Consider the following 101,821-nt stretch of genomic DNA (forward strand, 5'->3'; position numbering starts at 1 on the left):
AGGGAAGGTTAGCCGAAAACTCCAGTTTCAAACGGTCCAGTTTTCAGGGGGCAGAGCAAGTCCATTGGTGATACGCGCGCTGGATGAGCCCGTTGAGGATCGCAGGGTGGGCGATTGACCCTCCTTCCGAGGGGGGCCATAGTCGCAGAAGGCGAAAAGCCGGGGTTTCGGGAGATGATCGAAGAGCTGCCGAGTATCGTCATATTGGCCAAATGTCGGCGGGACGCAATCGGTAGCCACTCCTTCTCCAACGGAATCTGCTGCGCGGAAACGAATAGAACTTGATGCTAAAAGTTGTCGAACAGGATGGCACAAGCCATGGCCAGGACGGATCAGTCCGCCATGGACAAGAAGGCAAGCAATGCCGCTATCCAAGCAATCAAAATGGAAGGCGCTATTGCCTTCATGCGCGACGGTGATGTCATCCGGTGCCCCGAACGCTGAGCCCGTCTTACAAGGAAAGGCTCCGGTAAGGCCCGATCGTCTCTCGACGATCAACAATGCCCTGTCGGTCGGCAGTAAGCTGTCATTTACTGGCGGCTTCCTCGTCCTCGTCTGGTATTGCATATCCGAGGGCATCAGCTTCCCTGTTAAGAGCGTATCTCAGGCAGTAAGCACCTTTGCCGTCTCTTTTGTTCTGGTCATGCTAATCGGTGTGCTGACAGTTTACAGCTATATCGTTATTCAGCCTGTACTGTTCATTCGAGATGGCGTTCAGAGACGGAAAAATGGCGGGCGTTTTTGGGTCGCAGGTTTCGACGCTTAGTTTAAGTTTGCAATCGGATTATTATTTGGATCACTTCTGATAGCGGGAGTGGCAATGACTTGGCAGTCAGTTGACGGTCCAGATTTGCTTTTGGGTGCGGTTGCGATCTGTGGAACTGGAGTGATGCTACATCTCCTTGTTGAATCGCCGAACGGATCTCGCCCAATCGAATTTATGATGATGGCACCCGTGATCATCTTGCTTCTGCTAATGATGGCGTTTGGGGGATCGCTTATTACGAGCTCGATGATAGCTTTGGGCATCCGCTCAAAGCCGGGCCAACTGGTCACCATCACCTCAAGTTCTCATGAGCAAATTCAGGCGCTGGCTACTGCAGAGGCTCTTACGGTAAAGGCCGAGCAGATCGACGAAGACCAATGGCTTTATCCGACAGCAACCGTGCTTTGGAGCGGGCTGGGCGGGCCAGCCACAGTCAAGTTCGAAGGCGAACGCCATGATTTGCGCATGACCCTGCCCGAGGCCGACATACGAATTTCATCAATTGAATTACGTAGAGAAATGCCAATCATGGCGCCATTCGCGAGAACTGTTGATACCAACCCTGCCAGCCAATGATTGCGCTGCCTTGGGCCTGATGAGTTTGTCGTTGCCGGTACCACGGCCGGTAAGAGAGGTCATGGCGCAATAGGCCCAATTCGCGCGCAGAAACCGGCTGTTTCCGTATGGGGCGCGGTATCTGACTGATGCGCGGGCGGAGGCATGATATTGACAGGTTTGCCATCCGACCATGGCCGGATGGCAGAGTATGCCGCCAGTAAGCATGCACACGCGGTCCATTCGATTTTCATCAAGGCAATGAGGCAGCATTCTTCCGGTGCTGCTTCAGCTCATGCAATCTCAGGCAGATGCTGCGTTTTCTGTGTACCAGCCGATGGCAGTTCGCGCATAGCATAACAAAGCCCTTCAACGGGACAGTCTGAATTCCTCCGGTTTTGAGAATAGGGACGACGTGGTGGGCCCGGTCAGGTTCCTGGCGCTGCGTAAGCAGCCGCACCAGGGTCACGGTGCTTCCTTTTCAGCAAAGCGGCTTTTCCTCGGCACGTCCGCTCCTACCAGGTAAGCAAGATCTCCACTGAACCAAGGGGCGTTCCCGGAGGGCAGGTCGGGGACTCGACAAATGTCGGGTCCTGCGAATAACAAGAACAAATAGTGAACAGGTGGGGCGATGAGACAAGGAGTGCCAAGGCAGATCATCAGCATGTGGTTTCCCCGGCTGTCATCGGACCGGGCGCTGCGGGGGTGTCGGACGGATGGACCCTTCGCGGTGACGTCGAAGCGGAACAATGCGGAACGCATCCATTGCCTGAACCAAGCGGCCGAGGTGGTGGGGCTGCATCGTGGGATGAGCTTTGCCGATGCGCGCGCCTTCTGCCCCGAACTGGTGAGCAGGCCCGGATGTCCCGACGCGGATGCGCGTTTTTTGGAGGCGCTGCGACGTCATGCGACGCGCTATTGCCCCTGGGTGGGGCTGGATGGATCGGACGGCCTGGTTCTGGACATCACGGGCTCGGTCCATCTGTGGGGTGGACCGGAGGGGCTGCTGGCAGAAATGCGCGACTGGGCCGGGCGTGCAGGGATCGAGCTGGCGACAGGTCTGGCGCATTCGCGCGGGGCGGCCTGGGGGCTTGCGCGCTTCGGGCGTCCGGGCTGCGGGATCGCGGATCTGCCGGTCGAGGCGCTGCGGTTGGATCAGGGCGATATCGTGGCCCTGCAGCGGCTGGGCATCCGGGACGTTGCGGGGCTGCAGGCGGTTCGGCGCGGGCCCGTGGCGCGGCGGTTGGGGCGGCAAGTGCTGATGCGGCTGGACCAGCTGACAGGCGATCTGCCCGAACCCGTCACCCCGAAGGCCGAGGCCCCTCATTTCGGCATCCGTCTGACCCTGCCCGAACCGATCGGGCTGGTGGACGATCTGCGGATGGCGATCGAAAGGCTGCTGGACGGGCTCTGTGACAAGTTGAAGGCGCATGAGGCCGGGGCCCGACAGGTGACCGCGATCCTGCGGCGGGTGGATCACGGCAGCCAGGAGATCGCGCTGCGACTGGCCACGCCCATGCGCGATGCGCAGGCCATCCTGCCCTTGTTCGATCTGCGCCTGGGCGAGGTCGATGCAGGCTTCGGGATCGACCGGGTCAGGCTGGTGGCCGATCAGGTCGAGCATCTGCCGCTGCGCCAGATCGGCGGGCTGGCCGAAGGTGCGGACAATCTGGGGGTGCTGATCAGCAGGCTGGGCACGCGGCTGAGCCTGGAGGCCGTGCAGCATTTCGCGCCGGGTGACAGCCACACGCCCGAACGGGGCTTTGCCGTCCTGCCGGCGGGGGGGCACCCGGTCCTGCCGCAGATCGGTCCCCCGCGCCCGGCCCGGCGCCCGCGTCCCATCCGGCTGTTCGCACCCGAGCCGCTGGAGGGAAGCGGCAATGCCCCGCCCGCCCGGTTCCGCTGGCGCGGCGTTCCCGTGACGGCCGAACGCGCCGAGGGCCCCGAGCGGCTGACCCCCGAATGGTGGCGCGAAGACGTGGCCGTCCAGCCCGGTCTGCGCGATTACTGGCAGGTGGAAACGGACGAAGGACGGCGCCTGTGGCTGTTCCATGCCCCGCGCGAGATGGCGTGGTTCGTGCAGGGCGAATTCGGATGACGGAACTGGATGCCAAGGGAACGGGTGTGTCCGCCGAGGGTAAGGCCGATCCGACGAAAGGTCCGGCGTCCGGCAAGGGGCCGCGCCCGGCGGGGCATCGAGCCCCGCCGGGCGCGCTCGGGGGCGATGCCCCCTCGGGGGGCTATGCCGAACTGTGTGTCACGACGAATTTCACGTTCCTGCGGGGCGCATCGCATCCCGAGGAGCTGATCCTGCGCGCGGTCGAGCTGGGGCTGGCAGGCATCGCCATCACCGACCGCAATTCGCTGGCGGGCGTCGTGCGGGCCCATTCGGCGCTGAAGGCGCTGGAGAAGGAGGTCGTCGAAGGGTTGCGCGTGCGTTCGACCATCCGCATCGACACCTCGTCCCGGCAGGAGGTGGGCAGGGCGGTGGACCTGCCACGGCCCGTGGCCGAAAGCCTGCCACGGCTGATCGTGGGATGCAGGCTGGTGCTGCGCGACTGCCCGGTCGAATGGGTCGCGCTGCCCACGGACATCGCCGCCTATCGCCGCCTGTCGCGACTGCTGAGCATCGGCAAGCAGCGCGCGCCCAAGGGGGAATGCCACCTGGACCTTGCCGATCTGCAGGAATGGTGCCGGGGCATCATCCTGATCGCCCTGCCGCCAGATGATCTTGCGACTGCCGAAGGCCCTGTCCTGCGGATGCAGCGACGGTTTCCGGGCAATGTCTTCCTGGGGGCGGTTCCGCGCTATGACGGGTCGGACAGGGCATGGATGGCCGCCTGCGCCCGCATGGCCTTCGCCACATCGGCCCCGATGGTCGCGGTGGGCGACGTGCTGATGCACCGGGCCAATCGCAGGCAGCTGGCCGATGTGCTGACCTGCCTGCGCCATGGCATCACCATCGACGAGATCGGCACCCGTGCGCTGCCCAATGCCGAACACCGCCTGAAGGGCGCGCGCGACATGGGGCGGCTGTTCGTGGATTATCCCGCCGCGATGACCCAGACGCTGCGCATCATGGCGCGTTGCCATTTCGACCTGTCCCAGCTTGCCTACAACTATCCCGACGAGATCGCGAAAGACGAGACCCCGCAGGCCCGCCTGGAGCGGCTGGTCCACGAGGGGATCGCCAACCGTTACCCGCAGGGGCCCGGCCCGCGGGTCCGGGCGCTGGTCGCGCGCGAGCTGGATCTGGTCGCGGACCTGAACTATGCCGCCTATTTCCTGACGGTCCACGACATCGTGGCCGAGGCCCGCCGTCGGGGCATCCTCTGCCAGGGGCGCGGATCTGCCGCCAATTCGATCATCTGCTATCTTCTGGGGATCACCGACGTGTCGCCCGACATGATCGGCATGGTGTTCGAACGCTTCATTTCCAGGCACCGCGGAGAGCCGCCCGATATCGACGTCGATTTCGAACACGAGCGCCGCGAGGAGATCATCCAGTGGATCTATGACCGCTATGGCCGCCACCGGGCGGGGCTGTGCGCGACGGTGATCCATTTCCGCAGCCGCGCCGCCATCCGCGAGGTGGGCAAGGTGATGGGCCTGTCCCAGGACGTGACCGCGCGGCTGTCGGGCGACATCTGGGGGCTGTCCAATGGCGGGGCCGACCCGGACCGCGTGCGCGCGCTGGGGCTGAACCCCGACGATCACCGCCTGTCGCTGACGCTGGGCCTGATCCGCCAGATCGTCGGTTTCCCGCGCCACCTGTCCCAGCATGTCGGCGGCTTCGTCATCACGCAGGACCGCCTGGACGAGATGTGCCCGATCGAGAATGCCGCGATGGAGGGGCGCACGGTCATCGAATGGGACAAAGACGATATCGACGCGCTGCATATCCTCAAGGTGGACGTGCTGTCGCTGGGGATGCTGACCTGCATCCGCAAGGGGTTCGACCTGCTGCGCCGTCACGGTGGCCCGGACCTGACCCTGCATTCCGTCCCGCAAGAGGACGCCCCCACCTATGGGATGCTGCAGCGCGCCGATGCGGTGGGCGTCTTCCAGGTCGAGAGCCGTGCGCAGATGAACTTCCTGCCGCGGATGAAGCCCGCGACCTTCTACGACCTGGTGATCGAGGTGGCCATCGTGCGCCCCGGCCCGATCCAGGGGGGGATGGTCAAGCCCTATATCCGCCGCAGGCAGGGGCTGGAGGCCCCCGAACCCTTCGGCCCCGAACTGGAAAAGGTGACGGCCAAGACGCTGGGCGTGCCGCTGTTTCAGGAACAGGCCATGCAGATCGCCATCGTGGGGGCCGGATATACCGCCGAAGAGGCCGACCGCCTGCGCCGTTCGCTGGCATCCTTCCGGCGCATGGGGACCATCGGCGAACATCGCGACCGCTTCGTGCAGGGGATGATCGGCAACGGTTACCCCCGCGAGGTGGCCGAACAGTGCTTCACCCAGATCGAGGGCTTTGCCGATTACGGCTTTCCCGAAAGCCATGCGGCGGCCTTCGCGATGCTGACCTATGTCTCGGCCTGGTTCAAATGCCACCATCCGGCGGTCTTCGCCTGCGCGCTGCTGAATTCGCAGCCGATGGGCTTCTATGCGCCGGCCCAGATCGTGCGGGACCTTCGCGATCACGGCATCGAGGTGCGGCCGATCTGCGTGAACCATTCCGAATGGGACTGCACGCTGGAACCCCGGCATGACGGGTCGCTGGCGCTGCGGCTGGGCTTTCGCCAGATCAAGGGTTTCCGACAGGAGGATGCCGACTGGATCGCGGGCGCGCGCGGCAACGGCTATCCCGACCCCGAGAGCATCTGGCTGCGGGCGGCCATCGCGCCCAGGGTCCTGGAGCGGCTGGCCGAGGCCGATGCCTTCGCGGGCATGGGGCTGGGGCGTCGCGACGCGCTGTGGCATGCCCGCGCGATCAGATCGCCCAAGCCCCTGCCGCTGTTTTCGGACCCGATGGACGGAGAGGGCATCCGAGAACCCGAGACGATCCTGCCCCATATGCATCTGGGCGAGGAGGTGGTCGAGGATTACGTCTCGACCCGGCTGACCCTGCGCGCGCACCCGATGGAGCTGCTGCGCCCGCGCCTGACGGGGCTGACGCGCAACGACCTGCTGGGGCAGGGGCCGCTGCGCACCGTCTCGGTCTGCGGGCTGGTCATCACCCGGCAGCGGCCCGGCACGGCATCCGGGGTGATCTTCCTGACGCTCGAGGACGAGACGGGCGTGTCGAACGTGGTGGTCTGGCCCAAGGTCTATGAACGCTTCCGCCAAGAGGTGATGGGCGGCCGCCTGCTGCGCGTCACGGGCCGCATCCAGCGCGAGGGGATCGTCGTCCACCTGATCGCGGACCGGATCGAGGACATGTCGGACCGGCTGGTCGAACTGGGTCACCCGCTGGAGGCGCAGGTGGGGCAGACGCTGTCGCAATCGGACGATGCGCCCCGCAAGGGCCAGCATTCAGGCCGGGGAAAGGGTGCCCCGGCCATGCATCCCAGGGACCAGGCGCGACGCCTGTTCCCCAGTCGCGATTTTCACTGAAGGCGGCGCAGCGTGTGCATGATGCCGCGGATCTCGGCCAGGCCGCGCAGGCGCCCGATGGCCGGGTATCCGGGCGCACCGCCCTGCCGGGTCAGGTCGTCCAGGATCTGGTGGCCGTGATCGGGGCGGAAGGGCAGCTCGACTCCGCGCGCCTTCTGGATGCGCAGTGCCTCGGCCACGATGGCGACCATGTCCACGTCGCCCTCCAGATGCGCGGCCTCGTGGAAGGACAGGCCGTCGTCTTCGCGCAGCGTCGCGCGCAGATGCAGGAAATGGACCCGGTTCCCGTGACGCGCCAGCATGGCGGGCAGGTCGTTGTCGGCCCGCACGCCATAGGATCCGGTGCAGAAGGTGAAGCCGTTGGCAGGGCTGTCGTCGATGCCCGCGATGAAATCCATGTCGTCCGCCGAGGACACGATGCGGGGCAGACCGAACAACGGGCGGGGCGGATCGTCGGGATGGATCGCCAGGACGACCCCCGCTTCGGTCGCGGCGGGCAGGACATGGCGCAGGAAGGCCGCAAGGTTTTCGCGCAGCGCGTCGCGGTCGATCCCGTCATAGGTCGCAAGCCGCGCGCGGAACTGATCCAGCGTATAGCTTTCCTCGGACCCCGGAAGCCCTGCAAGGATGGTGCCGGTCAGTGCCTCGCGGTTGATGCCGGGGGCCCGGCGGGCGGCCTCGGCCACGATCTCGGCCGGGTGGTCGGCATCCGCGCCGGGGCGTTCCAGCACATGGATGTCGAAGGCCGCGAAATCGGCCGCGTCGAAGCGCAGGCAGCGCGCCCCGTCGGGCAGCTCATGCGCCAGCGAGGTCCGGGTCCAGTCCAGCACCGGCATGAAGTTGTAGCAGACCGTGCGGATGCCGCATTCGCCCAGGTTGCGGACCGATTGCGCCCAGGCATCGGCATGGGACTGCCAACCGGGGGCCGCGGTCTTGATGTCCTCGTGGACGGGAATGCTCTCGACGACGTCCCAGGTCAGACCGGCTTCCTCGATCATGCGCTTGCGGGCCATGATCTCGTCCACGGGCCAGACGGCGCCGTTGGGCAGATGGTGCAATGCGGTCACGATGCCCGTCGCCCCTGCCTGCCGGATATCGGCCAGCGTCACCGCATCGTTCGGCCCGAACCAACGCCAAGTCTGCTTCACTTCAATATCTCCGTCAAATCAAAGCGCCTGCCGGGCGCGTGCGGTCGAGAAAAGATAGCCGTCGAAGGACGGATCGTCGGGGTCGGACAATTGCATCAGCGTCGCGCTGACATTGCCGATATGGTCGCTCATGGCCTTGCGGGCGCGCATGCTGTCGCGGGCGCGCAGGGCGTCCAGGATTTCCTGGTGATCGTCCAGCCAGCGATTGCGATAGGCGTGATCGAAGATGCGGCTGTGCAACTGCGCCCACATGCGGCTGCCGCGACGGCGGTCCCACAGGTCGGTCACGGTGCCGACCAGCACGCCGTTCTGCGTCGCCTCGGCGATCAGCAGGTGAAAGCGTCGGTCGCCCGAGTAATCGTCGCTGCCGCCCTCGATGTTGCGGCGTTCCTGGTCCAGCGCATCGCGCATGGCGGTGATGTCGGCCTTGGTCACGGTGGCCGCGGCCAGACCGGCGACCGCGCTTTCGATCACCATGCGCGCCTCCAGCAGCTCGAACGGGCCGATATCGTCGACCGACACGGTCGCGGGGGCCGCAGGCTCCATCAGGTAGATCCCCGAGCCCTGGCGCACCTGCACCAACCCCTCGACTTCGAGCATGATGATCGCGTCGCGCACCAGGCTGCGGCCCACGTCCAGGCGCAGCGCGATCTGGCGTTCGGTCAGCAGGCGGTCGCCGGGGCGGAACCCTTCGGCCCGGATCAGGTCGCGCAATTCGGCGGCGACATCCTGGTATCGGCGCTGGGGGGTGACGCTCATGCCTTGCCCGCCGCCCGCTGGGCATAGAAATCGGCCAGGATGGCGAAGGCCTGCTTGCGGGTGGTCTTGTCGGCGGCGATCAGCCCCTTGCGGTTCCAGCCACGCTGGAAGATGCCCTGACGCCGTTCGGTCCGGAAATCATAGAGGATCCAGGGCGACATGCCCTTGACGTAATCCAGCTTCGACAGCGTCGCGATCTGCTTGCGATAGATCTCGGCCTGGTAGGCTTCCGAGAACAGGCCGGTCTTGGGGCCCTGCGGCGTGATGTCGGCATCCGCGCCGGTTTCGGAAATCACCACGGGGCGGTCGGGGTCGGAATTGCGGCCGATCTTTTCAAGATCGTCGAAATCCTCGTCGTACCAGCCGTAATATTCGTTGATCCCGATGATATCGAGATGTTCGGCCAGCCTGTCCTCGATCTTCAGCGTGTTGTGGTTGATCAGGCAGGCTGCCGCGATCAGGCGGGTCGGGTCCATCCTGCGGGCCAGCGCCGCCAGGTCGGACATGAAGTCCAGCCGTGCGTCCGTATCGGGGTTCTCGTTGCCGACCGACCAGATCACGACGGATGCGCGGTTGCGGTCGCGGCGGACCAGCTCGGCCAGCTGGTTGCGGGCATCGGCCTGCGTGGCGGGATTGGCGAAGTCGATCGCCCAATAGACCGGGATCTCGGCCCAGATCAGGATGCCACGCTCATCCGCCATGCGCGAGGCGTCCTCGTGATGGGGATAATGCGCCAGCCGCATGAAGTTGCAGTTCAGCGCCTTGGCGTGGTCGAAGCGGCGGGTCAGGTCGTCGTGGTTCGTGACCTTGCCCAGCTTCTCGTCGTCTTCGTGGACCGCGATGCCGCGCAGCCAGATCGGGCTGCCGTTCAGCAGGATCTCGGTCCCGCGGCGTTCGATCTGGCGGAAACCCACGCGGTCCGTCACGCGGTCGGGGCCCGCGGTCAGTTCGACGTCATACAGATGCGGGTCGTCGGTGGACCACAGACGCGGTTCGGCCGGGATCTCGACCACGGCGCGGCCATCGGTCAGGGGGATCGTGCGGTCGATCAGGCCCTCGATGCGCAGATGCGCCTCGGTCGCGCCCTCGACCTCGATCTCGGCGCGGATCAGGTCGTAACGGCCCGGCGCCAGCGTCACGAACAGGTCGCGGATGACGGTGCGCGGGGTGCGATACAGCGATACCTCGCGGTAGATGCCGCCATAGTTGAACCAGTCGGTGTTCTGCATCGGCAGGCGGTCGGGGCGGCGGCGGTTGTCCACGAACAGCATCAGCCAGTTGCGGCCTTCGCGGACGTGATCCGTCAGTTCGACGAAGAATGGCGTCGAGGCCCCCAGGTGGTTGCCCAGATATTCGCCGTTCAGGAACACCTTGCAGTCATAGCTGGCAGCCCCGATGCGCAGGAACAGCCGGCCGTCCGGGTCGGGTTCGATATCCAGCGGGCGCGTGTACCAGGACCCGCCTTCGAAGAAATACCAGCGGTCCTGCAGCATCTGCCAGTTGGACGGCACCGGCACGGTCTCGCCCATATGGGGATCGTAGTCCCAGGGCTCGATCCGGTCGGCGGGATCGCCGGGCTGCATGGCGAACCATTTCTGGCGCAGCCCGGTATCCAGCAGATCGACGCAGAAGTTCCAGTCCCCGTCCAGCGATCGCGCATCGCGCCCGCCGGTGAAGATCATCCCCTGCGCCGTCAGATCGCGCCTGTCATAGGCGCGATCATAGGCTTCGTCATGCAGGGCCGCCAAGGCATTCTCGGCCAGATCCGAACGTTCGAGCATGGCGTCCCCCCCTTCCTTATTCCGCCGAGGCGCGGATCTGTTCGATCAGCTCGCCCAGTTCGGGATTGGCTTCCTTCGCCTCGTCGTACATGGGCTGCACGGCCTCGATGAAGGGGGCCTTGTCCACCTCGTGGATCTCGACACCCATCTCGGACTGCGCCTCCTCGATGGCGGCGTCCGAGGCCTCCTTCCAGGCGGCGGTATGGGACACCATCGAATTGTAGGCGGCCGTGGACAGGGCTTCCTGTTCTTCGGCGCTCAGCCCGTCCCATGCGCAGTTCGAGATGAACACGACCGAGGGGATCAGCGTGTGCTCGTCCAACGAGAAGTGCTTGGCGACCTCGCCATGGCGGGCGGTGGTCAGCGCGGTGGGGTTGTTCTCGGCCCCGTCCACGACGCCCTGCTGAAGCGCGGAATACAGCTCTCCCCAGCCGATGGGCGTGGGGTTGCCGCCCAGCAGTTCGACCATGCGCACCGCCGAGGGGCTGGGCTGGACGCGGATCTTCATGCCTTCCAGATCGGCGGGCGAGTTGATCGCCTTGTTCGTATAGAAGGACCGCGCACCCTCGGTATAGTAGGCCAGCCCGTGGATGCCGTTCTCGATGCCGGATTCCAGGATCCGCTTGCCGATGTCGCCGGTGATCACCTTGTCGAAATGTTCCTCGCTGGCGAACATGTAGGGCAGGTTGAACACGGCATAGGACGGCACGAAGGCTTCCAGCTCCGCTGCGTTCGAACGCGCCATGTCCAACGAGCAGTTCTGCACCTGTTCGGTGGATTCGCGCTGCGTGCCCAGCTGGCCGTTGGCATAGATGCGGATCTTCAGATCGCCGCCCGTGGCCTCCTCGACCTCGTCGGCCATCTTCTGCATCGAGATGTGGACGGGGTGGTCCTCGGGGTTGTTGTGGTTCAGGCGCAGGGTCTTGGCCTGTGCGGCGGCGGTCATAGTCAGCAGTGCAAGCGCGGTGCCTGCGGCCAGCTTGGTGGCGATCTTCATCCCTATCCCTCCCGATAAGATGCGCGGCACCGTCGGGTGCCCGTGAATGTCGTGGCGTGATTTGATCCGCCAATCCGGGTTCTTGTCAACCAGTTTGATAAATTGGTTGACCACTTTGATCATGAGGTTCATCTTCCCGCCATCCAGAGGAACCCTGCGGGAGGAGCGCGCAGCATGACCGACAGAACCCTTCGCCACCCGAGGCCGGCATGAGACGGGTCGCGGATCTCGTGCTGCGCAGCGGCATCATCCTGGCCTTCGCCGTGCTTCTGGCCTGTGTCAGCTGGCAGGTGATCAGCCGTTACGTGCTGGGCACGCCTTCGACCGTCACCGACGAACTGGCGCGCTTCATCTTCATGTGGCTGGCGCTGGTCGGCGGGGCCTTCACCTACGGGCAGGGGCGTCACCTCGCGATCGATTTCCTGCCCATGTCGGTCAAGGGCCGCAAGCGGCAGGCGACCGAGGCCGCCATCACCCTGCTGATCGCCGCATTCGCGCTGATCGTCATGGTCTGGGGCGGGTCGCAGCTGGTCCTGAAGACGCTGGCATCGGGGCAGATCTCGCCGTCGCTGCGCGTGCCGATGGGCTGGGTCTATGGCGCGGTGCCGGTCGCGGGGGCGATCATCACGGCCTATGCGGGGGGCAACCTGCTGCGCATCGCGCAGGGCGAGGAGATCCTGAAGCCCGCCGACGAACTCTCGGTCGAGATGGCCGACACCGAGGAGAGCAAGCGATGAATTCCGCCGCAATCGTCCTGTTCGGCAGCTTTGCCGCGATGATGGTGCTGGGCGTGCCCATCGCCTTTTCCATCGGTATCTCTGCGGCGCTGACCTTCCTGCTGTTCATGTCGTTGGACCAGACGATCTTCATCGTCGCCCAGCAGATGGTGTCGGGTCTGGACAGCTTCACCCTGCTGGCAATCCCCTTCTTCATCCTGGCGGGCAACATCATGAACCGGGGCGGCATCGCCTTGCGCCTGATCGAGTTCGCCAAGGTCCTGGGCGGTCGCCTGCCCGGCGCGCTGGCGCATTGCAACGTCATCGCGAACATGATGTTCGGCGCGATATCGGGGTCGGCCGTCGCATCGGCTGCCGCCGTGGGGGGCGTCATGGCGCCGCTGCAGCGCAAGGAGGGATACGATCCGGCATATTCGGCCGCGGTCAACATCGCCTCCAGCCCGACGGGCCTGCTGATCCCGCCCTCGACCACGCTGATCGTCTTCTCGCTGATCACCGGGGGCACGTCGATTTCAGCCCTGTTCGTCGCGGGTTACCTGCCGGGCATCCTGCTGGGCCTGTCGCTGATGGTCGTCGCGGGCATCATTGCCAAGAAGCGCGGATACCCGCTGGCCCTGCGCCCCAGCATGGCCGAGGTCCGTCACCGCACGCTGGACGCGATCCTGCCGCTGGGCCTGATCATCGTCATCATGGGCGGGATCATCGCGGGCATCTTCACCGCGACCGAGGCCTCGGCCGTCGCCGTCATCTATTCGCTGTTCCTGGCACTGGTCTGGTACCGGGAACTGAAGCTGTCGGACATGCCGCGCATCTTCCTCGAAAGCGCGATCACCACGACCATCGTGCTGCTGATGATCGGCACGTCCATCGCGATGTCGCGGGCCATGGCTTACGGCGACATTCCCTTCGCGCTGTCGGACTGGCTGCTGTCGCTGTCGGACAACCCGATCGTGATCCTGCTGATCATCAATGCCGCGCTGCTGGTCGTCGGCACCTTCATGGACATGACGCCCGCGCTGCTGATCTTCACGCCGATCTTCTATCCGGTGGTGCAGGATCTGGGCATGGACCCGGTCCATTTCGGCATCATGATGACGCTGAACCTGTCCATCGGCATCTGCACGCCGCCCGTGGGATCGGCGCTGTTCGTCGGCTGTTCGGTCGCGGGCGTTCCGATCCAGCGGGTGATCCGCCCGATGCTGCCGCTCTATGCCGCGATGATCGTGCTGCTGCTGGCCGTGACCTTCATCCCCGAAATAAGCCTGGCGCTGCCGCGCTGGCTGGTAAACTACGGTTGAGATCATGAAGACCCTCAAGGACTGGACCCTGCAGGGGCGGGACGGCGCCGCCGTCACCCTGCTGACCGATGGCGGACGCCGGATGCGCATCGCCGTGCTGGAACGCGACCTGATCCGCGTGTCGCTGACCGGGCGGGACGGCTGGCGGCTGGGGCGCAGCTGGTCGGTGGCCCCGAACGGCGACGTGCCGTTCGAAGGACGCTCGCGCGACGATCTGACGGGCTTCTCCTGCCCCGATTACGACCTGTCGGACACGGATGAGGGGCTGGTGATCGACACCGGCACGCTGCGGCTGCAGGTGCTGCGGCCGCTGCAACTGGTCTGGCAGGCCAAGGTCGGGGACGAATGGCGCGTCTTCGCCAGTGATCGCCCGACAGGCGCCTACATGGCGGGCATCCGCGATCATGCGCATGGTCATTTCCTGCGCCGCCATCCGTCCGAACAGGTCTTCGGGCTGGGCGAGAAATCGGGCGACCTGGAACGCTCGGGCCGCCGGTTCGAGATGCGCAACCTGGATGCGATGGGCTATGACGCGGAACGCACCGATCCGCTGTACAAGCACATCCCCGTCACGCTGACCCGCACGCCGGATGCGGGGTCCTTCTCGGTCTTCTACGACAACCTTGCCTGCTGCTGGTTCGATCTGGGGAACGAGCTGGACAACTACCACGCCCCCTATCGCGCCTACCGGGCCGAGGACGGGGACCTGGACTACTACATGGCCTGGTCGCCGGATCTGGCGGGGCTGACGCGCAGGCAGGCATGGCTGACGGGCGGCACCGCCTTCATGCCGCGCTGGGCGCTGGGGTATTCCGGTTCCACCATGAGCTATACCGACGCGCCGGACGCGCAGGCGCAGGTGCAGGGGTTCCTCGACCGGATCACCGAACACGCGCTGCCCTGCGACAGCTTCCAGATGTCGTCGGGCTATACCTCGATCGGGCCGAAGCGGTATGTCTTCAACTGGAACACCGACAAGTTCCCCGACATCGACGCCATGACCGCGCGTTTCGCGGATGCCGACCTGCACCTGATCGCCAACATCAAGCCCTGCATGCTGCACGATCACCCGCGTTACGCCGAGGCCGCATCGGCGGGCCTGTTCATCCGCGACAGCGAGGCCGACCGGCCCGAGATCTCGGTCTTCTGGGACGACGAGGGGTCGCATCTGGACTTCACCAACCCCGCGACCATCGACTGGTGGAAGTCCAACGTGACCGCCCAGCTGCTGGAACACGGCATCGGGTCGACCTGGAACGACAACAACGAATACGAGATCTGGGACCGCGCCGCGCGATGCCACGGCTTCGGCGACCCGATCGACGTGGCGCTGATCCGTCCGCTGCAGCCGGTGCTGATGACGCGGGCCTCGCGCGATGCGCAGGCAGAACATGCGCCGCATCTGCGCCCCTACCTGATCAGCCGTTCGGGCGCGCCGGGGATCCAGCGCTATGCCCAGACCTGGACGGGCGACAACCGCACCGACTGGAAGACGCTGCGCTACAACAACCGCATGGGGCTGGGCCTGTCCATGTCGGGGATCTTCAATATCGGCCATGACGTGGGCGGCTTCTCGGGGCCGCGTCCGGGGCCGGAACTGTTCCTGCGCTGGGTCCAGAACGGCATCTTCCACCCGCGTTTCACGATCCACAGCTGGAACGACGACGCGACCGTCAACGAACCCTGGATGTATCCCCGGATCCTGCCCCATATCCGCGCGGCGCTGGCATTGCGGGGGCAGCTGATCCCCTATCTGTACACGCTGAGCTGGCAGGCCACGCAGGACCATCAGCCGATCCTGCGCCCGACGCTGGTGGAATACGAGGGCGACCCGGCCTGTCACGCGGAATGCGACGAGTTCATGCTGGGGCCGGACCTGCTGGTCGCCACCGTGATCGAGGAGGGCGCGACCACGCGCCGCCTGCATCTGCCCGACAATGGCAGCGGCTGGTGGGATTTCCACACCGGCGCATTCCATCGGGGCGGCCAGACGATCGAACTGCCGGTCGATCTGGGCAGCATGCCGCTGTTCGTGCGCGCCGGTGCCGCGCTGCCCCTGTCAGGGGGCTGCGCCCGCGCCAAGCCGGAAACCGACACGACCCGCCGCATCGCGCTGTTCCCCGCGCCGGGCGATTACCGCGACCGGGCGATGCTCTATGAAGATGACGGGGTGTCGGTCGATGCGCTGGCCGGCAACAACTGCCGCCTGCTGATCGAGACCCGTGCGGATGCGGAGGTGATCGACGTCACGATCACCGCCCATGGCCCGTTCCGCCCGTTCTGGCCCGCGCTGGACCTGTCGCTGCCCGATGCCGAAACCCGCCCCCTGCGCGTGAACGGCCAGCCCGTCACCCGCATCGCGTTCGAGGATATTCCCCATGCAGATTGAGACCCTCGCCCCCGCGCATGACCGCAAGGGCCTGCGCCCGCGCATCCTGCATATCGGCTTTGGCGCCTTCGCGCGGGCCCATCAGCTGGTCTACCTCGATCAGGTGCTGGCGGATGGCGGCGATTGGGGCGTCATCGCCTGCCGCCTGAATTCGGGCGTCGAGGATCTGGACGCGCTGGACGCGGCGAACGGCGTCTATCACGTGCTGGAGGCCGACGATCGGGGCATCGTCGCGCGGCCCGTCGGCGCGGTGGTGGGTTCGGTCCATCCCGTGCGCGACGGGATCGCGGCGGTGACGGGGCGGATCGCGGACCCGGCGCTGGCGATCGTTTCGCTGACCATCACCGAAAAGGGCTATGCGCTGAAGGGCGACCGCCTTGACGCCGATCACGCGGGCATCAAGGCCGATCTGGCGAACCCCGATGCGCCCCGCACCGCCATCGGCGTCATCGTCGCGGGTCTGCGCGCACGCCGCGATGCGGGGCAGGGCGGGCTGACCGTGATGTCCTGCGACAACCTTCCCCATAACGGGCGGCTGGCCCGCGCCGCCGTCCTGGACTATGCGCGGCTGCTGGATGCCGATCTTGCCGACTGGATCGAGGCCAATGTCCGCTTTCCGGCCACGATGGTCGACCGCATCGTGCCCGCGCTGAACGACAAGGCGCTGGCGCTGATCGAGGATGCCACGGGCCGCCCCGATCCGAACAGCATCCTGACCGAACCCTTCCGCCAATGGGTGATCGAGGACGACTTTGCCGCAGGCCGTCCCGCATTCGAGGATGCCGGCGCACAGATGGTCCGCGACGTCGCCCCGTTCGAGGAGATGAAGCTACGGATGCTGAACGGCAGCCATACGTTCCTGGCCTGTCTTGGCCAGCTTGCGGGATGCGAGACGGTGTCGGATTGCATGGACGACAGGGTGCTGCGCGATGCCGCCCGCCGCCTGATGCTGACCGAACAGGCGCCGACGCTGCGCCCGCTGCCAGGCGTGGATATCGCGGACTATGCCGACCAGCTGATCGCGCGCTTCGGCAACAGCACGTTGCAGCACCGGACGGCCCAGATCGCCACCGATACCAGCGCCAAGCTGCCGCAGCGCCTTGTCGCGCCCGCCGCGGCGCATCTGGCAGCCGACCGCGACTGGCCGCTGACCGCGCTGGCCATCGCGGGCTGGATGCGGCTGGTCCGACAGACCGTGGATGGCGGCGGCAGGCCCGCCGATCCGATGGCGGACAGGCTGGCGCAGGTGGTGGCCGATACGCAGGACGGCGGCGATTACGTCACCGCGATGCTGGCCCTGACCCAGGTCTTCCCGGTGGAACTGGCCGCCGATCCGCGTTTCTCGGCGCCCATCGCCAGCGCCTATCTGAACATCGCGCGGACCGGTGCCCGGACCGCCATCGCCAATGCCATGGGGGCAGCATGACCGAGTTTCTGGGACCAGACTTCCTTCTGGACACGCCCGCCGCGCAGCGCCTCTATCACGAGGTGGCGGCCGATCTGCCCATCGTCGATTACCACAACCACCTGCCCCCGTCCGAGATCGCGCAGGACCACCATTGGGACAATCTGGGGCAGCTGTGGCTGGCGCATGACCACTACAAGTGGCGCGTCATGCGGTGGGCCGGCATCCCCGAGGATCTGTGCACCGGCCCCGCCACCGACCGCCAGAAATTCGACGCCTTCGCCCGGGCCATGCCCGCGCTGGTGATGAACCCCGTCCACCACTGGTCGCATCTGGAGCTGTGGCGCTTCTTCGGGCTGGACGGGACGGTCCTGTCGGCCCAGACCGCGGACCGTGTCTGGGATGTCGCGAATGCGGCGCTGCCGGGGCCGGATTTCGGCGCACGCGGCCTGCTGCGCCGGATGAAGGTGCGCTTCGTGGGCACGACCGACGATCCGCTGGACGATCTGGCCCATCACCGTGCGATGCAGGGCGATCCCGAGCTGGTCGTGGCCCCCAGCTTCCGCCCCGATGCGGCCTTCAAGGTCGAGGATGAGGGCTTTGCCCCCTGGATCGCGCGGCTGGCCGAACTGACGGGGATCCGGATCGACGGCTTCGCACCCCTGATGCAGGCGTTGATCCGGCGGCTGGACGTCTTCGTCGATCATGGTTGCCGCGCCGCCGATCATGGCATCGAACGGCTGGAGGCCGGCCCCGAATGGTCCGAGGATCAGCTGACCGCCGCCCTGACGCGCCGCCTTGCGGGCGAGGCGCCGACCACCGAGGAAGCCGCCGCGATCCGCTCGGCGCTGTTCGTCGGGCTGGGGCGCGCCTATGCCGAACGCGATATCGTCATGCAGCTGCATATCGCGCCTTTGCGGAACAACCGCCAGCGCCTGCTGGACCGGGTGGGCCGCGATGCCGGGGCCGACAGCATGAACGATTTCGGCATCGCGCAGCCGCTGAATGCGCTGCTGGACCGGCTGGACCGGACCGATCAGCTGCCGGAGATGGTGCTCTATTCCGTGAACCCCGCGCATAACGCGGTGCTGGCGACGACGGCGGGCAACTTCCAGGACGGATCGCGTCCCGGCAAGGTGCAGGTCGGCACCGCATGGTGGTTCAACGACCAGCTGGACGGGATGGAACGTCAGATGACGGACCTGGCGCAGATGGGCCTGATCTCGACCTTCCTTGGGATGCTGACCGACAGCCGATCCTTCCTGTCCTTCACGCGGCACGAATATTTCCGCCGCCTGCTGTGCCGCATGCTGGGGCGCCAGTTGCGCGACGGCCTGCTGCCCAACGACGATGCCGCGATGGACAGGCTGGTCCATGACATCTGCTGGGGAAATGCCGCGCGCAGGTTCCTTCCCGCCGATCGGCAGGGCTGAGAGGAACCCGTCGCATCGGGCCGTGTTGAGGGCAAGACAGTCCGAGGAGACGCCCGATGCGACACAAAGACAGCCTCATTCCCTTCCTGATCGGGGCGACCAGCGCGTTGCTGATCCGCCAGATCTGGGTGGCAAGCCTTCGCACCGGTCCGCGCCGCGACCTGATCGTGCGCGATGCCGGACCCGACCAGATGCGCGATGCCCCGCAGGACTGGGATATCGTCGACGAGGAGATGGACGAGAGCTTTCCGGCCAGCGATCCGCCCGCGAATTACTGAACGGACAGGCCGGGGAACCGCACCGGGGCTGCTTGTATTGCCGCCGCGGGTGGGTCCGTCTGCGTGAATGCGGTCAGGTGCCTTCCCGCTTGTCGCCGTGTCGTGGTAGCATCCCGGGTGCGGGGGCGTCGGTATCGCCACCATGACCGGGATCGTCGATGGTCAGCGGCAGGCGGCACCGTATCGCAATGCGGCCTCGGTTGCCTCTCGGATGGCACGCAGCGGGTGGCGCACCTGCGGGGGCAGGGGCATGACCGCGCCGCGCGCGCCATATCCCCATTCGGCCATCGCCGCTGCCTGCGCGGGCGTCATCTGGCCATAGGCGTAATCGCCGTTCCCGTCGCGGACATCCTCGGCGGTGTCGCCTGTCGGCAGATCCACGAAGGCCGCCAATGCGCGGCGATGCGCATCGGGCCTTGCGACCAGATCCTCGTATCGCAGGACCATCGCGGAATGCAGGTGTTCCAGATCCTGCGCGACCTGCCGATGCGCCGCGATCCAGTGATCGATCATCGCCGCCTCGGGCATGTCCACCCATTTCGATACCGCCGCCGCCACCGCCTGGGGATGGCGGATCACCACCACGAATTGCGACAGCGGGAACAACTGCTGCAGCAGCCGCATGCGGGTCAGGTTCACGGGCGATTTCTCGACCCGCCAGTGGCCCTGATCGAACCAGGGGGCCCAATCGGTCTCGATCCGCTGGCGGGTCTCAAGGCGGTCCAGCGCGCAACCCTCGATCAGGTGCTGGGCCGGGTCGGTCGCGAAATGCATCGGACGTCCGTGCTGCGCGGTATGCGCGATGCCCCCCTGCAGGTAGACGCCCTCGTTTTCCGGCACGGGCGCGTCGCGTATCGCGGCCATTCCGGGCAGGGCCGCGATCAGCCGCGCCGTCAGCGATGTCCCCGACCGATGCAGGCCGCCCACGAAGACGTAGCGATGGGGAAATGCGTTGGCATTCATCAGGATGCTCCGGACTGATGTAAATTATATCCCCCGGGGGGGAACCGCATGCGGTGCCGGTTTCGTTATCTGCGCAGTGGGGAAACCTCCCGAAACCTACAGACCAAGGCGGAAAAGTCCATGCGAATCATGCATGTCGCACTTGGCGGCTGCCTTAAGGCGCCGCCGGTCAGCTATGGCGTGACCGAAGATACCGGCGGACATATCGCCTATGTTCTGGGGGCGGCCCGGGCGCAGGCGGGGCGTGGGGACGTGACCTCGGTCAGCATCGTGACGCGGGCCTTTTCCGATCCTCGGCTGGATCCGGTCCATGCACAAGAGGTCGAGGAGATGGGGCCGCGCTGCCGCATCCTTCGACTGCGCACAGACGACATGCGCTATCTTGCCAAGGAGGCGTTCGAGGCCGAGCTTCCGGCCCTGACGCAGGCGTTCCTGAACCTGTTGCGCGATGGCGACCTTCCCGACGTGATCCACGCGCATTTCGCCGATGCTGCCGTCCTTGCCCGCGCGGCATCGAAGGAATTCGGCATCCCGTGGGTCTATTCCAGCCATTCGCTGGCCCTGGACAAATGCCGCGCCCAGGGCGGCAATCCCGATCCCGCCATGTCGCGCCGGATCGACCGCGAGGCCGCCGCGATCCGCGAGGCCGGCGCCATCATCGCATCTTCGCGGGACGAGGCCGAATGCCAGATCCCGGCCTATGACGCGGCATCCGAAGGGCGCGTGCATCGCATCGGTCCGGGCATCACCGCGCCGCATCTTCGCGATACCGGGCCCGCACAGCGCCTGATCGCGCCCTTTCTGCGCGATCCTTCCAAGCCCATCCTGCTGGCGGTGGCACGACCCATCCGCAAGAAGAACCTTGCCGCCTTGCTGCGCGCCTATGCGGGCGATCCGGGACTGCAGGACCGCGCGAACCTGGTGGTCGTCGCGGGCCTGCGCGAAGGACTGCAGGGCGGTTGCCCCGACCAGGACGGCATCGTGACCGAGCTGTTCGACCTGGTCGATCGCCATGATCTGTGGGGCAAGGTGGCACTGCCGCGCCGGCACGACCATGACGAGGTCGCCTCGCTCTATGCCTTGGCGGCGCAGGGGGGCGTCTTCGTGAACCCGGCGCTGCACGAACCCTTCGGCCTGACCCTGATCGAGGCCGCACAATCTGACGCGCCCGTCGTCGCCACCTGCCGAGGCGGGGCCGCCGATATCGTTGCAAGCCTGAACTGCGGCGAACTGGTCGAGCCGACCGATCCCCGCGCCATCGCGGCAGCGGTCACCCGGCTGCTGGACGACCCCGAAACCCCCCGCAAGGCGCAAGAGGCCGGGCGCATCGCGCGGCGCATCTACAGCTGGGACCGGTGGGCCGATGCCGCGCAGCGCGTCTATGCCGGGTTGCGCGTCGCGGCACCTGCGATCCATCGCCCGCATGCGATGCTGGCAAGTGATATCGACGGCACACTGACCGGTTGCCGCGACGGGGCTGCTGAATTCACGGAATGGGCGCGGACGCGCGATCCGGGCATGGTTCTTGCGGTCGCCACCGGCAGATCCGTGGTCGAGGCCCGCCGCGTCCTGCGCGAATGGCACCTGCCGATGCCCGACCTGTTCATCACCTCGGTCGGGTCCGAGATCTGGCGATGGGGCCGCGACGGTGCCTTGCGCCCCTGTGGCGATTACGCGGCCATGATCGGCGGCGACTGGGATCGCGACGGGGTGCGGGCCGCGCTTGCGCCCCTTGGGCTGACGGCGCAGCCGGGGCACGACCAGCGGGCGTTCAAGCTGAGCTTCTTCGGGAATGTGCATGATCGCGACCGGATCGGCACGGCATTGAAGCGTGCCGGGCTGCGGGCGCGGGTGATCCTGTCGCATGACCGCCTGATCGACGTGCTGCCGCGAAATGCGGGCAAGGCCGCCGCCATCCGGTTCGAGGCTGCGCGGATGGGCATTCCCGCGGATAGCTGCATCGTGGCGGGCGACAGCGGCAATGACCTGGACATGCTGCAGGGCTTCGCCTCGGCCATCATCCCGGCCAATGCATCGCCCGAGGTCGCATCGGTCCGCGGCGCGTGGCGCAGCGAGCACCCCCATGCGGCCGGCGTGCTGGACGGGCTGGACCGCTTCGGCCACGGCCCCGGCATCCTGATGGCGGCGGAGTAGGGCGATGACACGTCCCATCGGATATTTCGTGCATCACCAGGGGCGCGGCCATGCTGAACGCTGCGCGGCCATCGTCAACGCGCTGCCGGAAACGCGCCCCGTCACGATCTTCTGCGCCCGCGACGACATCTTCCCGCCCCTGCGCAAGGGGGTGGAAATCCGCACCATTCCCAGCCTGTTCGAGGCCCCGGAGGCGTTTCCCGCCACCGACTGGATCGCCACGCCCGATACGCTGCATTGCGCGCCCGTCGGCTGGTCCACGATCCGACAGGCGATGGCGATCATCACCGGCTGGTTCCACGAGGCGGACCCGGCCCTGATGATCTCGGATGTCAGTGCCGAGGTGGCGCAGCTGGCCCGCATCTGTTCGGTCCCGCATGCGAAGGTGCTGCAGCACGGCGATCGCAGCGATCCGGGGCATATGGCGGCCTATCGCGGGGCGGCGGGGCTGCTGGCACCCTTCCACGCGGATCTTGCACAGGACGATTGGCCGGGCTGGATGCGCGATCTGATATTCCATGCGCCGGGTCTGGGCGTCAGGCAGGCCATCCCGGATGCCGCGCAGGCGCGCAAACGGTTGGGCGTGCCGCCGGGCAGGCAGCTTGCCGTCGTGATCTCGGGCGGGGGTGGTAATGGCTGGGCCGATGCGCCCTTCGGCGTGGCCGCGCGCACATTTCCCGAAATGGACTGGATCGTCATCGGCAAGATCCAGCGCGACTGGCATGCGACCCTGCCCGCGAACCTGCAATTCGCGGATTGGGTGGACAATCCGCTGGATTACATCGCCGCCTCGGATGTCATCGTGTCCTCGACCGGGAACACGACCTGCCAGCAGGTGCTGGCCTCGGGGCGCCCTTGGATCGCGGTGCCGGAATGGCGCTATTTCGATGAACAGGTGAAGAAGGCCGAGACGCTGGCCCGCGCGGGCGCGGCGCTGCATCTGCCATATCTGCCCGCCTCGGCGCATCGCTGGCAGGACGCGATGCGCAGCGCCATCGCGACCCACGATCCCGACACGCAGCGCCGCCTTGCGGGGCAGGGCGCGCCCGGGGCCACCGCGCGGTGGCTCGAATCCCTGATCGACCGCATCTGGCACCCCGAAGGCCAGCCGGTCCCCAACCCAGAACCCAAAGAAGGAGAGCCTGATGGCCACCGTCTCAGCCCTGACCATCGCAGCGGGTCGTTCCGAGCATCTGGCGAACGTCGTCCGGGGCTTTGACGCCCAGACCACCCCGCCGGCCGAGCTGGTGATCGCGGTCATGCAGCCTGAACCCTATGCCGACCTGCCCGAGGTGTCCTTTCCGGTTCGTCAGATCATGATCCCGGTCGCGGACGGGAACCTGCCCCTTGCGGCCGCGCGGAACACCGCCGCCCGCCAGGCGGTGGGCGACGTGCTGGTCTTCGTGGACGTGGACTGCATCCCGGCACCCGGGCTGATCGCGGAATACGCGGCGGCGGCCGAACCGGGGCAGGGGCTTTTGATGGGCGAGGTGATGTATCTGCCCGATCAGGCGGAACGGGACGGCATCGACTATGCCCTGTTCGACCGGCTGGGCGTGCGCCACTCGGACCGTCAGGCCCCCCCGCCCGAGGGCAAGCGGGAATGCAACGACTATCGCTGCTTCTGGTCGCTGAACTTCGCGATCCACCGGCAGGACTGGGACGAGGCGGGCGGCTTCGACGAAGGCTATGTCGGCTATGGCGGCGAGGATACGGATTTCGGTCGCATCCTGCACGAAAAGGGCATCGCGATCTGGTGGCTGAAGGGTGCGCGGGTCTATCACCAGTATCACCCCCATTGCATGCCGCCGATCCACCAGGTGCCCTCGGTCGTGCGGAACGCGGAATATTTCGCGTCGAAATGGGGCCACCGCACGATGGAGCATTGGCTGCATGCCTTCCGCCTGCTGGGCCTGATCGAGAACACGCCGGAAGGGCTGCGCGTGCTGCGCGAACCGAACGAACGCGACTTCGCGCTGTGCCGACAGGAACCGCACATGCCCTATGCCAATACGCGCCGGGTCCTGGACCGCATCCAGGGGATCACCGGCAAGGATCGCAACGACCCGGCCCGCGTGGCCCAGGTCGAGACCGCGCAGGCGGATCTGCTGACGGCGCGGGCGGTCTGATCATGTCGCTGCGGATCGCCGTCATCGCCCATCTTCGCCATCCCATCGCCGCCCCCTTCATGGGCGGGATGGAGGCCCATGCCTGGCATCTGGCCCGCGGTCTGCAGGACCGGGGGCACCAGGTCACGCTCTATGCGGCGGGGGACAGCGATCCGCAATTCGACCTTCGCCCGATCATCGGGCGGCATTACGACCAGGATTATCCCTGGCACGATTTCCACGGCACCGATGTGCTGAACGGTGTGCTGGACGATGCCTTTGCGCGCTGCGTGACGGCGCTGGACGATGGCGGGCACGATGTCGTCCACAACAACAGCCTGCACCGGTTTCCGCCGCGCCATGCCTTTGCCAACCGCATGCCCATGGTCACCTCGCTGCACGTCCCCCCGTTCGAGGGCCTGCGCCGCGCGGCACAGGACAGCGCTGCACCCTGGTCGCGATTTACCGTCTGTTCGCGGCAGCAGGCGGGTTTGTGGTGGCCCGCAGGCACGCCCGACGGCGCCGATATCGTGGGCAACGGCATCGATCTGCGGTTGTGGCCCTTTCGTCCCCAAGGCGATGGCAGCGCGGTCTGGGCGGGGCGGATCACGCCGACCAAGGGCACGCATCTGGCGGCGCAGGCCGCGCGCATGGCGGGTGTTCCGCTGACGATCTTCGGCGTGATCGAGCATCGCGACTATTACAACGACATGGTGCGTCCGCTTCTGGGCGGCGACATCCGGTATGGCGGGCATCTGCAGGGCGGCGATCTGGCGACCGAGATGGGCCGCGCCTCGGCCATGCTGTTCACCCCCCAATGGGAGGAACCCTTCGGCCTGGTGGCCATCGAGGGCATGGCCTGCGGATTGCCCGTGGCCAGCACCCGCATCGGGGCCACCGACGAGGTGATCGGCGATTGCGGGGCCTTCGCCGCGCCCGACGATGCCGAAGGTCTGGCCCATGCGCTGGAACAGGCGCTGCAGATCCCCCGCGAACGTCCCCGCGCACGGGTCGAGCGGCTGTTCAGCCTGGAACGCATGCTTGATCGATACGAGGAGAACTACCGCGCCGCGATGGATGCGGCGCGGTCGGGGATCAGTGCGCGGGCGTCATGAAGGGCGCGATCCGGGCCTCGATCGCGTCGATCACCGCGCGCGATCGGGCGGCATTCGCGGCCTCGGGATGGGGATTGGCGAACCGCCGCGCGTCATTGTCGTAATAGCGCCCCGAGGCCTCCGCGAATTCCTCCGACAGCGCGGCACGGACAAGGATGTCCACGCCGATATTGATGTCGTTCCCTGAAGTGCCGAACCCCTCGCGCACCATCGTCGTCGCCAGAAGCGAGCCCGGATTGACGGCGATGGACAGCGGGCCGTCGAGATGGGCCGCCGCGAAGCAGCTGCTCCAGATCGTCAGGGCCAGCTTGCTCTGGGCATAGGCCTCCATCGGCTGCAGCGGATGCCTTCCGTTCATCGCATCGATATCGACCGGGGCCTGTGCTGCCGATGACAGGTGGATCACGCGACCACCGCCGGGCATCCGGGGGGCCAGAAGCCGTGTCAGCAGGGCAGGGGCGAAGCTATTGACGACAAAGCGACGATCCAGCCCGTCCGGGGTGATCGGGTCGGGAATGCGGAACACGCCCGCATTGTTGATCAGCACATCCACGGGGTCGATCCCGCGGGCCATGGCGGCGACCTGGCCCAGATCCGACATGTCGGCCAGCGCCGTCTGGACCGAGACGCCGGTGCGACGCAGCTCCTCGGCGGTGCGGACCAGCTTGTCCCCGGACCGGCCATGGACGACAAGGTCGTGGCCGGCCTCGGCCAGGGCTTGGGCGGTCGCGCGGCCCAGCCCGTCGGTGGCTCCGGTGATCATGATGGTCATGGCATCGCTCCTTCGTGGAAATGCGGCAGCACCTCATGGGCCAGCCGGTCGAGTGTCCCGTTCGTGTCCGCGCGGTTGAAACGCAGGTTCAGCGCGACATGGTTCACGCCAGCGGCCCGAAGATCCTGCAGGTAACGCAGCAGGAACCTGTGCCCGCTGCGAAAGCCCAGATGAATGGGGCTGGGTCCTTCGTCTGGATCGGCGGCCAGATCCACATAGAGGGGTTGCAGCACCGGCTTGGCGGGCTGACCCGCCGCCTGCAGGCTGTCGCGCCAACCGGCCAGCACCTGCGCCTGCGATTGCCCCGGCCGGGGATAGGTCATCCAGCCATCGGCATTGCGCGCGATCCAGTCGGGGGACTGGCGACTGGACCCCGTGACCATCAGCGGCAGGCGTGGCCCCGTGGGTTTCGGCAGCATCTCGATCCGGCCGTCGCTGCGCCCGAAGCCGTTGTCGATGCGGGGGCCGGGCAGGCCCATCGCGCGGATATAGTCGAACGCCTCGCGGAAGGCCCGGTCGCGTGTCTCGAAGGACTTGCCCATGGCGGGAAACTCTTCGGGGCGGTCGCCCGAGGCCACGCCCAGGATCAGCCGCCCGCCCGACAGCGCATCCACGCTGGCGGCGGCCTTGGCGACATGGGCGGGATGGCGCAGGGGCAGCACGATGCTGGCCACCCCAAGCGCGATCCGCGATGTCCGCGCGGCCAGGTAGCCCAGGTAGGTGAAAGGATCGAACAGCTGCCCCGCATCCCCGAAGGACGGCACCGCGAAGGGCACGTCCCGCAGCCAAAGCGCGGCGAAACCTAGGGATTCGGCCAGGATCGCGCGATCCAGATGGCCCGTCATGTCGGGGATCGGGCCGTCGTCATAGCGGGTGATCGGCAAGACCAGCCCGACGGACAGGCGGCCTGCCTGAAAGGTTGCGTCGAAACCGCGATTGATCTGGTCGAAGGGCGTGTGGGAAAGGTCGCGCATGATCTCAGCCTTCGGAAGTGGGGGCACGAAGGAAGACGCCCGCAATCGGTCGGTGATGGCCGACAGTCCGGCGCGCCCATGCGGCCGGCGCCTGACGGACGGCCATGCGCGCCGCGTATCGCCCGCGATGACCCCCAACGCATCGCTGCGCCAGGGGGCCGTGATTCGCGGCCCGGGCATTGTCGGGCGCGGTCACGTTCAGTGCGGAACCTGCGGTCATGGAATATCCCTTCACGGTCGCGTTCAAAGGCCCGGCAGGACCTGCTTGCCGATCACGCGACCCGATTCCTGGCGGCGATGCGCCTCGGTCAGGGTCGCGGGGGTCAGGCTGGCGGCACGCTCGGTCACGGTCGATTGCAGGCGCCCGTCATCCAGCATGGCGGCCACCCGGTTCAGAAGATCCGCCTGCGCGCTCATGTCGGCGGTTTCGAACATCGAGCGGGTGAACATGAATTCCCACGATACCGTCAGCGCCTTGGGCTTGGCCGCGGCCATGTCCAGCGTTTCTGGGTCGTCGATCAGGGCGACATGCCCGCGCGGGGCGATCAGGTCGATGATGGCGGGCCAGTGCTGGTCGGTCGCGGTCAGCGCGGCCACGTAATCGGGCACCAGCCCCAGTTCGCGCAGCTGCGCGCCCAGATCGCCCCGGTGGTCGGTGACGTGATCGGCCCCCATGCGACGCACCCAGTCCTGCGTTTCGGGGCGCGAGGCCGTCGCGATGACGGTCAGCCCCGTCAGTTGCCGGGCCAGCTGGATCAGGACGGAGCCGACGCCGCCCGCACCGCCGATCACCAGCAGCGTGCGCCCTTCGGCCCCGCCCTCGGGGATGCGGAAGCTGTCGAACAGCATTTCCCATGCGGTGATCGAGGTCAGCGGAAGGCCGGCGGCCTCGGGGTGATCCAACGAGGTGGGCTTGCGTCCGACGATGCGTTCATCGACCGCGTGATATTCGGCATTGGTGCCGGGGCGCGTGACATCGCCCGCATAGAAGACCTGATCGCCGATGGCGAAGCCCGTCACCTCGGCGCCGATCTGTTCGACGGTGCCCGATGCGTCGAAGCCCAGAATGGCCGGACCATCCTCGGGGGATCGCGCCGCGCGCAGTTTCACGTCCACCGGGTTGACCGAGATGCCCTGCACCCGAACCAGCAAATCGCGCGGGCCCGGAACGGGGCGCTGGGCCGCGATCTCGCGCAGCGCGCCTTGGCCATCCAGCGGACCTGCCTTGTCATATCCGATCGCCTTCATTCGTGTCGTCCTTCCGTCGCGTTCGGGCAGTCTTGCCCTGTCATGCAGAAGATACTGTGCCGGGAGGGCGAATAAACCGGGCCGCAACTGATTTCAGAATTCGGATTTCCGGGATGGTTCGTGTCGGATATCTCCCCGAATGCGTCTGGAACAGCGCCGGGGGCGGTCCGCCTTCGCCCATGCGGTCGATGACATGACCGAAAGCCCGACGCGGGTGCGGACGGTCATTCGATCCGGTCACGGGCACGGCATCGCTGCAATGCCTCGCATCATGCCCGGGGCTGCGCGGGCAACCCGGGTCGCATCTCGGTCCCCAAGCTTGACCGGCATCAGCGGCGACGCCCCTATCTAACGCACGGAGACGAAGTGCCGAAACTGGCCTGGGGATACTGTCCAGACCCAGCTTCAAGAACCAGAGGCGGTTGGGTCGATCCCACAAGATCGGCGTGCCCCCGGTTCATCAGCCATGGCACAGGTTGGAACCTTCGCGTGAAAAGCGGGCAGCGCGGCGCGAACGAAGCGACGCAGCGTAACATCCGGGCCATAACCGAAGCCGAACGCCAGGCTGCGATACTCTCCATCCCACCGCGGTTACCGGCCTTCGCCTCAGGGGCGATAACTCTGCTGCAGATGCTTCTGATCGCCCCTACCGGCAACTTGTGATTTATTTATGCAATCGCGGCGCTTGGCACCTATTCGATGCTGTTGCGCAAGGTAGGATTGGTCGAATCCCTGATGATCGCGGTTCTGTTGTCCTTCGTCGTCATCCAGGCGGTGATCCGGGTCGATTTCCCACGCGGGATCGAGGCGCTGCTTTGGAACATAGGTGTCCGGGGGCTTTTGTTCTTCACGCTCGGCTTCGCGTTCTCCGAAACGCTCACGCGGCTCGGCAACCGCAGCGCATTGGACTGTGCCTTGGGGCTGCTGATCTGGGCGGCCGCGTATTACACGCTGAAGAACATCGACATCAGCAGGACGACGTCGCAGATGCTGCTGGGTGTGCCCGCCACATTCGGCGCCGTCTATGCGCTGCGGTATTTGATCGCTCGCCTGCCGGCGATGACGGCGCTTCTGGGAAGGCTGGGTCGTCGGTCGCTTGAGCTGTTCCTGACGCATCAGTTCTTCATCGGCGTGGCATACATCGTGCTGAAGCCGGTCCTTCCATATGTCTCGGCCCTTACCATGCTGGCTTTGACCTCGGGCGCCGTCCTGTTGCTGTCGTATCTTGCGGCATCGGTCCTGCGCAGACTGCCCGGAAACATGCTGTTTTCCGTGCCGGCGCTTGGCGGTCGAGGGAGTGAAGGCCCGCCATCCGCGGAGGTTTCATCGACCCGAACCTTCGCAGGGCCGAGGTCGGGCATTCCGAACTGAAGATCGACCTGTTCCCGCGTGGCGGCAACATCAAGCCGGCGCTGGACGTGCTGACTGCTCAGGGAGGTCTGGCCGGACGGCACTGACGATTTGGCATTGGGTAAGGGCGCGAGGCTGATCCATCACCCGGTTGCACGTTTTGGCATCGAAGATGACGGGCCGGAGCTGTCGGGGGCCGATCGACCACTAATGTGCAGCGGCTTTGCGTTTTCAACTCGCGGAAACCATTATCTGCGCATGAGAGTCCGCGGGGCCCGTCCGGTTTCCCGCGCAAGGTCCAGGGATCCCCTGCGTGTGCACCGAAACGACCCGCAAAACAGCGGTGTGGGCAACAGCGACGCGCGCGGCATCGGATTTCTATGGGGGAAGGGAATGCGGCTGATTCATCGAAGATAAATCAATACAACGCATTGCAGAATGATGGTGGCGGAGACGAAGGGATTCGAACCCTCGAGACCCTTTCGGGCCTGCACCCTTAGCAGGGGTGTGCCTTCGACCACTCGGCCACGTCTCCGTCGACCCGTATATGTAAGCTGTTCGGGGGTGACAAGAGGCGAATCAGACTGAATCGGCTGTTCCGTCGCAAAGGCCCGGGCGGGCGGGCGCGGGCCGGGTCCGAACCACCGTGGCGTCAAATCTGGAATACAAGATTTCCGCCACATCTGCTAGGCTGCAGGGATGCCCGGCATCTGGCGCTGCCCGCTTGTGCCAAATATAAGCCCGAGGGCACGAAGGGAAACGAGATCATGACAGGGATTCAGCACAGCGCCGATCGCAAGAGCAGCGTCGAGACGATCGTCGGGCAGCTGCGATCCGAGATCCTCTCGATGCGGCTGCTGCCGGGGGCGCGCATCTCCGAACAGGACGTGGCGGACCGGTTCGGCGTTTCCCGTCAGCCGGTTCGGGACGCGTTCAACCGGTTGGAGAGCATGGAGCTGATCGTGATCCGCCCCAAGCGCGCGACCGAGGTCAAACGCTTCTCGATGGCCTCGATCGAGAAGTCGCGCTTCATCCGCGCCGCGGTCGAGGAGGCCGTTCTGCGCCAGGCTGCACTGGCCTGCACGGTCGCAGACGGTTTTCTCCTGGACGCCAACATGGCGCTGCAACGCAAGGCGCTGGCCGAGAGGAACCACCCCGATTTCGCGCGCCTCGACTACGAGTTCCACCGGCTGATCTGCCAGATCGCAGGCCGCCCCTATGCCTTCGACGTGATCTGCGCCGAGAAGCAGAAGGTGGACCGGCTGTGCCTGCTGAGCCTGTCCAAGGAGGATCGGATGCAGCAGCTGATCGACGATCACCTGGCCATCGCCGACGCGATCAGGGCGCATGACGCCCAGGCCGCGGCGAAGACGGGAATGCTGCACCTGTCGCGGCTGGACGAGACGATCCGCACGATCAAGGCCACCAGCGGCGCCTATTTCGAGCCTGACGAAACCCTCCCTGAGGATGCCGCCGCGGCGATCGAAATTTAACTTGTATTCCAGTTCGGCTGCCAGCATTCTCATCTGACCGATCGCGGAAGGCGCCGGAGGAGAGGGCGTCGTCGCGATCCAAGGGAGGATAACGATGACTGTCAGAACTTTTGCATTGAACACCACGGCCGCGCTTGGCGTCGCCATGCTGGCCACGCCCGCGATGTCGCTGGACCTGCGCGGCTGGAACATCCATGTCGAGGACTATCCCGTCTCGATCGCCATGGAAGCCTTCGTCGAGGAGGTCGAGGAGAAGACCGGCGGCGAGATCACCGGCAAGGTCTTTCACAACGGCGTGCTGGGCGATCAGCCCGACGCGATCGAGCAGGTCCGCCTGGGCGTGATCGATTTCGGCGAATTCAGCCTTGGGCCGATGGGCCAGTCCGTGCCCGAGGCCAATGTCGTCTCGCTTCCGTTCATCTTTTCCAGCGTGCCGAAGATGTACGAGCTGATGGACGGCGAAGTCGGCGCGGCCATCGGCGAGGGGATGAAGGCCAAGGGCATCATGCCCCTGGGCTGGTACACGGCGGGTGCGCGGTCCTTCTATACCGCCTCGCAGCCGATCGCGGCCCCCGAGGACGTCCAGGGCCTGAAGATCCGCGTCATGAGCAACGACCTGTTCGTGGACATGGTCGAATCGATGGGCGGCAACGCCACGCCCATGGCCTTCGGCGAGGTCTATCAGTCGATCAAGACCGGCGTCGTGGACGGGGCCGAGAACAACCCGCCCAGCTATGAATCCACCGCCCATCACGAGGTCGCGAAATACCTGTCGCTGACCGAGCACCTGATCATTCCCGAATGCCTGTGCATGAGCCTGAAGACCTGGGAGAAGCTGACCCCGGAACAGCAGGATGTCGTGATGGAAGCCGGCCGCAACAGCACCGAGATGCAGCGCCAGCTGTGGGAGGAGCGCGTCGCGGCCAGCCTGGACACCGTCCGTTCGGCAGGGGGCGAGATCACCGAGGTTGCCGACAAGGCGCCCTTCCAGGAGGCGATGGCCCCCGTCTACGAGGGCTTCCTGGAGGAGAACCCCGATCTGACCGAACTGGTCGAGATGATCCGCAACGCTGAATGACGGCATCCGGCGCGGGCCTCCACCCGCGCCGGACCTTACCGGACAACCTTCATGAACCATGAAACGACGAATCCCGACGGGATCGAACGCGCCCTGGCGCGGATCCAGCAGCTGTGCATCCTCGTGGCCTCGGTTGCGCTGGTGACGCTGATCCTGACATTCGGCTGGCTGGTCTTCGGCCGCTATGTCCTGAACGCGACCCCCACCTGGGTCGAGCAGTTGGCCCTGCTGCTGATCTGCTATGTCGCCTTTCTGGGCGCGGCGGCGGGCGTGCACGAGGATACGCATATCGGCGTGACCCTGTTCCGCGACACCCTGCCCATGCCCGCGCGCAAGGGGCTGATCATCGCGGTCGATCTGTCGCTGGCGATCTTCGGGGCCGTCATGCTGATCGCGGGCATCACGCTGATGCGTTTCGGCTGGGACACGCGCCTGCCGATGCTGGACGTGCCCGAAAGCTTCCGCACTCTGGCGATCACCTCGCTCGGGGGGCTGATGATGCTGTTCGCGGGCGCCCGCGCCATCCTGCGCATCAAGCGGTTCCGCAGCTGGTCGCCGGACGATTTCATCAAGGAATACTGAACGTGGGTCTTCTCATCCTTCTGGGCGCATTCGCCTTCGGCGTGGTGGCGGGCGTTCCCGTGGCCTTCGCCATGGGCATCGCCGCCGCCTCGGCCTTCTGGTACGAAGGCTTCCCCATGCTGATCACCTTCCAGCGGGCGACGGCGGGCATTTCCGTCTTCTCGCTGCTGGCGATCCCCTTCTTCGTCTTCGCGGGCGAGATCATGCTGCATGGCGGGATCGCCCGGCGGCTGGTCAAGCTGGCATCCGCGCTGGTGGGCCATCTCAAGGGCGGGCTGGCGATGGTCAACATCTTCTCGTCCATGCTGTTCGGGGGCATTTCGGGTTCCGCCGTGGCCGACATCTCGGCGCTCGGATCGTTGCTGGTGCCGGTGATGAAGGAGCGCGGCTATCGCACCGATTTCGCGGTGAACGTCACGGTCACCTCCTCCATCGCGGGGATCGTGATCCCGCCCAGCCACAACATGATCATCTTTGCGGTCGCGGCGGGCGGCGGCATATCCGTATCCAAGCTGTTCCTGGCGGGGGTCATTCCGGGCATCCTGATGTGCCTGTCGCTGGCGGTCGCGGCATGGATCCTGTCGGTGCGCCACAACTACCCGGCCGAACCCTTCCCGGGCTGGCGCGTGGTCGGTCGTGCGGCGCTGGACGCCGTTCCGGGCCTGATGACGGCCGTGATCATCGTGGGGGGCACGCTGTCGGGCGTCTTCACCGTGACGGAATCGGGGGCATTCGGCGCGATCTATGCCGTGCTGCTGACGGCCTTCTACTATCGCAGCCTGAACTGGCAGGGCTTCTGGATCTCGGTCACGGGGGCGGTGCGGACGACGGCGATGGTGATGGTGCTGATCGCCTTCGCCAGCAGCTTCGCCTATCTGCTGGCGCTGTATCAGGTGCCGGGGCTGCTGAGCGATCTGCTGCTGTCCATCTCCGAGAACCCGCTGATCATCCTGCTGATGATCAACGTGATCCTGCTGATGCTGGGCATGATCATGGACATGGCCGCGCTGATCCTGATCTGCACGCCGATCTTCCTGCCCATCGCCAAGGATCTGGGGATGGACCCGGTGCAGTTCGGCATCATGCTGCTGATCAACTTGGGGATCGGGCTGTGCACGCCCCCCGTCGGAACCTGCCTGTTCGTGGGCTGTGCCGTGGGGCGGATCAAGCTGGAACAGGCGATGCGGTCGATCTGGCCGTTCTACCTGGCCATCTTCGTGGCGCTGATCCTCGTGACCTATGTGCCCGCGGTCTCGCTCTGGCTGCCTTCGGTGCTGGGCGACTGAGCCGACCGGGCCATCGGCTTGCCATGGGCAGGCCGATGGCCCAAGCATTCCGCCATGACCTGAGGGGGGATGCATGGATATCGAAAGCTTGCGGCAGCGGATCGTCCCGCTGCTGGACATGCCGGGGCGGCGCTTCGTCGCCATTGCCGGGGCGCCCGGATCGGGCAAGAGCACCTTGACCGAGGCATTGCGCGCAGGGTTCGAACAGACCCATCCCGGCATCGCCTCGATCCTGCCCATGGACGGCTTCCATTACGACGATGCCGTGCTGCGCGACCGGGGCAGGCTGGCACGCAAGGGTGCGCCCGACACCTTCGACGTGGGCGGGCTGGTATCGGTCATCCATCGCCTCAAGGGCCCTGAACCGGAGGTCGCCGTCCCTGTCTTCGACCGCAAGCTCGAGATCTCTCGCGGGTCGGCACGGCTGATCGGGCAGGGCGCGCGGTTGATCCTGGTCGAGGGGAACTATCTGCTGCTGGACATGGCGCCCTGGACCGCGTTGCGGGACATGTTCGATCTGACCGTGATGGTCGATGTCCCCGAGGCCGAGCTGACCCGAAGGCTGCGCCGCCGCTGGAAGCGCCACGACATTCCCGCAGATCGCATCGACGACAAGCTGGACGGCAACGACCTGCCGAACGGGCGGCTGGTGCGGGATCGCAGTCGGAACGCGGATACCGTCATTCGCTGGCAGCGCTAGGCGTCACGCGGGACGGGGCCGCAGGTGCCGCGGATCTCCAGCCGGGCGGGGACTTCGGTCACGGCGGGGGGCATGTCGGGATCGGCGATGCGTTCCAGCAGGACACGGGCCAGCTTGCGCCCCAGCTTGCGCGGGGACACGGTCATCGTCGTCAGGGGCGGCATCGCCAGCGCGGCTTCCTCGATATCGTCGAAGCCGATCACCGACATGTCGCGTCCCGGCAGCAGCCCGTCGCGGTTCAGCGCATGGCACGCCCCAAGCGCGATCATGTCGCCGTTGCAGACCACCGCCGTCACGTCGGGATGGGCCGCGCGCAATCCGCGCATCGCCTCCATCCCCGCGACGCGTCCGTCGGGCGAGGGCCAGATGACGGGCCGGCCGCCGATATCCTCGATCACGCGGCCATAGCCTGCCAATCTCTCTCGGCGGACATGCGACATGCCGGACCCGCCCATATAGGCGATCCGGCGATGGCCCAGATCGACCAGGTGGCGCGTGGCCGTGGTCGTGGCCTCGGCGTTGCGGATGCCCACGTGATCGAAGCGCTCCGAGGCCGGGCGAAGGAAGCTGACCGAGGGGATGCGATGGGCCGCCAGCAGGTCGATCGTGTCCTGCCCGGTTTCCAGCGCGGGCACCCACAGCAGGCCGCCGCGACCGTGACGGATGAACGCCTCGAGGTGGCGCCTCTGGCGTTCGGCATCGTCTTCGGCATCCAGGATGGACACGAGATACCCTTCGGCCTCCAGCACCTCGACCGCCCCGCTGACCACTTCGGCATTGAAAGGGTTGGCCAGCATGTTGATGACGAAGCCGATCTCCTTGTTCTCGCCTGACCGCATCGAGGCCGCGCGCGAATTGGGCACGTAATACAGCTTCTTGGCGGCCTGCAGGACCTTCTTGCGCGTCTGTTCCGAGATGCGTCCGGTGCCGCGCATGACCTGGCTGACGGTCGGGACCGATACGCCTGCCTCCTGTGCGACGGTTTCCAGCGTCGGTTTCTCTGCCATCTGTTCCTGCCGATATTGCTGTGTTCGTTATATCAGGTCGAACCCCGGTATTCCATCGCCTTGCACCTGCCCCTGCAGGGTTTGGGGGAATAATCGGATCAGGAAAGGTTGACAGAAGATATAACGCTATATCACACTGGCGTCAGTTCGTGGCCGAGTCGCATCCTGCGCCGCCGCGAACCACGGCGCGCCCCGAGGGAGAAGGGTCGCCCCGTCGTCACAGGGGAAACGAGGGCCGCAGGCGCGGTTCCGATCAAGGGGAGGGAAGACCGATATGACCATGTCCACCAGGATCGCCGCCGCGGCATCCGCAATCACGATGATCGCCGCCATCCCGGCCAGCGCCGAGGTGCTGTTCTGGTCCACGCAGGCACGCCCCGCCGAAGAGGCACAAGCCATGCGCCAGGAGGTGCTGGGCGGCTTCGAACCCGGCGTCGATTACCAGCCGAACGAGGACGGCCCCTGGCTGACCCGCCTCCAGGCCGAGGACCAGGCCGGTTCCGGTTCGATCGGCGTGCTGGGCGCGCTGCATGGCAACTTCTCGGCCATCGATCCCGACAAGCTGGTCGATCTGGGCGACATGGGCATCACCGCGTCCAGCGAGACGTTCAACAGCCTGGCGAAACTGGGCACCGACACCGCGCAATACGTCCCCTGGATGCAGGCCAGCTATATCATGGCGGCCAGCAGGCAGGCGCTGGACTATCTGCCCGAGGGCGCCGATATCGACGCGCTGACCTATGACCAGCTGATCGAATGGTCCGCCAATGTCCACGAGGCCACGGGCGAACCCAAATTCGGCTTCCCTGCCGGTCCCAAGGGCCTCAAGCACCGCTTCTTCGAAGGGTATCTCTATCCCTCCTATACCGACGGGGTCGTGCGCACCTTCGCATCCCCCGAGGCCGTCACGGCATGGGAGAAGTTCTCGGAGCTGTGGGAGCATACGAACCCCGCCTCGACCAACTTCTCGTTCATGCAGGAACAGCTGCTGTCGGGCGATGCCTGGATCGTCTTCGACCATACCTCGCGCCTGGCGCAGGCCTTCAACGAACGCCCCGACGATTTCGTGGCCTTCCCGGCGCCCGCCGGTCCCGCGGGTCGCGGCTTCATGCCCGTGCTGGCGGGCATGGCCATCCCGGAAACCGCGCCCGACAAGGACGAGGCCCGCGCGCTGGTCGAATACATGATGACCCCCGAGGCGCAGATCGCGACCCTCAGGGCCACCTCGTTCTTCCCGGTCATCGATGTCGAACTGCCCGACGATTTGCCCCCGGCGGTCAAGGCGGCGGGCGATGCGGTCGCCAAGATGTCCGCGGCCGAGGATGCCAATCCCGGCCTGCTGCCGTCGGGTCTGGGCGACCGGGGCGGCGATTTCGACCGGGTGTTCAACGACACGTTCGAACGCATCATCCTGGCGGGTCAGCCCATCGAGGCCGTGCTGCAGGATCAGAAGACCGCGCTTCAGCGCGTGATGGAGGAGACGGGCGCACCCTGCTGGGCCCCCGACGCCCCGTCCGAAGGTGCATGCCCGGTCGAATGACCGCCCGCGCCTGATCCCGAAAGACGATACCGTCCGGGCGCATCCGCCGCCCGGACATCCCCCCGACAATCGCATTCGTATGGCATCTGCGCCGTGAAAGGAGCGGACGATGAACGCTCGGCTGTTACCCTATCTGCTGATCCTGCCGGTCACGCTGTTTCTGTGCGTGTTCTTCCTCTATCCGTTCATCCTGGTCGCACAGCAGGCCTTCTCGAACGGGGGCGAGGCATCGCTGCAGAACTTCCGCGACGTGATCGGCTACTGGAAATTCCCCATCTCGCTGCGGAACACCTTCCTTCTGGCGATCATCGTCGTGCCGATCCAGCTGGCGCTGTCGCTGCTGATGGCCACGATGGTCAGCAAGATGAAGAAGGGCCGCGACCTCGTGCTCTATGTCTGGACGATCCCGCTTGGGATCTCGGACCTGGCGGCGGGGATCATCTGGCTTGCCATCTTCGAGCAGTCGGGCTTTCTCAATTCCATGCTGGCAGGGGTGGGCGCGGTCGATGCGCCGGTGAATTTCCTGTCCTATCAGAACACCTTCATCGTGTTCCTGGCGATCATGCTGGCCGAGATCTGGCGCGCGACCGCGATCATGCTGGTCATCATCGTGGCGGGCATCGGCCTGATCCCCAAGGAATATTACGAGGCCGCCGAGGTCTTCGGCGCATCGCCCTGGAAACGCTTCGTCAAGATCACGCTGCCGCTTCTGCGCCCCTCGCTGCAGACCGCGCTGATCCTGCGCGTGGTCCTGGCATTCGAGGTCTTCGCGGTGGTGGCGGCCCTTGGCGGCACGCTGTTCCCGGTCCTGATGGGCGAGATCTACTCCTATCAGTTCGACCTGCAGAACGGCGGTAACGCGGCGGCGCTGGCGCTGATCGTGCTGGGCATCTCGCTGGCCTTCACCCTCATCATCCTGCGCGCCCTGCGTGTCCCGAAAGGAGCCACGATATGACCGCCGTCACCGATACCCGCAAGGCCGGGCGCTGGCTCTATGTCGCGTCGGTCGGGCTGCTCTGCGCCTGGGTGATCATCCCGCTGTATTTCCTGCTGATCAACACGCTGTCCTCGCCCGAGACGGTGAACAGCTTTCCCAAGCCGTTCATCCCGGAATTCGACCTCGGCTCGTTGCAGTTCTTTGCGGGCTTCCAGGGGATGCTCGTCGCGCTCAAGAACTCGGTCGTGGTGGCGGTCTTGACGATGATCATCTCGATCAGCATCGGGGCACCGGCGGGATACGCGCTGTCGCGCTTCGATTTTCGCGGCAAGGAGGTGTTCCGCCTGCTGATCCTGCTGACGCGCGCCTTCCCACTGCCGCTTCTGGCGCTGCCGCTGGCGGTGCTGTTCATCCGCACGGGGCTGGACGACACCGCCGTCGGGCTGGCGCTGGTCCATACGACGCTGGCCATTCCCTTCGCGGTGCTGATCACCTTCTCGCTGTTCTCGGGCATCCCGATCGAGCTGGAGGAAGCCGCCTGGACGCTTGGCTGCACGCGCTTCACCGCCTTCACCAAGGTCGTGCTGCCGCTGATCCTGCCGGGCATCGCGGCCTCGGCGATCTTCGCCTTCGTGATTTCCTGGAACGAGGTCTTCGCCGCCGCGGTGCTGACCATCGAGAACCGGACGTTGCCCGCCTTCCTGCTGCAGACGCTGGCGGAATCGCCGATGCACCTGAAATTCGCGGGTGGCTTCATCCTTGTCGTGCCGGCGCTGATCTTCATCTTCGCCGTGCGGAAATACCTGTTTGCCATGTGGGGCATCGCGAACCGCTGATCCGCGGTGTCGCCTCAAGGGAGGAAAGACTATGGCAGAGATCCAGATCAAGAACGTCGCCAAGAATTTCGGGGGCTATCAGGCGCTCCATGACATCGACCTGACGATTTCGGATCAGGAATTCATGGTGCTGCTGGGCGCGTCCGGCTGCGGCAAGACCACGCTTCTGCGCATCGTGGCGGGGCTGGAGACGGCCACCACCGGCGAGGTGTGGATCAACGGGCGGCGCGTGGACCACCTGCCGCCCAAGGAACGCGGCATCGCGATGGTGTTCCAGAACTATGCCGTCTTCCCGCATCTGACCGTGTTCGAGAATATCGGCTTCGGCCTGCGGATGCAGAAGATGCCCAATGACGAGGTCAAGCGCCGCGTCGAACGCTGCGCCAGCCTGATGCATATCGAACAGCTGCTCAAACGCTACTCGGGGGAATTGTCGGGCGGTCAGCGGCAACGCGTCGCCGTGGCGCGCGCCCTGGCGATGGAGCCGGACGTGATCCTGATGGACGAGCCGCTGTCGAACCTGGATGCGCTGCTGCGCCTGGAGATGCGCGCCGAGCTCAAGGGCGTCCTGGCCGACAGCAAGACCACCGCGATCTACGTGACCCACGACCAGGTCGAGGCGATGAGCTTGGCCGACCGCATCAGCGTCATGCACCAGGGCCGCATCGTCCAGGCCGCCAGCCCGATCGAGGTCTATCGCAACCCCGCCGCCGAATTCGTCGCGGGCTTCATCGGCAACCCGCCGATGAACTTCCTGCGGGCCGAGGCTGCGGGCGCGGGCAAATGGAGCGTCGCGGGCCAGACCGTCGACGGCCCCGCCGCAAGCGGCCCGCTGCAATACGCCATCCGCCCCGAGGATCTGCGCCTGTCCGACCAGGGCCTGCCCGCACGGGTCAAGCTGGTCGAACCCCTGGGCGCGCATCTGCAGGTCACCTGCGACGTGGACGGCACCGCCATCCGCGCCGTGCTGGACAGCGACCTGACGCTGAAGCCCGGCGATGCGATCCACCTGGCGCCCCAGCCGGACCGCGTCCGCTGGTTCGATCCGAACACCACCAAAGCCGTTCAATGAGGCGCGACATGTCCGACACCCGGATCCAGGATGCCTATGCCATCCTGAAGGAAAACGACCGCGGCACCTATACGGTGCCCACCAAGGGCCTCTATCCGTTCCAGTGGAACTGGGACAGCGCGCTGTCCGCGCTCGGCTTCGGGCATTTCGACGAGGATCGCGCCTGGACCGAGATCGACACCCTGTTCGCCCATCAATGGGATGACGGGATGGTCCCGCACATCATCTTCCATGTCGAGGATGACGGATATTTCCCCGGGCCCTCGGTCTGGCAGACGGGGCGCGATGTTCCGACCTCGGGGATCACGCAGCCGCCGGTGGCGGGCTTCGCGATCCGCAGGCTGTACGAACGGGCAGGGGACAAGGCGCAGGCCGCCGCCCGTGCCCGTCCGCTGCTGGCCAAGGTCGCGGCCTGGCACGACTGGTTCATGCGCTGCCGCGATCCGCAGGGCACGGGACTGGTCGCGATCACGCATCCATGGGAATCGGGCCGGGACAACTCGGTCGACTGGGACCGCGCGCTGGCCCGTGTGCCCACCGAAGGCGTCACCCCCTTCACCCGCCGCGACACGCAGCACGCCAATCCCGACCACCGTCCGACGCAGGCGCAATACGAGGCCTATATCGCGCTGGTCGAAGGGTTCCGCGCGCTGGACTGGGACAATTCCCGGCTGCATGACGCGTCGCCCTTCAAGGTCGTCGATCCGGGCTTCAACGCGATCCTGATCCGGTCGGCATCCGATCTTGCCTGGCTGGCCGAGGAGTTGGGTGAACCCGAGATCGCCGCCCGCCAGCGCCAGATCGCCAGGGCGGGCCTGGATGCCTTCGACAGCCTGTGGTCCGACGCGCATGGCCAGTATCTGTGCTTCGACCGCGTGTCTGGCAGTTCCGTGGACAGCCTGTCGGTCGGCGGTCTTCTGGCGGTCTTCGCACCCGTGCCGGATGCCCGCGCCCGCGCCATCGCGGCCCGCATCGCCGATCTGGGGGAACGCGCCCGCTACATGGTGCCCAGCCATGATCCCGATGCGCCCGAATACGATGGCAAGCGATACTGGCGCGGTCCGCTATGGCTGATCGTGAACTACATGATCGCGGACGGGCTGCGGGTCGCGGGTCAGGACGCGGTCGCCGACCGGATCGAACGCGACAGCCTGTCGCTGATCGACAGCGGCGGTTTCGCGGAATATTACGATCCCATCACCGGCGAGGCCTGCGGCGGTGGCCGCTTCACCTGGACCGCCGCCATGATCATCGAGTTCCTGACGAGGCAGAGCGAGGACGCATGAAGGCCCCACCGCGCGATTTCCTGACCGGGCTGTTCCATCGCGCGGTCGAGGTGGCCGATCCGATGGCCGTGCTGGCCGATCATCTGCCCGAACGGCCTGCGGGACGGCTGGTGGTGATCGGTGCGGGCAAGGCCAGCGCCCGCATGGCCGAGGCGGTCGAGGCCCATTACGGCCCCTGCGAGGGGCTGGTGATCACCCGCTACGGCTATGCCCGCCCCTGCAAGGGGATCGAGATCGTCGAGGCCGCGCATCCCGTGCCGGACGCCGCAGGAGAGGTCGCGACCGCGCGGCTTCTGGAACTGGTCGCGGGGCTTGGTCCCGACGATCAGGTGATCGCGCTGATCTCGGGCGGGGGGTCCGCGCTGCTGGTCGCTCCGACCCAAGGCGTGACCCTGGACGACAAGATGGCTGTCAACCGCGCGCTGCTGGCATCGGGGGCGCCCATCGGGCAGATGAACGTCGTCCGCAAGCATCTGAGCCGCGTGAAGGGCGGTCAGCTGGCCGCGGCCTGCGCACCGGCGCGGCTTCTGAGCCTGCTGATATCGGATGTTCCGGGCGATGATCCGGGCCAGATCGCGTCCGGCCCCACCGTGGGCGACAGCAGCACGGCAGCCGATGCGCGCGCGATCGTGCAACGCCACGGGCTGGACCTGCCGCAATCGGTGCGCGACGCGCTGGACCGCCCGACCGGCGTCGTGGCCCCGGACGATCCGCGCCTTGCCGATGCGCAGACCCGCATCGTCGCCGCGCCCTCGGCCTCGTTGCAGGCGGCGGCAGAAATCGCGCGCGAGGCGGGACTGGATGTGCGCATCCTGGGCGATGCGCTGGAGGGCGAGGCCCGCGACCTTGCGGCGGAACATGTCCGCATGGCGAAGTCGCTGCAGGGGGACGCCCCGATCCTGCTGCTGTCGGGCGGCGAATGCACCGTCACGCGTCGCGGCGACGGGGTGGGCGGTCCGAATGCCGAATACGTCCTTGCCGCGGCGCTGGAACTGGACGGTGCCGAGGGCATCCACGTCCTGGCCTGCGACACCGACGGCGTGGACGGCGCGGCCGAGGTCGCGGGCGCATATGCCGGTCCCGACACGCCGCGCCTTGCGCGGGATGCCGCCCGCGACATGCGTGCCGCACTGGATGCGAACGATGCGCATGGGTTCTTCGGGGCGATCGGCGGGCAGGTCGTCACCGGCCCGACGCTGACCAATGTCAACGATTTCAGGGCGATCCTGATCCTGCCCCGCGCCTAACCGCGCGACGCGCTGAGCCCGCCGCCCTTCAGCCGCCGCAGCGACAGATCCAGCTTGGCCTCGGCCTCGCGGATCTCGCGCAGGGCCTTGCGCAGATATTGCAGATGGTCATGCGCGGCATCGCGTGCCGCATCGGCATCGCCCGCCACGATGGCCGCGGCGATGGCCATGTGCTGATCGCGCAGGATGTCGCGGACCTGCGGTATGGTGAACAACCGCTGGCGGTTCTGCAGCACGTCCGAGCGCAGGCTGCCCGACAGCGCCCGCATGATCTGCAGCAGCACCAGGTTGTGGCTGGCCTCGTAGACGGCGACATGCAGGTCCGCATCCGCCTGCGCCTCGGCATCCGGTTCGTTCCGGGCATGGGCGGCCTCGATGGCCTCGATGCAGTCGCGCAGGCGCTGGCGGTCGATATCGGTGGCCCGGTTCGCGGCCATGGCGGCGGCCTCGCTTTCGACCACCTCGCGGAATTCCAGGTAATCGTCGGCGACCTCGGCGCGTGTCAGCATCTCCATCAGCGGATCGCGCAGTGCCCCGCCCAGCTGCGCGACCTCGACCCCGCGTGCGCGACGGGTCAGCAGCCCCCGATCCGTCAGCATCCGCAGCGCATCGCGCAGGGTGGGGCGCGACACGCCCAGCCGTTCGGCCAGATCGCGTTCGGGCGCAAGCTGTTCGCCCGGCGTCAGCGTCCCTTCCAGGATCAGCTGCTCGATATGCTGCGCGGTCTGCGCTGCCGCCTTCGGGGGGCGGCTGGGCGAGTGGTCGTCCATGGGTCACCGGTCCGTTTCCGCCGGAAGGATAGCTTACCTTGTGTCACGCCCGCAACGTCATCACGGCAAGCTTGACTCGCATGGTAAAGTAATCTTACCAAAGGGAACGTCCGGTCTGGGAGGTCCGGGCGTTCGGCATGCGGGCCGTCCGGGGGGTCGGTCCGCGCCATTCACGAGGGGGAGGGGGAGTTCCCGATGTCCAATGGATTGCTGGCGCTGCTGGCGTTTCTGCCGATCATCACGGCGGGGGTGATGCTGATCGGGTTCCGCGTGCCCGCCAAATACGTGATGCCGCTGACCTATGCGATCGCGGTGATCGTCGCGGTCGCGGCCTGGGGGGTCAGCGCGAACCGCATCGTCGCATCGACCTTGCAGGGCCTGCTGCAAAGCGCGGGCCTGCTGTGGATCATCTTCGGGGCGCTGCTGCTGCTGAACACGCTGAAGCATTCGGGCGGCATCGCGACGATCCGCGCGGGCTTTACCGCGATCAGCCCGGATCGGCGCGTGCAGGTGATCCTGATCGCCTGGCTGTTCGGATCGTTCATCGAAGGGGCGTCGGGCTTCGGCACGCCCGCCGCGGTCGCCGCGCCGCTGATGGTGGCGGTGGGCTTTCCGGCCATGGCGGCGGTGGTCTTCGGGATGATGATCCAGTCGACGCCGGTCTCCTTCGGCGCGGTCGGCACGCCGCTGATCGTAGGCGTTCAGACGGGTTTGGACCAGGCGACCATCACGGGCGATCTGACCGCCGCGGGGTCGGACTGGGCGTCCTTCTTCCACGTCATCACGTCCGAGGTGGCGATCCTGCACGCGATCTGCGGCACGCTGCTGCCGCTGTTCCTGGTCATGGTCATGACCCGCTTCTTCGGCCGCGACCGGTCCTGGTCCGAGGGGCTGTCCATCGCGCCCTTCGCCATCATGGCGGCCTTCGCGATGACCGTGCCATACGTGTTGGCGGCAGTGTTCCTGGGGGCCGAATTCCCGTCCCTGATCGGCGGCCTGGTGGGGCTTGCGATCATGACGACGGCGGCCAGGCGCGGGTTCCTGGTGCCGAACGTGCCCTGGGACTTTCCGCCGGTGTCGGAATGGTCGCGCGAATGGTTCGGCGCGGTCGAGGTCAAGCTCGACAGCCTTGCGCGGCGGCAGATCCCGCTGGCGCTCGCCTGGGCACCCTATGTGATCCTGGCGGTGGTGCTGGTCCTCAGCCGGACGGTTGCGCCCTTCGGCGACCTGCTGAAATCGGCCAACATCGTCTTTCGCGGCATGATGGGCGAGGAAGGCATCAACGGCGATTTCTCGGCGCTCTATTCGCCGGGCGGGATCCTGGTGATGGTCTGCCTGCTGACGGTCGCGATGCACCGCATGTCGTTCCGCGGCTTCCGCGAGGCGGTGGGCGAAAGCACCGGCACGCTTCTGGGCGCGGGCTTCGTGCTGATCTTCACCGTGCCGATGGTGCGGGTGATGATCAATTCGGGCGTGAACGCGAACGACCTGCAAAGCATGCCGGTCGTGGTGGCGGAATGGGTCTCGGCACAGGTGGGGGCGGTCTATCCGTTCTTCGCGCCGGCGGTTGGCGGCCTCGGCGCGTTCCTTGCCGGGTCGAACACGGTCAGCAACCTGATGCTCAGCCAGTTCCAGTTCTCGGTCGCCGAGGGGCTGGGGATCAGCTCGGCGCTGATGGTCGCGGGCCAGTCGGTGGGCGCTGCCGCGGGCAACATGATCGCCATCCACAACGTCGTCGCCGCATCCGCCACCGTGGGCCTTCTGGGCCGCGAGGGCGCGACGCTGCGCATCACCATCCTGCCGACGATCTACTACCTGTCGCTGACGGGGCTGATGCTGTGCATCGGCTTCTACGTGCTGGGTATCGGCGATCCGCTGATGGGCGGCTAGGATAACGGGGCGGGGCGCCGCGGTGCCCCGCCCGCAACCAAGCAAGGGAGAGGTCGGATGTCCTCGATTTCGATGCCCCGGCCGGATGCGGCGATCATCGCGAAGAAGGACCGCATCGTCGCGGACCTGACCCGTGCGCTGCCCGCCGATACCGTCATCTCGGACCCCGAGGAGACGCTGGCCTATGAATGCGACGCGCTGACGGCCTATCGCTGTCCGCCGCTGGCCGTGGTCCTGCCACGCACGACCGAGGAACTGGCCACTGCCATGCGCATCTGCCACGATCACCGCGTGCCGGTCATCCCGCGGGGCGCGGGCACATCGCTGGCAGGTGGCGCGCTGCCCACCGCCGACAGCGTCGTCATCGGTACGATGCGCCTGAACGACGTGCTGGAGATCGACACCGCCAACCGCTTCATCCGCGTGCAGACGGGTGTCACCAACCTGTCCGTCAGCGCCGAGCTGGAGCCTGCGGGCTTCTTCTATGCCCCCGATCCCTCGTCCCAGCTGGCCTGCACCATCGCGGGCAATATCGGGATGAATTCGGGCGGGGCGCATTGCCTGAAATACGGCGTCACCACGAACAACCTGATGGGGGTGCGCATGGTCCTGGCCGATGGCCGCATCGTCGAACTGGGCGGCCCGCAGCCGGGGGGGCCGGGGCTGGACATGCTGGGCCTGATCTGCGGATCGGAAGGCCAGCTGGCCATCGTGACCGAGGCGACCCTGCGCATCCTGCCGCGCCCCCAAGGCGCGCGCCCCATGCTGATCGGCTTTGCCAGCCCGGAAATCGCGGGCGAATGCGTGGCCCGCATCATCCGTTCGGGCGTGCTGCCTGTCGCCATCGAATACATGGACGAGGTCTGCCTGCGCGCGGTCGAGGATTTCGCCAAGGCGGGCTATCCGCAATGCCCCGCCGTGCTGATCGTCGAGGTCGAGGGTTCCGAGGACGAGATCGCCGACCAGATCGCCCGCATCCGCGCCATCGCGGATCAGCTGGACCCGGTCGAGTTCCGCACCAGCCGCAATGCCGACGAATCCGCCGCCATCTGGAAGGGCCGCAAGTCGGCCTTCGGCGCGATGGGGCGGCTGGGCGATTACCTGTGTCTGGACGGAACGGTGCCGGTGTCGCAGTTGCCGCACACACTCAAGCGCATCGGAGAATTGTCGGTCGAACACGGATTGGAGGTTGCGAACGTCTTTCACGCGGGCGACGGGAACATGCACCCGCTGATCCTGTTCGACGCCAACACGCCGGGCGACCTGGAACGGGCCGAGGCCTTCGGCCGCGACATCCTTGCGCTGTGTGTCGAGGTGGGTGGCTGCCTGACCGGCGAACATGGCGTGGGCATCGAGAAGCGGGATCTGATGTCCCGCCAATACGATCCGCAGGACATGGCCATCCAGATGGAGATCAAGGACGCCTTCGACCCCGGCTGGCTGCTGAACCCGGCCAAGGTCTTTCCGCTGGAGGTTAGCCAGCCTCATCGCGACCGCGCGGCGGCCCGCGCATGACGCCCGTGCTGACCCCCGCATCCGAGGCCGAGCTGTCCGAGATCCTGACCGGCCGCACCACCCCCCTGCGCATCAACGGGGGCGGCACCCGCCTGCGCCCCGACGGGCCGGGCGACGCGCTGACCACATCGGCCATCAGCGGCGTCGTGACCTATGAACCGGGCGAGCTGACCCTGATCGCCCGCGCGGGCACCCCGGTCCAGCAGATCGAGACCATGCTGGCCGCCGAAGGACAGGCCCTCTCGTTCGAGCCGATGGACCATCGCCGCCTGACGGGCCTGTCGGGCGATCCCACCATTGGCGGCATCGTCGCGGCCAACGTGTCCGGTCCGCGCCGCATCCTTGCGGGGGCCTGCCGCGATCACCTGCTGGGGGTGCGCTTCGTGGACGGGCAGGGGCGCATCCTCAAGAATGGCGGGCGGGTGATGAAGAACGTCACCGGCATGGATCTGGGCAAGCTGCTGGCCGGGTCGCACGGCACCCTGGGCATCCTGACCGAGGTCGCGCTGAAGGTCCTGCCCATGGCCGAAAGCAGCCGCACGCTGGTCATCGGGGGCATCGACGCCACCCGCGCCGTGCAGGATTTCGCCACCGCGCTGTCCACCCCGTTCGAGGTGTCGGGCGCGGCCTTCCATGACGGCACTGCATGGCTGCGGATCGAGGGGCTGACCGCGCAGGTCGCCTATCGCACCGACCGGCTGACCGCGCTGCTGGGCCGCGACCGCGTCGAGATCATCGAGGATGAGGACAGCCGCAGCCTGTGGCGCGACCTGCGCGACGTGGCACATTTGACGGGCGACGATCCGGTCTGGCGCATCCTGTGCAAACCCTCGGAGGGGCCGGCCATCGCGGACCGGCTGGGCGGGCAGTGCGCGCTCGACTGGGGCGGGGCGGCGGTCTGGTATTCGGGGCCGAAGGATGCCGCGACGGTGCGCGCGGCAGGCGGACATGCCATGCTGGTCCGCGGGCAGGGCGCGGTCTTCCCGCCCGAGGCGCCCGTGGTGGCCGAACTGTCGCAAAGGCTGCGGCGCACCTTCGATCCGGCCAACATCCTCAATCCCGGCCTGATGGGGGACTGACATGCAGACGAATTTCACGCCCGACCAGCTGGCCGATCCCGCCACCGCACGCTCGAACGAGATCCTGCGGTCCTGCGTCCATTGCGGTTTCTGCACGGCGACCTGCCCGACCTACAAGGTGCTGGGCGACGAACTGGACAGCCCGCGCGGCCGGATCTACCTGATCAAGGACATGCTGGAGAACGGGCGCGTCCCGGACGAGAAGACGGTCAAGCACGTGGACCGCTGCCTCAGCTGTCTCAGCTGCATGACGACCTGCCCGTCGGGGGTCCATTACATGCACCTGGTCGATCATGCCCGCGAATATATCGAGGAGAACTATCGCCGCCCCTTCGGCGACCGTGCGCTGCGCTGGCTGCTGGCGGTGATCCTGCCCTATCCGGGACGCTTTCGCCTGGCGCTGATGGGCGCACGGCTGGCGCGGCCCTTCGCGCGCCTGATGCCCGATGCGCGGCTGCGGGCCATGCTGGACATGGCCCCGGCCCGTATTCCCGCGCCCAGCCCGAACGACCGCCCCCAGAGCTTTGCGGCGGCGCCCGCGCGGACACTGCGGGTGGCCCTGCTGACAGGCTGCGCGCAGCGGGTGCTGAGCACCGACATCAACGATGCGACCATCCGTCTGCTGCAGCGCCACGGCTGCGAGGTGGTGATCCCCCGGGGCATCGGCTGCTGTGGTGCGCTGACCCATCACATGGGCAAGACCGACCAGAGCCATGCGATGGCCGCCGCCAATATCCGCGCCATCGCCGCGGAAATGGACGGCGATGGGCTGGACGCCGTCGTCATCAACACCTCGGGTTGCGGGACGACGGTCAAGGATTACGGGCACATGTTCCGCAACGACCCGCTGGCAGGCGATGCGGCCCGCGTCGCCGCCATCGCGCGCGACATATCCGAGGTCATGTCGGATATCGGCCTGCGGGACGCGACACATGCCGATCCCATGCGCGTCGCCTATCACGCGGCCTGTTCGTTGCAGCACGGTCAGCAGGTCAGGTCCGCGCCCAAGGATCTGCTGCGGGCGGCGGGCTTCGATGTGGTCGAGCCGCGCGACGCCCATATCTGCTGCGGATCGGCAGGCACCTACAACCTGATGCAGCCCGCGATTTCGGGTCAACTGAAGACGCGCAAGGTTGCAACGCTGCAGGAAACCGCCCCCGATGTCATCGGCGCGGGGAATATCGGATGCATGATGCAGATCGGCACCGGCACGGGGATCCCCGTGGTCCACACGGTGGAACTGCTGGACTGGGCCACGGGCGGACCCCGCCCCGCCGCACTGAGCGATACGAACACCACAAGGAGAACCGCATGAAGACCGTCACCCGCTTGGACCTGAACGATGCACGCGCGCTGATCGCAGGCGCCGCCGCCCATGCCGAGAAGATCGGCGTGCCCATGTGCATCGCCATCACCGATGACAGCGGTCACCTGATCGCCTTCGAACGGATGGAGGGGGGCAAGATCACCTCGGGCATCATCGCGATCGACAAGTCCTTCACCGCCTCGGCGGGCAAGAAGGCCACGCATGACATCGGCACCGCATGTCAGCCGGGGGCCGCGGCATATGGCATCAACACCTCGATCGGGGGGCGGTTGATGGTGGTGGGCGGCGGCCTGCCGGTGATGCATGACGGGCAGGTCGTGGGCGGGATCGGCGTGTCCTCGGGGACGCCCGCGCAGGACCGCGAGGTCGCGCAGGCCGGGATCGACGCATGGGCCGCATGGGCCTGATCGCAGGGTCCGCGGGCATCCGCATCTGCCCCATCGGGCAATGCGGATGCCCCGGTCCGCGCGTCGCCATGTCCCGGATTTCGACGATCCGCTGACCCAACGGAAACCAAATGCGCGGTTGGGACGGCGTTTCCGGCCCATGCCCTAGGAAGGGGGTGTGCCCGACGAATCGGGCGTGGAAATAAGAAGGACATGAAGATGTCGAAAAAGACCTTTGCCGTATTCGCGATCATGCTGCTGGGCGCCGCAGGTGCCGCCACCGCCGACGAGGCCCGCCGCGGCGATCGCGCCCCCGATCCGGCGCAGGTGATGCAGCATCTGGACACCAATGGCGACAAGCGCATCAGCAAGAAGGAATTCACCGACGGCGCGCCCAAGCAGCGCGAAACGTCGCAGCGTGGCGAGCGTTCTCAGCGTCCGGCGAATGCCGACGATCGCGAGCGCCCCAAGCCGGAAGACATGTTCAAGGCGATGGACCGCAACAATGACGGCTTCCTGAGCCTGCAGGAACTGTCGCAGCGTCCGCCGCGCCCCGCGAACTGAGCCCCGGCGGCCCGTCACGGTCGCCATCAACAAGGAAAGCCCGGCCCGCAGATGCGCGGCCGGGCTTTTCGGTCATCCCCGTGGGGCCGGGATCAGGCCTTCAGCGCAGCCTCGCGGGCGATGCGGTGGAAGTCGGCGCGGCTCAGGTTCAGGTCCAGCAGTTCACGGTCGCAGATGCTGTTCAGCTCGGCCATGGTGGTGCGATAGGACGCGGTCTGGCGGCGCCAGGTCGAAAAACGGTCCCACAGGCGGCGGGGCAGGGTGAAGCTGCTGGCGGGAACGGCGGTCTGGTACATGCTCATCATCATTTCCTCTGTTTCGGCGGGGTGGTCGGTCGCCGATGTCTTGTGACAGGGGATATATGGGCGATGTGCATCCGGACAACGCACATGAACGAATAGCGGCCTTCGCGTCAGTGCATGGGCCCGCGCGCCGGGGCGCGACGTCACCCCATGCCCGCCATGGTGTTCGGGGGGTCGCGGGGTATGCTGCCGGAAATGCCGCAGAAGGGCCGCGCCATGACCGACAGCCAGTTCACCCCCATCCCGCAGATGCAGGCCGAGGTCGCGCGGCTGCGCGCCGCCTTCGACAGCGGCCGGACCCGCCCCCTCGAATGGCGGCGCGCGCAGCTGCAGGCGATCCTGCGCCTGTTGAAGGAACGCGAGGGCGACATCATTGCGGCCATCCATGCCGATCTGCGCAAGGGGCGGCTCGAATCCTGGATGGCCGAGATCGCGCTGATCCGCACCGAGGCGAAGCACGCGCTGCGCCATCTGAAATCCTGGACCGCAAGGCGGCGCGTGCGCACGCCCATCGCGGCCCAGCCGGGGCGGTCCTGGGTTCAGCCCGAACCCCTGGGGGTGGTGCTGTGCATCGCCTCGTGGAATTTCCCGTGGCAGCAGACCCTGCAGCCCATGGTGGGGGCGCTGGCGGCGGGGAACTGCGTGCTGGTCAAGCCGTCCGAGCTGTCCTCGCATTGCGCCGCTGCCATCGCGCGGCTGTTGCCGGAATATCTGGACCCCGAGGCGGTCGCCGTCGTGCAGGGCGGCCCCGAGGAGACGGGCGCACTGCTGGAATGCCGCTTCGATCACATCCTCTATACCGGGGGCGCGTCGGTGGGGCGCATCGTGATGCGGGCGGCGGCGCAGCACCTGACGCCCGTCACCCTTGAGATGGGCGGCAAATGCCCCGTGATCGTGGACCGCACCGCCGATATCGCCCTGGCCGCGCGGCGCATCGTCTGGGCCAAGGGACAGAATGCCGGTCAGATCTGCATCAATGCCGATTACGTCCTGGTCCATCGCGACCGCGCCGCTGCCCTGACCGGGGCGCTGGCGGCCGAGTTCCGGCGCGCCTATGGCGCCGATCCGCAGATGTCGAAGGATTACGGGCGCATCGTGAACGAACGCCATTTCGACCGTCTTCAGGCGCTGCTGTCGCAGGGCCGGATCGTCCAGGGCGGGCGCACGGATCGCGGCGATCTGTATATCGAGCCGACCATCGTCGCGGATGTGCCCGGGGACGCGCCCCTGATGCAGGACGAGATCTTCGGCCCGATCCTGCCCATCGTGGAATGGCAGGACGAGGACGATCTTGCGATGCAGCTCAAGGCGCATGGCAAGCCGCTGGCGCTCTATGTCTTCTCGCGGGATCAGGGGTTCCAGGACCGGGCGCTGGACCGTTTCCCGGCAGGCATGGTGGCGATCAACGACCTGATGATGTTCGCCATCGTGCCCGGACTGCCCTTCGGCGGGGTGGGGGGCAGCGGAATGGGGGCCTATGGCGGGCAGCAGGGGTTCCGCTGCTTCTCGCATATGAAGCCGGTGCTGCGACGCGGATCGCGCATGGACATCGCGGCCCGCTATGCGCCCTATTCGGGCCTGAAGGAACGCATCATGCGGCTTGCACTGCGCTGAGGGCCGCCCCCTCGCGGTCCAGTTCGGCCAGCAGTTCGCGCCCCTCCTCGGTCCATGCCGGGGCGGGCAGATGCTCCAGCCGCTGCAATGTCCGGCGCAGCGAGGCCTGCCCCAGGATCGCGGCCGAACCCGCCAGCTTGTGCGCGGTTTCGCGATCCGCGGTTTCCAGCCCGGGCGCATCCTTCAGCCCCGCGACAAGGCCCGCCAGTTCCCCCTGCAGATCGCGGATATGCCCCGCGAAGGCGTCGCGACCGAAGCGGGCGATGAAATCGGCGGCGGTATCCTCCTCGGCCGGGGCGGGTTCGGCCGGGCTGATTTTTTCGGCAAGGCGGGCAAGGTTGATGGGCTTGGTCAACATGTCGTCGAACACCGCAAGGATCCGGTCGCGATCCTCCTGGCCCGCATGGGCGGTGATTGCGATGGCGCGTGCGCCCGACGCCTGCACGTTCAGCGCACGGATGCCCGCCAGCGTCTCCAGCCCGTCCTTGCCCGGCATGCTGATGTCCAGAAGCAGCAGATCGAACCGGCTGCCCGCCGCAAGGGCGATCCCCGTATCGCCGTTCTCGGCGCTTTCATGGGTGCAGCCCAACTCGTCCAGCATATGTTCCAGGATCATTCGGTTGACGGCGTTGTCCTCGACGATCAGCACATGCAGGCCGCCTTCGATATCGGGCAGGGGCGCGGGCTTGGCGCGCGCGCGGACGGGGGCCACGCGGGGCAGGGGCGCGCGGATGGTGAACATCGTGCCCTCGCCCTCGATGCTGTCCACCGTGATGGTGCCGCCCATGTTCTGGACCAGCTTGCGCGTGATCGCGAGGCCCAAGCCCGTGCCCGGATTCTCGCGCGCGTAATCCGTGTCGATGGTCATGAACTCGTCGAAGATATGGGGCAGCTCCTCCTCGGGGATCCCCAGGCCGGTATCGGCGACGCGGAACTCGACCATGGCGCCGTCGTCCACGCGTTCGACCTCGACCGAGACCGAGCCGCCGCGCGTGAACTTGATCGCGTTGCCCACCAGGTTCACCAGGCATTGCTGGATCGCGCGCTTGTCGCCGCGCACGCTGCCGGTTTCCTGCCCCAGATAGGCCGTGTCCAGATCGTTGCCCCGTTCCAGTGCCGCCGGACGCAGGCTGTCCATCAGCCCCTCGATCAGTTCCTGCAGATCGAACTCCTCCTCTCGGCGTTCGGCCCGGTCGGCATCCAGCCGCGACAGGTCCAGCACCTTGTTCACATGCGACAGCAGCAATTCGCCCGAGGTGCCGATCGCGGCCAGCATGCGCTGCTGGCGCGGGGTCAGTTCCTCGGACCGGATCAGTTCGAGCGACCCCAGGATGCCGTTCAGGGGGGTGCGCATCTCGTGGCTCATGACGGTCAGCAGCTTGGTCTTGGCCTTTTCGCCCGCACGGGCGCGGTCGCGGGCATCGCGCAGGTCCTGTTCGGCGGCCAGTTCGGCGCGGATGTCGCGGGCGAAGGCCACGAAGACCTCCTGCCGGTTCGACAGCGCCGCCGAGACCGAGATCTCGGCCGGGAACACCTCGCCCGACCGGTGCATCAGGCGGATGCGCTGCCGGCCCTTGCCGACCAGCTGGGATTCGCCCGTCTTGCGGTAATGTTCCAGCCTCTCGATATAGTCCTGCCGTTCGTCATGGGGAATGGTCAGGTCCACGATGCGCTTGCCGATCACCTCGCTGCGGGAATAGCCGAAGATCGTCTCGGATGCGCCGTTGAACTCGATGATGCAGCCGCGCGTGTCGATGACGAAGACCGCGTCCAGCGACGAGCTGATGGCCGCCTCGAAGCGGCTGCGCACGGTCTCGTTCTCGAAGGCGATGCGGGTGGCGCGACGATGGACGCGCTGCAGCACCGCAAGAGAGATGATCAGCCCCGCGATCAGCACGAGCGCGGTCGCGGCAAGTTGGCGCAGGGTTCCCATGATCTCGACCCTGCGCTGATCGGCCGATTGCGCGAACAGCGGGATGCCCGCAAGCGCCAGCTGCCGGACCTCGGGGGCCAGGCTCTCGGCCCGGTCGATCAGATCCGGGACGGCCGCGATCAGGTCGGCGTCGTTCCCGTCGATCAGCGGCACCGAGCTGTCGAGGAAGTCCTGCACCGTTTCGAGCGATGCCGCGACCTTCGGTTCTGCCCGAAAGCGCACGAAGCGGCTGCTGGTGGCAAGGGTGTTGACCCGTCCGAAGAAGACGTCGAAGCGGCGGCGCAGGTCGGAGGGATCGTCCAGATCCTCCTCGTCCACGTCATGCATGGCCAGGATCATGCGGAACAGTTCGACCTCGGTCTGGGACAGGGTCCAGCGCACATCGTCGAGCGGCGCGGTGGACAGCCGGTCCAGGCCCTGCAGAACCTCGCGTGACAGAAGGACGGTCTGCGCAAGGCAGGCCACGAGGGCCGCGATCCAGAGGAAACCCGTCCATTGCTGCCGGAGAAGGCCCTGTCGCTTGCTGTCCTGGGTCATGCGTCCTCTGCCGTCGGGTCGGGTTGCAGGGGCATAATGGCGATCCGCCGAACATAGCGCGAGGGGGAAACGGCCATATCCGACGGACAACCCCAGTTTGCGTCGTTGGGGTGACAGTTCAACTGCGCATCGGTATAACCATATCACCGAAGGATCAGGTCCGCGCGCAAAAGGCTGTCTATTGACAGGCGAATGCGATGGGCGGAAGGTTTGCGGCAATCACAGGCGCGGCCTTCGGGGCGGGGCCGCACATGCGAATGGACGGGCGAAAAGTTGCAGAAAATCATCACAGTCATCCGGGCCGCAAGGCATCTTCGCGCAGCATTCCGGGGTCGGAACTGATGCGCGTCCTGCTGGCCGACGATCACGAGATGGTTCGCGACACCATCGCCGCCTATCTGCGCAGCGAAGGGCAGGCGGTCGTCACCTGCGTACCAGATTTCACCGCCGCCGCGCGCGCCATCGGGGCCGATCAGCCCTATGATCTGATCCTGCTGGACTTCACCATGCCGGGAATGAACGGGCTGGACGGGCTGAAGCGCGCGATCGAGCTGTCGGGCGACACGCCCGTCGCGCTGATCAGCGGCACCGCGCCCACCCGCATCGCGATGGAGGCCGTGGAGATGGGCGCCGCGGGCTTCATCCCCAAGACGCTCGGGGCCAAGTCGCTGGTGAATGCCGTGCGCTTCATGATCATGGGCGAGACCTTCGTGCCCGCCTCGGCCCTGGCCGAGGGCGAGGAGGAGAACGAGACCGAGTTCGTCCGCCAGCTGAGCCAGCGCGAACGCGAGGTGCTGTTGGGTCTGTGCCTCGGCAAGGCAAACAAGGAGATCGCGCGCGAGCTGGACCTGCAGGAGGTCACCGTCAAGCTGCATGTCCGCACGCTCTGCCGCAAGATCGGCGCCAAGAACCGCACGCAGGCCGCCGTCATCGCCAAGGAGGCGGGCTTCGCCTGATCGCGGCCCCGGCTGCCGTCACTCCTGTTTGCGCAGCGCCGCCTCCTGGTCGCGCAGCGTCGGGCGGGCCCATGCGCCATCGGCGCCTTCGTGATGGGCGCCGCGTCCGCGCGAACGCAGCTCCTCGGTCTGTTCGTCCATCAACGCCCGCGCGCGATCGCGATAGGGGGCGTTGCGATGGTTCGGCACCTCGGGGTCATAGAGATCGGCCAGTTCGCGCATCGACCTGCGGTTCTGGTTGACGAAGGTCCGCGCCGTGCGTTCCGCCTCGAACGGGTGCATTCCCAGGGCTTCGAGGGTGGATCGGCCCGCACGCACCGCGCTGTCGAACGTGTCGCGGATGATGTCGCGGCAGCCCGCGCCCCATAATTCGTAGACATGGCTGCGGTCCAGCGCACGGGCGACCACATGGATATGGGGATGATGCTTGACGACATGGCGCACCATTTCCGTCGCGCGGTTGCGGTCGTCGATGGCCACGACCAGCAGGCGCGCATTCTCGATCCCCGCCGCGTGGAGCAGGTCGGGCCGGGTCGCATCGCCATAGAAGGCGCGCACCCCGAAGGCCCGCAGCGCCTCGAGCTGGTTCGAGGAATGGTCCAGCACCGTCGTTTCATGCCCCGAGCTGAGCAGCATCCGGTTCACCACGCCGCCGAAGCGCCCATGGCCCGCGATGATGACGTGCCCCGGCTGGTCGATATCGTCCGCCGCGCGGGGTTCGGCCGCGTGATATCGCGGCAGCACGACACGGTCATAGAGGATGAACAGCCCCGGTGTCAGCATCATCGACAGCGTGACGATCAGCGTCAGGCGCGGCGCGATGTCGTCGGGCAGGATCGCCCCGGCGGTCGCGAAGCTGATCAGCACGAAGCCGAACTCGCCCGCCTGCGCCAGCGACATGCCGAACAGCCAGCCCTGTTCGTCGCGCACCCCGAAGACCCATGCCAGGAACAGCAGCACCCCGGCCTTCAGCGCGATCACCCCCAGGGTCAGCGCGGCGATGGTCAGCGGTTGCGCCGCCAGCAGGCCGAAATCGATGCCCGCCCCGACGGTCATGAAGAACAGCCCCAGCAGCAGGCCGCGGAACGGGTCGATATCGCTTTCCAGCTCGTGCCGGTATTCGCTGTTGGCCAGCACCACGCCCGCAAGGAAGGTGCCGAGGGCGGGCGACAGCCCCACCAGCGTCATCAGCAAGGCGATGCCGATGACGAAGGCCAGGGCGGCGGCGATGAACACCTCTCGCAGGTTGGCATGGGCGATGAAGCGGAAGGCCGGGCGCGTCAGGTACATCCCGCCCGCCACGACCATGCCGATGGCCGCCAGTGTCGCAAGCCCGGTCTGCCAACCGTTCAGCCCGTCGACCAGCGACAGCGACGCATGGGCATCGCCGCCCTCATGGGTGACATGCTGCGTGGCCAGCAGCGGCAGCAGCGCCAGCATGGGGATGACCGCGATGTCCTGGAACAGCAGGACCGAGAAGCCTGCCTGCCCGCCATCGCTCTTCATCAACCCCTTCTCGTTCAACGTCTGCAGCACGATCGCGGTGGATGACAGCGCGAAGATCAGCCCGATCGCCAGCGCGACCTGCCAGATCGACCCCAGGGCATAGGCCGCCGCCGCGATCAGCGCCGTGGTCAGCCCGACCTGCAGGCCGCCCAGTCCCAGCAGCCGCATCCGCATCGCCCAGAGCAGCTTCGGCTCCAGCTCCAACCCGACGAGGAACAGCATCATCACCACGCCGAATTCGGCGAAATGCTGCACCTGGATCACGTCCACGCCCAGAAGCGTCAGCACCGGGCTGAGCACGATCCCCGCGATCAGATAGCCCAGCACCGATCCCAGCCCCAGCCGCGACGCGATGGGCACCGAGATGACCCCGGCCAGCAGGAACAGAAAGGCGGGCAGCAGGAATTCGGTCATGCGGTCAACCCTTTCTCAGGGGCAGTGTATCATGGAACAGCGCATCCGCCGCGGTCGCGCGATCCATGTCCAGGTTCTCGTCGCGCAGGCCCGCCAGCAGGGTCGCGAAGCCCCGCGCGTGATCGGCGGGATCGCCATGCAGCGCGTCGTGGCGGACATAGGGGGCGGCAAAGCGCATCCCGGCCAGCCGTGCCGTCTGTTCGAACGGGGTCAGGAAGGTCCGCAGGGGAAAGTTCTGATATCCCTCGGGGCCGAAAGCCTCGGCCGGGGCCGAGGTCGACACGGCCAGCAGCATCGTCCGCCCCGCCAGCCGGTCGCCGCCCACCCCGTAGGCGAAGCCGCGCGACAGGACCAGGTCGATCCATTCCTTCATCAGCGCGGGACAGGAATACCAGAAGATCGGGAACTGCATGACCAGCACGTCATGCGCCTCCAGCCGGTCCTGCTGGGCCTTCACGTCGATCTCGTATCGCGGGTTCTCGGCATAGAGATCGACGCTGGTGACATCGCGCACCCGGCGCGCCGCGCCCCACATGGCCGCGTTGATCCGCGACGATGCCAGCCCGGGATGGGCGAAGATGTGCAGGATGCGGGCCATGGGCGTCCTTTCGGGCAGGGTCCTGCCCTGAATGCGCCAGCGGTCGCATCCTGTCCAGACCGCGAAAGATTTCGGATTGCCCGAACGATATGCCCGGATGCACAGTTCACTTATGTCAAGGGAACCGCCGGCGCAGGTCGCGGTTTCCCTGCAGGCCGCTGCGGCGAGGGGGATTTTCATGCAGGCGTTGCGTTTCGTTTCAACGATTTGCCGGACAGGTGCGGATTGAGCCCGCGTTGGGGGGCGCGTGCCGATGACGGCGCGTGGCGGTTCGGTCTGTGGGCACCCGACGCGGGGCAGGTGGACCTGATGCTGGAAGGTCGGCCCCTGCCCATGCAGGCGGCGGAAGGGGGCTGGTGGCAGCTGCGGACGGATGCGCCCGAGGGGGCGGAATACAGGTTCCGACTGAACGGCACGACCTATCCCGACCCGGCATCGCGGCTGCAGGCGGGGGATGTGCACGGGCCTTCGCGGCTGATGGCGTCGAAGCCCGCACCGCGCGGTCCCGTGCGCGACTGGGCGGCTTCGGTCATCTACGAGATGCATGTCGGCACCTTCACCCCCGAGGGCACGCTTGCGGCCGCGGCCGGACGGATGGCGCATCTGGCCGATCTGGGCTTTACCGCGATCGAGCTGATGCCCCTTGGACAATGGTCGGGGGACAGGGGCTGGGGCTATGACGGGGTGCTGCCCTTCGCGCCGCACCCGGCTTACGGCACGCCCGACGACCTGCGCGATCTGGTGATCGCGGCGCATGATGCGGGCATGACCGTGATCCTCGATCTGGTGATGAACCATTTCGGCCCCGAGGGGGCCTATCTTCACGCGACATCGCCGGCCTTCTTCGATGCCGGGCGGATGACCCCCTGGGGCGCGGCCATCGATTTCGCCCAGCCTGCGGTGCGTGAATTCTGGATCGACTGTGCCTGCCACTGGGTGTCCGAATACGCCATCGACGGGTTGCGACTGGATGCAGTGCACCAGATCGCCGGGCCGGGCGCGCGCGATTTCATGCGCGACCTGTCCGCCGAACTGCACCGGATCGCGCCCGTCCACCTAATCACCGAGGATGAACGCAACGAGCCCGACCTGCGCGAGAATTGCGGCTATGACGCCAGCTGGAACGACGACTTCCATCATGCCGTCCATGTGGCCCTGACGGCCGAGGATCACGCCTATTACACGCCCTTCGCGGTCGATCCGGTGGGCGATCTGGCCCTGGCGCTGAAACGCGGTCATGTCGAGGAAGGCCAGCCGCGCCCCCCGCGCGACGGCCTGCGCGGCGCATCCTGCGGGCATCTGCCGGTGACGGGCTTCGTCAATTCCGTCCAGACGCATGACCAGGTGGGCAACCGCGCCTTCGGCGACAGGCTGCTGGCCATCGCGGACCCGGCGGGCGTGGCCGTGGCCTATGCCCTGCTGCTGACCGCGCCCTACATCCCCATGGTCTTCATGGGCGAGGAACGCGGCGCGACCTCGCCCTTCCTGTTCTTCGCCGATTTCACCGGCGATCTGGCGCAGGCCGTCCGCAAGGGCCGCGCGGCCGAGTTCCCCGAGGTTGCAAGCCATGGCGACACGGTCCCCGATCCGCTGTCGCCCCGGACCTTCGCGCAATCGAAGCTGGACTGGACCGACGGTCCGAAGGCCCGCGAATGGCAGGACCTGACCCGCCGCGCATTGCGGTTCCGCCGCGATCACGTCCTGCCGTTGATCCAGTCGGGTCGCCTGTCCGCCGATGTCGCGCGGACGGGCGATCGCGCCCTGCTGGCCGATTGGCGCTTTGCCGCGGGTCGCCTGCGGATCGCCCTGACGATGGGACAGGCCGGGGGCGATCCGCTGCCCGGCGCGCAATTCGGCCTCGGCCACATCGGCCGGGATGCCTTCGCCATTTCCGCAAAGGTGGACCCAGCATGACGATCCCCAATTCGACCTATCGCCTGCAACTGCGCAACGGGGTGGATTTCGCCACGGCGCAGGGGCTGCTGCCCTATCTGCGGGACATGGCCATATCGCATCTGTACCTGTCGCCGATCTTCGCCGCCCAGCCCGGATCGACGCATGGCTACGACGTGACCGACCCCACCGCGATCGAGGCCGAACTGGGCGGCCGCGACGGGTTCGAGGCGCTGGCCCATGCCGCTCGCGATGCGGGCATCGGCATCATCATCGACATCGTGCCGAACCACACCGCGTTTTCCCCGCATAATCCCTGGCTCCATGACGTGCTGCGCCATGGGCGGAACAGCACCTATGCCTCGGCCTTCGACATCGATTGGGATGCGGGGCCGCTGGTGCTGCCCTTCCTGCCCGATCCGTTCGAGATCGTGATGGAGCGGGGCGATTTCGCGGTCGAGGGCGACGAATGGGTAATGGGCGATCTGCGCCTGCCCCTGGCGCCGGGCCCGCGGGCCTCGAACCTGCGCGACGTCCATGCCACCCAGAACTGGCGGTTGGTGCATTACGAACGCGAACGCGACAGCATCACGCATCGCCGCTTCTTCAACGTGACCGGCCTCATCGGCATGCGGGTCGAGCGTCAGGACGTGTTCGACCTGACCCATTCGCTGATCCTGGATCTGGTGCGGCAGGGGCTGGTGCAGGGCCTGCGTGTCGATCACATCGACGGGCTGGTCGATCCGGCGGGGTATCTGGACCGCCTGCATGCCGCAGCGCCCGATACGCCGATCTGGGTCGAAAAGATCCTTGTCGGCGACGAGGTGCTGCCCCCCGAATGGCCCGTCGCGGGCACGACCGGATACGAGGCCGCGCGCCTTTACGCCCGCGCGCTGACCGACGCGCGGGGGCTGCACGATCTGGACCGGCTGTGGCGCGACGCCAGCGATATCGACGAGGGGTTCCCCGATGCGCTGCGTGCGGCCAAGCACGACATCCTGGACAATGAACTTGCCGCCGAACGTCGCCAGCTGATCGCCCTTGCGCGCGATGCCCTGTCGGCCCGTCCCGAAGGCACTCCCGGCCCCGAATGGCTGCGCGAGGCGGTGACCGCGCTGCTGGTCGCGATGCCACGCTATCGCAGCTATGTCGCGCCGGGCGGGGTGGGGGATGCCGATCGCGATCTGCTGCGGCAGGTTGCGGACCACGCGGCACGGGGTCTGCGTTCGCGCACGGTGATCGACGCGCTGACCGATGCGCTGATGACGCCCTGCGCCTTCACGCAGCGGTTCCAGCAGGTGTCGGGCGCGCTTCTGGCCAAGGCGCAGGAGGATACGGCAGGCTTCCGCTGGACCCGCTATCTTGCCGCCAACGAGGTCGGTGCCGAGCCCGACGAGGCGACGATCACCGACGACCGGGCCACGGCCTTCCTGCGTGCGCGGGCCTCGTCCGAGATGAACCTGACCTCGACCCACGATACCAAGCGGTCCGAGGATTCGCGGATGCGGCTGGTCGCGATCAGCCATCTGCCGCAGGAGTTCATGCAGCTCTATCGTGCGGCGGCGGCGCTGCCGCAGGCGGTGGACGTGCCGGGGCGGCGCATCTGGTACGGCGTGCAATCCGCGCTGGCGATCCACGGTGCGCCCGATGCCGATGCCCGGCTGTGCGCGCATCTGGAAAAGGCCATGCGAGAGGCCAAGCTGCGCAGCTTCTGGACCAATCCCGACGAGCTGGCCGAAGGGCAGGCCAAGGCGCTGACCTCGGCGGTGCTGGACAGCTGGCGCGACGCGCCGCCCGCGCTGGAACAGCTGCTGGCGCGCGCCGATGCGCTGGTTCTGATGCAGCTGCTGATGAAAATGCTGACGCCGGGCTTTCCCGACATCTATCGCGGGACCGAAAGCCAGCTTCTGGCGCTGACCGATCCCGACAACCGCCATCCCGTCGATTGGGACGCCCTGCGCGGGGCCACCGATACCAAGGCCCGCTGGACGCGCGATCTGCTGCATCTGCGCCGCGACCGGGCGGCCTTCCTGAAGGACGCGGATGTGCGGCTGGAACGCGACGAGAACGGCATGCGCATGATCCGCAGCCTGGACGGCCGGACGCTGACCGCCTGCATGGCGCGGGAAATGCCCGCGGGCGATGCGATCCTGTCCTGGCAGGGGCAGAATGGCGATGTGATCGCCCTGATCGAAGGCAGTGCCGCGACCGGCTGATTGATAAACAGCAACACGCGGAACGCAGACGCCTTCCGCGTGTTTTCTGCCTGTCCGGCAATTCCGACCGCCGGACGCTGCTTTTACCTCGATACTCATCCAGACAAGGATCATCGCCGTGTCGATCACGCACCGCATCCCGGCTGCGACCGGATATTCCGTGGCCACCATCCTGCTGGCAGGTGGCAAGGGCACACGCCTTGCCGATCTGACCGCGTCCGAGGCCAAGCCCGCGGTGCATTTCGCCGGGCGCAACCGCATCGTCGATTTCACCATGGCGAACTGCGTCCGCTCGGGGCTGGACCGGATGATCGTGGCCACGCAATTCGCCCCTCGCACGCTGCACGACCACCTGCCCGCGCGTTGGGGTGGCCATTTCCGCGATGGCGGACTGGTGCTGGCCGACGGGCAGGGCGCCTATGAGGGGACCGCGGATGCGGTGCGCAGGAACTGGGACGCGGTCGAGGCTTCGGGCGCAAGCCATGTGCTGGTCCTTGCGGCGGATCATGTCTATCAGATGGATTACCGCCCCATGATCGAGGCGCATGTCCGTTCGGGCGCTGCCGTGACGCTGGCCGCCGATGTGGTCGATCAGGCGCAGGCCTCGGGTTTCGGGGTCATGCATGTGAACCGCGAGGGGCGCATCGTCTCGTTCCTGGAAAAGCCCGCGAACCCGCCCTCGATCCCGGATGAACCCGGGCGTTCGCTGGTGTCCATGGGCATCTACGTCTTCGATACCGCCTGGCTGCGTCAGGCGATGATGGATGGCGACGGGATGGATTTCGGCCATGACGTGGTGCCGCTGGCGGTGCAGGCGGGGGATGCCATGTCCTATCGTCTGCCTGCGGGTGCGGCGGGGCACAGCTACTGGCGCGATGTCGGCACGCTGCAGGCCCTGCGCCATGCGCAGATGGATTTCCTGCGCGATGCGCCTGCGCAGCTGCCCTTCCCCTCGGCCGTGTCGGATTGGTATCTGGGGCATGGCAGCATCGCCATGCCGGGGGCGACCGTATCGCCCCGGGCGCGGTTGGTACGGTGCATCGTGGCGCCGGGCTGCCACATTCCCGCCGATCTGGTCGTGGGCGAGGATCCACCCGAGGATGCCCGCTGGTTCCGGCAGGGCGGCGACACGCTGCTGATCACGCCTGCCATGCTGCGCCGTCGCGACGCGTTGCGCCCGCGCCCCACCCATGTCGCAGCCGGGATCAGGCGGCATGCGTGACATGATCGGCAAACCCGCATTCGACAGGACCGTCCTGCGCCCCGATCTGCTGGGCGCGCAATATCTGGGCGACGGCACGAATTTCGCGCTGTTTTCGGAAAATGCCAGCGCGGTCGAGCTGTGCCTGTTCGACGAGACCGGCACCGAGGAACGCCACCGGCTGATGCTGCCCGAAATGGAGGGCGGCATCTGGCACGGCTTCCTCCCGGGCGTCGGGCCGGGGCAGGTCTATGGATACCGGGTCCACGGCCCCTATGCCCCCGAACAGGGGCACCGCTTCAACCCGAACAAGCTGCTGCTGGACCCCTATGCGCAGGAACTTCGGGGCCAGATCCGGTGGGACGATGCCCTGCACGGGTACCGCATAGGCGAGGACGACCTGACCTTCGACGAACGCGACAGCGCGCCCTTCATGGTCAAGGGTGTGGTCGCGGATACCGATTTCGACTGGGAAAGCGAACGCGCGATCCGCACCCACTGGAAGGACACCGTCATCTACGAGGCCCATGTGAAGGGCCTGACCCAGATGCATCCCGGCGTTCCCGAGAAGCTGCGCGGCACCTTCGCGGGGCTGTCCTCGCACGCGGTGATCGAGCACCTGCACCGCATCGGCGTCACCGCGATCGAGCTGCTGCCGGTCCATGCCTTCGCCAATGAACGCTATCTGACCGAGAAGGGGCTGTCGAACTACTGGGGCTACAGCACGCTGTCCTTCTTCGCGCCGCATTCGCCCTATCTGAAATCGGGACAGATCCGGGAAATGAAGGAGGCGATCCGCCGCTTCCACAAGGCGGGGATCGAGGTGATCCTGGACGTGGTCTACAACCACAGCTGCGAAGGAAACGAGCGCGGTCAGACCCTGTCCTTCCGCGGGATCGACAATGCCAGCTACTATCTTCTGTCGCCCGAGGCACCGCGCCACAGCTTCGACACCACCGGCACGGGAAACACGCTGAATGTCGCGCATCCGATGGTGCTGCGCATGGTCATGGACAGCCTGCGCTACTGGGTCGAAGCGATGCATGTGGACGGCTTCCGCTTCGATCTGGCCTCGACCCTGGGCCGCGAGGCCGAAGGGTTCGAACGCCACGGGTCGTTCTTCAACGCGCTGCGCCAGGATCCGGTGCTGTCCGGCGTCAAGCTGATCGCCGAACCCTGGGACGTGGGCGAGGGGGGCTATCAGGTCGGCGGCTATCCCTGGCCTTTCCGCGAATGGAACGACAAGTTCCGCGACGACACGCGCGCCTTCTGGCGGCGCGATCCGGGGCTGGTGCCCGCCATGGCCGAACGTCTGTCGGGATCGCCCGTCCAGTTCGATCACAGCCATCGTCCGGCCACCAGCAGCGTCAATTTCGTGGCGGCCCATGACGGCTTCACCCTGTGGGACACGGTATCCTACAACGACAAGCATAATGACGCGAATGGCGAGGACGGTCAGGACGGGCATGATCACAACCTGTCCGACAACATGGGGATCGAAGGTCCGACGGACGATCCGCAGGTCGATCAGTCCCGCAGCCGCCGCGCCCGCGCGATCCTTGCCAGCGTGATGCTGTCCCAGGGCGTACCCATGCTGCTGGCCGGGGACGAGATGGGCAATTCGCAGGATGGCAACAACAACGCCTATTGCCAGGACAACCCGATCTCGTGGCTGGACTGGGCGAATGCGCGCGACGATCTGACCGACGCGGTCGCGGCCTTCGCGGCCTTCCGGCGCGAAGCCGACCTGTCGCGGCCGCGCTTCGCAGTGGCGGATGCCGATCTGCAGGATGCCCGCCCGGTGGTCGAATGGCTGCATCCGGCAGGCCGCCCGATGCAGGACGACGACTGGAACGACGAGAACATGAACGTCACGGCCATGCTGCGGCGAAACCCGAATGGCGATCAGGTGTTGATCATACTGAATGCCGGCGACGATGGGGAATTCACCCTTCCCGACGGCAAATGGACCTTGTGCCTGGACAGCGCGGCAACGCCCGTCCGGTGCGACCAGGATGTCAGGGGCAGCGTGGCGCTGCCGTGGCAATCGGTGCTTGCCCTGCGCTGCACAGCAGAGCCGGGCGGCGAAACAGCCATCTGAGGACGGAGGCAGAGATGGAAACGGAACGTGAAGAACTGATCAAGGCGCGCGCACATCGGATCTGGGAAGATGCCGGGCGCCCCGAGGGGCACGAACAGGCGCATTGGCAGCAGGCCGAGGCCGAACTTGCATCCGAAGAAGGCGGTGTGACCCGCCCGGGCACCGGGTCGGAAACCCCGACCGCGCAGCCCATGTCGGATGTGAACGACACGCCGGGCACTGAATCCGGCGCCCCGAAGAAGCCGGGCAAGTAACTGCAAGGGCCGTCCCTCAGGGGCGGCCTTTCGCATTCAGGGCGACGACCGGACCGCCCGCCGCCCTTGCATCCTGATCGTCATGGGTGACCATCAGCGCCGGAATGCCGGCATTGCGCAGATGCGCGAAGGTGAAGCCGCGGATCTCGTCCCGCAGCGTCGCATCCAGCGCCGAGAACGGCTCGTCCAGCAGGATCGCCGCAGGTTCCGCCAGAAGCCCCCGCATCAGCGCCGCGCGCGCCGTCTGTCCGCCCGACAGGGTGGCAGGGTCGCGATCCGCCATGCCTGCAAGGCCCGCATCGGTCAGCGCGGCCTCGATCCGCGACCTGCGATCCCGGTGACGACGCGGCATCCCGAAGCCGAGGTTCTGGCCGACGCTCAGATGCGGGAATAATGCGGATTTCTGGAATATGATTCCGATATTGCGCTTCTCGGGGCGTTCCCGCGTCACGTCGCGGCCGTCCAGCACGATCCGGCCCGCCATTCCAAAGCCTGGCGCCAACTGACCCCCGATCGCGTCCAGCAGCGTGGACTTGCCCACGCCCGACGGCCCCATGACCGTCGTGACGCACCCCTTGGGCACCCGCAGGCTGAGCGGATCGAACAGGTGGGTGCCATCCGGCAGGGTCACGGCAAGATCGTTCAGTTCCAGCATGGCGTCATGCCCCTCTCAGTCCGCGGCGGTTGCGATGCAGATATGCCGGTATCACGAATGCGATCAGGAAACCCAGCAGCGGCAGCGCGGCCTGCATGGTCGCGACGACCCCGGTGACGCGCCTGTCGGATGATGCGGCAAGGGTCACGGCCTCGGTCGTCAGGCTGGGGATGCGACCCGCGCCCAGGAACAGCGTGGGCAGGTATTGCGCGACCGACACGGCGATGCCGATGGCCGCCGCCGTCAGGATCGGGCGCAGCATGACGGGCAGCCTCATCGCCAGAAGACGCCGCCACGGGCCTGCGCCAAGCGCCGAGGCCACGCGCAGATGTTGCGGATCCATCGCCCGCCAGGGATCGGACAGCGCAATCATCACATAGGGGAAGACGAAGATCACATGCCCCCAGACGATCAGCCACAGGCCGGGGGCAAGCCCTGCCTGCAGTGCGGCGGTGTTCACGCCATAGAGGAAACCGATCTGCGGCAGCAGCAACGGCACGAAGATCGCGGCCTCGGCCCAGGGTGCGCGACGCCCGGTGCGGGTTTCGCATTCCAGCCAGGCGATGGCGGCGATCAGGGCGATGGCGGTGCTGCCGCCTGCCAGCAGCAGGGTGTTCCACAGGGGTGTCGTCCAGCCGTCCAGCGACCGCGCCCATATCCGGAACGAGGGGTCCTGCGGCAGCAGATCGGGAAAGGGCCAGCGCCAAGCGACCGACCACATCGCCAACGCCGCCATCGCGGCAAAACCCGCAAGTGTCGCGGCAGTGGCGGTCCAGCGCAGCCCCGCCATCACAGGTCCGGCCCCCGGCGCGGGCGCCCCGCGCATCACCCAGGCACCGCCAAGGGACGCGGCGACGCGTTGGGTCAGCAGCAGAAGCCCTGCCGCCGCACCGACCAGGGCCAGCTGCACAAGGCTGCCGGCAGATCCGGCCAGAAGCCGCGACAGGTCCGGATCGGCATAATCGCGCGTCAGCAGCACCGCCAGCGTGGGCGGGTTCGACGGCCCGAGGATCAGCGCCACGTCCACCACCGACATGGAATAGGCAAGGACCACCAGCACCGGCAGGCGCATCAGCGGCCAGATCTGGGGCAAGATCAGCGCCAGCCACAACCGGCCCTCGGACGCGCCAAGGGCACGCCCCGCGCGCAGGTGGCGCTGCAGGGGGATCTGCGCGCAGGCCCCCATCATCATCAGCAGAAGAAAAGGGAATTCCTTGACCGTCAGCCCTGCGATCAGTGACAAGCCGAACGGATCCCCGATGCTGGCGATGTCGGGCGGGCGGTCCCAGCCGACGACCGGGGCGATCGCCCGCGCGATCCAGCCCGAAGGTGCCATGACGAAGGCCAGCCCGATGGCCAGCGCGGCATGGGGCATCGCCAGAAGGGGCGCAAGCAGCCTGCCGCCATGCCCCCGCCGGGTGATCGCCATGGCGCTGGCCAGCGCCAGCGCGAAGGACAATGCCGTAGCGGCGGCACCGGTGAACAGCGACAGCCAGACCGCGCGGCCGATACCCGGCGTGGCGGCCAGCGCCCGCAGCGGCGCAAGGTCCGGGCCACGGGCACCGATGGCCGGCAGGTGGCCCATCGCGGCAAGCGCCGTCTGCCACAGCCCCGCCCCGATCGGCAGCAGAAGCGCGGTCAGGATCAGCGCCGGAAGAATCCGGGCGGGCAGGATCCGGGCGGGCAGGGTCATCCGCCGTGGCGTTCCGCCCAGTCTTCGGTCAGGCGGGTCATCCAGCTTGCATCGGGTTCAGGCAGCGTCGGCCCCAGATCCTGCAGGTCGGGCAGGGCGGGCGCGGTGGGCAGTGCCTCGAACCGGGCCCGCGCCTCGGCGTCCAGCCGTTCGGGATCGAGGACCGAGAACGATCCCAGCACCTCGATATTCTGCATGTGGACCTGCGTTTCGGGCGCCAGAAGGAAATCCGCCACGACCTCGGCACCTTCGCGGTTGGCCGCGTTGAAGGGGATCGCCACGAAGCTGACATTCCCGATCGTTCCGCCTTCGGGCACGAAGACCCGCGCGGTTTCCGGCAGCAGCCCCTGTTCGACCTGCGCGGCGGCTGCGGCGGGGTCGAAGGACATGGCGATATCGACCTCTCCATCCGCCAGAAGCTGCTGCAGCACGGATTCGTTCTCGGGGAAGGCGTCGCCGCCACGCCACATGTTGGGACGCAGCGCGTCGTACCAATCCCACAGCGCCGCGGTCTGCGCGGCATAGGCTGCGTCGGTGACGGGGGCCTGCAGCGCCTGCCGGTCGGGGGCCAGTTCCAGCAGCGCCTGCTTGAGGAAGGTCGCACCCATGAAGTTCGACGGATCGGGATGCGTCATGCGCCCCGGATGGGCGGCGGCCCAATCGACGAAGCCCGCCATGTCCGCAGGCGGTTCCGGCACGCGTTCGCTGTCATGGATGAAGACGAAGCGGGACAGGCGCCACGCGCTCTCCATCCCCTCGACCGGGGTGGTGAAATCCAGCGCGGCCGGCGCGCCCTCGGACAGGTCGAGAAAGCGCGCATTCGGCAGGTCGTTCGCGAAGGGGCCGTGCAGCAGGTCCTGGTCCTTCATCGCGGCGAAGTTCGGGCCGTTGATCCAGATCAGGTCCACGGACCCGCCATCGGTCCGGCCCGCCGATTTCTCGGACAGGACGCGGGTCACGGCCTCGGCGGTATCGGTCAGCTTCACATGGACGACGGACACGCCGAAGCGTTCCTCGGTCTGCTGGCCGACCCAACGGATGAAGTCGTTGGTGCGCTGATCCCCGCCCCAGGCGTTCCAGTAGACGGTCTGCCCGCGCGCGGCCTGCAGCGTTTCGGTCCAGTCGGCCAGCGCGGGCGTGGCAAGAACGGCAAGGGCCATGGCAAGGAAGGATCTGCGCTGCATCAGCGGCTCCTGTTGTCGGGGGCGAAGGCGATCCAACCCTGGTGCCAGCGAAGGACGGTGGTGACGGTGCAGGCGGCCGCGAACAGCGTCGCAAGGAAGGGGAAGGCCTGCGGGAAGATGCAGATCAACGCAAAGAGGGCGATGGTCTCGAACCCCTCGGTCAGGCCGCCCAGATAGTAGATGCCCTTGGAGGGAAAGGCGGCGGCGGCCTGCCCGCGCTTGGCGGCGATGGCGGCAAAGGCAAGGAACGACGACCCCGTGCCCACGAAGGCCGCGATCAGCAGGGCCGCGGGCAGGGCGTTCGCGACCGGGTCGTAGATCGCGAAGCCCAAGGGAACCAGGGCATAGAACAGGAAATCCATCGCGATATCCAGAAATGCGCCCCGATCGGTGGGCCCCTGGATGCGCGCGACCGCACCGTCCAGCCCGTCCATCAGCCGGTTCGCCGCGATCAGCGCCAGTGCGACCAGGCAGAAGCCGGACGCCAGGGCCACGAAGCCCAGAAACCCTATGGCAAAGCCGGCGATCGTCAGCTGGTCGGCCCTGATCCCGCGCGCCGACAGGTATCGCGCGGCCGGGGCCAATGCGCTGCGCTGCGCGGGCAGGATCAGGGCGTCGATCATCCGCGCCTCCAATCGTGGAAACGACGTGCGATATCGGTCAGGCGCGGGTTCACATGCGCCCGGCGCCATTGGCCCGCGACCGATTTGTTCGCCTCGGCCAGGGTGGGATAGATGTGGATCGTGCCCAGGATCTTGGACAGGCCCAGCCCGTGCTTCATCGCCAGCACGAATTCCGCCATCAGATCGCCCGCATGGACGCCCGCGATGGTCGCGCCGATGATCTTGTCGCTGCCCTTGCGGGTCAGCACCTTGACGAAGCCCTTGGTCGCCCCGTCCGCGATGGCGCGGTCGGACCCCGACAGGTCGAAGCGCGTGACCTCGTAGGGGACGCCCTGTTCGCGGGCCTCGGTTTCCGACAGGCCCAGGCGCGCGATCTCGGGGTCGGTGAAGGTGGCCCAGGGGATCACCCGGTCGTCCACGCGCGAGGCGCGGATATCGCCGAACAGCCCGTTCACCGCCGCATAATAGGCCTGGTGGCTGGCGGTATGCGTGAACTGCCAGGGGCCCGCCACGTCGCCCGCGGCCAGGATGTTGGGGTGGATCGTCTGCAGATAGTCGTTCGTGTCCACGGTCTTGTCGGTGCCGATGCCCAGTTCCTCGAGGCCGATGCCCTTGAGGTTCGCGGCGCGGCCCGTAGCGGCGATGATCTCGTCCACGCGCAGGGTCCGGGTGCCGTCGGGGCCCTCGACCTCCAGCCAGGGGCCATCCTCGTCGCGGCCCGCGCGGACGGCCTTGTGGCCGGTCAGGACCTCGATGCCGTCATCGACCATGGCCTCGGTCACCAGCTCGGAGACCTCGGGATCCTCGCGGCCCAGGATGCGGTCCGACATCTCGACCTGGAAGACCTGCGCGCCAAGGCGGCCGAAGGCCTGTGCCAGTTCGGTCCCGATGGGGCCGCCACCCAGGATCGCCATGCGCGCGGGCACATGGTCGCGGTCGCGCAGCGCGCCCCACATCGTGTCCGAGGTCAGCACGCCCGCATCCTCGAGCCCGGGAACCGGCGGGATGATCGGGCGCGCGCCCGTGGCGATGACGATGGCGCGCGATGTCAGCTTGCGCGTCGAGCCGTCGTTCATCGCGATCTCGACCGTCCAGGGGTCGGTCAGGCGGCCGCGGCCCTTCAGAACCTCGACGCCCAGCCCTTCATAGCGTTCGACGCTGTCATGGGGCGCGATGGTGGCGATGGCGCCGTGGACGCGTTCCATCACCGCGCGGAAATCGACCTGCGGTTCGGTCGGCGCGATGCCATAGCTGTCGGCGCGGCGCATGGTACGGGCGACGGCGGCGCTGCGGATCAGCGATTTCGACGGCACGCAGCCGGTGTTCAGGCAATCGCCGCCCATCTCTCCGGCCTCGATCAGAGTGACCTTGGCCTTGGTCGCGGCGGCGATATAGGCGGTCACGAGGCCCGCGCTGCCGCCGCCGATGACGATCAGGTTGCGGTCGAAGGATTTCGGTTTCGTCCACTGGCTGTTCTGCTTGCGGCGGCGGACGATGCCCACGATGGCCTTGGCGATCCAGGGAAAGACGGCCAGAGCCGCGAAGGACGCGAGGATCCGCGGGGACACGATGCCCGACAGGCTGTCCAGGCTGGCAAGCTGCGTGCCCGCGTTCACGTAGACGGCGGTGCCCGCCAGCATGCCCAGCTGGCTGATGCCCGCGAAGGTGCGCAGGCGCATCGGCGTCAGCGCCATCAGCAGGTTGACCGCCACGAAGGGCAGGACCGGGATCAGTCGCAGCGAAAACAGGTAGAAGGCACCGTCACGCTCCAACCCCTCCTCGATCCGGCGCAGGCGGTCGCCGAAGCGCGCGCGGACCCAGTCGCGCAGCAGGTGCCGCGCCACGAGGAAGGCGATCGACGCCCCGATGGTCGATGCGAAGGACACGATCACCAGCCCCTGCCAGAAGCCGAACAACGCGCCCGCCGCCAGCGTCAGCCACACGGCCAGCGGCAGCGAGAGCGCAGTCACCGCGACATAGACCCCGAAGAACCCGGCCAGCACGGCCACGGGGCTGGTCTCTCGAAGGGTCTGGACCCGGTTCAGCTGGGCGCGGATGCCGTCCAGCGTCAGAAGGTCCCCCGGCAGCAGGAACGCGACGATCAGGATGCCGACGGCAAGCGCGGCGAAGATGAGGGGGCGTGACATGTGCTCGGTGGATCCTTTGTTGCAGGTGTTGCCCTGCTATTCGCGGGAAGGGGACGGATCGTTACACCACAGCATCGCGGCAGTGCGCGCGACGGATTGCAGCGCAATCGGTTTTTCACCTGCGCGGGCCTGTGTCATCAGCCCCCGCGCGGTCGCGGCGACCACGGGGGCCAGGGCTTCGGGTGCGGTCGCAAGCGTTCCGGGCGGAAACCGTCGCAGGCAGGTCAGGATGGCATCGTCCATCTGATGCAACCGCCTGCGGAATTCCTGCCGCAGGCCCAGATCGGCGCCCGCGGCCTCGGCCAGGACGCAGGCCACCAGGCAGCCGGGCGTCCGGGGATCGGCGGTGCCCAGATCGATCACCGCCAGCAGGAAACCTTCCAGGACCTTCGCGGGCGGTCCGGGACGTTCCAGCACGCGCAGGACGGCCGGAACGCGCAGCCGGGCGTATCTGTCGATCGCCGCCATGAACAGGCCGCGCTTGTCGCCGTGATCGCGATAGAGGCTGGCCTTGGGAACGCCCATCGCCTGGGACAGCCGCGCGACCGATGCCCCGTCATAGCCCTCGGCCCAGAAAAGCTTCATCGCCGTTTCCAGCGCGGCATCCGGATCGGTCCGGCGCGGGCGACCGGATTGGGGGGCTGTCGATATCATGGAACCGGAATAGCAGACCGACCGTTCTCAAATCAACGATGCCAACGATCGCAAGACCCCGAATGCCCCCCTTCACCGACTGCAGTTCAATCCGGCCAGCGATCCGCGATGGCCTCGGCCATCTGGGTCAATGTCGTCGTGCACAGAACGGGTTGCGGCACGCCCGGCGCGGGCAGGGGGGCGTTCGCCCCATGCGTGACCAGCGCCCCGTGCCCGCCAAGCGCCTGCAGCCCCAGCGTATCCCATGTGTGGCAGGCCACGAGGCACATGTCCTGAACCTTGCAGCCAAGGCGTTCGGCGACCATCCGGTATGTCTCGGGGGCGGGTTTGAAGCGCCCGGTGGGCTGCACGCTGAAGCGTTCCTCGAAGTAGTCGGCGAGCCCCGCGCGGGTCAGCCCGTCCGGCCCGTCCGAGGGGGGCGAATTCGTCAGCGTCACCATGCGGAAGCCCCGGTCGCGCAGCAGCGACAGCGCGTCTGCCGCGTCGTCATGGGCGGGCATGTGGCCGATGCCGTGGCGCAGTTCGGCCAGATCGTCATCGCCGATCGCGACACCCCTGATGTCGCCCAGCATCTGCAGGACGCCGCCTGCAAGGCTTGCGAAATCGCTGCCGACGCCCGCGATGGTCAGCGACTGGGAATAGAGCACGAGCTGCGCGAACCATTCGCGCATCGCGGCGCCGTCGCCGAAGATGCGCGCGAAGATCGGCGCAAGGCTTTCGAGATCCAGCAGCGTTTCGTTCACGTCGAAGACGAGGACGGGGCGTTCGGACATGGCATGACCTCCGGTAATTCAATCGGGATCAGCCTGCACCCTGCCACGTGGCGATACCAGCACGCGCGGCATCACTTCCACCTGAAGGAGCTGAAATGACCCATCAAACCCCCATGCCCGGAACCCAGGCCCCCGCAATCGAGGCGAAGGACGCCTCGGGGCAGCCCTTCCACCTGCCGGCCAGCGCCGGGGCCAAGATGTCGGTGGTCTTCTTCTATCGCGGCGTCCACTGCCCGATCTGCAAGACCCAGATCGAGGAGCTGTCGAAGCGTCAGGGCGATTTCCGCGAACTGGGCGTCGATGTGGCGGCCGTGTCGATGGATGACGACGACCGTTTCGCCCGTCAGCAATCCGAATGGGACCTGGGCGACCTGCCGGTCGGCCATGCGATGTCGGAGGCCTCGGCCCGCGAATGGGGTCTGTTCATCTCGGACAAGGCGCAGGACAGCGAACCCGCGCGTTTTGCCGAACCGGGCATCGCGGTGATGTATCCCGACGGGCGGATCTATTCGCTGTATTACCAGAACGTGCCCTTCGCGCGTCCGACGCTGGACGACCTCGTCAAGGGGCTGGGGTTCATCCTCAAGAAGGATTACCCGATCCGTGGCACTGCCTAAGGTTTATCCCGGCTGCCCAAAGGTTCGGCCGGCTATCCTTACGATAACCCCTACACCCATATGCGCCCCCGGCCTTTTCGGGCCGGGATGCGTATCATGCATCCCTGAACCCCGCCCGACGCGGCAATCGCCGCCCGCATAGAAGGAGGTAGGGATGAGCATCAGAATACTTCTTGCGGACGACCATGCGCTCGTCCGCGATACGGTCGGGACCTATCTGTCCGATTACGGGCAGGGCCAGGTCGTGGCCGCTTCGGATATCGAGGGGGTGAATTCGGCGCTGCAGGGCGGCGAATTCGACATCCTGCTGACCGATCTGCATCTGCCGGGCCTGGGCGGAACGCGCGGGATCCGCGAGCTGGTGCGCCGGGTCGCGCCGATGCCCGTGGCCGTGATGACCGGCTCGGCTCCCCCGAATGCCGCGCGCGACGTGATCGATGCGGGTGCGCGCGGGTTCTTTCCCAAGACCCTGACGGCAAGGTCGCTATCGGCGGCCATCGCCCATGTCGTCGCGGGGCAGATCTTCATGCCCTATGACGCCGCGGCACCGACCCATCATCAGATGCCCGACGCGAATGCGCTGTCCACCCGCGAGACCGAGGTCCTGAATGGCCTGTGCAAGGGCAAGTCCAACCGCGAGATCGCGACCGATCTGGGGCTGAAGGAAGTGACCATCAAGCTGTATGTGCGCACGGTCTGCCAGAAGCTGGGCGCCAAGAACCGCACGCAGGCGGCGCTGTTCGGACGCGATCGCCTGACGGCCTGATCCCCGCGACCACTGCGCCAATTCCGCAACGTCCCGTCACGGGGCGTTCAACGGGGCTTGGCTGAAATTCACTTCTGCGATAGGTGCGGCCCCGAAGCCAGCCAACGGTCGATACCGCAGCCAGCCATGCGACATAACCGTTGGAGGAACGCATGGCCGTTTCGCGCCTTGCCGCAGGGCTTCTCTGTGGCGTTTGTTTCCCGCTGTCCGTCCTCGCGCAGGAACCGGTCATGCTGGAAGGTATCGTGTTGACCGCCGAGGAACAGGCTGCCTTGGGCCGGGTCGAGATCGGGGCCGAGCGCCTCGAGGATGTGGCGAGCGGCAGCCTCGACGACGTCTTCGCCGAGGAACCGGCCGTGTCGGTCGGCGGTGGCATGCCCCTGACCGAACAGGTCTTCGTCAACGGCATCGACCAGCAGCAGCTGGCCGTCAGCGTCGATGGCGCCCCCCAGAACAACAGCCTGTTCCACCATACCGGCACGAACGTGGTCGATCCGGGCCTGCTGAAGGCCGTGCGCGTCGATCCGGGCGTCGCGGGGGCGGATGCCGGCCCCTATGCGCTGGCGGGCAGCATCGCCTACGAGACGAAATCGGCCATCGACCTGCTCCAGCCGGGTCAGAGCTTCGGCGGCAAGGTCGTGACGGGCTATGCCGACAACGGCAACACGGCCACGGGCGCGCTGACGCTCTATGGTCGTCAGGGGCCGGTCGATGCGCTGGTCTATGTCCGTCGCGACAGCGGTGACGATTACGAGGATGGCGCGGGCAACGAGGTCGCCAATACCGGTGCCGACCTGAACAGCGCCATGGTCAAGCTGGGCGCCGATCTGGGCGACTGGCGTGCAGAGCTGGGCCTGACCCGGATCGAGGACGACGCGCTGCGTCCCTATCGCGCGAATATCGATGGCGTCTTGGGTGGCACCAACGATCCCCGCCGCTACGAGCTGATCCAGACCACCGAGACGCTGAGCCTGAAGAAGGCCAATGACGGTGGCCCGTGGAACCCGGAATTCCGGCTGTCCAAATCGGAAAACGAGGTCAACACCTTCGATCTGGCGACGGACGGGGAAACCGATCCGGACTTCAACCTCGGGACGGCCTCGACCGTGTCGATGGTGGCGCAGAACGTCAACGAATGGAACGGGATCGAATTCACCACCGGCATCGACGTTCAGAACCGCAAGGGCGTCTATGACGGCCAGTATGGCGGGACTGATTACGGCTTCCGCGAGGATACCCACAATACCGGCATCTTCACCCAGGCGCGCGGCAGCGTGGACCGGTTCGATTTCGGTGCGGGCCTGCGCTATGACTGGAACGAGTTCACGGGTGCCAACGGTCAGCAGATCGACACCGACGGCGCAAGCGTCAATGCCAGCGTGACCTGGCATGCCACGAACGAGCTGTCCTTCTCGGGGGCCTACAGCTCGGTCTTCGGCGGGGTCGGCCTTGCCTCGGTCTATGACCTGTGGACGAATTATGCCGATGACGGCGCCTATGACGATCTGGAGGCGGTGCGTGCGCAGAACGCGATCCTGGGCGTCGCATGGGAACGCGGCGGCACGGTTCTTGGCGGCGATCTGTTCAGCACCAAGCTGAACAATGCGCGCAAGTATCTGGGCACCGTCGATGCCGAAACCGAGGGCTATCGCCTGTTCGTGTCGCAGGAATGGCAGGGCGGTTCGGCCTCGCTGCGCTATACCGACACCGATGTCGAGATCGACGGTTCGGGCACCACGACCTTCTATCTGCGCGATCTCGGCATGATCCCGGGCCGGATGCTGACGCTGCAGGTCAAGCAGGACGTCACCCCCGAGATCCAGCTGGGCGGCATCGTCGAACATGTCTTCGAAGAGGACGGGCAGGGCGACGCGACCAGCGATCTCGACCGTTATACCGTCGTGGACGTCTTCGCGGAATATGCGCCCGCGCAATACGAGAACGTCACCTTCCGCGCCGAGATCGGCAACCTGTTCGACCAGGACTATGTCGACCGGGCCAGCTATGGCGGCGATTACGACAGCGTGCTGGGTCAGTCCGAGCCGGGCCGCACGATCGCCATCTCGGCCAGCGTCAAGTTCTGATACGGATGCGATGACAGGAAGGCCCGGCAGAGCGATCTGCCGGGCCTTTCGCGTTCCGGCCTTACGCCGCGATGGTCAGTGATTGTCTTGCGCGGCGCAGATCCGCGGCCATGCGCGCCGCGGGCTTCGGTCCGAACCATTCGAGCGACGCGTCGAGGCCGCGCAGATGCGGCAGGACCTGATCGTAATCCACCGCGCCCTCGTGCAGGGGGCAGATGCCCGTCCTGTCGCCATTCGCATCGTGGATGTTGCCGGGGCGAAAGACCGTCAGCTCGCGCGCCGAGGTCACGTTCTTCAGATGGGCGTGAATGACATGCCCGTCCAGCGCCCGCAGCGCGACCAGCGGATCGCAGCCCGATTCCCAGACATGCAGCACGTCCAGATTGATGCCGACCGCCGGATGGTCCAGCGCGTCCAGCAGATCCGTGACCGGCCCCAGCCCGTCGGCCAGGGTCTGGGGATGGGTCTCCAGCGCGATGCGGATGCCGTGATCCGACGCGATATCGGCGCATATACGCAGATCGCGGATGATGCGGGCGCGGTGATCGGGGCGGACCAGCGCACTGTCGGTGCCGCCCGCAAACAGGCGCAGGCGGTCCGCGCCCCAGTCGCGGGTCAGCGCGACCAGCGCGCGGGCGTCCAGCACATCGAAGCCCGCATCGCCCACGGGCAGATAGCCCGCCAGCATCGGCACGCGGGGGCGCCGTTCCAGCGCGGCCCATTCATCCGCCAGCGCGCGGGCGTGGGGTGCCCAGATCTCCAGCCCGTCGAAGCCTTCGCGGGCGACATATCGCGCCAGATCGGCGGCGCTGACCTCCAGGTGACGGAAGGCCACGGAACATGCGTGGATCCTCATGCCGTGCCCCCCAGCCAACTGGCATGCCATTCGGCGACGGTCGTCTTGATGCCGCGTTCCAGGTCCGAGAGTTCCACCAGCATCCGGCGCAGGGCGTCCAGATCGTCGCCCCCGCGCGCGAAGGCCACGGCGCGGCGGTGCAGCGTGTTCAGCCCGCCATGCAGCGCCGCGATCCGGTCGCAGCATTCCTCGAAGGCGGCGTGGTTCGCGCCCTCGATATCGCCGAAGATCGCCAGCGCGTGTTCATAGGCGTATTTGCGGATCGCGATGACCGGCAGCTCGCGCAGGGCGGGTTCCAGATCGGCGCGGGGCAGGCGGGTCGCATGGGCGTCGATGATCGCGGCCAGGGTGTCGATCAGCGGCAGGTCGTCCGCGCGGAAGGTCGCCGCGAAGATGGCGGCGATGTCGTCGCGCGATGCGGGATGGGCATCCGCATTGTCGAAGGCGAAGCCGCCCGCTACGCTGTCGCGCAGGAAGGCGCGGCGCAGATCGCCCGCGGGGATCAGCCCCTCCCACCGGAAATCGGGGTCGCGCATCAGCCAGATCGAGGGGTCGTCCGAAGGCTCGATCAGGGCGTAATGCGGAAAGGGATCCTGCGCGAACTTGTTGTCCCGCTGCGGCAGCAGGAACATGTCGATCATCGGCATTACATAGCGACCGGGCCGCCATTCCGCGATCAGCCGGTCCAGCCGGGCAAGGTTCGCCTGCTTGGGCGCCGCATCGTCATGCCAGCGTTCGACCGTCACGCCGAACAGCCGCTTCATCCAGCGGCAGTAGAAGTCGTGGTCGATATCGTCGGCGTGATAGGACAGGCGCATCCGGTCATCGGTCACGACCTGCCCATCCCACAGCCCGACATAGAGCGGGCGGTGATCGATCCCGCCGCGATCCTTCAGCCCCTGGCAGAAGCAGCTGACGACGCAATGGACCTTGATGTCGATCGGCTCCTCCTCGGCGGGGGTGGCACCCGACAGGGCCTCGGCCAGGGCGCGGATGGTCAGGCCGGGGGCGCGGTCGAAGGTGTCCTCGGCCATCTCGATGCCGGCTTCTTCCAGGTGCAGCATCAGGGTCATCAGCTGCACGCTGTCCAGTCCCAGGTCATGGCCCAGCCGCGCCTCGGGGGCGAAGCGGTCCATGCGCGAACAGGCCATCGGCCCGGCAAGGATGCCGCGCAGGGTTTCCGTGACGGTTTCGGGGTTGGGAATGGGGCGGGGGTCGGTCATTCAGGCCTCCTCGAACAGGCGGGCGGCAAGGTCGCGGCGGGCGATCTTGCCGTTCGCGCCACGCGGCAGTGCGGGCAGGTGGACGATGCGCACGGGGCGCTGGCGGGGGGACAGGGCGCGGTCCAGATGGGCGCGCAGCGCGTCCTCGGATGCGGTGCCCGCGAAGGCCAGCGCCGGACGCTGGTTCGTGTCGGGATCGGGGATGGGGAAGGCCACGGCGTCGTCGATGCCGGGGCAGGACATGGCCGCGGTCTCGATATCGGCGGGGTGGATGTTGAAGCCCGCGACATCGATCACCTCGGCCTCTCGGCCAGCGAAGACCAGATGGCCGCGGCTGTCGATCACGCCCAGATCGCCCGTCGCGATGTCGTGGCCATCCGCGGTGACGATGACCGGCGCGGGCGTGTCGCTGCCCGCTGCGATGCGCAGATGGGGCAGGGGGGCGCCCATATCCTCGGGGGTGCGGGGGTCGGCAGCGATGGCGCAGCAGCCGGCCTCGGAACAGCCATATTGCTGGAACAGATGCACGCAGGCGCGGCGCAGCGCATCGAACCACGGGCGCGGCAGCACCGTCCCCGAGGACATGGCCGCATGGATCCCGCCCTCGCCCGCAAAGCGCGCCAGCACGTTCAGCAGCGGCGGCGCGGCATAGAGAACGGGCCGGTCCGTCGCCGCCAGCACCCGCAGAATGCGGCGCGGGTTCGCCCCGTCGATGACCACCGGCACATGGCCGCGCGCTTGTCCGACCATCACCCCCGCGATCAGCCCGTAGCTGTGGGTGACCGATGCCGCGATCACGGGGGTCATGTCGGCGGCCTCGGGGAAGGCGCGGATATAGGCGTCGATCTCGGTCGCGATCCGGGCCCAGCTGCGTTCGATGATCTTGGGGGTGCCGGTCGTGCCAGAACTGGTCTGGATCAGCACGCCGCCCGGCGCATGGGGGGCGTGCTGGTCCAGCACGATGATGCCCTGATCGGTCACCATCCGGTTGCAGCCCGACCGACGCGCCAGCGCCAGCGCGGCAGCGGGCGGCGTGTCGGCGGCGATCGGGTGGCAGGACGCCCCCGCGGCGCGCAGCTGCAGGATCGCGGCCAGCGCGCGTGCCTTGTCGGACAGGTGGACGCCGATGCGGGCACGGTCGGGGTCCAGGCCGCTCAGCATGTCGGGCATCTCGACCTCGGAGGGGTCGATCAGGCGGTCGTCGATGCGGAAACGGGTTTCGGTCATGGCGTGGTTCCTTCGGAGCGGGTTCGGCGCCGGGTGCACCCCTTCGCGGCCCAGAAGGCGCAGGGCGAGGGATTCGGCGGGAATATGGCGGGCATCGGTGGCGTAATCGGGCAGGGCGGGCAGGGCCTCGCGCGTCAGGGCCCAGAAGCGATCCTCGGGCAGGCGGCCCGTGCGGTGCAGGGCGTCGGCGATTTCCGAAAGGACGTGGACGACCAGGCAGTCCATCACCAGGGCGCGCAGGTCGGTGGCATGGCCCATGCGGTGATATTCGCCGGGCTCCGCGCCGTCGAAGACCGGGTCGATCGCGGCTAGGTCGGGCAGAAGGTCGGGGCGCGCCAGCAGTTCGGGCACGTATTCCAGGCTCTCGCTGAAATCGCGGGCGATCAGGCGGACGGGCCAGCCGTCGCGCATCTGGACGGCAAGGTTCTGGCCATGCGCCTCGAGGCCGATGCCGTGATGGCCCATCAGGTGCCAGACAGGGCGCAGCAGGCGCAGGAACTGCGCGATCCATGCCGTGATGCCATGCTGGCGCAGCCACGGGTCGATCAGCAGCCCGCCCGCCCCGTCGCCAAGCGACAGCGCGCTGACGGGGACGACATCTTCGGGCGGGGCCTCGCGCCGGATCGCGGCCAGCCTGCCGCCAAGCGCATCGGGCCGCATGATGACCGAGCCGTGTTCGCGCAGGATCGCCAAATCGGCCAGCGCCGGATCGGACGCCACCACCGCGCCCAGCCAGTCCGAGATCGCGGGCGCGACCGCCACGGACCAGGGCAGCAGGTTGCGCAGCGACGAGGTGACGCCCACCGCCAGCGACATCTTCAGATGGTCGCGCCCGTCCAGCGGTGCCAGCGTGCGCAGCGATGCGGTCGCCTGCATGTCGGGGCCGTCATCGGGCAGCAGTGTCAGGCTGCCATCCGCGATCATGGGGGCAAGGTCCGCCTGCAGGCGCTGCCATTGCCACGGGTGGACCGGGATCGCGCCCGCCGGGGCGAAGCCCTGCGCCACGTCGGTTCCCTGCCTGATCGCGCCTTCAGCCTGCAGCCACAGAGGTCGGATCGCGCGACCGCCCTCGGCGCCGAAGGCCAGGTTGTCGGCATCCGAAAACCCCGTGCGCGACTTGAAGCAGGGGTGATAGGGGTGCCCCTCGATCAGCGCGGATTCCAGCGCGGGGCCGCGCAGCAGATGGCGGTTCGCGGGCGTGGCACCCGCCTGTCGCAGAAAGGCCGCGCTGCGTCGCGCACCGTCCAGAAGCGCCGTCGCGTCATGTCCTGCGGCCCGCAATGCACGGTTCAGCAGGCCGAAGGTCAGGGGGGCGCCGCCCTCGGTCACCGGATCGGCCAGCAGCCTGACCCGGCCCGTGGCCTGTATGCGATGGGGCGCGCGGATCTGGACGCCGCCCAGGACCCAGCCGCCGCGCAGGGGGTGCAGGATGCCCTCGAAGGCCAGGGCCTCGACGGTCTGGCGCAGGGTGCGGGCTTCAGGCGACATCGACAAGGGCCTTTCGGGGTGCGAATGCGGGCAGGGGGTTGGGCACGCGAACCTGCGGCGCGCGTTCGCCGGGGATCAGCAGCTCGTCCACGCCGCCCAACTGCGTCAGCAGGTTGCCCTTGGCGGGCAGGTGGTCGTCGCGCAGCCAGCGGCGGATCAGGCGCGCGCCGTGGCCGGGCAGCGTATCCGCCAGGTCGGACAGGTGCCGCGCCAGCATCCGCAGGGCATCGTCTTCGCAAAGCAGGCGGTCGGCCGCCATGCGGTGGATCACCCCGAAGACCTGGTTCACGATCAGGGTATAGGACAGCGCATCCTCGGCCTCGGGACGGGCATAGGTCAGCTGCGGGATCGCCCGCATTTCAGGCGTGGCCATGTCGCGCACGACATAGAAGCCCTGGTTGTCGCGATAATCGCAGCGCATGGGCAGGCCCTGCGTCAGATCCAGCAGCGCGTTCTGCTGATGCGCCTCGAACGCGATACCCGTCCGGTCATAGAGCCGAAGGAGCGGCGCCACCGCGCAATCCAGATAGGCCGCGAACCAGTCGCGCGGATCGTGCCCCGCGACCATCCGCGCCAGCAGCGATTCCTGTCCGGGCAGGGGTGCCGCGCAAAGACCCGCGACCTGCATCACCGCGCCGCCCGACCAGGGATTGCGACGCAGGATCACCTCGAACCCGCTTTCGGGGCCGTCGCCCTGCAGGGTGGCCCAATGCGGGTCCGTGACGATGCGCATCGGCCCGAAGGCGGGCAGCGCCTCGACCATGCGGGCCATCAGCGGGCCGGTCAGCAATTCGTGGCGCTTGTTGATGCGCTGGCTGTTCGTGATCGTCACCGGCAGGGAGACCTTGACCTGCCACGGGCTGTCGGGATGCCACAGCGTGCGGACAGAGGACGTCGCGACCCATTCCGGTCCGACCGGCCCCAGGTCGCGGATGTGCCGCGCCAGTTCCGATGCCCGCAGGCGATCCCATGTCAGCGGGTGGGCGGGCAGCAATGCGCGCCCGGCTCCGGGGTCGATGTCGAAGCCCGGCAACTGCCGGATCGCGGCAGTGTCGGTCGCGCGGAAGATGGCCGCATCGACCGACAGCGCATGCAGGCGGACGCGGCCCTGCCAATCGGGGGTCATCGCGCGTTCCTCGGCATCGGTCATGCCGGTCAGCGCCTTGGGGCAGGGATGGATCCAATGCCCGAACCATGTGGCCTGTTCGGCCCCGATGAAGTCGGCCGAGGGCAGCTTGCCCGCGCGGACGGCCAGGATCGTTCCCATGCGAAGGCGGCTGTGTTCGATGCGATCCGCCAGCAGGTCGGCCTGACCCGGCCAGCGATCGCGGATCGCCTGGATGCAGATCCGCAACGCCTGGTCCGCGCTGATCGTGCCGGTGCCAAATCGGCATTCGCCGACAGGACCCGGACCGCAGCGCGACACGGCGCGATCGACACGCAAGGCGCCCAGGACGGCGGTGTCGCCCTCGGCCGTGACAAGATCTGTTTCGCGATGAAGGCAGGCAAGCAGCGCGCCAAGGCTGGCGCGGGCTGCCGTATCGGGGATGGTCATGCGGGCCTCGGGCAGGGTCGGTCGGAACCGATGGAAAACGTGGGCTCGCATGATGCTGGCTGCGGGTCGGATATCTTACCCGATCAAAACAGTCAACTTGTGGTGGCAAGGGCGAAACCGCCCCTGCCGCATTCGGTGTCGGATCAGAATTCCTGCGAGGTCGGACGCAGGACGATTTCGTTGATATCCACATCCGTAGGCTGTTCGATCGCATAGGCGATGGCGCGGGCGACGCTGTCGGCGGGGATCGCCTGTTCGTACAGCTTCTCGACCGCCTTCGCGCTCTGATCGTGGCTGGTGCCGTATTTCAGTTCGGATTCGACAGCGCCGGGCTCGATGCTGGTGGTGCGGATATGTTCGCCCACCTCGGCGCGCAGCCCGTCGGTGATCGCGCGGACGGCGTATTTCGTCCCCGAATACACGGTGCCGCCTGGGGCCGAGACCTTGATCCCCGCGACCGAGGACAGGTTGATGAAATGCCCCGACTGCTGCTTGCGGAACACCGGCAGCGCAGAGGCGATGCCATAGAGAACGCCCTTGATGTTGATGTCGATCATCTTGTCCCATTCGTCGACCTTGGTCTCGTCCAGGGGGGCGATGGCCATCAGGCCCGCATTGTTAATGATGACATCCATGCGTTCGAAGCGGTCGACGGTGCGGTCCACCATGGCCTGAACCTGCTGGCGGTCGGTCACGTCGGTCTGGACGACCTCGACCTCGGTTCCCTTGGCACGCAGCTCGTCGGCGATGGTCTCCAGCTTGTCCTGACGACGGGCGGCCAGGGTCAGTTTCGCGCCGCGCTCGGCCAGGTGACGTGCGGTGGCCTCGCCCAGGCCGCTGCTGGCGCCGGTGATCAGGACGACCTTGTTCTCGATGCTCATCTTCGTGCCTTTCGGAATCGTTTTCGCGGTTCGGTTCAGCATGTCGAACGGGCGCGGCAGGCGGATGGGTCCATCACGGGATCGCGTGTCTGCACAGACATTCCCCATTCGCGCCGGTCACGGGCAGGCAGCGCGCACAAATATCAGCCATTCGAAGAATACGGCGACATTTCCGCCACGCGGTTTTTGCGCGCGGGCAATTTTTTATCAAACAGTCAAAAAAACGGACAGCAGGAGACGTGACATGGAAATCGGCATCTTCCTTCCCATCGGCAACAACGGCTGGCTCATTTCCGAGAATGCCCCGCAATACAAGCCGACCTTCGAGCTGAACAAGGAGATCACCCTGAAGGCCGAACAGCACGGCCTCGATTTCGTTCTGACCATGATCAAGCTGCGGGGCTTCGGCGGCAAGACCGAATTTTGGGACCACAACCTCGAAAGCTTCACGCTGATGGCGGGGCTTGCGGCGGCCACCTCGAAGATCAAGCTGTTCGCGACCGCCGCGACGCTGGTCATGCCCCCCGCGATCGTGGCGCGCATGGCATCGACCATCGACAGCATCTCGGGGGGGCGCTTCGGGGTGAACCTGGTCACGGGCTGGCAGAAGCCCGAATACGAACAGATGGGCATGTGGCCCGGCGACGAGTTCTTCGGCACGCGCTACGGCTATCTCGAGGAATACGCCCAGGTGCTGCGCGACCTGTGGGAAACCGGGTCCTGCGACCTGAAGGGCGAACATTTCACCATGAACGACTGCAAGCTGTCGCCGCAGCCGCAGGCGGACATGAAGATCATCTGCGCGGGATCGTCCGATGCGGGGATGGAATTCTCGGCCAAGCACGCGGATTACAACTTCTGCTTCGGCAAGGGCGTGAACACGCCGCAGGCCTTCAAGGCGAACCCGGAACGCCTGATGGAGGCGACCGCCAAGACCGGCCGCGACGTCAAGACCTATGCGCTGTTCATGATCATCGCAGACGAGACCGACGAGGCCGCCCGCGCCAAGTGGGAACATTACAAGGCCGGCGCCGACCAGGAGGCGCTGGAATGGCTGGGCCTGCAGGCCGCAAGCGACACGAAATCGGGCAAGGACACCAATGTCCGCCAGATGTCGGACCCGGTATCCGCCGTGAACATCAACATGGGCACGCTGGTCGGATCCTACGAGACCGTGGCCCGGATGCTGGACGAGGTGGCCGAGGTGCCGGGCACCGGCGGCGTGCTGCTGACCTTCGACGATTTCGTCAAGGGCGTCGACGATTTCGGCACCCGCATCCAGCCGCTGATGAAATCCCGCAACCCCGTCAAGCTGGCGGAAACCGCATGAGGACCAGCATGGAGATCACCGCAACCCCCGAGAATGTCAGCTTCGATCCGTCCGAGACCGCGCTGATCGTCGTGGACATGCAGAACGGCTATGCCACCAAGGGCGGCTATGTCGATCTGGCGGGCTTCGATTTGACCGGCGCGCGGTCCTGCATCGACAATATCGGCAAGGCGATCAAGGCCAGCCGCGATGCCGGCGTGCAGGTCGTCTTCCTGCAGAACGGCTGGGACCAGGGCTATTCCGAGGCCGGCGGCCCGGCATCCCCGAACCTGGCCAAGTCGAACGCGATGAAGACCATGCGCCGCCGTCCCGAATTGTGGGGGCAGCTGCTGGCCAAGGGCGGCTGGGATTACGACATCGTGGACGAATTGCAGCCGCAGGAAGGCGACCTGCTGGTGCCCAAGCCGCGCTACTCGGCCTTCTTCAACACCTGGCTGGACAGCGCGCTGCGTTCGCGCGGCATCCGCAACCTGGTCTTCACGGGCATCGCCACGAATGTCTGCGTCGAGAGCACGCTGCGCGACGGCTTCCACCTGGAATATCACTGCCTGATGCTGGACGACGCCACGCATCACCTGGGCCCGCAATACGTGCGCGACGCCTCGGTCTACAATGTCGCGACCTTCTTCGGATGGGTGGGCATGACCGGAGATTACTGCAGCGCGATCACCGCAAACCAACAGGAGAGCACGAATGCCTAAGACCCCGATCATCCCCGAAGGCAGCGGCAAGCCGCTGGCACCGTTCCTGCCGGGCGTCCTTGCCGGCAACACCGTCTTCGTGTCCGGCACGCTGCCCTTCGACAAGGAGAACAACGTCGTCCATGTGGGCGATGCGGCAGCCCAGACCCGTCACGTGCTGGAGATCATCAAGTCGGTGGTCGAAAAGGCCGGCGGCACGATGGACGACGTGGTCATGAACAAGATCTTCGTCACCGACTGGGCGAATTACGGCGCCGTCAACGAGGTCTATGCCGAGTATTTCCCCGGCGACAAGCCTGCGCGGTATTGCGTGCAATGCGGGCTGGTCAAGCCCGACGCCCTGGTCGAGATCGCGACCATCGCGGTGCTGCCGGAATGAAGTATCGGCTGGAGGCATGCGGGCGCGAGGGCGCCCGCACGCTGGTCCTGTGTTCGGGATTGGGCGGGGCGGGCGGCTACTGGTCGCCCCATCTGGGCGCGCTGAAGGCCATGGGCTTCGATCTGCTGATCTATGACCAGCGCGGCACGGGCGCGAACACCGAGGCGCTTGGTCCCACCACCATCGCGGACATGGCCGATGACGTGCTTGCCGTCTGTGACGCGGCCGGGGTGGACCGCTTCGATCTGCTGGGCCATGCGCTGGGCGGGCTGGTGGGCTTCGATCTGGCCTGCCGCCCGGACAGCCGGCTGGACCGGCTGGTCGCGATCAACGCATGGGCACGGATCGACCACCATACCGCGCGCTGCTTCGACATCCGCATCGCCGCGCTGGACGGGCAGGGGCTGCCCGCATTCGCGGCGCTCCAGCAGAACTTCCTCTATCCGCCGTTCTGGATCAGCGCCAATCCCGACCGCATCGCCGCCGACGAGGCGCATGCGGTCGAACATTTCGCCGGACGCCGCAACCTGATCGCGCGCATCGACGCGCTGCGGGGCTTCGCGCTGCCCGATTGGCCGCAGGACGGTCCGCGCGTACTGCTGCTGGCTGCGACCGACGATGCGCTGGTCGACGTGGCCCAGAGCCACCGCCTGGCCGCCCTGATCCCCGGCGCGCAGCTGATCGAATATCCGCAGGGTGGACATGCCCTGAACATCACGGTCCAAGACCGTTTCGAACATGATCTGAAAGGTTTCCTGACCGATGACCGATAACACGACGCTCGATGCGCCGCTGACGCAGGCCGCGCTGGACCAGCTGTTCTACGAGGCCCGCAGCCAGAACGGCTGGCAGGATCGCCCCGTCCCCCCCGAGATGCTGGAGAAGCTGTGGGAGATGGCCTCGCTCGGGCCGACCTCGGCCAATTGCGAACCGGGCCGCTTCATCTTCCTGACCACCCCCGAGGCCAAGGAACGCCTGCGCCCGCATCTGTCGCGCGGCAATACCGACAAGACGATGACCGCGCCCGTGGTCGTGCTGGCCGCCTTCGATACCGAGTTCTACGAGAAGCTGCCGCAGCTGTTCCCGCATGGCGATGCGCGCAGCTGGTTCACCTCCAGCCCCGACCTTGCGCACGAGACCGCGTTCCGCAACGGGACGCTGCAGGCGGGTTACCTGCTGCTGGCGACGCGCGCCCTGGGGCTGGATGCAGGTCCGCTGTCGGGCTTCGATGCGGATGGCGTCAATGCCGAGTTCTTCGCCGAAGGCACGTGGAAGGTGAACTTCGTCATCAACCTGGGTTACGGCGATCCCGCGAAGGTCTGGGACCGCCTGCCGCGTCTGCCCTTCGCCGAAGGCTGCGAGGTGCTGTGATGGAACAGGCCGATTTCCGCAACGCCATGGCACGGATGGCGGCGGGCGTGAAGGTCGTGACCTCGGACGGGCCGGCGGGCCGCACCGGGTTCACGGCCACGGCCGTCTGTTCGGTCACCGACACGCCGCCGCGTCTTCTGGTCTGCCTGAACGGGGGGTCGTCCTCGCATCCCTTCGTGACCGGGAACGGGCGCTTCTGCGTCAACGTCCTGGCCGAGGGGACCGAGGATGTCGCCACCGGCTTCGGCGGGGCCCTGCCGCGCGAGGAACGATTCACCCGCGGGTCGTGGTCGCGGACCGAGAATGCCCAATGGGCGCTGGACGGTTCGGTCGCCAGCTTCGACTGCGTGATCGCCGAAACCTGCAACAGCGGCAGCCACACGATCTTCATCGCCGATGTGATCGGCTGCCGGACGGGCGATGCGGCCCGCCCGCTGATCTATGCCGACCGCGTCTTCACCACCATCGCAACGGAGCCCGAGAATGCTTGACGCCAATGCCGCCCCCGCCCGCTATGCCTTCGTCAAGGCGAACTGGCATGCCGACATCGTGTCGCAATCGCTGACGGGCTTTCGCGATGCCATCGGCGAGGGCGCGCAGATCGATGTCATCGACGTTCCCGGCGCGTTCGAGATGCCGCTGATGGCCAAGCGCCTGGCCGCGACCGGCAATTACGACGCGGTCATCTGCGCCGCGCTGGTCGTCGATGGCGGCATCTACCGCCACGATTTCGTGGCACAGGCCGTGGTCAGCGGGCTGATGCAGGCGGGGCTGGACACGGGCGTCCCCGTCCTTTCGGTATCGCTGACGCCGCATCACTTCCAGGAAACGCCCGAACATACGGGATTTTTCCGCGACCACTTCGTCCGCAAGGGCCGAGAGGCCGCCATGGCCGTCCGCCAGCTTCAGTCCGTCACCGCCTGACCGACGAAAATACCCGCTTGCGGCAGCGGGCTTGAACGGGGCATTGCACCCCGCACCAACAGGAGATCCCCAATGGCCGTCACGGAGACGATCGAGAATTCCGGGCCCGTCCGCGACGGGCTGATCGAGGAATCCATTCTGCCCACCCAGCTGAACCAGCGTCCGATCTCGATGCTGGGCTATGCGTGGATGTTCGTGGGCATCGCGGTGATCATCGCGGGCTACTCGCTCGGCGCGTCGGGCGTCGCGGGGGGCGTGCCCCTGGCCACCGTCATGCTGACCATCTTCGCGGCCAACCTGCTGATTGGTGCGATCATGGTGCTCAGCGCCGATATCGGGACCGAGCACGGCCTGTCCTTCGCCGTCTATCTTCGCGCGCCCTTCGGCCTGCACGGGACGCATCTGCCCGCGATGACGCGGGGGATCGTGGCGGCCGCGTGGTTCGGGGTGCAGACCTATCTGGGGGCGCTGGCGCTGAACGGGATCGGCGAATATTTCCTGGGCTTCGACAACTGGGTGGTCTGGTACGTGGCCTTCGCCGTCCTGCAGGTCGCCAACACCGCCACCGGCATCAAGTCGGTCGAGCGTCTGGCCGCCCTGGCCGCGCCGGCCATCATCGCGATCTCGATCTGGATGTATCTGAAGCTGGAAGGCATCGCCCAGACCGAGGGCATCAACATCTGGAATTTCGACGCCACGGGCGAGATGACACTGGCCGTGCTGTTCATCGCCAACCTCGGCTTCTGGTCCACCCTGGCCATCGACATCCCCAACCTGACCCGCTTCGTTCGGACCGAACCGGGGGCGCGCGGCTTCTTCCGCCGCAACCGCGGCATCCTGCTGGGGCAGGTCGTGGCATTGCCGGTGACGCAGGCGCTGATCGCGGGGCTGGGGGCCGTGTCCTTCATCGCGACCGGCAACTGGAACCCGGTCGAGGTCATCCAGGGCGAAGGGCAGGGCCTGTCGCTGATCGTCCTTCTGGTGCTGGTCGTGCTGGCACAATGGTCCACGAACAACTCGGCCAACCTGATCCCCTCGGCGCTGACCTTCGTGAACCTTGCGCCGCGGGTCATCAACTACAAGATCGCGGTGGTGCTGGCCGGGATCGCGGGCACGTTGTGCTTCCCCTGGGCGCTTCTGGACAACCTCTTCGTGTTCCTCAGCTATTGCGGGGCGTTCCTGTCGGGCATCGGCGGGATCATGATCGCGGATTACTATGTCCTGCGCCGCCGTCGCCTGAACGTCCCCGACCTGTACCGTGCGGATGGTCAGTTCCGCTATGTCGGGGGCTTCAACCCGGCGGGGCTGATCGCATGGATCGTGGCGGGCGCGATCGCCATCGCCATGTCCGATTACAGCTTCGTCATCGGCTTCCCCCTGGGCTTCGCACTGTATCTGGTGCTGATGTTCACGCTGGTGCTGCCGCGCTTTCCGCAGGCCGAACGCCAGCCGGGGGCGGGGGATGCGTTCCTGGCGACCTCGGCCGGCTGCAGCTGGGTCCACCTGGGCGAGGGGCGCTTCGACCGCCAGTCCGCCGCGAAGACCGCCACCGCTGCGGGCCGCGAGGATCTGTAACCCGCATGATCGGGGCGGTTCGTGCGCCCCGACAAGCTGACACCACCCTGCGACCGGCCCCCTGGGGTCGGTCGTCTGCGTTGGGGACGGCCATGACGGACCGACATGCGTCCCGTGCCTCTGATCCGATCGGAACACGATTCCCTGAATGATACCCCCAGTGATACACCTTGACAGCATGCGGGGCCGGACCACGGGTCAGGCTTACCTAACTGTTAAAAGTATAGGCTGCAGGTTTTTTCGTATCATCCAGTGGTGGAATTCTGCACCCCTGCGGGTGTATTGGCGCCGCGTTAATAAACCTGAGAATGTATTTCAATTCGGCATATCGGCATAAATCCCAAGATATGCAGTCTGCGCAATTGTATGCGCAATAATGAAAATTTTAGCTATTCCGGCCCCTTATTGGGTAAATCATATCGCGGCAATACGGCTCTACTTTCGGTTGTTATCAAACTGCCGATGAAATATGCGCATCGCGAAAATATATATTGTCAGGCCGCGTCAAACCGTCTCACAGTAAAGTCATATCTGAATACAAACGTTCCTGAAGTTCGAGGGTCCGCAGGTGCCCGTCGACATTTTTGCCCGCATTTTGTGGCGCAAGATCAATCCCATATGCGCAGGTGATCCCTGCCGGTGGGGTGGTCGATGGTGGCCGGGTATTTATTAGTGAGGGAAGTAGAATGGCCGTCTCCAACGATTTTTCCGCCAGTGAACTTGATCTGAATGGCCAGGTTGCCATCAACAGCCCCACGGCCCTTGTCTGGGGCGTCGACGGCAGGCTCTATGTCACCGAGGTCGATGGCGACGTGAAGATCCTGACCGTGGCCTTCGGGGACAAGGACCCTGCCGATGACGATCCGACGGCCTCCTTCCATGTGACCGCGGCCGAGACGGTGGGCCTGGTCAAGGCGATCCAGAACCACAATGACGACGGCTCGATCTCGACCGGCAGTCAGCGCCAGGTGACGGGGATCGACGTGACGCCCCAGTTCGACGCGGATGGCAACCCGGTCATGATCGACGGCAAGCCCGCGGTGGTGATGTATGTCACGTCCTCGGACAGCCGCATCGGCGCGGGCGGCTCCGGCAACGATGCCAACCTGGACACGAATTCCGGCGTCATCACCCGGCTGGTCCAGACCGAGGATGGCTGGGATGCCGTGGACATCGTCCGCGGCCTTGCCCGGTCCGAAGAAAACCACGCCACCAACGGCCTCGAGGTGATCCAGGAGATCGATCCCGATACGGGGATGCTGATTTCCGAACGCATGATCGTGGCGAATGGCGGGAACGCCAATACGGGCGCCCCGTCGAACAATTTCGCGGGCCAGCAGGAACAGCCGCTGTCGGCGGCGATCCTGGAAATCGACCTGGACGAGATCCGCGCCATCGAGGCGGCCGATGGCCTGAAGCTGGATAACGGCCGGGCCTATGTCTACGACCTGCCGACGCTGGACGATCCGACCCGCGACGGCGACGATGCGAACGATCCGTTCGGCGGGAACGACGGCGTGAACTCGGCCAAGCTGATCGCCGATGGGCCGGTGCAGATCTATTCGGCGGGATATCGCAACGCCTATGACGTCGAGGTGACCGAGGACGGTCGCGTCTGGACCTATGACAACGGTGCCAACAACAACTGGGGCGGTCGCCCGGCGGGCGAGGATTCCGACGGCGACACGGATTCGACCGAGGCCGCCGAACTGGCCGGCCCTCCCGAGGGCTATATCGCCACCAACCTCTTCGTCGAGGACAACAGCGAGATCGCGGGCAACTACAACCCCCAGAACTGGGACCAGATGCACGAGATCACCCGTTCGGACGACCTGAACGGGCGCAGCCTGTCGGCGGGCCTGGGCGGTGCGCTGACCTATCAATGGGACCACCCCGATTTCGACGAACCGCTGACCCTGGTCTATGGCGGGCACGCGAACCCGACACGGGCCGAAGGGTCGCGTGCAGGGATCCTCTATACCCCGACGGCGGGGGTGGACGGGGCCAAGCTGATGGTCTCGAACCTGGATCGCGGCGATGGACGCAGCGACTTCCTCGACGTGGTCGAATGGTTCCAGGAAATCGGATATACCGATGCCTTCATCGCGAATACCGTCGTCGCGCTGAACCCCGGCACGCGCTATGCCGATGAATTCGTCGCGGGCTATACCCTGCCGACTACCACGGGCGTCTATTCGCTGGTCGAGGATGCATCGGGCCCGGTCGGGCTGCCTTCGGACATCGCCGAGATCGTCCACCAGGTGAACGAGATCGAGGGCGATTACCGCGAGCCCGGATTCACCGACGGGGCCATCGACACCGGCAAGGGGTCGGTCAACGGCCTTGCGGAATACACCTCGTCGATCTTCGACGATGCGGGGCAGGGCACGATGCAGGGCGCGCTGTTCGCCGCATCCCTGAACCAGGGCCAGTATTACATCATCGGCCGGGACGAGGACGGCATCGTCCAGACCGCCACCACCGCCGATCGCACCGTCGCCGCCGACAAGGGCTTCGTGCAGTCGGGCGGCGCCCCCCTGGGCGTCGCCTCCATCGGGGACGACCTGTCGGCCTTCGGCAACAACGCGGCCTTCCAGGGGTCGATCTGGGGCGCGATCTACAAGCAGAACGGTCCCGTCATCGAGATCCTGCAGCCGGGCAATGCCGATACCAACCCGCTGCTGGGCGTGAACTTCTATGCCGGGCAGGAACCCTTCGACCCGGTCGACAACGACCTGGACGGCGTGGACCATCTGAACGACCCGTTCGAATTCGACGCCGATAACGGCCTGGAACTGACCGCGGGCGAGCGGTTGGAGCTGAACTTCAGCCAGGTCGATCTGGCCGCGAACCCCGAATTCTCGGGGACGATCGGCGATACCGGCCTGCTGGGCGCGGCGCTGGACGGGACGACGCCCAACCGCGATGCCATCACCGAGGCGGACGGCGCGGCCCCGGCCGATCGGATCGACGGTTTGTTCGACAATGCGGGCAACATCATTCCGGGCGGGAACGCGCCCATCCTGCAGATCAAGGACGTGCAGGACGGCACCGCGATCGGGGCCGCCAACACGCTGCGCGACGGGCTGCACACGGGCGTGCGCATCGCGGACGACGTCCAGCGCATGGTGGCCGAGGTCGATATCGCGAACTGGTGGAACGACCAATCCGGCGGCGGCCGCATCACCGGGCTGACCTTCGGCGACGGCACGCAGTCGAACTTCATCCGCTTCGTCTTCGGCGATATCGGGGGGCAGCTGGGCCTGGAACTGGGGGTCGAGACGGGCGACAGCTATGCGGTGCTGGCGACGGTCACCGATGCCGATTTCCTGACAGCCCTGACCGATGGCGATGCGGGCACGCTGCGCGGCAAGCTGGTGACCCTGCAGCTCGAGATCTCGGATATCGGGGGGGATTACGCGATCTCGGCCCGCTACAGGGCGGGCGAGGGCGCGTCCTTCACCGAGGTCTCGGTGGATGCGGCGGTGCCTGCGGGCGTCCTGCGCGACGTGCTGGACGGGACGCATACCATCTCGGACGGGGATACGACGCTGCCTTCGGGTGCCGCGATCGGGATCGTGGCCCAGAAGGATGACGGCGTGTCCTTCACCGCCGTCGATTTCCACGAGATCCGCATCGAAGGCTTCGGCAACGAGATCGAGGTTTCCGACGCCTCCGCCGCCAATGCCCAGACGGGCACGGCGGGCACCGACACGCTGATCTATACCGGCGACGACACCGCGCCCGTGACCCTGCAGCCGGGGGTCGAGAATATCGACGCCAGCGGCACCACCGGCAGCTTCGCGATCACGGGCAACGACCAGGCGAATGTCGTCACGGTGGGCGCAGGCGCAAACACCGTCACCACGGGCGCGGGCGCGGATGTCGTGCGCGGCACGCTGGCCGATCTGAACGGCGACATGATCACCGACTTCTCGAACGAGGATGCGCTGCTGATCGAGGGCTTCAGCTCGGCCGATATCGACGAGATCGGATATTCTTCCGGATCGCTGGTGCTGACGATCAACGGTCAGCAGATCACGCTGGACGGCGAGAACTTCGCCGATACCACCGACGAGGATGCGGCCGACAGGGTGAACCTGACCGACACGGCGGACGGGCTTCGCATCACCGCACGCGCGCCCCTGGAACCGGTGGTCGCGATCAATGCGGGCGGCACGGGCACCTTCACGGGGACGCTGCGCGATACCACCCTGACCTTCTATGGCGACGAGGGGGGCGCGGTGGACGGGCCGGGCTTCACGACGCCGGGCGCCACCAAGGCCTATCCCTCGGGCGGGCCGGGCGGCTTCGATTTTCCGGGGACCGATCTGGACCAGCTGCTGGGGACCGAACGGTCGAACGGCAGCGCGTTCGGCTATGACATCCCTGTCGCCAACGGCACCTACCTGATCGATTTCATCTTCGCCGAGATCTATTGGGGCGGCGGGTCCTTCCCGGGTGGCGGCGGCGATGGCAGCCGGGTCTTCGACATCAATGTCGAGGGACAGGTCGCGTTCACCGATGTGGACATCCATGCCGAGGCCGGCGGCAACGGCATCCAGCTGGTCAAGACCTACGAGGTCGAGGTCACGGACGGCACCCTCAACATCGAGATCCCGCCCGCATCCTCGGACCAGGGCAAGCTGTCGGGCATGGTCGTGTGGTCGACCAGCGGCGCCTATGTCCCGCCGCCCGACGCCATCGCGCCGGTGATCGAGGATATCTCGTTGGAAAATCCGCAGAACTTCGGTGACGGCGACCGTGCGCTGACCGTCGTCCTGACCGACGAGACGGGCTTCGACATCGACGATTTCGCGGGCCTCGACGGATCCGAGATCACCTTCGACGGCATCACGCCCGATGCGATTTCCGCGCCCACCGTCGCGCTGTCGACGAACGGGATGACCGCCACGCTGACCTATCAGGTCACGGGCGAGGGCAACGCCTGGGTCGATGGCACGACGGGCACGATCCAGATCGATGCGGGGGCCTTCAGCGATGCGGGCGGCAACGGGACCGCGGCGGCTTCGGCCGGGTTCGTGGTGCAGTCGAACCTGGATGCGCTGGTCCGCGGCGAGGTGCTGCGCGCGATCAATATCGGCACGACCGACACGACGGCGGCCACGAATCTCGGGGGGGATCCGCTGGATGGCGGTGCGGTGGACAACAACCGCTATGGCGGGGCGATCGCGGCGGACAGCCTGATCACCGACGCCTTCGGCAATCCCGTGGCCTTCGAGGCCGACAACGCCGCCTATCACAGCTCGCCCAAGGCGAATGGCGCCTTGAACGCGAATGTGGACGGGCAATCGGGGTCCACCGGATCGAATGCGGGGGGGATCGACCTGGACGGGTCGGCCTATCACACCTATCGCGATTCCACGGCGGGCAGCTGGACCTCGACCTTCGACGGCTTCGCGAACGGCACCTATGTGGTCGAGCTGCATTTCGCGGAACTGTTCCAGACGGCGGCGAACACGCGGGTCGGTGACTTTACCGTCAACGGCGTGGTCTTCGGCGACGATTACGATGCATTCGCTGCGGCCCAGGGTGGCGCGGGCGCCGACAAGCCCAGCTTCATCCGCAAGGCGGTGACCGTGACCGACGGCACCATCCAGGTCCTGGTCGACGATGTCAGCGCGGGGCAGCCCGGCTACAGCGCGATCGTCGTCTACGAGGCGCTGGATCCTGACCTGCCGCCGACCCTGTCGGTGGGCGACATCACCGTGGTCGAGGGCGAAACCGCCGAGATCACCATCACCCGCCTGGGCGATCTGTCCGAGGCGGTGACCGTGGACGTGGCGCTGACGCCGGGGACCGCGGATGCCGCCGATATCGGCGCGGCCTCGGCGACCCAGGTGACCTTCGCCGCGAACCAGACCGTCGCGACCATCACCCTGCCCATCATCGACGACGACGACGAGGAGGGTGCCGAGACCATCGGCGTCACCCTGTCCAACGCCACGGGCAGCGCGGTCATCGCCAACGGCACGGCCACGATCACCATCGCCGCCAGCGACAGCGGCATCCAGGCCCCGGTCGGCACCACCATCTTCGAACTGGACTTCGAGGGCGGCGAGGGCGAGGCCATCGCGATCGGCGGCTTCGACGGCACCCTGGGCGACGAGGCGCTGACCCTGGACGAGGCGACCTCGCAGGTCACCGGCGGCAAGCTGGTCGTCCAGACCGCCGAGGGCGACATCAATGACGGGGCCGACAACGGCAGCATCAACGACTTCACCAAGACGGTCGATCTGAGCGATCCGGCCATGACCGAGATCTACCTGACCTCTCGCTTCGACAATCCCTTCACCGAGGATGTGCTGATCGCGCAGGGGATCACCGACGGGCGGCTGCCGAACTATGCCCAGCAGGGTCTGGTCTTCGGCACCGGATCGCAGGCGGCGGCCAACATGGTCAAGCTGGTCTGGGGTGCCGTCGCCGCCGGCGCAGCCGCGCCGGACGCGATGGGCGTCCAGATGTGGAGCAAGGCCGGCGGGTTGGACCAGAAGGTCCTGCTGGCCGACATGCTGGCCGAAGGGCTGGACCAGTTCGACGTGGCATCGGTGGAAATGAGCCTGGTGATCGACAAGGCCGCTGGCACCGTGGGTCAGTACGTGACCCTGTTCGACGCCGCCGGCACCATCATCGGCGGCGTGCGCCCGGTGGCGACGGCGGGCTTCGCGACGGCCGCGCCCGTGGGGATGCCTGCGGCGGTCCTTGCGAACCTGACCTCGACGACCGAGGCCACGCATGTGGGGGTGACCTCCAGCGACAACAGCATCGGGGAAGGTGCGTTCACCAGCTTCGAGGCGTCCTGGGACTTCCTGCGCCTGTCCTCGCCGCAATATGCGGGCGGGCCTGAACCCGATGCGGACGGACCCACCGCCAGCGTCTCGATCGAGGCACCTGCGCTGGACGCCGATCCGATCGTCGTCAGCGTCGCCTATGCGGATGCGTCCGATATCGATCCCGCGACCATCGATGCCGGTGACGTGGTCCTGACCGGACCCACGGCGCCCGGCGCGGTCACCGTCGCCTTCGATGCCGAAACCAATGTCGCGACCTACAGCTTCGCGGCCCCCGAAGGCGGCTGGGCCGAGGGCGAATACGGCGCGACGGTCGCCGCGGCCGAGGTCGCGGACCTGGCTGCCAGCCCCAATGCGAATACCGGTGGCGAGAACGCCATCGCCACGTTGTCATTCGAGGATGAACCAGTGCCAGAGTACACAGCAGGCGAAATCGCCCTTGCGATCAATGCAGGCGGCCCGGCCATGACCATGGAAGGCATCGCATTCGAAAGCGGGCAGGGCGCGACCGAAGGTCCGTTCTTCGGCGGCCTGATCTATACCGATCCGAGCACCGGATCGTCCGGGAACGGCCCGCAGCCGATCTTCGACGGCACCGTCTACAAGACCGAGATCAACGGCAATTCGGATGGCGACTTCACCTTCTCGGCGGCGGTCGACAGCGAAAAGCTGTATTTCGTCGATCTCTATCTGGCCGAACTCTATGCCAGCCAGCCGGGCCAGCGGATCTTCGACGTCTTCGTCGAGGGCGGGGCCGAGCCGGTGCTGAACGATTACGACATCCTTGCCGTGAATGGCGGCGACATCAACAAGCCCGTGGTCGTGCGTCTGGCCACCCCCATCGCGCCGGGCGAGAACGGGCAGATCGACCTGTCCTTCGTCGCGGTCACCGATCGTGCCAAGGTCAGCGCCATCGTCATCCGCGAGGCCGTGCCGGTCGGCCCGGATACGCTGATCTCGGTCTCGGGGCCGGGCGAGGTGCTGGAAACGGGTGACGGGGCCGACCAGATGGTGGCCTTCACGCTGACGGCCTCGGATGCGGCGCTGACGGGCGACGTGGACATGACGGTGCAGGTGGATGGCGTCACCTCGGCGGTGACGGTCGCCTTCACGGACGGCGTCGCGACCTTCGAGGTGGCGGTCCCGACCGACACCCGCTGGAACGGCGCCGAAGCGGTCGCCTTCGAGGTGATCTCGGTCGAGAGCGAGGGCATCTCGGTCGATGCGGGCGCTGCCGCGGCCACGGCCACCGTGACCGAGGACGATCCCGCCGACAGCCACGATCTGTCCGATGCGTCCGATCCGGTCGTCGCGGGCGATTATTCCGACGACCGCCTTGCCCCCAGCGATATCGGCGCGATGCAGCAGGGCGAGAACATCCTCTATGCCACGCAGCAGGGCGATGCCGAACCGGGTGCGCGCGATCGCGACTACATCACCTTCGAGGTGCCCGAGGGCATGGTGCTGAGCGCGCTGTTCCTTGACGGATACGTCACGACCGAGGTCGCGGGCCAGGCCTTCATGGGGCTGCAGGTCGGCAATGCGGTCACGGTCGATCCCCTGACCGGTGAACCCGACGCGGGCAGCGAGGGGCTGCTGGCGGGCATTGTCTATGGCGATGGCAACCTGAACGGCGATCTGCTGGAACTGCTGGCGGCGGGCGACCCGAGCGATGCGCAGGGGGCCGATTTCCCCGGCTTCGACGGGGTGCTGACGGCGGGGACCTATACGCTGTGGCTGAACCAGGGCGGGCCGTCGACCAGCGTGACGCTGCGGGCGGTCGTCGAACCGGCCCCGATCGCGGCGCTGTCGCTGTCCATCGGCGATGCCACCGTGACCGAGGCCGAGGGCGCGTCGCTGGACTTCGCGATCACCACGGACCAGCCCTTCACCGGGCAGATCGAGCTGACCTTCGACACCGCGACCGAAACCGGGCTGACCCAGATCGTGGACATGACCGACGGGGCGGGCATCCTGTCGCTGCCGGTTGCCGATGACGACGTGGATGACGGTGACGAACAGATCGACCTGACGATCACCGCGGCCGTCGACCAGGCCGCCGCCGATCCGGTCGCGATCACGCTGGCCGATGCGGTGGCCGTCGGCACGATCACCGAGGATGACGGCATCGATCCTGCCGATATCGACGGCGACGGCATCCTGAACCAGGACGATCCCTTCGCCTATGACGCGTCGAACGGGATGGACCGCGTGCTGGGCGAGGGCGTGACCTTCCGCCAGGACTTCGACACCGATACCGACGATGTCTTCGAGGCAGGCTTCACCGGCATCATCGTCAATCAGGGTCTGGACCCGGCGGGCATGTCGGCCGACGACCCCTATGGCGACCGCACGACCGAGGGCACCAGCCTGGTCGAGGATGGCGTGCTGAAGATCGAATCCAGCGAAACCGACCTCTATGACACGGGCACCGGGGCCAGCAACACCGTCAAGGACAACTATCACTCGGGGGTGGATGTCTCGGATGTCGACAGCTTCACGATCGAGGGTCGGGTCCAGGGCGGCTGGCTGGGCACGGTCCCGCAGCAATACGCATCCTTCGGGATCACGGTCGGCGCGGGTGGCACGGACGATTACGTCAAGTTCGTGATCAGCGGGTTCCAGACGACGCCGCGCTTGCAGCTGTCCAATGAAAACAGCCTGACCGGCGCCAAGGAACAGAACATCATCCTGGCGACCCAGGACCCCGAGATCGTCGAGGAGGATATCGCCTCGGTGATCTTCCGGATCGAGGTGGACAAGTCCGGCGACGCGCCCAGCCTGACGGCGACGGCGATCCTGCTGGACGCGTCGGATGCGGAACTGGCGACGATATCGACCGGGCCGCGCGCGATCGTCGGATCGCTTGCCGCCGCAATGGAAGGGAACAACCCGCTGACCGGGGGCACGGGCGGCATCGCCTATGGCGTCTCGATCACGGATTGGTCGAACGGGGCGGGCAACCGCTTCACGGGCGAATGGGACTATCTGGAGATTTCGGGCCCGGAAGCAGCCGATGCACCGCCCGTCGTCGATCAGGGCATTGCGCCCCAGGCGATCGACGAGGACGCGCCCTTCAGCTTCGTCATTCCCGAAGATGCCTTTGCCGATGACGGCGGAGCGGCGAACCTGGTGCTGACCGCGACCCTTGCGGGCGGTGGGGCATTGCCCGACTGGCTGGTCTTCGATCCGGAAACCGGCAGCTTCAGCGGCACGCCCGAACAGGCGGATGTCGGTCAGATCACGGTCGAGGTGTCCGCAAGCGACGGCGTGAACGCCCCGGTCGCGACCCAGTTCACGCTGGACGTGACCGAGGTGAACGACGCACCGACCGCAGCGCCCATCGATGCGGGCAGCGTGGCCGAAACCGGCGCCCCCGTGGCGATCGATCTGCTGGAGGGTGCGGCCGACAGCGACGGCGGCACCCTGGCCGTGGCCAATGTCACCGCGACGGCGGGCGATCCGGCACAGCCTGTCACCGTGACCCAGGTGGACTCTGTCTTGACGGTCGATCCCGCACAATTCGCGGATCTTCTTGCCACCGGCGAAAGCGTGTCCGTGACCGTTGCCTACGAGGTGACGGACGGGCAAGGCGGTGTCACCGCGAATGTCGCGACCCTGCTGGTCGAGGGGCTGGACGGTCCCTTCACCTGGTATGTCGATGCGGATGGCGACGGATACGGCCTCGACGATGCGGCGACGAACCAGACGGGCTATGACCAGCCCGACGGCACGGCAGCGCTGGCGGGCGATGCCGATGATGCGGACGCGACCGTCTATCCCGGCGCACCCGAGATCGAGGACGGCAAGGACAACGACCAGGACGGCGAGATCGACGAGGGCTTCGACGAACCCGCCGAGGTGACGCCGATCCTGTTCCAGGCGGGGGATCTCAGCTCCTATGACCGGCAGGACAAGAACCCCACGGGGGCGGCGATCAGCGGCGATGGCAGCACGCTGACCCTGACCGGCAACACCTGGAAGAAGCTGGCCCTTGCCGAGGCCGTCACGGTCGAGACGGGCAGCGTGCTGCGGGTGACCTTCTCGTCCGATGTCGCGACCGAGATCTCGGCCGTGGGCCTGGATACCGACAGCAACCTCGATACCCTGCCGCAGGCGCTGTTCACGCTGGCGGGGACGCAGGACTTCGCACAGGGCGATCAGACCTACGACACCTATCAGGTGGGCGACGGGCCCGTGACGTTCGAATTGTCGCTGGATGCCTGGGCGGGTGAGACGTTCCAGTATCTCGTCTTCGTCAATGACGCGGATTCGCTGAACATCGGCACCGCGAACGGGGTCTTCTCGGATGTGGCCATCGTGGGGCCGGGTGCGGTGCCCAACAGCGCGCCGGTCGCCGTGGCCGACAGCCTGACCGCGACCGAGGATACCGC

77 protein-coding genes and 1 tRNA gene are annotated in these 101,821 nt (G+C 66.8%); 51 read left to right on the forward strand and 27 right to left on the reverse strand.

Annotation, left to right across the window (positions count from 1 at the left end):
- The first annotated feature begins 361 nt into the window (after positions 1-361).
- From KO490_RS00005 to KO490_RS00025, 4 genes are all read left to right on the forward strand, one after another.
- Positions 362-766 carry a hypothetical protein gene (locus KO490_RS00005; protein WP_216017349.1) on the forward strand — a complete coding sequence of 135 codons (405 nt, stop codon included), beginning with the start codon at positions 362-364 and terminating at the stop codon, positions 764-766.
- A 54-nt stretch (positions 767-820) separates the two neighbouring features.
- Positions 821-1,342: a hypothetical protein gene (locus KO490_RS00010; protein ID WP_216017350.1), complete on the forward strand. Its 522-nt coding sequence runs from the start codon at positions 821-823 to the stop codon at positions 1,340-1,342.
- Positions 1,343-1,985: 643 nt separating this feature from the next.
- Entirely contained in the window at positions 1,986-3,419 is a 1,434-nt protein-coding gene (locus KO490_RS00020) for a DNA polymerase Y family protein (protein WP_371822250.1), read from the forward strand.
- The gene (locus tag KO490_RS00025) at positions 3,416-6,880 is read left to right on the forward strand and encodes an error-prone DNA polymerase (protein WP_216017353.1); all 3,465 of its coding nucleotides are present in this window, start codon (positions 3,416-3,418) and stop codon (positions 6,878-6,880) included. Before KO490_RS00020 ends, KO490_RS00025 begins: the two co-directional genes overlap by 4 nt.
- On the opposite strand, the gene uxuA is transcribed toward KO490_RS00025, so the two are convergent.
- From uxuA to KO490_RS00045, 4 genes are read right to left on the reverse strand one after another with little or no spacing between them, the layout of a single operon-like run.
- Positions 6,874-8,028 (reverse strand): mannonate dehydratase, encoded by a 1,155-nt coding sequence (gene uxuA, locus KO490_RS00030; protein ID WP_216017354.1) that lies wholly within the window; start codon positions 8,026-8,028, stop codon positions 6,874-6,876. The genes KO490_RS00025 and uxuA overlap by 7 nt on opposite strands.
- Positions 8,029-8,046: 18 nt before the next feature.
- Positions 8,047-8,787 (reverse strand): FCD domain-containing protein, encoded by a 741-nt coding sequence (locus KO490_RS00035; protein ID WP_216017355.1) that lies wholly within the window; start codon positions 8,785-8,787, stop codon positions 8,047-8,049.
- Positions 8,784-10,568: a glycoside hydrolase family 2 protein gene (locus KO490_RS00040; RefSeq protein WP_216017356.1), complete on the reverse strand. Its 1,785-nt coding sequence runs from the start codon at positions 10,566-10,568 to the stop codon at positions 8,784-8,786. The genes KO490_RS00035 and KO490_RS00040 overlap by 4 nt, the downstream gene beginning before the upstream one ends.
- A gap of 16 nt (positions 10,569-10,584) precedes the next feature.
- Positions 10,585-11,565, reverse strand: a complete 981-nt coding sequence (locus KO490_RS00045; RefSeq protein WP_252726910.1) for a TRAP transporter substrate-binding protein — start codon at positions 11,563-11,565, stop codon at positions 10,585-10,587.
- A 209-nt stretch (positions 11,566-11,774) separates the two neighbouring features.
- On the opposite strand from KO490_RS00045, the gene KO490_RS00050 reads away from it, so the two are divergent.
- Genes KO490_RS00050 through KO490_RS00075 form a run of 6 tightly spaced genes read left to right on the forward strand, consistent with a single transcriptional unit; the run spans position 11,775 to position 19,105 of the window.
- Complete coding sequence (locus KO490_RS00050; RefSeq protein ID WP_216017357.1) at positions 11,775-12,302, forward strand: TRAP transporter small permease; 528 nt, start codon at positions 11,775-11,777, stop codon at positions 12,300-12,302.
- A complete protein-coding gene (locus KO490_RS00055) occupies positions 12,299-13,600 on the forward strand; it encodes a TRAP transporter large permease (RefSeq protein ID WP_216017358.1) in 1,302 nt (433 codons plus the stop codon). Before KO490_RS00050 ends, KO490_RS00055 begins: the two co-directional genes overlap by 4 nt.
- Before the next feature lie 4 nt (positions 13,601-13,604).
- Entirely contained in the window at positions 13,605-15,989 is a 2,385-nt protein-coding gene (locus KO490_RS00060) for a TIM-barrel domain-containing protein (RefSeq protein ID WP_216017359.1), read from the forward strand.
- The gene (locus KO490_RS00065; RefSeq protein WP_216017360.1) at positions 15,979-17,415 is read left to right on the forward strand and encodes a mannitol dehydrogenase family protein; all 1,437 of its coding nucleotides are present in this window, start codon (positions 15,979-15,981) and stop codon (positions 17,413-17,415) included. The genes KO490_RS00060 and KO490_RS00065 overlap by 11 nt, the downstream gene beginning before the upstream one ends.
- Positions 17,412-18,827, forward strand: coding sequence for a glucuronate isomerase (uxaC, locus tag KO490_RS00070; RefSeq protein ID WP_216017361.1), 1,416 nt, complete (start codon positions 17,412-17,414; stop codon positions 18,825-18,827). The genes KO490_RS00065 and uxaC overlap by 4 nt, the downstream gene beginning before the upstream one ends.
- Positions 18,828-18,883: 56 nt before the next feature.
- Positions 18,884-19,105, forward strand: a complete 222-nt coding sequence (locus KO490_RS00075; protein ID WP_216017426.1) for a hypothetical protein — start codon at positions 18,884-18,886, stop codon at positions 19,103-19,105.
- 162 nt (positions 19,106-19,267) lie between these two features.
- Here KO490_RS00075 and KO490_RS00080 read toward each other — a convergent pair whose 3' ends face one another.
- Entirely contained in the window at positions 19,268-20,068 is an 801-nt protein-coding gene (locus KO490_RS00080; RefSeq protein WP_216017362.1) for a sulfotransferase, read from the reverse strand.
- A gap of 120 nt (positions 20,069-20,188) precedes the next feature.
- Between KO490_RS00080 and KO490_RS00085 the strand changes: the two genes are divergently transcribed.
- Genes KO490_RS00085 through KO490_RS00100 form a run of 4 tightly spaced genes read left to right on the forward strand, consistent with a single transcriptional unit; the run spans position 20,189 to position 25,445 of the window.
- On the forward strand, positions 20,189-22,222 hold the full coding sequence (locus tag KO490_RS00085; protein WP_252726911.1) for an HAD-IIB family hydrolase: 2,034 nt from the start codon (positions 20,189-20,191) through the stop codon (positions 22,220-22,222).
- A gap of 4 nt (positions 22,223-22,226) precedes the next feature.
- Positions 22,227-23,441, forward strand: coding sequence for a glycosyltransferase (locus tag KO490_RS00090; protein ID WP_216017363.1), 1,215 nt, complete (start codon positions 22,227-22,229; stop codon positions 23,439-23,441).
- Complete coding sequence (locus KO490_RS00095) at positions 23,368-24,351, forward strand: glycosyltransferase family 2 protein (RefSeq protein ID WP_216017364.1); 984 nt, start codon at positions 23,368-23,370, stop codon at positions 24,349-24,351. Before KO490_RS00090 ends, KO490_RS00095 begins: the two co-directional genes overlap by 74 nt.
- A 2-nt stretch (positions 24,352-24,353) precedes the next feature.
- Positions 24,354-25,445 (forward strand): glycosyltransferase, encoded by a 1,092-nt coding sequence (locus KO490_RS00100; protein WP_252726912.1) that lies wholly within the window; start codon positions 24,354-24,356, stop codon positions 25,443-25,445.
- Here KO490_RS00100 and KO490_RS00105 read toward each other — a convergent pair.
- From KO490_RS00105 to KO490_RS00115, 3 genes are all read right to left on the reverse strand, one after another.
- Positions 25,426-26,217: an SDR family NAD(P)-dependent oxidoreductase gene (locus KO490_RS00105; RefSeq protein WP_216017365.1), complete on the reverse strand. Its 792-nt coding sequence runs from the start codon at positions 26,215-26,217 to the stop codon at positions 25,426-25,428. The two genes, KO490_RS00100 and KO490_RS00105, sit on opposite strands and share 20 nt — an antisense overlap.
- Positions 26,214-27,191 carry an LLM class oxidoreductase gene (locus KO490_RS00110; protein WP_216017366.1) on the reverse strand — a complete coding sequence of 326 codons (978 nt, stop codon included), beginning with the start codon at positions 27,189-27,191 and terminating at the stop codon, positions 26,214-26,216. The genes KO490_RS00105 and KO490_RS00110 overlap by 4 nt, the downstream gene beginning before the upstream one ends.
- 243 nt (positions 27,192-27,434) lie before the next feature.
- Positions 27,435-28,439 carry a zinc-binding alcohol dehydrogenase family protein gene (locus KO490_RS00115; RefSeq protein ID WP_216017367.1) on the reverse strand — a complete coding sequence of 335 codons (1,005 nt, stop codon included), beginning with the start codon at positions 28,437-28,439 and terminating at the stop codon, positions 27,435-27,437.
- Between the two features lie 720 nt (positions 28,440-29,159).
- Between KO490_RS00115 and KO490_RS00120 the strand changes: the two genes are divergently transcribed.
- Positions 29,160-29,810 (forward strand): hypothetical protein, encoded by a 651-nt coding sequence (locus KO490_RS00120; protein ID WP_216017368.1) that lies wholly within the window; start codon positions 29,160-29,162, stop codon positions 29,808-29,810.
- Positions 29,811-30,234: 424 nt separating this feature from the next.
- Here the strand turns inward: KO490_RS00120 and KO490_RS00125 are convergent.
- A tRNA-Ser gene (locus tag KO490_RS00125) sits at positions 30,235-30,324 on the reverse strand.
- Between the two features lie 232 nt (positions 30,325-30,556).
- On the opposite strand from KO490_RS00125, the gene KO490_RS00130 reads away from it, so the two are divergent.
- The 5 genes from KO490_RS00130 (at position 30,557) to KO490_RS00150 (ending at position 34,928) form a co-directional block, all read left to right on the forward strand.
- Positions 30,557-31,282, forward strand: a complete 726-nt coding sequence (locus KO490_RS00130) for a GntR family transcriptional regulator (protein ID WP_216017369.1) — start codon at positions 30,557-30,559, stop codon at positions 31,280-31,282.
- 94 nt (positions 31,283-31,376) lie between these two features.
- Positions 31,377-32,360: a TRAP transporter substrate-binding protein gene (locus KO490_RS00135; protein ID WP_216017370.1), complete on the forward strand. Its 984-nt coding sequence runs from the start codon at positions 31,377-31,379 to the stop codon at positions 32,358-32,360.
- A 51-nt stretch (positions 32,361-32,411) separates the two neighbouring features.
- Positions 32,412-32,942, forward strand: coding sequence for a TRAP transporter small permease (locus KO490_RS00140; RefSeq protein WP_216017371.1), 531 nt, complete (start codon positions 32,412-32,414; stop codon positions 32,940-32,942).
- 2 nt (positions 32,943-32,944) lie between these two features.
- A complete protein-coding gene (locus KO490_RS00145) occupies positions 32,945-34,228 on the forward strand; it encodes a TRAP transporter large permease (protein ID WP_216017372.1) in 1,284 nt (427 codons plus the stop codon).
- A gap of 73 nt (positions 34,229-34,301) precedes the next feature.
- Complete coding sequence (locus KO490_RS00150; RefSeq protein ID WP_216017373.1) at positions 34,302-34,928, forward strand: nucleoside/nucleotide kinase family protein; 627 nt, start codon at positions 34,302-34,304, stop codon at positions 34,926-34,928.
- Here the strand turns inward: KO490_RS00150 and KO490_RS00155 are convergent.
- Entirely contained in the window at positions 34,925-35,935 is a 1,011-nt protein-coding gene (locus KO490_RS00155) for a LacI family DNA-binding transcriptional regulator (RefSeq protein WP_216017374.1), read from the reverse strand. The genes KO490_RS00150 and KO490_RS00155 overlap by 4 nt on opposite strands.
- A gap of 274 nt (positions 35,936-36,209) precedes the next feature.
- On the opposite strand from KO490_RS00155, the gene KO490_RS00160 reads away from it, so the two are divergent.
- The 6 genes from KO490_RS00160 to KO490_RS00185 all read left to right on the forward strand — a co-directional run bounded on the left by KO490_RS00160 (position 36,210) and on the right by KO490_RS00185 (position 42,853).
- Positions 36,210-37,475 carry an ABC transporter substrate-binding protein gene (locus KO490_RS00160; RefSeq protein WP_216017375.1) on the forward strand — a complete coding sequence of 422 codons (1,266 nt, stop codon included), beginning with the start codon at positions 36,210-36,212 and terminating at the stop codon, positions 37,473-37,475.
- A gap of 109 nt (positions 37,476-37,584) precedes the next feature.
- A complete protein-coding gene (locus tag KO490_RS00165) occupies positions 37,585-38,430 on the forward strand; it encodes a carbohydrate ABC transporter permease (protein ID WP_216017376.1) in 846 nt (281 codons plus the stop codon).
- Positions 38,427-39,248: a carbohydrate ABC transporter permease gene (locus tag KO490_RS00170; protein ID WP_216017377.1), complete on the forward strand. Its 822-nt coding sequence runs from the start codon at positions 38,427-38,429 to the stop codon at positions 39,246-39,248. The genes KO490_RS00165 and KO490_RS00170 overlap by 4 nt, the downstream gene beginning before the upstream one ends.
- A 31-nt stretch (positions 39,249-39,279) precedes the next feature.
- Positions 39,280-40,320 carry an ABC transporter ATP-binding protein gene (locus KO490_RS00175; protein ID WP_216017378.1) on the forward strand — a complete coding sequence of 347 codons (1,041 nt, stop codon included), beginning with the start codon at positions 39,280-39,282 and terminating at the stop codon, positions 40,318-40,320.
- Between the two features lie 8 nt (positions 40,321-40,328).
- Entirely contained in the window at positions 40,329-41,606 is a 1,278-nt protein-coding gene (locus KO490_RS00180) for a trehalase family glycosidase (RefSeq protein WP_216017379.1), read from the forward strand.
- Positions 41,603-42,853 (forward strand): glycerate kinase, encoded by a 1,251-nt coding sequence (locus tag KO490_RS00185; protein WP_216017380.1) that lies wholly within the window; start codon positions 41,603-41,605, stop codon positions 42,851-42,853. Before KO490_RS00180 ends, KO490_RS00185 begins: the two co-directional genes overlap by 4 nt.
- Here the strand turns inward: KO490_RS00185 and KO490_RS00190 are convergent.
- Positions 42,850-43,623, reverse strand: coding sequence for an FCD domain-containing protein (locus KO490_RS00190; protein ID WP_216017381.1), 774 nt, complete (start codon positions 43,621-43,623; stop codon positions 42,850-42,852). The genes KO490_RS00185 and KO490_RS00190 overlap by 4 nt on opposite strands.
- Positions 43,624-43,818: 195 nt before the next feature.
- Here KO490_RS00190 and KO490_RS00195 point away from each other — a divergent pair, with 195 nt between their 5' ends.
- The 6 genes from KO490_RS00195 to KO490_RS00220 all read left to right on the forward strand — a co-directional run bounded on the left by KO490_RS00195 (position 43,819) and on the right by KO490_RS00220 (position 50,384).
- Positions 43,819-45,513 (forward strand): L-lactate permease, encoded by a 1,695-nt coding sequence (locus KO490_RS00195; protein ID WP_216017382.1) that lies wholly within the window; start codon positions 43,819-43,821, stop codon positions 45,511-45,513.
- A 57-nt stretch (positions 45,514-45,570) separates the two neighbouring features.
- Positions 45,571-47,028 carry an FAD-binding oxidoreductase gene (locus tag KO490_RS00200; protein ID WP_252726913.1) on the forward strand — a complete coding sequence of 486 codons (1,458 nt, stop codon included), beginning with the start codon at positions 45,571-45,573 and terminating at the stop codon, positions 47,026-47,028.
- A complete protein-coding gene (locus KO490_RS00205) occupies positions 47,025-48,107 on the forward strand; it encodes an FAD-binding protein (RefSeq protein WP_252726914.1) in 1,083 nt (360 codons plus the stop codon). The genes KO490_RS00200 and KO490_RS00205 overlap by 4 nt, the downstream gene beginning before the upstream one ends.
- A gap of 1 nt (position 48,108) precedes the next feature.
- Positions 48,109-49,422 carry a glycolate oxidase subunit GlcF gene (gene glcF / locus KO490_RS00210; RefSeq protein WP_216017383.1) on the forward strand — a complete coding sequence of 438 codons (1,314 nt, stop codon included), beginning with the start codon at positions 48,109-48,111 and terminating at the stop codon, positions 49,420-49,422.
- The gene (locus KO490_RS00215; protein WP_216017384.1) at positions 49,419-49,841 is read left to right on the forward strand and encodes a heme-binding protein; all 423 of its coding nucleotides are present in this window, start codon (positions 49,419-49,421) and stop codon (positions 49,839-49,841) included. Before glcF ends, KO490_RS00215 begins: the two co-directional genes overlap by 4 nt.
- 198 nt (positions 49,842-50,039) lie before the next feature.
- Complete coding sequence (locus KO490_RS00220) at positions 50,040-50,384, forward strand: hypothetical protein (RefSeq protein WP_216017385.1); 345 nt, start codon at positions 50,040-50,042, stop codon at positions 50,382-50,384.
- 92 nt (positions 50,385-50,476) lie between these two features.
- Here KO490_RS00220 and KO490_RS00225 read toward each other — a convergent pair whose 3' ends face one another.
- On the reverse strand, positions 50,477-50,686 hold the full coding sequence (locus KO490_RS00225; protein ID WP_216017386.1) for a hypothetical protein: 210 nt from the start codon (positions 50,684-50,686) through the stop codon (positions 50,477-50,479).
- A gap of 216 nt (positions 50,687-50,902) precedes the next feature.
- Between KO490_RS00225 and KO490_RS00230 the strand changes: the two genes are divergently transcribed.
- Complete coding sequence (locus KO490_RS00230) at positions 50,903-52,300, forward strand: aldehyde dehydrogenase family protein (RefSeq protein ID WP_216017387.1); 1,398 nt, start codon at positions 50,903-50,905, stop codon at positions 52,298-52,300.
- Here the strand turns inward: KO490_RS00230 and KO490_RS00235 are convergent.
- Positions 52,278-54,770, reverse strand: a complete 2,493-nt coding sequence (locus KO490_RS00235) for an ATP-binding protein (RefSeq protein ID WP_216017388.1) — start codon at positions 54,768-54,770, stop codon at positions 52,278-52,280. The genes KO490_RS00230 and KO490_RS00235 overlap by 23 nt on opposite strands.
- 341 nt (positions 54,771-55,111) lie before the next feature.
- Here KO490_RS00235 and KO490_RS00240 point away from each other — a divergent pair, with 341 nt between their 5' ends.
- A complete protein-coding gene (locus KO490_RS00240) occupies positions 55,112-55,726 on the forward strand; it encodes a response regulator transcription factor (RefSeq protein ID WP_216017389.1) in 615 nt (204 codons plus the stop codon).
- Between the two features lie 18 nt (positions 55,727-55,744).
- Here KO490_RS00240 and KO490_RS00245 read toward each other — a convergent pair whose 3' ends face one another.
- Together KO490_RS00245 and KO490_RS00250 are read right to left on the reverse strand one after the other, a co-directional pair.
- Positions 55,745-57,646, reverse strand: coding sequence for a monovalent cation:proton antiporter-2 (CPA2) family protein (locus KO490_RS00245; RefSeq protein WP_216017390.1), 1,902 nt, complete (start codon positions 57,644-57,646; stop codon positions 55,745-55,747).
- 4 nt (positions 57,647-57,650) lie between these two features.
- Positions 57,651-58,244, reverse strand: a complete 594-nt coding sequence (locus KO490_RS00250; RefSeq protein ID WP_216017391.1) for an NAD(P)H-dependent oxidoreductase — start codon at positions 58,242-58,244, stop codon at positions 57,651-57,653.
- A 225-nt stretch (positions 58,245-58,469) separates the two neighbouring features.
- Between KO490_RS00250 and treZ the strand changes: the two genes are divergently transcribed.
- The 5 genes from treZ to KO490_RS00275 all read left to right on the forward strand — a co-directional run bounded on the left by treZ (position 58,470) and on the right by KO490_RS00275 (position 65,909).
- The gene (treZ, locus tag KO490_RS00255; RefSeq protein WP_252726915.1) at positions 58,470-60,158 is read left to right on the forward strand and encodes a malto-oligosyltrehalose trehalohydrolase; all 1,689 of its coding nucleotides are present in this window, start codon (positions 58,470-58,472) and stop codon (positions 60,156-60,158) included.
- The gene (gene treY, locus KO490_RS00260) at positions 60,155-62,353 is read left to right on the forward strand and encodes a malto-oligosyltrehalose synthase (RefSeq protein WP_216017393.1); all 2,199 of its coding nucleotides are present in this window, start codon (positions 60,155-60,157) and stop codon (positions 62,351-62,353) included. The genes treZ and treY overlap by 4 nt, the downstream gene beginning before the upstream one ends.
- Before the next feature lie 118 nt (positions 62,354-62,471).
- On the forward strand, positions 62,472-63,575 hold the full coding sequence (locus tag KO490_RS00265) for a sugar phosphate nucleotidyltransferase (RefSeq protein WP_303463069.1): 1,104 nt from the start codon (positions 62,472-62,474) through the stop codon (positions 63,573-63,575).
- Positions 63,568-65,655 (forward strand): glycogen debranching protein GlgX, encoded by a 2,088-nt coding sequence (gene glgX, locus KO490_RS00270; RefSeq protein ID WP_216017394.1) that lies wholly within the window; start codon positions 63,568-63,570, stop codon positions 65,653-65,655. Before KO490_RS00265 ends, glgX begins: the two co-directional genes overlap by 8 nt.
- Positions 65,656-65,669: 14 nt before the next feature.
- Complete coding sequence (locus KO490_RS00275; RefSeq protein WP_216017395.1) at positions 65,670-65,909, forward strand: DUF2934 domain-containing protein; 240 nt, start codon at positions 65,670-65,672, stop codon at positions 65,907-65,909.
- Between the two features lie 16 nt (positions 65,910-65,925).
- Here the strand turns inward: KO490_RS00275 and KO490_RS00280 are convergent, their stop codons facing one another.
- From KO490_RS00280 to KO490_RS00310, 7 genes are all read right to left on the reverse strand, one after another.
- Positions 65,926-66,564 (reverse strand): ATP-binding cassette domain-containing protein, encoded by a 639-nt coding sequence (locus tag KO490_RS00280; protein ID WP_216017396.1) that lies wholly within the window; start codon positions 66,562-66,564, stop codon positions 65,926-65,928.
- Positions 66,565-66,568: 4 nt separating this feature from the next.
- Entirely contained in the window at positions 66,569-68,257 is a 1,689-nt protein-coding gene (locus KO490_RS00285; RefSeq protein ID WP_216017397.1) for an ABC transporter permease, read from the reverse strand.
- A complete protein-coding gene (locus KO490_RS00290) occupies positions 68,254-69,441 on the reverse strand; it encodes an ABC transporter substrate-binding protein (RefSeq protein WP_216017398.1) in 1,188 nt (395 codons plus the stop codon). Before KO490_RS00290 ends, KO490_RS00285 begins: the two co-directional genes overlap by 4 nt.
- On the reverse strand, positions 69,441-70,064 hold the full coding sequence (locus tag KO490_RS00295; RefSeq protein ID WP_216017399.1) for a CDP-alcohol phosphatidyltransferase family protein: 624 nt from the start codon (positions 70,062-70,064) through the stop codon (positions 69,441-69,443). Before KO490_RS00295 ends, KO490_RS00290 begins: the two co-directional genes overlap by 1 nt.
- The gene (locus tag KO490_RS00300; protein ID WP_216017400.1) at positions 70,061-72,211 is read right to left on the reverse strand and encodes an FAD-dependent oxidoreductase; all 2,151 of its coding nucleotides are present in this window, start codon (positions 72,209-72,211) and stop codon (positions 70,061-70,063) included. Before KO490_RS00300 ends, KO490_RS00295 begins: the two co-directional genes overlap by 4 nt.
- 36 nt (positions 72,212-72,247) lie before the next feature.
- Complete coding sequence (locus KO490_RS00305; protein WP_216017401.1) at positions 72,248-72,796, reverse strand: TetR/AcrR family transcriptional regulator; 549 nt, start codon at positions 72,794-72,796, stop codon at positions 72,248-72,250.
- Between the two features lie 155 nt (positions 72,797-72,951).
- A complete protein-coding gene (locus KO490_RS00310) occupies positions 72,952-73,638 on the reverse strand; it encodes a haloacid dehalogenase type II (RefSeq protein ID WP_216017402.1) in 687 nt (228 codons plus the stop codon).
- Positions 73,639-73,733: 95 nt separating this feature from the next.
- On the opposite strand from KO490_RS00310, the gene KO490_RS00315 reads away from it, so the two are divergent.
- The 3 genes from KO490_RS00315 (at position 73,734) to KO490_RS00325 (ending at position 77,105) form a co-directional block, all read left to right on the forward strand.
- The gene (locus KO490_RS00315; RefSeq protein ID WP_216017403.1) at positions 73,734-74,255 is read left to right on the forward strand and encodes a redoxin domain-containing protein; all 522 of its coding nucleotides are present in this window, start codon (positions 73,734-73,736) and stop codon (positions 74,253-74,255) included.
- 154 nt (positions 74,256-74,409) lie between these two features.
- A complete protein-coding gene (locus KO490_RS00320) occupies positions 74,410-75,021 on the forward strand; it encodes a response regulator transcription factor (RefSeq protein WP_252726916.1) in 612 nt (203 codons plus the stop codon).
- 230 nt (positions 75,022-75,251) lie between these two features.
- Positions 75,252-77,105: a TonB-dependent receptor plug domain-containing protein gene (locus KO490_RS00325; RefSeq protein ID WP_216017404.1), complete on the forward strand. Its 1,854-nt coding sequence runs from the start codon at positions 75,252-75,254 to the stop codon at positions 77,103-77,105.
- Positions 77,106-77,166: 61 nt separating this feature from the next.
- Here KO490_RS00325 and KO490_RS00330 read toward each other — a convergent pair whose 3' ends face one another.
- From KO490_RS00330 to KO490_RS00350, 5 genes are all read right to left on the reverse strand, one after another.
- Complete coding sequence (locus KO490_RS00330) at positions 77,167-77,961, reverse strand: sugar phosphate isomerase/epimerase (RefSeq protein ID WP_216017405.1); 795 nt, start codon at positions 77,959-77,961, stop codon at positions 77,167-77,169.
- Positions 77,958-79,184 carry a DUF6005 family protein gene (locus KO490_RS00335; RefSeq protein ID WP_216017406.1) on the reverse strand — a complete coding sequence of 409 codons (1,227 nt, stop codon included), beginning with the start codon at positions 79,182-79,184 and terminating at the stop codon, positions 77,958-77,960. Before KO490_RS00335 ends, KO490_RS00330 begins: the two co-directional genes overlap by 4 nt.
- Complete coding sequence (locus tag KO490_RS00340) at positions 79,185-81,899, reverse strand: IucA/IucC family protein (protein WP_216017407.1); 2,715 nt, start codon at positions 81,897-81,899, stop codon at positions 79,185-79,187. It lies immediately after the preceding gene.
- On the reverse strand, positions 81,889-83,454 hold the full coding sequence (locus tag KO490_RS00345; protein ID WP_216017408.1) for an IucA/IucC family siderophore biosynthesis protein: 1,566 nt from the start codon (positions 83,452-83,454) through the stop codon (positions 81,889-81,891). The genes KO490_RS00340 and KO490_RS00345 overlap by 11 nt, the downstream gene beginning before the upstream one ends.
- 143 nt (positions 83,455-83,597) lie before the next feature.
- Positions 83,598-84,335, reverse strand: a complete 738-nt coding sequence (locus KO490_RS00350) for an SDR family oxidoreductase (RefSeq protein ID WP_216017409.1) — start codon at positions 84,333-84,335, stop codon at positions 83,598-83,600.
- 244 nt (positions 84,336-84,579) lie between these two features.
- Between KO490_RS00350 and rutA the strand changes: the two genes are divergently transcribed.
- The 9 genes from rutA to KO490_RS00395 all read left to right on the forward strand — a co-directional run.
- Positions 84,580-85,665, forward strand: coding sequence for a pyrimidine utilization protein A (gene rutA, locus KO490_RS00355; RefSeq protein ID WP_216017410.1), 1,086 nt, complete (start codon positions 84,580-84,582; stop codon positions 85,663-85,665).
- Positions 85,666-85,673: 8 nt separating this feature from the next.
- A complete protein-coding gene (locus KO490_RS00360; RefSeq protein ID WP_216017411.1) occupies positions 85,674-86,366 on the forward strand; it encodes an isochorismatase family protein in 693 nt (230 codons plus the stop codon).
- Positions 86,359-86,745, forward strand: coding sequence for a pyrimidine utilization protein C (rutC, locus tag KO490_RS00365; protein ID WP_216017412.1), 387 nt, complete (start codon positions 86,359-86,361; stop codon positions 86,743-86,745). Before KO490_RS00360 ends, rutC begins: the two co-directional genes overlap by 8 nt.
- Entirely contained in the window at positions 86,742-87,518 is a 777-nt protein-coding gene (rutD, locus tag KO490_RS00370) for a pyrimidine utilization protein D (RefSeq protein ID WP_216017413.1), read from the forward strand. The genes rutC and rutD overlap by 4 nt, the downstream gene beginning before the upstream one ends.
- Complete coding sequence (locus KO490_RS00375) at positions 87,508-88,116, forward strand: malonic semialdehyde reductase (RefSeq protein ID WP_216017414.1); 609 nt, start codon at positions 87,508-87,510, stop codon at positions 88,114-88,116. The genes rutD and KO490_RS00375 overlap by 11 nt, the downstream gene beginning before the upstream one ends.
- A complete protein-coding gene (locus tag KO490_RS00380) occupies positions 88,116-88,607 on the forward strand; it encodes a flavin reductase (RefSeq protein ID WP_216017415.1) in 492 nt (163 codons plus the stop codon). The genes KO490_RS00375 and KO490_RS00380 overlap by 1 nt, the downstream gene beginning before the upstream one ends.
- On the forward strand, positions 88,600-89,040 hold the full coding sequence (locus KO490_RS00385) for a 6,7-dimethyl-8-ribityllumazine synthase (RefSeq protein ID WP_216017416.1): 441 nt from the start codon (positions 88,600-88,602) through the stop codon (positions 89,038-89,040). The genes KO490_RS00380 and KO490_RS00385 overlap by 8 nt, the downstream gene beginning before the upstream one ends.
- 72 nt (positions 89,041-89,112) lie before the next feature.
- Positions 89,113-90,615 carry an NCS1 family transporter gene (locus KO490_RS00390; protein WP_216017417.1) on the forward strand — a complete coding sequence of 501 codons (1,503 nt, stop codon included), beginning with the start codon at positions 89,113-89,115 and terminating at the stop codon, positions 90,613-90,615.
- Positions 90,616-91,301: 686 nt separating this feature from the next.
- Positions 91,302-101,821, forward strand: a 10,520-nt coding sequence (locus KO490_RS00395) for a malectin domain-containing carbohydrate-binding protein (RefSeq protein ID WP_216017418.1), incomplete at its 3' end; no start/stop codon positions are given.

Source organism: Paracoccus sp. C2R09, assembly GCF_018860625.1.
Taxonomy (GTDB): domain Bacteria; phylum Pseudomonadota; class Alphaproteobacteria; order Rhodobacterales; family Rhodobacteraceae; genus Paracoccus.

Excerpts from the sequence above, each read along its gene's own strand:
- KO490_RS00005 (WP_216017349.1), top strand. The coding sequence starts at position 362 with ATGCCGCTATCCAAGCAATCAAAATGGAAGGCGCTATTGCCTTCATGC.
- KO490_RS00010 (WP_216017350.1), top strand. The coding sequence starts at position 821 with ATGACTTGGCAGTCAGTTGACGGTCCAGATTTGCTTTTGGGTGCGGTT.
- KO490_RS00020 (WP_371822250.1), top strand. The coding sequence starts at position 1,986 with ATGTGGTTTCCCCGGCTGTCATCGGACCGGGCGCTGCGGGGGTGTCGG.
- KO490_RS00025 (WP_216017353.1), top strand. The coding sequence starts at position 3,416 with ATGACGGAACTGGATGCCAAGGGAACGGGTGTGTCCGCCGAGGGTAAG.
- KO490_RS00035 (WP_216017355.1), bottom strand. The coding sequence starts at position 8,787 with ATGAGCGTCACCCCCCAGCGCCGATACCAGGATGTCGCCGCCGAATTG.
- KO490_RS00040 (WP_216017356.1), bottom strand. The coding sequence starts at position 10,568 with ATGCTCGAACGTTCGGATCTGGCCGAGAATGCCTTGGCGGCCCTGCAT.
- KO490_RS00045 (WP_252726910.1), bottom strand. The coding sequence starts at position 11,565 with ATGAAGATCGCCACCAAGCTGGCCGCAGGCACCGCGCTTGCACTGCTG.
- KO490_RS00050 (WP_216017357.1), top strand. The coding sequence starts at position 11,775 with ATGAGACGGGTCGCGGATCTCGTGCTGCGCAGCGGCATCATCCTGGCC.
- KO490_RS00055 (WP_216017358.1), top strand. The coding sequence starts at position 12,299 with ATGAATTCCGCCGCAATCGTCCTGTTCGGCAGCTTTGCCGCGATGATG.
- KO490_RS00060 (WP_216017359.1), top strand. The coding sequence starts at position 13,605 with ATGAAGACCCTCAAGGACTGGACCCTGCAGGGGCGGGACGGCGCCGCC.
- KO490_RS00065 (WP_216017360.1), top strand. The coding sequence starts at position 15,979 with ATGCAGATTGAGACCCTCGCCCCCGCGCATGACCGCAAGGGCCTGCGC.
- uxaC (WP_216017361.1), top strand. The coding sequence starts at position 17,412 with ATGACCGAGTTTCTGGGACCAGACTTCCTTCTGGACACGCCCGCCGCG.
- KO490_RS00075 (WP_216017426.1), top strand. The coding sequence starts at position 18,884 with ATGCGACACAAAGACAGCCTCATTCCCTTCCTGATCGGGGCGACCAGC.
- KO490_RS00080 (WP_216017362.1), bottom strand. The coding sequence starts at position 20,068 with ATGAATGCCAACGCATTTCCCCATCGCTACGTCTTCGTGGGCGGCCTG.
- KO490_RS00085 (WP_252726911.1), top strand. The coding sequence starts at position 20,189 with ATGCGAATCATGCATGTCGCACTTGGCGGCTGCCTTAAGGCGCCGCCG.
- KO490_RS00090 (WP_216017363.1), top strand. The coding sequence starts at position 22,227 with ATGACACGTCCCATCGGATATTTCGTGCATCACCAGGGGCGCGGCCAT.
- KO490_RS00095 (WP_216017364.1), top strand. The coding sequence starts at position 23,368 with ATGGCCACCGTCTCAGCCCTGACCATCGCAGCGGGTCGTTCCGAGCAT.
- KO490_RS00100 (WP_252726912.1), top strand. The coding sequence starts at position 24,354 with ATGTCGCTGCGGATCGCCGTCATCGCCCATCTTCGCCATCCCATCGCC.
- KO490_RS00105 (WP_216017365.1), bottom strand. The coding sequence starts at position 26,217 with ATGACCATCATGATCACCGGAGCCACCGACGGGCTGGGCCGCGCGACC.
- KO490_RS00110 (WP_216017366.1), bottom strand. The coding sequence starts at position 27,191 with ATGCGCGACCTTTCCCACACGCCCTTCGACCAGATCAATCGCGGTTTC.
- KO490_RS00115 (WP_216017367.1), bottom strand. The coding sequence starts at position 28,439 with ATGAAGGCGATCGGATATGACAAGGCAGGTCCGCTGGATGGCCAAGGC.
- KO490_RS00130 (WP_216017369.1), top strand. The coding sequence starts at position 30,557 with ATGACAGGGATTCAGCACAGCGCCGATCGCAAGAGCAGCGTCGAGACG.
- KO490_RS00135 (WP_216017370.1), top strand. The coding sequence starts at position 31,377 with ATGACTGTCAGAACTTTTGCATTGAACACCACGGCCGCGCTTGGCGTC.
- KO490_RS00140 (WP_216017371.1), top strand. The coding sequence starts at position 32,412 with ATGAACCATGAAACGACGAATCCCGACGGGATCGAACGCGCCCTGGCG.
- KO490_RS00150 (WP_216017373.1), top strand. The coding sequence starts at position 34,302 with ATGGATATCGAAAGCTTGCGGCAGCGGATCGTCCCGCTGCTGGACATG.
- KO490_RS00155 (WP_216017374.1), bottom strand. The coding sequence starts at position 35,935 with ATGGCAGAGAAACCGACGCTGGAAACCGTCGCACAGGAGGCAGGCGTA.
- KO490_RS00160 (WP_216017375.1), top strand. The coding sequence starts at position 36,210 with ATGACCATGTCCACCAGGATCGCCGCCGCGGCATCCGCAATCACGATG.
- KO490_RS00165 (WP_216017376.1), top strand. The coding sequence starts at position 37,585 with ATGAACGCTCGGCTGTTACCCTATCTGCTGATCCTGCCGGTCACGCTG.
- KO490_RS00170 (WP_216017377.1), top strand. The coding sequence starts at position 38,427 with ATGACCGCCGTCACCGATACCCGCAAGGCCGGGCGCTGGCTCTATGTC.
- KO490_RS00175 (WP_216017378.1), top strand. The coding sequence starts at position 39,280 with ATGGCAGAGATCCAGATCAAGAACGTCGCCAAGAATTTCGGGGGCTAT.
- KO490_RS00180 (WP_216017379.1), top strand. The coding sequence starts at position 40,329 with ATGTCCGACACCCGGATCCAGGATGCCTATGCCATCCTGAAGGAAAAC.
- KO490_RS00185 (WP_216017380.1), top strand. The coding sequence starts at position 41,603 with ATGAAGGCCCCACCGCGCGATTTCCTGACCGGGCTGTTCCATCGCGCG.
- KO490_RS00190 (WP_216017381.1), bottom strand. The coding sequence starts at position 43,623 with ATGGACGACCACTCGCCCAGCCGCCCCCCGAAGGCGGCAGCGCAGACC.
- KO490_RS00195 (WP_216017382.1), top strand. The coding sequence starts at position 43,819 with ATGTCCAATGGATTGCTGGCGCTGCTGGCGTTTCTGCCGATCATCACG.
- KO490_RS00200 (WP_252726913.1), top strand. The coding sequence starts at position 45,571 with ATGTCCTCGATTTCGATGCCCCGGCCGGATGCGGCGATCATCGCGAAG.
- KO490_RS00205 (WP_252726914.1), top strand. The coding sequence starts at position 47,025 with ATGACGCCCGTGCTGACCCCCGCATCCGAGGCCGAGCTGTCCGAGATC.
- glcF (WP_216017383.1), top strand. The coding sequence starts at position 48,109 with ATGCAGACGAATTTCACGCCCGACCAGCTGGCCGATCCCGCCACCGCA.
- KO490_RS00215 (WP_216017384.1), top strand. The coding sequence starts at position 49,419 with ATGAAGACCGTCACCCGCTTGGACCTGAACGATGCACGCGCGCTGATC.
- KO490_RS00220 (WP_216017385.1), top strand. The coding sequence starts at position 50,040 with ATGTCGAAAAAGACCTTTGCCGTATTCGCGATCATGCTGCTGGGCGCC.
- KO490_RS00225 (WP_216017386.1), bottom strand. The coding sequence starts at position 50,686 with ATGAGCATGTACCAGACCGCCGTTCCCGCCAGCAGCTTCACCCTGCCC.
- KO490_RS00230 (WP_216017387.1), top strand. The coding sequence starts at position 50,903 with ATGACCGACAGCCAGTTCACCCCCATCCCGCAGATGCAGGCCGAGGTC.
- KO490_RS00235 (WP_216017388.1), bottom strand. The coding sequence starts at position 54,770 with ATGACCCAGGACAGCAAGCGACAGGGCCTTCTCCGGCAGCAATGGACG.
- KO490_RS00240 (WP_216017389.1), top strand. The coding sequence starts at position 55,112 with ATGCGCGTCCTGCTGGCCGACGATCACGAGATGGTTCGCGACACCATC.
- KO490_RS00245 (WP_216017390.1), bottom strand. The coding sequence starts at position 57,646 with ATGACCGAATTCCTGCTGCCCGCCTTTCTGTTCCTGCTGGCCGGGGTC.
- KO490_RS00250 (WP_216017391.1), bottom strand. The coding sequence starts at position 58,244 with ATGGCCCGCATCCTGCACATCTTCGCCCATCCCGGGCTGGCATCGTCG.
- treY (WP_216017393.1), top strand. The coding sequence starts at position 60,155 with ATGACGATCCCCAATTCGACCTATCGCCTGCAACTGCGCAACGGGGTG.
- glgX (WP_216017394.1), top strand. The coding sequence starts at position 63,568 with ATGCGTGACATGATCGGCAAACCCGCATTCGACAGGACCGTCCTGCGC.
- KO490_RS00275 (WP_216017395.1), top strand. The coding sequence starts at position 65,670 with ATGGAAACGGAACGTGAAGAACTGATCAAGGCGCGCGCACATCGGATC.
- KO490_RS00280 (WP_216017396.1), bottom strand. The coding sequence starts at position 66,564 with ATGCTGGAACTGAACGATCTTGCCGTGACCCTGCCGGATGGCACCCAC.
- KO490_RS00285 (WP_216017397.1), bottom strand. The coding sequence starts at position 68,257 with ATGACCCTGCCCGCCCGGATCCTGCCCGCCCGGATTCTTCCGGCGCTG.
- KO490_RS00290 (WP_216017398.1), bottom strand. The coding sequence starts at position 69,441 with ATGCAGCGCAGATCCTTCCTTGCCATGGCCCTTGCCGTTCTTGCCACG.
- KO490_RS00295 (WP_216017399.1), bottom strand. The coding sequence starts at position 70,064 with ATGATCGACGCCCTGATCCTGCCCGCGCAGCGCAGCGCATTGGCCCCG.
- KO490_RS00300 (WP_216017400.1), bottom strand. The coding sequence starts at position 72,211 with ATGTCACGCCCCCTCATCTTCGCCGCGCTTGCCGTCGGCATCCTGATC.
- KO490_RS00305 (WP_216017401.1), bottom strand. The coding sequence starts at position 72,796 with ATGAAGCTTTTCTGGGCCGAGGGCTATGACGGGGCATCGGTCGCGCGG.
- KO490_RS00310 (WP_216017402.1), bottom strand. The coding sequence starts at position 73,638 with ATGTCCGAACGCCCCGTCCTCGTCTTCGACGTGAACGAAACGCTGCTG.
- KO490_RS00315 (WP_216017403.1), top strand. The coding sequence starts at position 73,734 with ATGACCCATCAAACCCCCATGCCCGGAACCCAGGCCCCCGCAATCGAG.
- KO490_RS00320 (WP_252726916.1), top strand. The coding sequence starts at position 74,410 with ATGAGCATCAGAATACTTCTTGCGGACGACCATGCGCTCGTCCGCGAT.
- KO490_RS00325 (WP_216017404.1), top strand. The coding sequence starts at position 75,252 with ATGCTGGAAGGTATCGTGTTGACCGCCGAGGAACAGGCTGCCTTGGGC.
- KO490_RS00330 (WP_216017405.1), bottom strand. The coding sequence starts at position 77,961 with ATGAGGATCCACGCATGTTCCGTGGCCTTCCGTCACCTGGAGGTCAGC.
- KO490_RS00335 (WP_216017406.1), bottom strand. The coding sequence starts at position 79,184 with ATGACCGACCCCCGCCCCATTCCCAACCCCGAAACCGTCACGGAAACC.
- KO490_RS00340 (WP_216017407.1), bottom strand. The coding sequence starts at position 81,899 with ATGTCGCCTGAAGCCCGCACCCTGCGCCAGACCGTCGAGGCCCTGGCC.
- KO490_RS00345 (WP_216017408.1), bottom strand. The coding sequence starts at position 83,454 with ATGACCATCCCCGATACGGCAGCCCGCGCCAGCCTTGGCGCGCTGCTT.
- KO490_RS00350 (WP_216017409.1), bottom strand. The coding sequence starts at position 84,335 with ATGAGCATCGAGAACAAGGTCGTCCTGATCACCGGCGCCAGCAGCGGC.
- rutA (WP_216017410.1), top strand. The coding sequence starts at position 84,580 with ATGGAAATCGGCATCTTCCTTCCCATCGGCAACAACGGCTGGCTCATT.
- KO490_RS00360 (WP_216017411.1), top strand. The coding sequence starts at position 85,674 with ATGGAGATCACCGCAACCCCCGAGAATGTCAGCTTCGATCCGTCCGAG.
- rutC (WP_216017412.1), top strand. The coding sequence starts at position 86,359 with ATGCCTAAGACCCCGATCATCCCCGAAGGCAGCGGCAAGCCGCTGGCA.
- rutD (WP_216017413.1), top strand. The coding sequence starts at position 86,742 with ATGAAGTATCGGCTGGAGGCATGCGGGCGCGAGGGCGCCCGCACGCTG.
- KO490_RS00375 (WP_216017414.1), top strand. The coding sequence starts at position 87,508 with ATGACCGATAACACGACGCTCGATGCGCCGCTGACGCAGGCCGCGCTG.
- KO490_RS00380 (WP_216017415.1), top strand. The coding sequence starts at position 88,116 with ATGGAACAGGCCGATTTCCGCAACGCCATGGCACGGATGGCGGCGGGC.
- KO490_RS00385 (WP_216017416.1), top strand. The coding sequence starts at position 88,600 with ATGCTTGACGCCAATGCCGCCCCCGCCCGCTATGCCTTCGTCAAGGCG.
- KO490_RS00390 (WP_216017417.1), top strand. The coding sequence starts at position 89,113 with ATGGCCGTCACGGAGACGATCGAGAATTCCGGGCCCGTCCGCGACGGG.